Source organism: Bacillus sp. Brlt_9 (genome assembly GCF_051948935.1).
Lineage (GTDB): Bacteria > Bacillota > Bacilli > Bacillales > Bacillaceae_G > Bacillus_A.
Genome location: NZ_JAYJLO010000009.1, coordinates 115,343 through 200,151 on the forward strand (window position 1 = coordinate 115,343; position 84,809 = coordinate 200,151).

Genomic DNA, 84,809 nt, shown 5'->3' on the forward strand with positions numbered 1-84,809 from the left:
AGAAACGAATATCGCGTACTTAAATCGCGATAAAGACCGTCCATGGCTGTCTATGGTATTAAAATTTGTATTCTTAGGAGCTGTATTCTACGGCTGTATCAAAACAGCAGCAACAGCTTGGGCTTTAGGTGATATCGGTGTAGGAATTATGGCATGGGTAAATATCATTGCGATTTTATTATTACAAAAACCTGCATTAGTCGCATTAAAGGATTATGAAAAGCAGAAAAAAGAAGGAAAAGATCCGGTATTCGATCCAGGGCCATTAGGAATTAAAAATGCTGATTTCTGGGAGCATGAATACGGAAAAGATAAGAAAGAAGAAGTATCTTAATAAAATAGAAGTGAAAAAGCAAAGGGAAAATCCCTTTGCTTTTTTTATGGGCAAAATGAGGCAGGAAGTTATTTTTTTGCCTATTTTTGAATATAAAAAGAATGTACATGCTTTGTTAGTGGAAGGGGGGAGTATGTTGATAGAGTTTCGTAATGTAAATAAATATTATGGAAATTTTCAAGTTTTAAAAGATATTAATGTGCAAGTGAAAAAAGGTGAAGTGGTAGTAGTTGTTGGGCCTTCAGGATCAGGAAAAAGCACGTTGCTTCGGTGTATAAATCAATTAGAGACAATTACAGATGGAGAGTTAATTGTACAAAATACGGAGGTACACAATGTCAAAACAGATATGAATGAATTACGCCGAAATATCGGGATGGTCTTTCAACATTTTTATTTATATCCACATAAAACGGTTCTTCAAAATATTACACTAGCACCTATTAAAGTAAATAAGGTTTCAAAAGAGGAAGCTGAGAAAACAGCGATGTTTTATTTAGAGAAAGTAGGAATCCCGGAGAAGGCTAGTGTATACCCGCATCAATTATCTGGAGGGCAACAGCAAAGGGTAGCAATTGCTAGAGGGCTTGCAATGCAGCCAGAAATTATGTTATTTGATGAGCCTACGTCTGCTCTTGATCCAGAGATGATCGGGGAAGTACTTGATGTTATGAAAACGCTAGCTAAAGAAGGGATGACGATGGTCGTTGTCACGCATGAAATGGGATTTGCGCGGGAAGTAGCAGATCGGATTTTATTTATGGATGATGGCAAGATCATTGAGGATACAACACCGGCGCAATTCTTTGCAAGCCCTGAACAAGAAAGAGCTCGTCTATTTTTAAGAAGAGTGTTAAATCATTAAAGGGGGAGTTTTATGCTTAAAATGAAAAAGTTGTTTACGTTAATCGTATTTTCATGTTTATTCTTACTTGTCGTTGCCGGGTGCGGAAGTAAAAAAGATGAGGCAAAAGAAACGAATACGAAGCAAGGCGGAGCCGTTGAGCAAATTAAAAAGCGCGGGAAGCTAGTAGTTGGAGTGAAGAATGATACGAACTTATTCGGCTTGAAAAATCCTTCGACAGGGCAGGTAGAAGGATTTGATGTTGACATCGCAAAGGCGCTTGCGAAAAAAATCCTTGGAGATGAAAAGAAACTAGAATTAAAAGAAGTAACGTCTAAAACGCGTATTCCACTACTGAAAAATGGTGATATTGATGCAATTATCGCCACAATGACAATTACGGAGGAGCGTAAAAAAGAAGTAGATTTTTCAGATGTATATTTTAAAGCAGGGCAATCGTTACTTGTGAAAAAAGGGAGCGATATTAAAAGTATTGATGATGTGAAAAAAGGTGTGAAAGTGTTAGCGGTAAAAGGCTCAACGTCTACAAATAATATTCGTCAAAAGTCACCGGAAGCGACTGTATTAGAATTTGAAAATTACAGTGAGGCATTTACGGCGTTAAAAGCAGGGAAAGGTGATGTTTTAACGACAGATAATGCAATTCTTTACGGCATGGCAAAACAAGATACGAATTATGAAGTTGTAGGAAAAATTTTCACGGATGAGCCGTACGGAATTGCAGTGCAAAAAGGTGCAGATGATTTAACGAAAGAGATTAATAGCTTGCTAAAAGATATGAAGGCGAACGGGGAGTACGACAAATTGTATGAGAAATGGATTGGACAAAAGCAAGAGTAGTAAAGTGATATTTTAATGAGCGGAGCTGTATTCCCATTGATAAATAGTAAGAGGATGAGGGACGCTCATCCTCTTCTTGTAAAGAAAGAGGGGAGAATATGTGCCTGATTTTTCTATATTAACAAATAACATTGATATGTATTTAGAGGGCTTTAAATATACAGTTATGTCTAGTGTAATTGCGTTAATAGGCAGCTTTATTTTGGGAGTAATTTTGGCTGTAATGCGCATTGCACCTATTCGTATTTTAAATTGGTTGGGAACGGCTTTTGTGGAGTTTGTAAGAAATATTCCGCTCGTATTAATTGCATTTATATTCTATTTCGCTTTACCTGTAGTAGGAATTACTTTAAATGGTTTTGTAGCAGGAACAGTTACGCTTACTGTATATACGGCAGCGTTTATTGCGGAAGTCATTCGCGCTGGTATTTTATCCGTTGCAAAAGGGCAAATGGAAGCAGCACGGTCTTCAGGATTAACGTATATACAGGGGATGTATTATGTTGTTTTACCTCAAGCGATGAAAATCGTAATTCCTCCTCTAGGAAATCAATTTCTCAATTTAGTAAAAAACTCTTCCATACTCGGAATTATCGCGGGTACTGATTTAATGTATCAAGGAGATTTAATTTCAACGAAGACTTTTGTTACGTTCGATGTGTATATATTTGTCGGGATGTTTTATTTAATATTAACAATTCCGCTCAGTATGCTAGTGCGTTATTTAGAAAAACGCTTAGCAAAGGAGGCGGTGTAAATGGACTTTCAGGGAGCAATAACAGGAGATCATATTCTGTTTTTATTAAAAGGATTACTTATAACGTTAGAGGTAGCGCTCGTAGCAATTGTACTTAGCTTTATTATTGGTAGTGTAATAGGGATATTGCGCTATATGAAAATCCCTGTCGTCTCACAAGTATTAGGAATTATCGTTGAAGTAATTCGAAATTTACCACTACTTTTAATTATATTTTTCACGTATTTTGCACTTCCAGAAGCAGGCTTGAAATTAGAAATTATAACAGCTGTAATTGTTGCTTTAACAATATTTGAAGCAGCAATGATATCTGAAATCGTTCGAAGTGGCCTATTATCGATTGAAAAAGGGCAGATTGAGGCTGCAAGATCTTCAGGATTAACGTACGTTCAAGCGCTTTGGCACATTATTTTACCACAAGCATTAAGAAGAATGGTCCCGCCGCTTGTTAGTCAGTTTATTTCATTGCTGAAAGATACAGCATTAGCAGTTGTTATATCACTGCCAGAGCTTATACATAATGCTCAAATTATTAGCGGACAGAATGTAAATTATATGATTCCAACGTTTATAGTAGTAGCTTGTATGTACTTTATCGTCAATTATAGTTTATCAATTTTATCGAGAAGATTAGAACTTCGCTAACTCTTACAATATATGTAAGAGTTTTTCCTTGTTTCTCCTTATTTTCCTCTAATTAGAATCTTAATCTCGCGATAATTCGATTTTTTATATCGTTTTATCAGAAAAGTTTTAATTTTATATAGAAATTGTAATCGCTTTCGTGTATATTTTTATTATCAGAAAATTTTAACAAGATATAGGGGTATCGGTAGGGGGAGGATTTAGATGCAGCAACCAACAAATGAGAAATTACATCGTACGATGAAGAGTAGACATTTATTTATGATCGCACTAGGTGGTGTAATCGGGACTGGTTTTTTCTTAGGTTCAGGTTACACCATTAATCAGGCTGGACCAGGGGGAGCCATCCTTTCATATTTAGTAGGCGGATTTATTATGTATTTAACAATGCTTTGTCTTGGAGAGTTAACGGTAGCAATGCCAGTTTCAGGCTCTTTCCAAAAGTATGCGACGAAGTTTATTGGACCAGGAACGGGCTTTATGATCGGCTGGCTATATTGGCTTGGCTGGGCAGTAACAGTAGGTTTAGAGTTAACGTCAATTGGTTTAATGATGAAAAGATGGTTTCCGAATGTTGATGTTTGGGTATGGTGTCTCGTATTCGGCGTTATTTTATATGCTTCAAACGCAATTTCGGCGAAAAGTTATGCTGAATTAGAATTTTGGTTCTCTAGTATTAAAGTAGTTACAATTCTTGCATTTGTTGTTCTTGGTGGTAGTGCATTACTAGGGTTTATATCATATGACGGAAAAGAAGCAGCACCTCTTTTCTCTAACTTTGTAAGCGATGGCGGATTATTTCCGAATGGACTAGCTGCCGTATTACTTACGATGATTACAGTTAACTTCTCGTTCCAAGGAACAGAGTTAATCGGGATTGCAGCAGGAGAAAGTAAAGATCCTGAAAAAACAATTCCACGTGCGATTCGTAATACAGTATGGCGCATTATGTTATTCTTCATTTTAACAATGACAATTTTAGTAGGATTAATTTCTTGGAAAGAAGCAGGCGTAATTGAAAGTCCATTCGTAGTCGTATTTGATAAAATCGGTATTCCATACGCAGCTGATATTATGAACTTCGTTATTATTACAGCGTTACTATCTGTAGCGAATTCAGGATTATATGCGGCAACTCGTATATTATGGTCACTTGCAAATGAAGGAATGGCACCAACTTCCTTCCAGAAAGTAAATAAGCGTGGTATTCCAATTACAGCGCTAGTCGTAACGATTGCTGTAGCTGGTCTTTCTTTATTCACAAGCTTCCTTGCAGAAGATACAGTATACATGTATTTATTATCTATAGCTGGTTTATCAGCTGTATCAAGTTGGATCATTATTGCTCTATCGCAACTACGCTTTAGAAGCCAGTATATAAAAGGCGGAGGAAAGTTAGAGGACTTAAAGTATAGAACACCGTTATATCCAATTGTTCCTATTTTAGCTTTAATTACAAATAGTATCGTTGTTATTAGTTTAGCGTTTATTCCAGAACAAAGAATGGCGTTATACTGTGGTATTCCATTTATCATTTTCTGCTACATATATTATTATATAAATAAGAAACGGCAGAAACCGATGAAAGTGGAGATGGAAAATACAAATGAAACTAACAATCAAACACGATGATATAGAAGCAGATTTATCGTATGGTCCATTAGCGATTGGAAAAGAAAATGGGTATTCACCGTTACAATTACTCGTTTCTTCTATCGCAGGATGTAGTGCAATTGTCTTTCGAACAATTTTAGAAAAGAAACGTATTACATATGATACGTTTACAATTGAAACGGAAATTGGTAGAAGTGAAGCTTTATCAAAACCAGTTGAAAGTGTTCATTTGCACTATAAAATTAAAGCACAAAACATTACAGAAGAGCAGTTGGACAAAGCGCTTCAACTTGCAGTTAAAAATTGTACGATTGTTCAATCTGTAAAAGATAGTATAAAAGTTACGGAAACAATTGAACTAATAAAGTGAAATATAAAAACGTGAGAATACGGATCTCACGTTTTTATGTTTTTAACAGAGGGGGAAGTATTATGAAATGTTTAGGTTGTAAATTAGCAAACGAAGAGGAAATGATATATAAAGTATATGAAGATGACTATGTAACATGTTTTTTAGATCATGAACCTTTCTATACAGGTCATACTTTAATTGTGCCAAAGCAACATGTTGTAGAAGTAGACGAATTAGATGATGTTGTAGCAAAAGCAATTATGGATGCTTCTAAACTGATTGCAAAAGCGATTAAGCTATTATATAAACCAGATGGAATTACGATTTGCCAAAATGGTGGAATCTTTAACGAGTTAACGCATTATCATATGCATGTCGTACCAAGATATAAAGAGCGCTCGTTTGCTGAGTTTTATACGGTACAACCGGGAGAAAAGCAGAATCATAACTTGGAAGAGACAAAGCGTTTGTTAAAAGAAGTGATAGAGCAAATGCTGTTTACTGAAAAGGCGTAGCAGTCAGGAAAATTCTAATATTAAAAAGCCTAATTTCTCAGTTAAAATAGAGAAATTGGGCTTTTGTTTATTTTATTATTAAATTTTATATATAAATAGATTTTTTTATTGTCACAAAGTATATCGCCCATTCGTTATATAGAGTGAGAGGAGGAGTTATATGAAAGTCACAAACAACGATTATGAAAAGATGGAAGAGCTATACGAGTTGTACGAACAAAAAATTTATTATGTAGCTTATTCTATTTTAAATAATATTCAGCAGGCAGAAGATGCAGTTCAAGAGACGTTTATTACCCTATATAAGAACTTGGAAAAGCTCCATAACTTGGCTACTCAAGAGCTTAAACGCTACATTTTGAGGGTCGCGAAAAACAAGGCGATTGATAGTTACAGGAAAAATAAACGACATGAAACATTTTTAGAAGAATATGAGAGAGAATCAATAGAAACAGTAGATGAAAATATTGAAGAGTGGGAAAAACGTAAAATGTCTGAGGTTCAAATTGATGCATTGCTAAAAGAGTTAAGTGAATCTAACAGACAGGTGTTTAAGTACAAAGTCTTCTATAACTTAACGTATCAAGAAATTTCAAATGTCATGGGGATAACGGAGGCTAATGTCCGCAAGCAGTTTGAACGCGCTCGAAAACGAGTACAAACTATTATAGGAGGTATACAACATGACGAATTCAAAGAACTCCAAAGAAATATATGAACTTGCTGAAAAAATTGCTTTAGATGATTTTGATAAACTCGAAGAACAACATGAATTTTCACATACATATACGCGTAATAAGAAATTGTTTATGGAGGAAATGAAGCTGAAAGATGGACAACCGCAGAAAAAGCGTAAAAGACATCGTATGTTAATCGCTGCTGCTTGCTTATTGATCGGCATGCCGACAACCGTTTTTGGAGCAGTAAAAGTCTATAATATGATTGTTCAAAAACAAAATTATGAAGTAAATGTTTCGGTAACAAACAAGGATTCGAAAAAGGCTGATAAGTGGTATAAGTTAAAAATCGATAAATTACCAGAAAATATGGAAGCAATTGATGACTCTGCTATGAAATATTCCTTTAAAGATAACTACGCACTAGGCGGATTTTCATTCGTTCTTTGGAGAGTAGAGGGGAATTCAGACTTTCCAACTCTGTACTCGAAAAGTTATGAAGAAAAAGAAATAAATGGTAAGAAGGCAGTAATTGTACATAGAGACACTGGAAATAAAGATTTAATGTTTAATAGAGTAATTTTTCTCTATTTTGAGGAAGAAGGAATTATGTTACAAAGTTACATTGGAAACGATATAAACGAAGAACAAATGATGGATGTGCTAGGGAGCATTTCACTTGAGCCCACGTCAAAAGAAAAGTCATCACATATAAGCGATTATGATAAAAAGTATTTTAGCCAAGAAGGTAAAACAACTAAGGTAATTCCTTTGAAAAAAGATAGCAAACGACTATTTCATATAGGGCAAAAGGTTCCAGTAACGATATCTATGGATAACAGCCAAATTGAATATGTGATAGAAAAAGTTGAAGTTTTTGATTCAATTAAAGATTTTAAGCAAGAAAACTTTAGCGAAATGGGATTAGGGAGATTAAGAGAGAATCAAGCTTTGGATCGAGCAGGACAATTGATACCATATAGGCGGGATGAATATAAAGTGGGAAATGGTAAAGAGTCAATTGATAAATTGATAGAGTGGAAATTAGTTCCCCCTAAATTTGTCTACCTGACAACAACAGTGAAAAATATAGGTAAAAAGGAGACGAAAGAAATTTATATGCATCCATCCATACAAGTGCTTCAAGGTAAAGGAAATGCATGGAAGTATGCTGGGAAAGATGGAATTGCAGAAAAAAATATTATGACAGGCGAAGTTGATTATTTAGAACCTCATGGAGATGGGAAAAGCTTCTACAATATTGGCAGTATCCGACAAGGAGAAACAGTAAAAGTTAATTTAGGTTATTTTGTAGATGAGGATAAACTAGATTCAATCTTTCTGGATGCTTTCAATTACAGAGGGAGTGGTGACACTGAAAATATGAATTCGAAAAATCGTTGGTGGTTTGATATTCGTCAATAGTAAAACAATAAGACTAAAAAGCTGCTTATAGTTAGCAGCTTTTTTCATCTTCATACATATGTAAAATTTCTTTCGCACGCATACGTAAACCATCTATCAATTCTTTCGGCTCTAAAACTCGTGCATCTTTCCCGAGTCTATAAAATAAAGGGGTAATAAAGTTAACTTCACCTTTATCAATTGTTGAATGTATATATCCTGTTCCGTCTTCATTGACTACCACGAATTCTTCAAGGTAAGGAACACTTTTACATTGGCGCACGCCTTCTACTGTTAATGAGACATGTAACTGGGTAGGAATGTTTATGACGCTAGAGTTAGAGTCGAACCATTCTTCTAAATTCATGAACGTACTTTCATTTTCTTCTGTTGATAATATAGAAAGAATACGATCAACGCGATACAGTAATACTTTTTTTCTGCTGAAGTCATAGGATGGTAAGTACCATAGCCCGTCATGAGCGTATACACCTATAGGATGAACATGTTTTGTTTTTACCCCCGATTTAGATTCGTATTGAAAATGTAAATTTTTATTTTCAATAGCCGCGGTTAACACTTCGTTTAAAAGAGGTGTATCAATTATTCTCTTCGGATTCCAAAAGGCGATATAAGAACGTATTTTATCAACTTTTACTTTCGCATCATGTTGTAGGGAGTTATACAGTTTATGCGTAACGGAATTGATTTCTGTGTTAAAAGGTAAGTCTCGATAGTAACTTAAAGATTGAAAAGCAAAAAAGATGGAGACCGCTTCTTCTTCCGTAAATAAAATAGGGGGGATGACTTTATTCGTTAATACTTTATATCCTCCGTTACGGCCTTGTTCTGCATAAATAGGTAATCCCATATCACTTAAATCCAAAATGTATCTATGGACAGTACGAACGGAAATGTTAAATTCATCAGCTATTTCCTGAGCTGTAAATGTTCTTTTCGCAGAGGCGAATATAAGAATGTCTAGTAAACGTTTTGCTTTGGACAACTATCTCACTCGTTTCTTTTTTAATATGACATAAATTGTCATGTTTTAAGGATAGTATAGTGCGTATAAGGTGATTTTATCAATATACGTTGTAAGGAGGAAAAGAGATGTCACGTGAAGTTGTTTTATTTATAGCCGCTAGTTTGGATGGATATATTGCGAAAGAAAATGATGATTTAGAGTGGTTAATGGAAACCGAAGGAGAGGGAGATAACGGTTATACAGAAATGTATGAAACGATTGATACAATAATTATGGGAAAACGAACGTATGATTATGTAGTAGAGCATACAGAAACATTTCCGTACTTAGATAAAGCATGTTATGTTTTTTCTCGTTCAGAAAAAGGCTCAGACGGAAACGTGGAGTTTGTAAATGAAGATGTAGTGGAGTTTACGAAAAGGCTAAAAGCACAAGAAGGATCTAAAATATGGATGGTTGGTGGAGGAAGTTTATTGAAAGAGTTTTTTAAGAATAATCTAATTGATGAATATGTTGTTACGATTACACCACATATATTAGGTTCTGGAGTTCCGTTATTTCAAGACAAGAATCCAGAAATTAATTTAACTTTAACGGATACGAAACGTTTTGGGCAATTTGTAAATTTATATTATAAAGTAAAATGATAAAGAAACACGACTACCATCAGTAGTCGTGTTTTTGTATAGATGGTAATGAAATGATAAAGCAAGACCCGTGATCGACTTCGCTCGTTACAGAAACATTCCCGCCGTGTAGTTCTACAATTTCTTTTACGATAGATAGCCCTAAACCAGTTCCGCCCGTAGCTCGTGATCTTGCTTTATCAACTCGATAAAAGCGGTCGAAAATGTGAGGGAGGTCTTCAGGAGGAATACCTTCGCCTTTATCTTCAATTGTAATAGAGATACGTTTATTTTCTTCTATAACAGAAATGTTGATATGAGAATGTTCTTTTGAATGTCTATAAGCGTTATTTAATATGTTCACTATAACTTGTTCGAAGCGTTGTTCATCTAAGTTTACTAGTAGTATAGAAGGGCAAAAGAAAGAAACTTTAATGTGTCTTTCTTTATACATCGCGTTTACTTTTTCGGCTATGCGAGTAAGGAAGGTGTGCAAATATACTTCCGTTACTTGAATAGAAAAGTTATGTTGTTCCATTTGGGCAAGTGAAAATAAATCTTGAACTAAGTTCGTAATGTAATCAGACTCATCTTTTATAATAGATAAATATCGTAAACGTTGCTCAGGAGGTGTACTTTCTTTTAATGCAATGTCAGCATAACCCCTTACGTATGTTAACGGTGTTCGTAATTCGTGAGCAACACTTGCTAGAAATTCACTTCGCTCTGTTTTCATATAATGTAAATCATTAGCAAGCGTTTGAATAGATGACGCTAGTTCACCAATTTCGTCATTTCGAGTAGTCGTTAACGAAACGGATAAATCGCCTTTACTCATTTTTTCAGTGGCATGTTTCATGTGTAACAATGGTTTTGTTAACAACCGTGATAATAGAAAGATGGTGATGACTGTTAATAGAAAAGTAATGACTCCGGCAATAATGAATTGTTTTGTTAGCCCGTTAACCATTTCTTCGATTGATTCCGTTCCGAGAAACATATATACATAGCCTTCCGTTTTCCCTGCCACTATAATGGGGCTAACTGTACATATATAATTAGATGTTTTCCAATGATTCTCTATAATTGCTCCGTCATGATCTGTCCGTGTTTGCATCTTTTCAATATGCTTTTTTATAGTAGTATTAATTTCATTAGATTTAGCTAGTACATCCTTATTTGCATTTGTAATAACGACAGTCGTTTCGGCTTCGGATTCCATTAGTGCAACATGGGAGATTGTTTGCTTATCAAAATATTTTTCAAGGACATCTCGGTGACTATTCCCGCGTTTTAATAAAGCTGTCATTTCTTCATTTACTCTATTGTTGACAAGGCTATAATAAAGCAAGACAAATAGAACACTTTCGATTAAAAGTGTAACAATTAAAAAATAAAATCCGAGTTGAATAGAAATTCGCTTCATCGTTTTGCTCCTTAATCTAGAGTATCAACCCATCGATACCCGACTCCGTAAACTGTTTTTAAATGGTGATCAATAGGGAAATTTGCTTTTCGTAATTTATCTCGCAAATTACGAATATGCGAATCGACTGTTCTATCTTCTGTATTTGTATTTAATCCCCAAATTCGTTCAATGAGTTGATCGCGGCTTAATACGTAGTTCACATGGCGTAAAAATAATCCGAGTAAAGAGAATTCGATGGGGGTGAGAAGAAGTTCTTCATTATCGACAGAGACGAAATGCTTTGCCTCATCCCATAAAATGCCGTGATATTGGATTTGCGCGTGTTGATTCGTTCGCCTTAAAACAGCTTCAATTCTTGCGAAAAGCTCCTCTTCATGGAAAGGTTTCGTTACGTAATCATCCGCTCCAAGTTTTAACCCTTGAATGATATCTACCGTTTGATCACGAGCAGTTACCATAATGATAGGAACGTTACTAAATGATCGAATTCTTTTGCACGTTTCCCACCCATCCATCTTTGGCATCATAATATCGAGTAAAACAAATTTGAAGTTTCGATTTTCTATATGTGAAATAGCTTCTTCCCCTGATACTGTACATACGCAGTTGTATCCGATTGGAGTAAGATAAAGCGTTAATAATTCAAGCATTCTCGGCTCATCATCTACGAGTAGTATATCGACCATAGAGTACCTCCGCATTTGTAGTTATTACTTAAATTGTAAGTCAAAATCATGAAGAAATGGTGCAGATTATCATTCATCTGCATAATTTCTTCAGAATTGCTTGTTATTGTAAAGTTGAAATTCCATTTTAGGTAATGATATTGGCTCAAAAATGATTCATACGGAGGCGGTATAGTGAAAAAGATGACCCGAATCTTTGGGATAACAATAATTGCGGTGGCTGGTCTTGCGGCGTGTGGGCAAACGAACACGGATCATAAAAATCATGAAACTAAAGAAGAGAAAAAAACAGAGCAAAAGGAAATGAAAATGAATCAGGAGGTAACTGCGCCGGAAGAAATGAACGAAGGTGCATCGAATGATTTATTAACGACAAGCTTAAAAAATGTAACGAGATTAAACACAAAAGATTCGCTGCAAATGGCAGTATTAACTTCGCAAACGATATGGCCAGCAACGCATAAAGAGAATCAGCCCGGCGCTATTATTTTAGTACCAGTAAACGAGTGGCAATTAGGTATTGCGAGTGCGGATCTTATTCATCATCCGAATAACGGGCCAATTTTATTTATAGAAAAAGAAAAGGTACCCGAAATGACGTTAAAAGAAATAAAACGATTAAATCCGCTCGGAACGAAAGACGGAACACAAATTATGGTGATGGGGGATGTAGGTGCATCTATCCTTGAGCAATTGAAAGAGTATAAAGTAAAGCAAATAAAAGAAAAGGATCCAGCTATATTTGCTAAAGATGTGGATAAAGAATATGCCGATATAACAGGAAGCTACCCAAATAGTGTTATTATCGGTTCGTCTGAAGAAGAAGGACGTTTATATACAACACCAGCTGTAAATTGGATCTCTCATATGCCAGAACCGCTTTTATATACAGAGAAAGATAAGGTGCCAGAAGCGACGATAGAGGCATTAAAGGTGAGAAAAGATAAAGCGAATATATATGTATTAGGACCAGAAAAAATTATTTCAAAAGAAGTAGAAAAAGAATTAAGTAAATACGGGAAAGTAACGCGTATTAGTGGTGAAACTCCAACAGAAAATTCGGTTGCCTTTGCGAAATTTAAAGATGAAAAAACGAAATTTGGCTGGGGGTTCACAAAACCAGGTCACGGTTTATCATTTGTTTCAAGCAAAACACCAGACTTAGCAGTTGCAGGAGCACCTTTTTCGCATATGGGTAAACACGCACCTATTGTATTGTTAGAAGAAGGGAAAGCTTCACAACCAGTGTATGACTTCCTTGCTACTATTCAGCCGAAGTTTAAAGATGACCCAACACTTGGGCCATATAACCACGGCTTCTTATTAGGAAGTACGAGTGATATTTCATTTGAAACGCAAGGTGTACTGGATGAGAGGTTAGAGATTGTTCAGGAAAGTGGTCAAGGTCACGGTGGACATTAAAGAAAAAGACGCTATGAAGGTAGCGTCTTTTTTTTTAGGAAACTTTTACATAGCAAAAATCTCTCTACTCGTTATATAATAGCCTTCGTGCAGTCGGCTTAGATTTTCTTATGGAGAAAATCAAATGATAAAGTGAAACTTTAATCATTGGGGGGGTCATCCCCCAATGATTATTAGCCTTCACCAATCGGGCTTTTATGGGCAGTTGATCCCCACCTAACTTCTTTGCTGTCGCTGAATTTTGAGGTAGGGTCTTACTGCCCGGCAAATAGCGGGGTAAAAGAGTAGAGGAGTGGTATTTTGTTTCAAACGATAAAAAATGATTGGTTCTCCAACGTGAGAGGGGACGTGCTATCGGGAATTGTTGTTGCTTTAGCGTTAATTCCTGAAGCGATCGCTTTCTCAGTTATTGCAGGCGTAGATCCGACTGTTGGGTTATACGCTGCCTTTTGTATTGCGGTTACCATTTCATTTGTTGGCGGACGAACTGGAATGATTTCAGCTGCAACAGGTGCAATGGCATTATTAATGGTAACGCTCGTTAAAGATCACGGCTTACAATATTTATTTGCTACAACAATATTAACGGGTATTGTCCAAATTATTTTTGGCGTGTTCAAACTGAGCTCATTTATGAAGTTTGTTCCGAAATCTGTTATGAGTGGTTTTTTAAATTCACTTGGAATTTTAGTTTTCACAGCACAACTGCCGCATTTTAAAAATGCAACTTGGCAAATGTATGCACTTGTCGCATTAGGACTTGTAATTATATATGTATTTCCACGAATTACGACAGCTATACCGTCTACACTTATTTCCATTATTATTGTGACAAGTATTGCACTTATGAGCGGATTACAGCTAAAAACAGTAGGAGATATGGGAAGTCTGCCGAAAGAATTACCGTTCTTTAGCATGCCTGACGTGCCTTTTACACTTGAAACATTAGGGATTATTTTACCGTACGCAGTTATGCTTGCAATTATCGGTTTACTAGAGTCTTTATTAACAGCTTCAGTTTTAGATGATATGACGCATACGGAAAGTAATAAACATAAGGAAGCACGCGGTCAAGGTATTGCAAACATTGTCGCTGGTTTCTTCGGAGGAATGGCAGGATGTGCAATGATTGGACAATCTGTTATTAATATTAAATCAGGTGGACGAGGTCGATTATCAACATTTGTAGCGGGCGGATTTTTAATCGTATTACTATTTGTTTTAGGTGACTATGTCGTTCATATTCCGATGGCAGCATTAGTTGCAGTTATGATTATGGTTTCAATCGGAACATTTGATTGGAACTCTGTAACAACAATTCATAAAGTACCAAAAGGAAATGCATTAGTTATGATCGTAACAGTTGTGATTGTCTTAATTACACATAATTTAGCATTAGGTGTAATTATCGGAACAGTAATTAGTGCGGTTTTATTTGCATTCAATATGACAAAGATTCACGTGAAACATTTATATATTGAAAATAAGAAAATATACGAAATTCACGGCCAACTTTTCTTTGCATCTACGGCAGATTTTATAAATCATTTTTCATTTGAGGAAGATGTAAAAGAAATTGAGTTGAATTTTTCTCACGCACACGTATGGGATGATTCAGCAGTAGCCGCAATTGATAAAGTTATTATGAAGTATGAACAAAGTGGCGTGAAAGTAAGCATAACGGGATTAAATGAACGTAGCTCAAAACTTGTTGCAAATTTAGCTACTTATAATAAAAGAATTGCTAGTTAGAAGCCTCCTTTTTAGGAGGCTTTACTATATAATATGAGTAGGATAACGAAAAGGGGATTCAGCATATGTACAAACAAATTATATTAGCATGTGACGGTTCTGAACATGCACTTCGAGCAGCGGAGCATGCAACATATATTGCGAAATGTAGCGAAGAAACAAATGTTGAAGTTGTGTACGTAGTAGATAATAGAACAGCAAAATCAGATATTATACAAGGCCAAACAGATTTAGAAACAATATCGGCTAGCCGAAAAGATAAATTAAAAGAGATTGAAGGTTTATTAAAGAAAGAGAACATTCCTTATACAATTACGATATTACATGGTGATCCTGGAGATACGATCGTTCAATATGTAAATACAGGAGATATAGATCTTGTTATAGCTGGAAGTAGAGGATTAAATACACTACAAGAGATGGTGCTTGGTAGTGTCAGTCATAAAATAGCGAAACGAGTGAAATGCCCGGTAATGATTATTAAATAAATTGAGCGATATATTCTGTAGTGTAAGCAAGACCTTGATATAATGCGAGGTCTTTTTTGCGTATAAAGAGGGGGAGTGCGGGCATACTAGATATATAAGTTTAAAGAGAAATCGTTAACTTACAAATTTGTAAGTTAGTTGTTAGTGAAATCGATGTTATGAAAATTATTCCATTGGTAAAATGAAAATATCGAAGGGGAGAGAGGGAGGATGAAAAAGATGAAAGCATTTCAAAATTTATCATATAGTCAAGGTGTCGGTCTTATTTGTTTAGGAGGATTTGCTGCATCTGTTACGTTAGCTGTTGTAATAAAGATGATTCATCAAATCTTTTAATTTTAGAGTAGGGAAGGAATTGATTGTTATTAATAGCAAGAGAAGGGTTATAAATGAAAAATAGCTCCTGGCATGTATCTTAGCGCCAGGAGCTATTTTATTATTTCTCTGTTTCTGCTTTATCGCTTGTTACGCTAACGTTACCCCATTTGTATTGATCCTCTGGTGTATATTTATAATCTTTTACGCGATTATTTACACCTTTTAAGTCAAATTTATAATGAAGTGGAATTAATGGTACTTCATCGTGAACTAATTTTTGCCATTTATCGTATACATCTTTTCGGTACTTTTCATCAGCAGCTTTTGGAGAAATACCATCTTTTAATAATTCTGTGTTTTTGTCAGTAGCCCAACGTGTGTAATTGAACGATGCGTCTTTAGCCCAAATACCAGAAGGGTCTGGATCAGATGCAGTTCCCCAAGCTGCCGCGAAAAGATCAACTTTTGGATCATCTTTTTTAATCATATCGTAGAATGAGTTGAATTCATGCAAGCGACCATCAAGAAGCTCTACTTTTAGACCGATGTCTTTCCAAGATTGAATAAAGAATTTTGCAAGTGGTTCACTTACATCGCTACCACTCATTGATAAGAAATTAGCTTTAAATTCTTTACCATTCGGATCTTCGCGGAATCCATCCCCGTTCGTATCTTTATAGCCAGCTTCATCTAATAACTTTTTAGCTTTCTCTACATCTTTATCATAGGCACCAATTTTATTGTTATGATATTTTGGTAGAGATGGTGGGATTGGTGAGTTAGCCGGATAACGTAGGCCATGATATAATTTTTCACCAATTTCTTTTCGATCGATAGCATACGCCATCGCCTGACGTACACGAACATCTTTAAATTTCTCTTTATCCATTACTACTTCTTCTTTTTCTTTATCCATATGGCCTAATTTAAAGCCGATATAACTATAGTATAAATCGGTTTTACCGACTAATTGTGCATTTTTTAATTTACTTACATTTGGATATTGATCTGCACTTACTTCAGCAATGTCAATATCACCATTTTTTAAGGACGCGTTAACAACAGAAGGGTTAACAACTTTTAAAACCATGCTTTTCAGTTTTGGTTTTCCGCCATAATAGTCATCAAAACGTTCAAATTCAACGGATTCTCCAGGAGTAATTTTCTTCACTTTAAAAGGTCCGAAACCAATTGGGTTTTTGCGGATTTTATCAGATTCTGCTAATTTATCGATTGGTACATCTCCTAAATATTTCTTATGAAGAGGGTATGCCCAAAGCCCAGTTTTCACTGAAGGATTCGGCTCTTTAAATGTAATCGAAATTGTTTTTTGGTCCGTTACTTTTATACCTGAAATTTTTTCAGCTTTTCCATTATGGTAATCTTCCATACCTTCAATCATTTGCATTTGAGTGTCATAGCGAGAACCGGCATATTGTTTGCTACCAATCACTAGATAAGAGTATTCTAAATCCTCAGCAGTAACAGGGTTTCCATCATGCCATTTTACATTATCTTTGATTTTTAGTGTAATTGTCTTTTTATCTTCAGAAATTTCATATGTAGCAGCGCCATCATTCGTGTATTCCCAGTTTTCGTCATTTGATAATAAAGATTCATCGAAAATGGTAATGACTTGGTTATCAGGATCTCCTTCATATACAGCGAAATTTAAAAGTCCTTCAAATGGTGTGTTAGAAACAAGACCATATGTTAATGAACCATCTTTAACTTCTTTTTTATCATTTTTAACAGATGCACTAAATTTATTTGTATCTACTTTTTTTGTGCTGCTCGTTTTTTCACTACCACCACTACCGCTGCCCCCACATGCTGAAAGTAGTAATGTTGAAACCGCAAGTGTACTTAATACTTTGAAAAATTTTGGCTTATTTGTCATTTCTTCCACCCCTTATCCTTTTCTTTGTCTTGCGTCGGCCGAACGGCGTAGCGCTTGACCAATAAAATTTATACACAGCATCAATGTTAAAATCATGACTGATGCGGGTAACCAAATCCACCATTTTTCTTGTAATACATCTGGATTTCTAGCATAACTAACAAGTGTTCCAAGGCTTGGTGTACTTTCTGGTAAACCAAATCCTAAGAAAGTTAGACCAGATTCAATACCGATGTTTCCAGCAAGGTTTAATGTAATGCTAACAATGATAATGGAACTTAAGTTAGGTAGCACTTGGAAAAGAATGATTTTCCAGTTTGGTGTACCTAAAGTTTTTGATGCAGAGACATAATCGAGTTCTTTTTCAGTTAATACTTTTGAGCGAATTAATCTTGCCTTTCCTGTCCATAAGAACACGCTCATAATTAAAATGAAAGTGAAAATATTGAATGTAGGAACAAGTGTAATAAAAACAATTACAAGCATTAAAAATGGTAAAACCATAACGAAGTCGATAATGCGCATAATGATATTATCAATTGCTCCGCCAAAATAACCGGCAATTAATCCAATTGAAAGGCCAATGAAACAAGAAAGAATAGTAATTGCTAATCCGATTGTAAAGGAGTTACGTGTACCAATAATAAGTTGGCCGAAAATATCGCGTCCTCCATAATCTGTTCCTAACCAATGTTCAGCAGAGGGAGGAGCATAAATAGCGAATAAATCAACTCGTACAATATCTTCTTGTTTCATAATAAAAGATGTTGCGTAGACTGCTAGTAATAAGATTGCTAGGAAAACAAGTGAAAACATTGCTAATTTATCTTTACGAAGTTCTCGCCACATAATAGAGAAACCAGAAGGGCTTTTTTCGTAATGAACAACTTCAGTTTGTTTTTCAGGGTTTGCTAACATAACGTCTGCTCCTTTCTTTAATCAATACGAATACGTGGATCGACGATGCTTAGAATAATATCTGAAAGGAGAGTTCCAAGTAACGTTGCAAATCCAGTAAACATAACGAGTGCAGTTATTACACTAAAATCGCGTTGAGAGATAGATTGTATAAATAGTTGTCCAATTCCTGGATAGCTAAAAATACTTTCTAAGAAGATGGCACCGCCAACCAATCCTGTAATTTCATAGCCTAAGAAGGCTGCAATTGGTAAGAATGAATTTCGTAAAATATGTCTAGAATAGATTTTTGATTCTGGAACACCTTTTGCTCTTACTGTACGAACAAAATCTTTATGCTTCGTATCGATAATTTCGCTTCGTAAATATTGAACAGTACCAACTGTTGCAATTAATGCGCCGGATAAAGCTGGTAAGAGAAGGTGATTCAATTTGCTTAAATAGTAAGCAAATGTACCTGTTGCAACTTGAGGATCTACGCTACCACCGGTTGGGAATATAGCAAACTTAAATCCGAATAGGAAGAGCATAATTAATGCAAATATAAATAGTGGTGTAGCAAATCCTAGATAGTTGTAAATGGTAATGAGTCGATCAGCCCATGTATCATTCCACCGCCCACTTATAACTCCTAGTGGTATAGCAATTAAATAAGTAAGAATAAGAATGACAAGTGCTAAAGATACTGTATTTCCAAGTCGTTCTCCAATTAAATCAGTTACTTTCATTTTATGTGCATAGGAAATACCGAAGTCACCTTGGACGGCATTTTTAATCCAGCGAACATATTGTGTTGTAACTGGGTCATTTAATCCAAGTTTTTCACGTTGTTCTTCAATTACTTTTGGATCCGCTTTTGGATTCATTGCTCTGCCAGTTAAGGCATCGCCTGGCATTGCCTTAGCTAATAGAAAGACAAGTACACTTAACACGAATAATTGCGGGATCATTACTAAAAATCTCCGTAATATAAACTTCCACATGTTTTATCACTCCCTTATGGTAATGCCACCCGGTGCGTTGGCGAAATTGGTTTTAAATCATAAGCCCGACCGTTTTCATTGAAATAATTTTCATATGATTTCTCGTATTCAGAGCTTACTTGTTGACGAAGCTTACGCTGTCTTTCTCTGTTTTCAGGACGAATATCAGGAATTGCTGATATTAGGCGCTTCGTATAAATATGTTGCGGATTACTGTATATTTCTGCACTAGTTGCTTCTTCGACGATACGTCCGCGATACATAACACCGATACGATCACACATATGACGAATTACACCTAAATCATGACTAATGAATAAGTACGTTAGTCCGAGCTCAGCTTGTAAATCTTGCAAGAAGTTTAATACTTGAGCTTGTACAGAAACATCTAGTGCTGATACAGGTTCATCAGCGATAATAAGCTTCGGTTTTAATGTAAGAGCCCGTGCAATACCAATCCGCTGCCTTTGCCCACCGGAAAATTCATGTGGATATTTATAAATTGACTCTGGATTTAGACCAACTTTATCAAGATATTCTTGAACAGCTCTACGTTCTTCATCAGGTGAGAGCTTCTCAAAATTTCGAAGAGGCTCAGCAATAATGTCGAGAACACGTTTCTTCGGATTTAATGATGAATATGGATCTTGGAAGATCATTTGAATATCTTTTCGCTGTTCACGTAGCTCAGAGCGACTTAACTTTGTTAAATCTCTATTATTAAAATGAATGCTGCCCTCTGTTGCTTTCGTTAAATGCATAATTGCTTTACCAGTTGTTGATTTGCCGCTTCCTGATTCACCAACGATTCCGTATGTTTCACCAGGTTGTAATTCAAAACTTACACCATCGACAGCACGCACGTAATCTAATGTGCGGCCGAAGAAACCACCTTTAATTGGAAAATGTACTTTTAAATCTTCTACTTTAAGCAGTGCCATGAGTTACGTCATCTCCTTTCTTATCTTGGAAGTTGAAATGTTTGTAGCACGTACAACGTACCCAATGGTCTGGTTTTACTTCATGTAAAATTGGATTTTCCTCGTGTTGATCCGGTCTAATCCATGGAATTCGAGCCTGGAAACGGCAACCTGTGCGAGGAAGCTTCGCCAATGTAGGAACCACCCCTTGAATTACATGCAATTTTTCTTTTTCAGCGTAAGCAGATGGAATGGAGTTTAATAGAGAACGAGTATACGGGTGAAGAGGATTGTTAAAAATCTCTTCAACTTTTCCTGTTTCTACAACCTGTCCAGCGTACATAACGACGATACGATCGGCCGTTTCTGCGACAACACTTAAATCATGAGTAATTAAAATGATGCCCATTTTCGTTTGTTCTTGAATAGATTTTAGTAAGTCTAAAATTTGTGCTTGGATGGTTACGTCAAGAGCCGTTGTTGGCTCATCCGCAATAATGAGTGCTGGGTTACAAGCAATTGCAATTGCGATAACAATTCTTTGTCTCATTCCGCCAGATAATTCGTGTGGGTATTGTTTATATGTAAGTTCTGGTTTTGGAATACCAACTTGATGAAGTAGTTCTAGGGTGCGTTCTTTCTTTTCAACTTTTGAAAGGTTTGTGTGGTAGTCTAAGTTTTCTTCGATTTGTTTTCCAACTGTCATAAGAGGATCGAGTGCTGTAAGAGGTTCTTGGAAAATCATACCGATGTTTGATCCGCGTACTTTATTCATTTCTGCGGCTGACATAGTAAGTAAATCTTTATCTCTATAGTTAAGCTGCCCTTGTAATTTTGTATTTGCTTCATTATGCAGTCGCATAATTGAAAGGGCAAGTGCACTTTTTCCGCAACCTGATTCACCAACTATCGCGACAATTTCATTTTCATGGACTGTTAACGACACATCATCAACTGCTGCATGATAGTGATCTTGTATGCGAAAGGAAGTCTGTAAGTTTTCAATGCGAAGAAGTGGATTCTTCATGGCTATCCCTCCATCTTTTCAGAAAAGACTAAATATTTTGTATGTTGTTATTATTTTAATATAAATTGACAATGTTTGACAAGAAAAAGTTGAGAAAATATTCAAAAATCTTTTTATACAATAATTGAATGCAGTTGTATTAGTAGTTGAAGTGATTTGAAAACGCTAACATATATAGGTTGGGAGAATAAATCTTTTGTAAGAAAAAAGTATTATATGTAGAAAAAAGAGAGGTGTTCTGGAAAGAACAGTCTCTCTTTTTTTGATAAGAATAATATTAGTATTTAAGCGTGCTTTTGTTTTGCAGAGCCTGTTTTTAAAGTAAGAGCAAGGAAGAACATTGCAAGTACACAAGATGCAAGTAATAAGATGAACCCGCCATCCCATCCGAATGCATCTACGATAAAGCCCATAGCAGCACTAGCGAAAGCAGCTCCACCTAAGTAACCGAAGAAGCCAGTTAATCCCGCTGCAGTTCCAGCCGCTTTCTTTGGTGCTAAGTCAAGTGCATGTAGACCAATTAACATAACAGGTCCGTAAATTAAAAATCCAATTGCAACAAGTGCGATACTATCAACCATTGGATTACCAGGAGGGTTTAGCCAGTAAACAAGAACGGCGATAAATACACCAACCATAAATAAAATACCAGCAGGTGCGCGGCGTCCTTTAAATAGTTTATCACTCATCCAGCCACAAAGAAGTGTACCTGGAATACCAGCCCATTCATATAGAGCGTAAGCTGTACGTGAGCTACTATGAGTAAAGCTTTTTTCTTCTACTAAATAAGTAGGAGCCCAGTCTACAACACCGTAGCGAACGAAATAAACGAAAACGTTCGCGATAGCGATGTACCATAAAAATTTATTGTTTAGTACGTATTTAAATAAAATTTCCTTTGCTGAAAGTTCACGTTCACGGTCTTGTACTTTTTCATCTGGTGGATATTCTCCTGTATGTTCTTCAATAGAAGGTAATCCGCAAGATTGAGGTGTATCTTTCATCGTAATTAACACATAAATACCAACTAAAATTGAAAGAATACCTGGGAAGTAAAAAATACTATGCCAGTCATTTGCAAAGAAATATAACCCTAATGTTACAAGGGAAGGCATAAGTGCGCCGCCGACATTATGAGCGACGTTCCAAATAGACATTTTTGTACCACGTTCACTAATAGAGAACCAATGAACCATTGTACGGCCACAAGGAGGCCATCCCATACCTTGTACCCATCCGTTTAAAAACTGCAGTACAAACATAAGTATAATGCTTGTTGTAATGAAAGAAAATGAGCCGAAAATAATATTAATAATACCTGATAAAAATAGCCCAGCTGCTAAAAAGTAGCGAGGATTACAGCGGTCGGATACGATACCCATAAGAAATTTACTTAATCCGTAAGCGATAGAAACTGCTGAAAGGATAACCCCAAGTTCCCCTTTACTAAAGCCTTGTTCGAGTAAGTATGGCATTGCTAGTGAAAAGTTTTTTCGAACAAAATAATAACCTGCATAGCCGATGAAGATACCTAAGAATACTTGTAAACGTAATTTACGGTATTCACTATCAACACGATCAGCTGGTAAGCGTTCCGCGTGGGGCGCAGGTTTAAAGAATTGTGTGAAAAACATAAAATGAAAATCCTCCCCTAATGAATTCGAAGTGTTGTAAGGCAGAGAGAATATAAAAAGGCCATGAAATATAAAAAAGTTTCCTTTTTTATGATTCATAGCCGTGTACTCCGATTCTCCGTGACTGTCAATATTAACTTCGTCGAAAATTATACAACTTTGTGACAAAAATGTAAACGTTTTTATAAATAAAAAGTGTTGACGGATTTTGTTCGTGGGATTAATATTTAAATACGTTAAATATTTTATTGTTTAAATAAGAGGTGGATAACATGCCAAATGATATGACGCACATCGATAAAATTCAAGCTCTTGCGTTTTCGATTGGAAAGAAAATGCAGACGGAGTTATTAGAACAAATGCAAGCAACAGGACTTACACCACCGCAGTTTTATATTTTAAAGATTTTAGATCATTACGGTGCTTCAAGAGCGACAAAATTAGCAAAAAAGATGTATGTAAAGCCTAGCGCAATTACAGTGATGATTGATCGCCTAATTGACCAAGAGCTTGTAGAACGCTATCACGACAAAGATGACCGTCGTGTTGTCGTCATTGAGTTAACAAAAAAGGGGAAAGCTAGAGTAGAAGAGGCAATGACGGCTCGTAATGAGCATATTGCAAAGTATTTCTCACATTTAGAATTACAAGAAAGAGAAGATTTGTTACGTCTCTTTGAGAAGTTAGAAACAATCATTTGCGGGACACAAGAGAAAAAAGAGAATAACTAAGAGGAATTGAGGAGATTACATGGAGCAACAAGACAACATAAATAGAAAGTTGCTGTTGATCGGTTTAATAATCGCGATGCTATTTGCTGCATTAGATGGAACAATCGTTGGTACAGCAATGCCGCGTATCGTCGGTGAACTAGGCGGATTAAGCTTAATGACGTGGTTAACAACAGCTTATATGTTAACATCAACGACAGTTGTACCAATTGCAGGTAAATTAGCGGATTTACTTGGCCGTCGTAACGTATATATAACAGGGCTAGTTATCTTTATGGTTGGTTCGGCGTTATGTGGTATGGCAAATGGTATGACAGAATTAATTATTTTCCGTGGTATTCAAGGTCTTGGTGGCGGTATTATGATGCCAATGGCTATGATTATTATCGGAGATATGTTCACGGGAAAAGAACGTGCAAAATGGCAAGGGATTTTTGGTGCGTTATATGGTCTTGCTTCTGTAATTGGGCCACAAGTTGGTGGTTGGATTGTAGATGCAGTGAACTGGAGATGGGTATTCTACATTAACTTGCCAGTTGGTATTTTAGCAACAATCTTTATTGCAATGGGATTAAAGTCACATAAACAAACAGGACCAATTAAAATTGATATCGCTGGAATCTTTACGATGATTCTCGGTGTTGTAAGTTTATTACTTGCATTAACGTTTGGCGGAAAAGATTACCCATGGGATTCTTGGCAAATTATCGGGTTATTTGCATTAGCCCTAATTGGTATTGTTAGCTTTATTATCGTTGAAACGAAAGCAGAAGAACCGATTTTACCGATGCATTTCTTTAAAAATCGCACATTTACATTATTAAATGCGATTGGATTCTTTATGAGTATCGGAATGTTCGGTGCAATTATGTTCGTACCATTCTTCATGCAAGGAATTGTAGGAGTAAGTGCGGCTGAATCAGGAACAATTATGACGCCAATGATGATTACTATGATTGTGATGAGTATTATCGGTGGGCAACTTGTATTAAAAGTTGGTGTAAAGCCACAAATTATTACAGGAATGCTTATAATGGCCGGAGGATTCTGGTTATTAACAACGATGGATATGCACACAACTAAATTAACTGCAACGTCTTATATGATGGTTATCGGTTTAGGGATGGGGCTTGTAATGCCAACATTAACATTAGCGTTACAAGAAAGCTTCCCGAAAAAAGACCTTGGTGTCGTAACGTCATCAAGTCAGTTCTTCCGTCAAATCGGTGGAACATTTGGTATTACAATTTTAGGATCGATTATGAATAACACTTCAGGTACAACATTAACAAAGAATTTAGTACCTGTATTAGATACATTCCCGAAAGAAGCGGGACAAATGGTAACGAAATTTAAAGATATGATTCATACAGACCCACAAGGTTTATATTCAATGTTATTTAGTCCAGAGGCATTAAAACAAATGCCAGAAGCTTTCGCTAACAGCATTGTACCGATTTTGAAAAACTCTTTAGTAGACTCACTTCATACTGTATTCTTAACAGGATTAGTATTTATCGTAGTAGGCGCTATCTTTACGATCTTCTTACAGAAGATTAAATTGTCAGATCGTAAGAAGGATGCTGAAGAGCCAGCTACAGAGGAAAAAGAACAAACTGTATCATATTCGTAATGAAAAAGCATCGCCTTATGGCGGTGCTTTTTTGAGTATAACCTTAAAAGCTTTTTCGTGAGAAATGATTGACGTATTTCTAGAAATACGTTATATTATTTTCTGTAAACGGTTACATGAAATGGAGAGGGAAAAGAATGAGTACGATTAAAGACGTTGCAAAATTAGCGGGAGTATCTGTTGCGACCGTTTCCAGAGTGTTAAATAAAAATGGATATGTTCATGAAGATACATTAAAGAAAGTAGAACGAGCGATTGAGATGCTAGATTATAAACCTAGTACAGTAGCACGTTCACTGTATAATAAAAAATCTCGTTTAATTGGCTTAGTTGTCCCAAATATCGTGAATCCATTCTTTCCAGAAGTTGCACGTGCCGTAGAAGATGTAGCTCATAAGCAAGGATACACAGTTGTACTTTGTAACTCTGATGAAAATTTAGAGAAAGAAAAGCAATATATTGATGTACTTAGGCAAAATAATGTGGACGGATTTATTGTAGCAACAAATCCACAAAATAGTGTTAATTACATGAATTTGTCAGTACCAGTCGTTGCAATTGACCGTATGTTTAATGAGCGTATACCTGCTGTATATGCAGATAACTATGCGGGAAGTCAGGCAGCAACAAAGTTATTAATAGATAAAGGTTGTAAACATATTGCACATATTCGCGGACCGCGTGACGTAAGCACCGCTAATGAACGTTTTGAAGGCTTTGTAGACGTTATTACGCAAAATAATCTTTCTTATATGATTGCAGAGAGTACATTTGATCCAACTAATAGTGAGCGTGTAGCGGTGGAATTATTAGAAGAATACCCACATATCGATGGAATTGTTGCTGGTAATGATTTAATTGCAATAGGTATTGTAAAGGCTGCACTTCAAAAGGGAATTTCCATTCCAGATGATTTACAAATTATCGGATTCGATGGGATTTCTTTAACAGAGATGATGTATCCATCTATTACAACTGTTGCACAGCCAATTTATGAAATGGGGAAAATTGCAACAGAACTGCTGTTAGAGCAGATGGAAGGAAACGTATTAGGAGAGAAACACTATCGTTTACCGATTGAAATTATAGAACGAAATACAACGAAGTAAGGAGATGAAACAGATGCCAAATATTGCAGTAGTAGGTAGTATTTCAATGGACTTAGTGGCCGTTTCAAAAAAACGTCCGAAAGCAGGAGAAACAGTAATTGGTGAAGCATTTCATACAATTCCAGGAGGAAAAGGAGCGAACCAAGCTGTTGCTGCAGCTAGATTAGGCGCAAATGTAGCGATGGTTGGCGCGGTAGGAAACGATAATTATGGAACTGTAGTGAGGAAAAATTTAGAGAACGAACGTGTTTTTATCGACTATGTGGTACCGGTTACAGATACAGCGACAGGAATTGCTCATATCGTTTTAGCAGAAGAGGATAACAGTATTGTTGTCGTGCAAGGAGCGAATGCTCTTGTAAATGATTCGATTGTAAATCGTTCAAAAGATCTTCTTATAAAAGCAGATATGGTTGTTCTTCAACTAGAGATTCCACTTGAAACAGTAAAATATGTATTGGCTATTTGTGAGGAGCACAAAATCCCAGTTATGTTAAATCCAGCGCCAGCACAAGTGTTATCAGAAGATATATTAGAAAAGGCAACTTATATTACGCCAAATGAACATGAGTGCCGCATCGTATTAGATGATTTCACATCACCAATTGAAGAGTTACTGGCTAAATATCCAAATAAACTATTGATGACAGAAGGTTCTAACGGTGTTCGTTTCCATAATGGTACGGAGATTGTTCATGTTCCTAGCATTGCTGTTGATGTAGTAGATACGACTGGAGCTGGTGATACATTCAATGGGGCATTAGCAGTTGCACTTTCTGAAGGAGAAACACTTCAAAAAGCAATTCGTTTTGCGAATATTGCTGGTGGTCTTTCTGTAACAAAGCTTGGGGCGCAAGGTGGTATGCCAACGAGAGATAAAGTACGTGAAGTGCAGGTGATTGTCGGATGAAAAAGCACGGTGTATTAAACAGTGAGATTGCATCTGTCCTTGCTTCACTTGGGCATACAGATACGATTGTAATTGCAGACTGCGGGCTACCAATTCCTGACGGAGTAAAGCGAATTGATTTAGCTGTTGAGCTTGGAAAACCTAGTTTTTTAGATGTATTGCAAGTGGTAGCTGATGATATGGCAATTGAAAAAGTAACGTTAGCAGAAGAAGTCATTAACACTAATGCGGAAGTAAATAAAGAGATTGAGCTGAAATTAATAGAGCCAGCGTTTGAATATGTATCGCATGAACAATTTAAAGAGCATACGAAGAAAGCGAAGGCGATTATTCGTACAGGAGAGGCTACTCCTTATGCCAATGTAATTTTACATGCAGGCGTGATTTTTTAATAAAGGGAAGTGATGAGAATGCGTATTGAAATGAAAAATATTTCAAAGGCGTTCAATGGAAATCCTGTTTTGAAGAGTGCACAGTTTATGATTGAAACAGGGGAAGTCCATGCATTGATGGGGGAAAATGGAGCGGGGAAATCAACGCTCATGAAGATTTTAACAGGTGTATATAAAAGAGATGGTGGAACGATCACGATCGATGGACAAGAACGAACTTTTAAAAATGCGAAAGAAGCTGAAGAGTACGGCATTGCATTTATACATCAAGAATTGAACATATTATCGAATTTAACAGTAGCTGAAAATATGTTTCTCGGTAAAGAGTTGATGTATGGGAAGACAGGTATTTTGCGTACGCGTCAAATGAATGCGATTGCGCAGCAGCAACTGGCGAAGTTAGGGCTACATGTAAAAGGTGCTATGTTGGCAGGAGAGTTATCGGTTGGACAGCAGCAAATTATCGAAATTGCGAAAGCGTTAATGACAGATGCTAGCGTTATTATTATGGATGAACCTACAGCTGCATTAACAGATCGTGAAATTGAAACGTTGTTTACTGTTATTAATCAATTACGTAAAGAAGGCGTTTCGTTCGTTTATATCTCACACCGAATGGAAGAAATTTTTTCAATATGTGATGCGATTACGATTTTACGTGATGGAGAATACGTCGGAAAGAGATTGATTCCGGAAACATCGTTTGATGAAGTAGTGAGTATGATGGTGGGGCGTAGCATTGGTGAACGTTACCCAGAACGAAATAGTCAAATTGGCGATGTTATTTTTGAAATGCGTAATGGAACGAAAAAAGGGAAGTTTGAAAATGTATCGTTTCAAGTGAGAAAAGGTGAAATCCTCGGTGTTGCTGGCTTGATGGGAGCTGGCCGTACAGACATTATGAAAGCGATATTTGGATACGAACCTTTAGATTCTGGCCAAATTTTCATAAATGGACAAGAAGTAAAGATTGATAGTCCGATAGATGCAATTAGACAAAGAATAGCTTTCATTACAGAGGATAGAAAATCTGAAGGATTAGTGTTAGATTTCTCAATTCGAGAAAATTTAGCTTTACCGAATTTAGAAAGTCTATCAAAGGGAAGTGTCTTAAGTAACGAACTAGAACAACAGTTTACAGGGGATATGATGAAGCTACTTAATGTGAAAGCAGCTAGTGGAGAGCAAGCGGTGAAATCTCTTTCTGGTGGGAATCAGCAAAAGGTTGTTATTGCAAAATGGTTAGGTATCCACCCGCAGTTACTCATTTTAGATGAGCCAACAAGGGGTGTCGATGTGGGAGCGAAAAAAGAAATTTACTCTATTATGAATAAGCTTACCGAGCAAGGAGATGCCGTGATTATGGTATCATCTGAGCTTCCAGAAGTTTTAGGAATGAGTGATCGAGTTCTTGTCATTCATGAAGGCAAAGTGGGCGGTATTTTAGGGAAAGATGAGGCGTCACAAGAGTCTATTATGGCACTAGCTACAGGGGGAGAGTAAGGATGGCTAAGAAGGGGAATGTATTACAACAACTTGGTTCTTTAATTGGTTTAGTATTAATTATCGTCGTAATTACAGCTTTAAATCCAGCATTCATTGAAATTCCAAATTTATTTAATATACTGCGTCAAGTATCGATTAATGCGCTTATTGCATTCGGAATGACCTTTGTAATTTTAACAGGGGGTATTGACTTATCGGTAGGTTCTATTTTAGCATTATCAAGTGCACTTGTTGCTGGAATGATGGCAAGTGGCATGGACCCGTTCCTTGCAATGGCAGTTGGATTATTAGCTGGTCTTGTAATGGGAATTGTAAACGGTATCATCATAGCGAAGGGAAAAGTAGCTCCATTTATTGCAACTTTAGCAACAATGACTATTTTTCGTGGGTTGACGCTTGTTTATATGGACGGACGTCCGATCACTGGTCTTGGTGATCATTTAATGTTCCAAATGTTTGGCCGCGGTTATTTTCTCGGTATTCCGGTACCAGCTGTTACAATGATGATCGCTTTCGCAGTACTGTACTTCATTTTGAAGAAAACGACATTTGGTCGTCGTACATTTGCAATTGGTGGAAATGAAGAAGCAGCAGCACTATCAGGTATTAATGTTACGAGAATTAAAGTAATGATTTACGGTCTTTCCGGAATTTTGGCAGCGCTTGCAGGTATTGTCTTAACATCACGACTAGATTCTGCACAACCAACTGCAGGTACTTCTTACGAACTAGATGCAATTGCAGCAGTTGTATTAGGTGGAACAAGTCTTTCTGGGGGAAGAGGATGGATTGTTGGTACATTCATCGGTGTACTTATTATCGGTGTACTAAATAACGGTTTAAATTTATTAGGCGTATCTTCTTTCTTCCAACAAGTTGTAAAAGGACTTGTAATCTTACTAGCTGTATTAATTGATCGTCGAAAAGAAGCGTAATGGAGGGACAGTTCATGAAGAAATGGTTACTTATACTCGTTGCATGTATTATGGTCATTACTGCTGGTTGTTCAATGGAACCACCAGAATGGGCAAAGGATTCTGGCGATAAAGGTCGAAATAAAACTATTAAAGTTGGATTCTCTGTTTCAACTTTAAACAATCCATTTTTTGTGACTTTGAAAAAAGGGGCAGAAAAGAAGGCCAAAGAAAGCGGCATTGAATTGATTGCTGTTGATGCGCAAAATGATGCAGCAAAGCAAACAAATGATGTTGAAGATTTAATCCAAAAAGGTGTCGATGTAGTTGTTATTAATCCAACCGATTCAGATGCTGTTGCCTCAGCAGTAAGTGCGGCAAATGCAGCGAATGTCCCTGTTATTACAGTAGACCGCGTTGCAAATTCAGGTAAAGTTGTTTCTCACATTGCCTCTAATAACATTGAAGGTGGTCAGATGGCTAGTGATTACATTCGTGAATTAGTCGGCGAGGGAGCAAATGTTGCTGAATTAGAAGGACTCCCTGGCTCTTCTGCTGCTCGTGAGCGCGGGAAAGGATTCCATAACGTAGCGGATAAATCTTTAAAAGTAGTTGCCAAACAAGCAGCTGATTTTGACAGAGCAAAAGGATTATCTGTTATGGAAAACATTTTACAAGCAAATGGTGATATTAAAGCCGTGTTTGCGCATAACGACGAGATGGCATTAGGCGCACTTGAAGCATTGAAGTCTGCTGGAAAAACGGATGTAGTCGTTGTTGGGTTTGATGCAACGGAAGATGCTGTAAAAGCGGTTAAAGATGGGCGTATGGCTGCAACAGTTGCTCAAAAACCGGAATTAATCGGGGAGAAGGCGATGCAAACAGCAAAAGAGATAACACAAGGTAAAAAAGTGGACAAATCTATTCCGATTGAATTAGAGCTTATTAAGAAAAACAAATAAATATAAAATGAAAATTAGGAAGGAAGAATAACAAATGAAATTCTTTATTGATACAGCAAACATTAACGAAATTAAAGAGGCAAATGCATTAGGAGTATTAGCTGGAGTAACGACAAATCCATCACTTGTAGCAAAAGAAGGCGTAGATTTCCACGAGCGTATTCGTGAAATTTGCAACGTTGTAGAAGGACCTGTAAGTGCAGAAGTAATTAGCTTAGAAGCTGACAAAATGATCGAAGAAGGAAAAGAGTTAGCAAAAATTGCTCCAAACGTTGTTGTAAAAGTTCCAATGACAACAGAAGGTTTAAAAGCAGTAAAAGCATTCTCTGACTTAGGAATTCGTACAAACGTTACATTAGTATTCTCAGCAGTTCAAGCATTACTTGCAGCTCGTGCTGGTGCAACATACGTTTCACCATTCTTAGGTCGTTTAGACGATATCGGTCATAACGGTATGGACTTAATTCGACAAATCGCAGAAATCTTTGCAATTCACGGCATTGAAACAGAAATCATTGCAGCATCTGTACGTCACAGCGTTCACGTAACAGAAGCTGCATTAAACGGTTCACATATCGCAACAATCCCAGCAAACGTAATTGCTTCATTAGTGAAGCACCCATTAACAGATCAAGGAATTGAGAAATTCTTAGCTGATTGGGAAAAAACACAAGAGAAATAATAGAAAATCAAGAATCCTAGTTTAATTGACTAGGATTCTTTTTATTTAAAAGAATTTTCATGCAATTTTGCATATTGTCTTTTAAATTTGTTATATAAACTATTTAATATATACAAATCACTCTTTATTTTTCATATTTTGATATAAAGTGAAACTTTAATTAGTGGGGGGTTTTGTTCATCCCCCCACTAATTATTAGCCTTCACCAATCGGACTTTTACGGGCAGTTATCTTCCACCTAACTTTCTCGCATTCACCGAATTTTGAGGTGGGAGTCTTACTGCCCGTTAAAGCGGGATAAAAAGATAGAGGGTCTGACCAGAAAACTGGAGGGCATGATTCTATAACAGAAAGTTTTAATGTTTATAGAATTATGCCTTTTTATATAGGGAGGGCAGAAAGTAGAGCTTTTGATTTAAATGCACTTATTTATCTGAATTTTAAGTTTTATAAAAGGAGAGAAATGGAATGAGAAGAAAAGCGCCATTTAAAGTGTTATCGTCATTAGCAATTGCGGCAATTATCGGATGCACATCTGTAATGAGTGCTCCATTAGCATACGCAGAAACGTCAGAAAAAGAGAAAGAAAATGTATCTACAACACCAATTGATTACAATTTAATTCAAGAAGATCGTTTAGCGGAAGCGTTGAAAGAAAGAGGAACAATTAATCCAGCATCATCTAAAGAAGAAACGAAAAAAGCTGTAGAAAAGTATATTGAAAAGAAACAAGGCGATCAGGCAAATAAAGAAATTCTTCCAGCGGATACTGCTAAAGAGGCATCTGATTTTGTGAAAAAAGTAAAAGAGAAAAAAATGGAAGAAAAGGTAAAGAAACCTGAAAAAAATGTTAGTCCTGAGCAAAAGCCAGAACCAAATAAAAAGCAATTGAATGGACAAGTCCCAACTTCTAAAGCAAAGCAAGCGCCGTATAAGGGATCTGTTCGAACTGATAAAGTATTAGTATTACTCGTTGAATTTAGTGATTATAAACATAATAATATCGATCAAACACCAGGGTATATGTATTCGAATGACTTTAGTAGAGAGCATTATCAAAAGATGTTGTTTGGTAATGAGCCTTATACATTATTTGATGGTTCGAAAGTAAAAACATTTAAACAATATTACGAAGAGCAGTCTGGCGGTAGTTATACGACTGATGGATATGTAACAGAATGGCTAACTGTTCCAGGAAAAGCATCTGACTACGGTGCTGATGGTAGTAGTGGTCATGATAACAAAGGTCCAAAAGGTGCACGTGATTTAGTGAAAGAAGCTTTACATGCAGCTGCTGAGAAAGGATTAGATTTATCTCAGTTTGACCAATTTGATAGATATGATACAAATGGTGACGGGAATCAAAATGAACCTGACGGTGTAATTGATCATTTAATGGTAATCCATGCTGGTGTTGGTCAAGAGGCAGGTGGCGGTAAATTAGGTGATGATGCAATCTGGTCACACCGTTCAAAATTAGCGGTAGATCCGGTAACGATTGAAGGTACAAAATCAAATGTAGATTACTTTGGTGGAAAAGTAGCAGCGCATGATTACACAATTGAACCAGAAGATGGAGCAGTAGGTGTATTTGCGCATGAATTTGGACATGACCTTGGCTTACCGGATGAATATGACACGAAATATACTGGAACTGGTTCACCTGTCGAAGCTTGGTCATTAATGAGCGGAGGTAGTTGGACAGGGAAAATTGCAGGAACAGAGCCAACTAGTTTTTCGCCACAAAATAAAGACTTCTTGCAAAAAAATATGGGCGGCAACTGGGCAAAAATTTTAGAAGTAGATTACGATAAAATTAAGCGTGGTGTAGGCATTCCTACATATATTGATCAAAGTGTTACGAAATCTAATCGTCCAGGTGTTGTACGTGTTAACTTACCAGGTAAAAGTGTTGAAACAATTAAACCGGAGTTTGGAAAGCATGCATATTATAGTACAAGAGGCGATGATATGCATACAACATTAGAAACACCGTTCTTTGATTTAATAAAAGGAACAAATGCAAAGTTCGATTATAAAGCAAATTATGAGTTAGAAGCAGAGTGCGATTTCGTTGAAGTACATGCAGTAACAGAAGATGGAACGAAAACATTAATTGATAGACTTGGAGAAAAAGTAGTCCAAGGAGATAAAGATACAACAGATGGAAAATGGATTGATAAATCATATGATTTAAGTCAATTTAAAGGGAAGAAAGTGAAACTGCAATTCGATTATATTACAGATCCAGCTGTAACATATAAAGGTTTCGCGATGGATAATGTAAATGTAACTGTTGATGGACAAATTGTATTTTCTGATGATGCAGAAGGACAGTCTAAAATGAATGTAAATGGTTTTGTTGTTTCTGATGGAACAGAGAAGAAAGCTCATTATTACTACTTAGAGTGGAGAAACTATGCGGGGTCAGATAATGGATTAAAAGCAGGAAAAGGTCCAGTGTATAATACAGGTCTTGTCGTTTGGTATGCAGATGATAGCTTTAAAGATAACTGGGTTGGGGTACATCCAGGTGAAGGATTCCTTGGTGTTGTAGACTCGCATCCAGAAGCACTTGTTGGTAATTTAAATGGGAAACCAGCGTACGGCAATACAGGTATGCAAATTGCAGATGCTGCATTTTCATTTGATCAAACACCAGCATGGAGTGTAAATTCATTAACACGTGGACAGTTTAACTATTCTGGATTACAAGGTGTTACAACTTTTGATGATTCAAAAGTATATAGTAACAAACAAATTGCAGACGCAGGTAGAAAAGTTCCAAACCTTGGACTTAAATTCCAGGTTGTTGGACAAGCAGATGATAAGTCAGCGGGCGCAGTTTGGATTAAACGTTAATAAACGAAAAGCACATTCTTCGTAGGAAGAGTGTGCTTTTTAAATTTGTACAGTAAGTTATTATTTTAGCTCATGTAATACAACAGTTGATTCATGTGTATTGTATCAAATTATGTGGGGAAAGGAAATATTTCCGAGGAAATTGTCGAAGTATCGTCGGTATTTATTCAGTTTCTTTTTTTTTAGGAAGAAGGTAGTATTGATTTCATACATAAGTTTGTTTACAGTATTACTTGATTATACACAAAAGTAATATATTAGGCGAAAAAAAGACAATGATGGAATTATCCTATCATTGTCTTTTTTACTTTGCCCTTGCCTTTTACTTTGCTTCGGACATAAATCATTCCAGCAAATGTTACTAAGAATGCACTTCCGATAACGAAGCTAGCGCTAGGTGATGCTCCAATTGCTCCGACTGTAAAGGAGCCAGCAACAACTCCTAATGAGAAGAAAGCATAAAACAATCCGAATGCTTTTCCGCGCTTATCATCTGTCGTATTTTCAACAAGTAACGCATTTATTGATGGGAAAAGGATAGCGAATCCAATGCCATAAATCATCATAACGATAAAGAGCATACCTTTTGTTGCGAATAATCCAAGTAAAGATAACGCGGATGCCATTACTGCAATCCCAATTAGCATGAGTTTTGAACGATTAAATCGATCGTAAATACGATTTGTTGGCAGTAAGAAGAAGAGGATAGCGGTAATGCCGAATACACTTAACATCATACCTGTTGTAGATGCTTTAAGTGCTAATGCCTCAACTTTCACTGGTAGCATATACGTGACAATTCCTTGTGAAAACATTAGCGTGAACGCGCCAATATATGCTTGTAATAACGGTTCTGATTTCAATAGTTCAATCATATCTTCTTTGTTCATCATTTGTGTTCTGGAAGTATCTTTTCTTGATACGTTATTTGGTAAGAAGAATAGAGATACGATTGTACCAAGGACCATTAAAATAGAAATGGTAATGAACACCCACTCTATACCAGCAGTAGCTTTCATAATACCACTGAAAGCAGGTCCTACGATTGCCGCTGTCCCAACAGCAGCACCAGATAGAGCCATTGCCTTACCTTGTCTTGCTGCATTTGTTTGTTTTGATAAAAACGTAAAGGCAGCAGGAATTAAAAACCCGTCACTAAAGCCATGCATAAAGCGCACAACTAATAGTTGTTCACCACTTTGAACAACGGTGTATAACAAGACTATGAAACTCGTAAGTCCCATGCTTATATAAAGTATTTTTTTTGCACCAAATTTATCGACAGCAGCGCCAGCAATAATATTACCGATCATATTAGCGAATGAGTACATGCCGACAACTAGCCCAATAATAAGAGGGGATCCTCCAAGACTTTGAGCGAACGTACTCATAATAGGTAATTGTGAAAATGTATCTAGAAACGCTACGATAACAATAAAGTAAATAAAATATTTCAAGCGATATTCACCTCTCCTATGCTATTATGGCATAATGCTAATTTCAACCGCAATGAAATTGAATTAACAGATGTGGAAAAAAGTACAAAGTGACAAAATATTGAACGTTATTTGTTAAAATTTAGTGGGAATGAGATTGTTTTTTTGAAATATATGGATAGAAGTATTATAATAGATTTGTAAACTTCACCAGGTTAAGTATATACGTAGAGAGGGATGTATAAAATGAAAGCATTACTTTGGCATAATCAACGTGATGTACGAGTAGAAGAAGTACCAGAACCAACTGTAAAACCAGGAGCAGTTAAGATTAAAGTGAAATGGTGTGGTATCTGCGGGACAGACTTGCATGAATATTTAGCAGGACCTATTTTTATTCCGACAGAAGAACATCCATTAACACATGTAAAAGCACCTGTTATTTTAGGTCATGAGTTTAGCGGTGAGGTAGTTGAAATCGGTGAAGGCGTTACATCTCATAAAGTGGGAGACCGCGTCGTTGTAGAACCAATTTATTCTTGTGGTAAATGTGAAGCTTGTAAACATGGACATTACAATGTTTGTGAACAACTTGTTTTCCACGGTCTTGGCGGAGAAGGCGGCGGTTTCTCTGAATATACAGTAGTACCAGAAGATATGGTTCACCATATTCCAGATGAAATGACGTATGAACAAGGTGCTCTTGTAGAACCAGCAGCAGTAGCTGTTCATGCAGTACGTCAAAGTAAATTAAAAGAAGGGGAAGCTGTAGCAGTATTTGGTTGTGGTCCAATTGGACTTCTTGTCATTCAAGCAGCTAAAGCAGCAGGAGCAACTCCTGTTATTGCAGTAGAACTTTCTAAAGAACGTCAAGAGTTAGCAAAATTAGCAGGTGCGGATTACGTATTAAATCCAGCTACTCAAGATGTACTAGCAGAAATTCGTAACTTAACAAATGGTTTAGGTGTAAATGTAAGCTTTGAAGTAACAGGTGTTGAAGTAGTACTTCGTCAAGCGATTGAAAGTACAAGCTTTGAAGGACAAACTGTAATTGTGAGTGTATGGGAAAAAGACGCAACAATTACACCAAACAACCTTGTACTAAAAGAAAAAGAAGTTATCGGTATTCTTGGATACCGTCATATCTTCCCAGCTGTTATTAAATTAATTAGCTCTGGCCAAATTCAAGCAGAGAAATTAATTACGAAAAAAATCACAGTGGATCAAGTTGTTGAAGAAGGATTTGAAGCACTTGTAAAGGATAAAACACAAGTGAAAATTCTTGTTTCACCTAAATAATAGAGAATAGTAAAAAGTAGTTCTTTTCTAGAAATAGAAGAGGGCTACTTTTTTTCTATACAGAAAGGTGATAGACTTTCCTGTAACTAAAGGTATTTTGTTTGGAAGGGGAAGTCGAATGCTTTCATTTATGTTGACATTGAAACGGATGCTAAAAGCTTGTTTACGAGCGTGGAAAGATAAAGAATTTCAAGTATTATTCGTATTAACATTTTTAACATTAACATCCGGTACGATTTTTTATAGTACAGTTGAAGGATTACGTCCTCTTGACGCTTTATATTTTAGTGTGGTCACGTTGACGACTGTCGGTGATGCGAATTTTAGTCCGCAAACTGATTTCGGAAAGATATTTACAATATTATATATATTTATTGGGATAGGATTGGTGTTTGGATTTATTCATAAGTTGGCAGTTAATGTACAACTGCCGAGTATATTATCGAATAGAAAAAAAGAGTAAAGCATGTGGATGCTTTACTCTTTTTTTACATTAGTTTAGACAAGCCTTAATAATAGTTTATTAAAATGAAAGTGTATTCATTCATTATATTCACTATGTATAAAGTTATAATGATATGAACATTTGCATATTTTAATTTATTGATAGAAATTTTATGAAAGGTGGGATATTCTAGTCATAGGTTAACCGGACAGCATCATAGGATCCTAACAAAAAGTTTACAATAATTCGATTATAAAATGGAGGATTTCAGATGAAAAAGAAAGTACTTGCTTTAGCAGCAGCTATTACATTAGTAGCTCCTTTACAAAGCGTTGCATTTGCTCATGAAAATGATGGGGGAAGTAAAATAAAAATAGTTCACCGCTGGTCTGCTGAAGATAAACATAAAGAAGGTGTAAACTCTCATTTATGGATTGTAAACCGTGCCATTGATATTATGTCTCGCAATACAACACTTGTAAAACAAGATCGAGTTGCACAATTAAATGAATGGCGTACGGAGTTAGAGAACGGTATTTATGCTGCTGACTATGAAAATCCTTATTATGATAATAGCACATTTGCTTCACATTTCTATGATCCAGACAATGGAAAAACATATATTCCATTTGCAAAGCAGGCAAAAGAAACTGGGGCTAAATATTTTAAATTAGCTGGTGAATCATACAAAAATAAAGATATGAAACAAGCCTTCTTCTATTTAGGATTATCTCTTCATTATTTAGGAGATGTAAACCAACCGATGCATGCAGCAAACTTTACAAATCTTTCGTATCCACAAGGATTCCATTCTAAATATGAAAACTTTGTAGATACGATAAAAGATAATTATAAAGTAACGGATGGAAATGGATATTGGAACTGGAAAGGTACAAATCCAGAAGAGTGGATTCATGGGGCGGCAGTAGCAGCGAAACAAGATTACTCTGGAATTGTAAATGATAATACGAAAGATTGGTTCGTAAAAGCGGCTGTATCACAAGAATATGCAGATAAATGGCGCGCTGAAGTTACACCAATGACAGGTAAGCGATTAATGGATGCACAACGTGTAACTGCTGGATACATTCAGCTTTGGTTTGATACGTACGGAGATCGTTAAGTATTTAAAAAAGGTCAAATCTCACAATAGAGTATTTGACCTTTTATTACTATACACATGGAGGTATGGAACGTGAAAGGTAAATTGCTAAAAGGTGTACTTAGTTTTGGGATTGGTTTAGGAGTTTTATATGGAGGATCTTCAGCTCAAGCAGACACGTCTACAGATCAAAACAACACTTTGAAAGTGATGACGCATAATGTGTACATGTTATCAACTAACTTATATCCGAACTGGGGACAAAGTGAGCGTGCTGATTTAATTGGGGCAGCAAATTATATTAAGAATCAAGACGTTGTTATATTAAATGAAGTATTTGATAATAGCGCATCAGATCGTTTGTTAGGAAATTTGAAGAAAGAATATCCAAATCAAACAGCGGTATTAGGTCGTAGTAGTGGAAGTGAATGGGATAAAACGTTAGGGAACTATTCATCTTCAACTCCTGAAGATGGAGGCGTTGCAATCGTGAGTAAATGGCCGATCGTTGAAAAGATTCAATATGTATTTGCGAAAGGATGCGGGCCAGATAATTTATCGAATAAAGGATTTGTATACACGAAAATTAAGAAAAATGATCGTTTTGTTCATGTAATTGGGACGCATTTGCAGGCTGAAGATAGTATGTGCGGAAAAACTTCACCTGCATCTGTACGTACAAACCAGTTAAAAGAAATTCAAGATTTTATTAAAAATAAAAATATACCAAATGACGAGTATGTCCTATTTGGTGGTGATATGAACGTGAATAAAATAAACGCTGAGAACAACAGTGACTCAGAGTACGCATCCATGTTTAAAACATTACATGCGTCAATTCCATCTTATACGGGACATACAGCAACTTGGGATGCAACGACAAACAGTATTGCGAAATATAATTTCCCTGATAGCCCTGCCGAGTATTTAGATTATATTATTGCAAGTAAGGACCATGCGAATCCGTCATTTATAGAGAATAAAGTATTACAACCGAAATCTCCACAGTGGACTGTTACATCATGGCTCAAAAAATATACGTATGATGATTATTCAGATCATTATCCAGTAGAGGCAACTATTTCTATGAAGTAGTCCTAAAAAGTTTCTTCTTAATAGGAAGAAACTTTTTTATTTTGTAGAGGAAATTTCAACTTTCTTTCCAATATGTATAAGACATATTGAAAAGAGGAGAGAAAAAATGTGGATCGAGGAATTTTTAAAGAACTTCCATTACCGTGTGCATTTTTGGATGAAGTGGCTTTAGATAGAAATATTCAATCGATTATAGAATTAAGCGGGAATAAGAAGATTCGTATAGCGAGTAAATCGTTACGTTCTGTTCCGGTTATGAAAAAGATTTTATCTGCAAATGATCGATTTCAAGGTATCATGTGTTTTTCACCTAGGGAAGCTTTGTTTTTAATTGAACAAGGATTCAATGATTTATTGCTCGGATATCCTGCTTATGATGAAAGAGCGTTACATGAAATAAGTTTGCTAACAAAGCAAGGGCTCATTATAACTTGTATGGTGGATTGTGAAGATCATATTGTTTATTTAGAAAAAATTGCTGAGAAGTCTAAAGGATGTTTTCGTGTTTGCTTAGATATTGATATGAGTAGTCGTTTTTTTAAGTTTCATTTTGGGGTCAAAAGATCACCGGTAAAAGATGTGCAAAGTGCTTTGGAAATAGTAAAAAGGTTGAAAGAGTCACCATTTTTAATACTAGATGGTGTAATGGGATATGAAGCCCAAATTGCTGGGGTAGGAGATCACATACCGAATCAACGAGTGAAAAGTAAAGTGATTTCACATTTAAAGAAGAAATCAGTGTTAGAAGTTAAAGAAAGAAGAGGACATATCGTAAAAGAAATACAAAATCTAGGTATTGAATTAAGGTTTGTAAATGGGGGAGGCACAGGAAGTATAAAAACAACTGAGAAAGATCATTCAGTTTCAGAGATTACAATAGGTTCTGCTTTTTATGCCCCGAAGCTGTTTGATTATTATAAAGAGGTGCAATTTCATCCAGCTGTCGGATTTGCTTTACCAGTTGTGCGTAAACCAGCCCCATCTATTTACACTTGTCTAGGTGGTGGATATATTGCTTCAGGCGCAATTGGAAAAGATAAAGAACCTGAGATTTGGAGGCCGGGTGGTGCGAAACTATTAGCTTTAGAAGGTGCTGGTGAGGTACAAACACCGATTTTTTATAACGGTGAGGAACGAGTCGAGATAGGAGATTCTATCTTGTTTCGCCATAGTAAAGCTGGAGAGTTATGTGAGCGTTTTCCTATTTTATATCGTGTGAAAGATGGAGAGATTGTTGGGGAGTATTCAACATATCGGGGGGATGGTCAATGCTTTCTATAAAAGGACAAAAATGGAGAAATTGGACAGGGAATGTACAAGGAACACCGCATTATACGATGTATCCAGAAAGTATACAAGATGTAGTAGAAGTTATAGAGCTTGCGCGAAAGAAAGAGAAGAAAATTCGTGTTGTCGGTTCAGGACACTCGTTTACACCTCTTGTGCAAACGGAAGAAATTTTAGTTTCTTTAGATGAATTGAAGGGCATTGTGAATATTGATGCGGAGAATATGATTGCCGAAGTATGGGCAGGAACAAAGCTACATGAACTAGGGAAGTTACTTGAAGAAAAAGGTTATGCACAAGAAAATTTAGGGGATATTGATTCACAATCTATTGCAGGAGCGATTAGTACAGGGACTCATGGGACGGGTATTACCTTTGGAAGTTTATCAACACAAGTTATAGAGATTACGGCAGTTTTATCTACAGGTGAGAGTATAGTTTGTTCGGAAACTGAGAATGTGGAATATTGGAGAGCCTTTCAGTTATCACTTGGAATGTTAGGTATCATTGTAAAAATAAAATTGAAGGTTATTCCAGCCTATTCACTTGTTTATAAAAGTGAAAAACGGTCATTATCTACTGTAATGAACAAGCTAGAAGAATATAAGAAGAATCGCCATTTTGAGTTTTTTGTTTTTCCTTATTCTGATGAAGTACAAGTGAAATTTACAAATGAAACAACGGGTAAAAAAAGTGATTTGAAATGGCATAAACTAAAGGTAGAGTTACTTGAAAATAAGATGTTCTCTTTGTTATCTAAAGGATGTAAATGGTTTCCTTCTATAAGTAAAGGAGTAAGTCGATTATCAGCTAAAGCTGTACCGAATACAAAGATAATTGGTCCGAGTTATGAAGTATTTGCTACATCGCGTGCGGTTCCATTTTATGAAATGGAGTATAGTGTTCCTTCAAAGTATATGCAGCCCGTTGTAGAAGAAATTTCAAACCTTATTGAAAAGAAAAAGTATAAAGTGCACTTCCCAATTGAATGTCGTTATGTGAAAAGGGATGACATATGGCTGAGTCCAGCGTATGGGAGAGATTCTGCGTATATAGCCGTTCATATGTATAAAGGTATGAAGTATGCTGCTTATTTTGGTGAGGTGGAGAAAATTTTTCTAAAGTATGAGGGACGCCCGCATTGGGGGAAAATGCATACGTTAACGTACGAAAGATTACAAAATATATATCCAGAATTGCATTCGTTTCTAAAAGTGAGGAAATTATTAGATGAAGCAGAAATGTTTTCAAACCCTTACACAGAAAAATTATTTACGATTATGAAAAAAAGCTGACAAAGTATTACTTGTCAGCTTTTTTTAGGATGATCGCATTTCTTGTTTGACTAATGCGCTCATAAAATAGTAACTTATCACGGCTAAATACATGTAATAAAACGTGAATAATAAATAGACCGTTAATGATGAATAGGAATAGTAATGTAACTAGTAATATTAAAGGTTCTGTATGATTTAGGATAGAGCTACTCGAAAGAATATAATTGATTCCGCCTAAAATGAAATAGAATATACCGTAACGGATGAATAGTTCCTTCAACGTAATACGATCTGATTTTCCTTTCACGTAAATACGAAGTAATGCTTTACCAATTGTCTTTCCATTCGTAAAGTATGGAATGATAATAAAGTAAATAAAGATCGAACACGTTATGAAAATGAGTTCGTATATGTTCGTGTAAGATTGAATATTAGAAACAAAGAAAGAATTTCCTTTGTTTTTAATGACAGGTACAATGATGGATAAGAAAATCCAATCAATTTGCATCGCGATAAAGCGACGAACGAATCCGACTGGTTTCGTTTCCAAATCAATATGACTATCTAATTCGTTTGCTTTCGGAAGGAAGTACGTAAATATTGGTGCAATAATAAAACCAATTACGCCGCCTAGTGTGTTTAAAAATAAATCGTCAATATCAAATAAGCGATAGGCACAATTATAAATACCATATAATCCAGTTACTTGTGTTAATTCAAAGAACAGTGAAAGGCAAAAAGAAATGCACACTGTTTGTAAGAAGCTACGTCGGAAATAATAACGCAAGTATATACCAAATGGAACGGTTAGTAGAACGTTAAAAGCGACTTGTAAAAACGCAGATTCCTTTAATAGATAGAAGTAGGTAGCTGGCTTCGTTAAAATTGCCGAGGTATGATTACTAATCTCTTGTATGAAATAAAATGGCGAGAGTTGCATGTGCTGCGTATTAGCCGGTTGTAGGCTACAAGTATCATATGTTTGTGGTAACGGCAAAATCACAAGAAAATAGGCATTTAATAAGTAAAGTAATAATGAGTACAAAATAAATGAACGCCATTTATTTAAATAACCATACTTTCGATAATTAAATATTAAAAAAGGTATTAAGAGAAACATTGCTAAAATAGGAAATAAAAGAAATGCTGTTTTTACTGGAAATAAATATGCTGTCAAAATGAGGCTCCTTTCAATGAGAATTCGTTTATCATTATAACGCTAAAAAAAACTTAAAACAAAATTAAAATATTTCGAAATAGAAAAAATTACAAAATTCAAAGGAATTAAGTTATACTAAATTTAATATAAGGATATTATGATTATTATAAGTTGAGAGAGGGTACAAGATATGCGATATGAGCTTTTTTCTGTAAGTGGAGATCATATTACAACTTTTGAAAGTGCATGGCGTTTTCAGGAGGGAGAACAGATTTTTGTTCATGATGATCAAACGAAACGAAATTTTATTATTATCCGCCTAACGCATGATGTATTTCAACAAAATAAACATGTTATTCGTTTGTATTGTCAAGAAAAGAAAGTATACGCATAAAAGAGCCCCTCTTACTGTATAAAAAAGTAAGAGGGGCTTTATCATTATAAAGGTATAAAAAAAGCAAGTCTTCCTAGTTTAATAGAATGACTCACTTTTCGCTTTGTAAGTTTCACTTTATAAGAAAATAAGAGTAAGTACACCTACGATAATACAATAGAAAGAGAAATATTTTAAATTTCCTTTTGCCATAATGTTCATAAACCATTTTAACGAAACATACGTCATGATAAATGTTGCGATAAATGCAACGACATATGGTACGAATAATGTATCTAGGTTTGGATCTTTTGCAATGTCTGTAATACTTAGTAATAAACCACCTAAGCTAACGGGGATATATAGTAAGAATGAGAAACGAAGAGCTGTTTCTTGCTTCATACCAAGTAACATCGCTGCTACGATTGTTGCACCTGAGCGGCTTATTCCAGGAATTAGTGCGCAAGCTTGTGCTAATCCGACGATAATTGCATCTTTCATAGAAAGATCACCATCATTTTTACGTCCACGCAAGTTTCTAATAATCCAAAGGCCGACAGCGGTAATAAGAAGGGAAATCCCAACCATTTTCACACCTTTTAAGTACTGGTCGATATAATCTTTAAATAAAACACCAATAACACCTGCTGGAATGGTTGCAATAACAAGGTAAATAATAAAGAAGAAATCTGATTTTGCGTCCTCTGCTCTTGTAAAGATATAAGATAGACCATTCTTCGTTAGACGAATTAAATCATTTCTATAAATAAGTAATACAGCTAATAATGAAGCTGAATTAACAAGTAGTTCAAAGCTAAACCCTTCTATTTTTAGTCCTAGCAAATGTTGTGCTAAAACGAGGTGACCGCTTGAAGAAATCGGAATCGGTTCTGTTAGTCCTTGGAATAGACCAAGAATTAAATATTTTAAAATGTAGTAAAATTGTTCCATAATAACCTCCTTGTTTAATAGTTGAAAGAAACAACTTGTCCATTATAACAAAGATACGGATCAATATTGAGAAGAAATAAATATTCGAAATATAATAAAAATCCCTTATAACAGTATAAGGGATTTTTATTATTAATGAGAAACTTCTGTTTCTTCAAGACTTTTCGTTAATTGAACATCGACTTTCTCAGCATCATGAATATGGTCCATAATAGTAGTATTTAACTTTTGGAACATTTGTTGTGTATTAGCGAATTCTCGTAATATATCATCATTGCAAGACTTTTGGTTTTCAATTGCTTTAATAACATTTGTAGCACCATTTTGTAACGTTTGAATCATTATTAAAATATTTTCAATTCTAGCGTTTGTATCAGCACTCATTTCTACACCTTCATCGACTAAATGCAAATTATCTTTTGTATTATCGTATGCTTTTTCAATTTCTTCTTGGATTTTTTTCGTTAAGTTACCGATATTTTTTGTACTTTCGGCTGTACTTTCAGCTAGTTTTCTTACTTCATTGGCAACGACAGCGAATCCTTTACCGTGTTCTCCAGCACGCGCAGCTTCAATACTTGCATTTAAAGCAAGTAAATTTGTTTGTGCTGCAATATTTTGAATAACTTCTACAATTTGCTCGATTTCTTTTGAGCGTTCACTCAAGTGATTCATACTATTAGACGTACGCTGAGATTGTTCACCTAATTTATTAATTACGATAAGTAAACGATGAACAGATTCTTTACCTTCATTAGAACAGTCAATAATTTCTTCAATAGATTGAATTAAGCTTTGTTCTTTTTGTAACATTTCGTTATTCAATTCATTGGAATGTGTTGTACGCGTTGAAACATTTTCGAAACATGAGTTTAATTGTTGAACTAATGTTTGAAGTGTATTGTGCTGGTTATTTACAAGTTTATGTTCTTGAATAACGCTTTGTACACGAGTGTGGATAGAAGAAATAGTCTCTTGTTGTTCGATATCCTTTTGTTTTAATTCTGCTTCTAGTTCTTGTATACGATTTTCTAATTGATCAATTTTATGTTGGAGTGATTTCTTTTGAGTAAACATTTATTTATTTCAACCGCCTTTAGAAGTTATATTTTCTCTATATTTGGATTTTAGCATCTTTTATAATTTTTAAATATAGGAATTGTTAAATATTTAAGAATCTATTACATTTTATGCATAATTCCCTTTTTTTCGTCATGAAAAATAAACTGTATTTAATGGTATTGTAAACAAACTGTAAAATAAATCATGTATAACTGTATAAGAAGGGAGTCGGATTATGAACTATTTTAAGCGAATCAGTAGTCTAGTATTAGCAGGAATTATAGGTCTTTCTAGTACAGTCGCTGTAAAAGCAGAGTCAAACGACGAGAAACTTAACAACATGCAACAGCAATTGCAGCAAAACGATGCAGAAATGCAAAAGAAAGAGCAAGAGAAGCAAGCTGTTAGTAAAGAAATTCAAGGTATCGAAAACGAACTACATAATTTAAATAATACAATTGCAAAAAATAAAGAGGATCAAGCTGCTATTCAACGTAAAATCGATGAAACACATAAGCAGATTGAGCAAAAAAAGAACGAAATTGTCGTTTTAGAGGATAAAGTCCTTGCTCGTAAAGATATTATGAGAAAACGTATGGTTTCTGTTCAAAACAGTTCAAATACAAGTTTAGTAGTAGAAGTTGTAGTAGAGTCAAAAAACTTTGCAGATTTCTTACAACGTATGAACGCAGTTTCTACTATTCTAGAAGCTGATAAAGAAATTTTACGTCTACAAGAACAAGATCTTCGTCAAATTGAAGAGGATAAGAAAACAATTGATGAAAAAGAAGCATCTTTAGTAGTAGACAAACAAAAATTAGCAAAAGCGCAAGCTGAGTTGCAAGATAACTTGAAGAAACGTCAAGCTAACTTGCAAACAGTTCAAGCTAAATATAATCAGGTTGCAAGCCAACTTAATTTAGCAGCAGAAGAGAAAGCTAAAATTGAGTCAAATATGAAGGCAGTACAAGAAACAATTGCTCGTGAACAAGAAGCAGCGAGAATTGCAGCAGAAGAGCGTGCAAAAGCAGAAGCAGCTGCAAAGGCTGAGCAAGAAGCTTTAGTTAAAGCACAGGCAGAAGTTGCTGAAAAACAAAAGCAAGAACAAGCTAGTAAGCCAGCTCAATCTAAAAATAATAATTCAAATGTAGAACCTGCACCTAAGCCAGCTGCTGGTGGAAAAGAGATATATGTAGAAGCTACAGCTTATACAGCGGATCCAGCTGAAAATGGTTATGGACCAGGACAAATTGTAAAATCTAAAATGGGGCATAATTTAACAGCAAACCCAGGAATGAAATTAATTGCGGTGGATCCAGCTGTTATTCCATTAGGTTCTCGCGTATATGTTGAAGGGTACGGAGAAGCAATTGCGGGAGATACTGGTGGTGCGATTAAGGGCCATAGAATTGATGTATTAATGCCAGATAAAGGTACATCTAGCAATTGGGGTAGAAGAACTGTTAAAGTTACAATCTTAGGTTAAAATGAAATCCAACTTTGCAATACGTAAAGTTGGATTTTTTTGTGAAAATAATGTTAAGTTGAGTTTACATTTTGTTAAGGAAAGCATACAATGAAGGTGAGAGGTGGTAAAATTGACCATTTTAAATAGAGTGAAGGAATTAAGAGCTCGCTTTAATTTTTCGCAAAGTGTATTAGCAGAAAAGGTTGGAGTGACGAGACAAACAATTGCTGCAATTGAAAAAGGGGATTATGTTCCTTCTTTGTTATTAGCACTTACAATTTGCGATGTATTTCAGTTAAAGATGGAAGATGTGTTTGTTTTGAATAAGGAGGGGGAAGAGGATGAATAGACTTGTATTTTCTTATATGTTAAATGTACTTTTAATGGTATTAGCAGGTTGGGCGTTTGTTGAGTTGTATTATTTTACTATCGAAGTCGCTAACTTTATTCAAACGGAGAGAGTACCATTTGAAGTTTCATTGAGTTTAATGCCGCTAACATTACTTTTAATATTTAGTATTGTATCGGCTATTCTTTATAAAATTCAAAAGAAAAAATATAAAAAGCTCTCGTATTGGATGTTTCCACTATTATTTCCTCAAGAAGATGAACGAGAAAAGGCAATTACAGAAAAAGCTTGTCGTACCACATTTATGTCCTTATGGTACGTGTTGCCTTGTGCGGTTGGTTTTTTAACTCTTTCTCCAATTGCTAATCTATATGTTCCTGCATATCCGGTATATATTGCATTTAGTATTTTCTTTATTCAAATGACGATTTTTCACGTATCCTTATATCGAAATAAAATCGCTTAAAAAGAAACCTTCTTGCCGATGCAAGAAGGTTTTCTTTTCAGCTTACACTTGTACATATAGCAATATTATCTTATCATTTTATATAGAGTAAGATTTTGTAAGGGAAAGGAATTGTATATGAATAAACAAAGAATTTATAGTATAGTAGCAATCCTTCTATTTGTTGTAGGTGGTGTGTTAATTGGAAAACCATTCTATGATGGATATCAGGCTGAAAAGAAACAGACTGAAAATGTGCAGGCTGTTCAAAAGATGGATTATGAAAAACATGAGACGGAATTTGTAGATGCTTCGAAAATTAATCAGCCAGACTTGGCAGAAGTAGCGAATGCATCATTAGATAAGAAACAAGTAATTGGTCGTATTTCGATCCCGAGTGTTTCATTAGAACTTCCTGTTTTAAAATCTTCCACTGAGAAAAACTTATTATCAGGTGCAGCAACAGTAAAAGAAAATCAAGTAATGGGAAAAGGGAATTATGCATTAGCAGGACATAACATGTCTAAAAAAGGTGTTTTATTTAGTGATGTAGCCTCTTTAAAAAAAGGCGACAAAATTTATTTGTATGATAATGAAAACGAATATGAATATGCGGTTACTGGTGTATCTGAAGTAACGCCTGATAAGTGGGAAGTTGTTGAGGATCATGGGAAAGATGAAATAACGCTTATTACATGTGTATCTGTTAAGGATAATTCTAAGCGTTACGTTGTTGCTGGTGATTTAGTAGGAACGAAGGCGAAGAAGTAAAAAAGATGAGGGATTTCCCTCATCTTTTTTTAATCCATCCATTTCACTAATTTCTTAGAAATTAGTAATAAAACACAACCTAATACAATTGCTACAGCTCCGATTACGGTAAATACTTCAGCATATCCAAGTGAAGTTGTGAAGCTTGCAAGTTGTCCGCCTAAAATGTTAGCGATACCTGAGCTTGCTAACCATACTCCCATTAATAAAGAAGCAAGTTTTACTGGGGCAAGTGCACTAACCATTGATAGTCCAACAGGTGATAAGAATAGCTCACCTAACGTATGGAAAAGATACGTAAAGACGATAAATAGTAAGTTTGCTTTTTCTGTAATGTTATGTTCATCACTACCTGTTTTTAATGTGGCGATAACGAGAATGATATAACCGATACCAAGCAAGATCATACCTAGTCCCATTTTAGTTGGGATTTTTAAATCCCCGCGCTTACGAGTTGCAAGTTTTGCCCATAATGCTGAAATGACTGGAGCAAGTAAAATAATAAATAATGGATTGACCGATTGGAACCAAGATGTTGGAACTTCCCATCCGAACACAGATCGGTCTACAAATTTGTTTGTATATAATGTTAATGAGCTACCAGCTTGTTCAAAGCCAGCCCAGAAGAAGACAACGAAGCATGTTAAAATGACGATAACTGCGGTGCGTTGTTTTTCTTTTTTTGTTAACGGTGTATCTCCTACTGATGGTTGCCCAGCAGCAGCTTGCAAATCGCGAGTTGGTTTTTTACCGATATCACCAAGGAAGCGATTTGATAGTGTTGTAAATAAAATTTGTCCAATAATCATTCCGATTGAAGCGGCTAAGAAACCGTAACGGAATCCGTAATGTACAACGCCATCAACTGTTGTTTTGAATAAATTTTCTGATAAAAACCCGCAAACGAGTGGAGCTAAAAATGACCCGACGTTAATACCCATATAGAAAATAGTAAATGCACTATCACGTTTTGGATCATTCTCTTCGTATAATTCTCCAACAAGTGTAGAGATATTCGGTTTGAAGAATCCATTACCGATAATAATAAGCGCTAATCCGAGGTATAGACCGACTTGGTTTTGCATGGCGAATAGTGTAAGGTTACCGATTGCCATTGTTATACCACCAATTGTGATGGCTTTTCGTCTACCTAGGAACCGGTCTGTTAAGTATCCACCAATCATTGGTGTGAAATAACAGGCTCCAGTATAAAATCCGTAAATGGAGAGTGCCCATGCGGGACTAAACCCAAGACCACCGCTTACTAAAGCTGTCGTTAAATATAATGTTAATAATCCTCGTAATCCATAGTAACTAAATCTTTCCCACATTTCTGTAAAGAAGAGTAAGTATAAACCTGGAGGATGTTTCTTTTTTCTTTGTTGTTCTTTTTCTAGTTGTATCGCTGATTCCATGTTATTTTCCTCCTGACACAAACAAAAACAAAGTTAATAATTTTGTACATTTAATATTTTACCTTATTAACTATTATAAGTCAATAAAGGTTGATTTTTCAGAAGAAATTGGAAAAGAGAGATAGCTATAGAATGGGTGTTTCTTTTATGTTAGACTATGGACTATGTTTTCTTTGTAGGGAAGCGGTTTATTGCACTTTTTTTATATGTGAAATTGATTTCATAAAAGATGAAATTAAAGAAGGAGAAAGAAATGAAATTGTTACAGAAAAAAGAAATTTTACTTATTAGTCTTATGTTATTCTCGATGTTCTTTGGCGCTGGGAATCTTATATTCCCACCTTTCCTTGGGTATGAAACAGGAGAATATGTATGGATTTCATTAGTAGGGTTTATTATATCAGCAACAGGTCTTCCTATATTGGGAGTTATTGCGATTGCGAAAGCAGGAAGTTTTCAAGCGCTAGCGGGTAGGGTTCATTCTTCATTTGCCATTATTTTTCCGTGTATCGTGTATTTATTTATTGGACCAGGACTTGGTATACCACGTGCAGGAAGTTTAGCTTTTGAAATGGGGCCAGGTCAGTTCTTGCCAGAAGCAGGAAGCATAGCTTTATTATGTTACACGGTTATTTTCTTTAGTATCGTGTACTGGTTAAGTTTATCACCATCTAAATTAATGGGGTTGTTCGGAAAGGTTTTAACACCGTTATTATTAGGTATGATTGCCCTAATCTTTATAAAGAGCATGTTTACATCAGTAGGTAGTGTGAAAGAGGCTGCTGGAAACTATGGACAAGCTCCTATGTTCCAAGGGTTTTTAGATGGGTATTTAACGATGGATGCATTAGCAGCTTTAATTTTTGGGATTGTTATTGCAAATGCTCTTCGTACAAAAGGTATTGAAGATGATAAAGGGTTAGCGAAATATATGAGTATTGCTGGAATTGGGGCAGGACTATTATTATCTATTATTTATGTCATACTTGGATATGTTGGTTCAATTAGTGGTTCGTTAGGTCCATTTGATAATGGGGCGAACGTATTAGCACGAGTGATGACGACGTTATTTGGACAAGGTGGAGTCGTTTTATTAGGTCTTATTTTTACGATCGCGTGCTTATGTGTTTCAATTGGACTTGTTACATCGTGTAGTCAATTTTTCGTGAGTGCATTTCCGAAAGTAGCGTATAAAGTTTGGGCATTTATATTAAGTTTTGTTAGTATGATTTTAGCTAATTTAGGATTAACACAAATTTTAAAAGTATCAGTACCGATTCTTGGATTTATTTATCCAGTTGCATTAACGCTTATTATTTTAGGTTTATTCCATAAGTATATTGGAAAGTACGCATACGTATATGCAGTAACTGTTGGGATTGTAGCCGTATTTAGTGCAATCGATATTTTCAATAAAAATGTGATGATGAATCAGTGGACATCGGTATTGAAATACATTCCGTTTTATATAGAAGGTGTAGGATGGATTGTTCCAGCTATTATAGGTGCTTGCATTGGCGTTATCGTGAGTAGTGTTTTCAATAAGAAGAAATAAGTAAGAGGTGTTTTCCTATTTCGGGAAACACCTTTCTTTTTTGGGAAAAATGGTATTGAAAATGAATAGACTAATAGTATGATAAAGTTAATTGGTAATATATAGGTTTTGAATGAAGGGTGAGGGGGGGAGCGTATGAAGGAAGATTTAAATAAGAAAATAGAAGCGCTCGAAACGGCAATTGAAACAATTCAAGAAGCACTTTTTGAATTGAAAGCAAAACAAAGAGAAATAGAAGTAGAAAACGCTCAGCAACATGTTAGTAAGGAAAAGAAAGAATATATTGAAACGGTAACGGAAGAAAAACCAAAAGAAGAAGTAGTTACAATAAAAGAGCCCGTGCAAGAACGGGAGGTAAAACAAGTAGATATATCTGCTTTTAAACCAGAACCATTTAATATTATTCAGTTTTGCCAAACGTGGTTACCACGCATATTTGTCGGTATTATGTTACTTGGAGTAATCTGGTTATTTAAAGCAGGGGTAGATGCTGGATTATTAACGCCAGCAATACGAATTGTGTTTGGTATTGTCTTATCAATCGGTTTTTATTATATAGGGGATATTCAAATTAAACGAGAGCGACAAGCGTTAGGGTTAGTATTAGCAGGAGGAAGTATTACGGGTATAGTTTTAACGACATTTGCGGCACATTATTTATATGGATTTATTCCAGCAAGTGTTGCATTTGTGTGTAATATTGCATGGGTCATTTTAGGTATTTATGTAGCGAAGAGGTATCAATCGGAATATCTTACTATTTTCGTAGCGGTAGGAGCTTTCTTCGTGCCATTCTTATTAAATAGTACGACTCCTAATCTGTATATTTTCTTTGGATATGAGACGATACTAACAATTAGCTTATTATGGTATGCGCTGAAAAATCGTTATCAGTATTTATATATGATTTCTTATGCTGTTGCTGCTATTGTCCTTTTCGTCTTCTTTGCTGTTATGTCAATGTTAGTAGAGGATTTACAAGTACAGCTAACAGTTGTTTATGGTTTGATTCACTTACTATTATTTTGGCATATGTTTACGGAGAGAAGTTTTATATTAGAGCCACGCTTGGCGATATTTAGTGCGAATGCAGTTTTCTTTATATTAGCCATTTCAAAAATACCCGAATTTACAACATGGGGATTAATGATTAGTGCGCTTGTGCATGCTGTTATGTTCGTGTTTGAATATAGGAAGAATCGACATTCTACATTTACAAATCTTTTATTTGGTTTCGCAATGGGTGCATTTAGTTTAGCAATTTTATATGAGTATAGTTTAGTGAATGCAGCGATTGTATTATTATTACAAGGTTTCCTCGGTATGGTGACTGCTATTAAAGTAAAACAACAAATAAAATTGTATGTTAGTGCGACGGTTTATGCGATTGGAATGATACAGACTATTTTTAGCCCGTTTGATCATTTTCTTTCAGCTGGGTTCGTTGCTCATATTATTTTAATAGGTACATTTTATTACTGCATGAAACAAGCGAAAGATGTGTTAATGAGCTTTGGAAAATATGTATATTCTATAGCGCTCTATTGGTTTATGGTTATCATATTTATTGCAATTACTAGAGTCGGTGAAGTGCTTTCTACAGATGGAAGTATAATAAGCGTATCTGTATCCTTATTATGGATGGTATATGCATTATTTGCAGTTTGGCTTGGCCGGAATAAAAATATGAATGAAATATTGTATGCCGGCTTAGTTGTGTTAGTTGTAACGATAGGGAAGCTATTCCTTCTGGACTTACCAGAAGTATCGATGATGATTAGGGCAGTTTTATTCTTAATAGTAGGTAGTATAGGTATCGTTATTTCAAGAATGTTTTTCTCAAAAGAAGAGAAGTAAAAAGAAGGCAATCCGGATGCGGATTGCCTTTTTCATTATTTCTTATCAATTGTTACATTCTCACTATATTTCGCTGTTGTATTTTGGCGTAGACGAAGTGTTGCTTGTCCAGTCGTATTTGGATTGATTTGTACATTTACAATCTTCTCAGCAGAACCTAAGCTGTTTGTTGTGAAAGAGAATACACTACTATATCCGAAAGTAGATGGCCAAGTGCCGTTTGTATTTTGAACTTTTGCTACTTGTGTACCGCCAGTAGTAAATATACCTAAAGAATAATTATTGTATGTCGTGTTTGGTAATAAGTTATTTACTTGAATTTTCATTTGGAACACTTCATTGTTTGGTAGAGTGCTAGGGTGTGTAACTACATAGTCATTTGCTGTTACGGCACCGTTATAGCCATATGAACCTGGTTTAAAGGTATTTGTATTAAACCATTGATAACCTGCATTTGGCGCACTCCAAGGTTCAGGTTGTGGCTCAGTTGATAAGCTTGGTTGCTCAAATGATTGTAAAGTAGTAGGTAAATCAAGTTGTAAACCATTTACTTGATCTAAACTTGTAAATGTTTCTTTATTCGATAACCAATTTACGATGTTTTCTAGTAAGATAGCATCGTTTTCTTCTTTATATCCATCGTAAGTTTTCTTTGTTTGGCCAGAATCTTCACGAACGTATTTTGGTGATGCATCTTCAACAGGAGAAGAGTCACCGATAAAGGCAGCTTTTCCAAGTCCTACTTTAGCAATAGCAGCATAAGGTCCCTCTGCAACACCACCGCCGTTATAAACACCGCTATCAACAGCGTTATTCCATTTTGACGGGTTTTCTGGAAGATAAACAAGTCCTTTTGCTAGTTTTGGATTTGTAATTGCTAGAGTAGAACCAGCATGCATTGCTACAGATGAAACACCTTTTGTAATTCCAAATGATTGTTCAGGTGACACAATATTTTTAGCGGAAACATCACCGATTGCGTTGTAGCGGAAGCGAATACCGAAGTTGTCAGATAGCCAATCAGAGCTTTCTACTCCTTGCATAGCTTGTGAATTAAATTCCTCACTGGACATTCCTTTTGATGGATTATCCCAAGCGCCGCGTCTATATCCATTAAATACTTCAGAAGAATCCCAGCGATTTTTATTACGATCTGCATTATAATGATCGGCAATAAAGAAGATACTACCGCCATTTTTCACATATTGTAACATTGCATCTTGTTCAGATTTTTTGTAAGGAATATTAGCTTCTGGAACGATAAATACACTGTAGTCTTTTAAATCTTCGTACGTAATCGGTGTTGATTTACGGAGTTCCTTTACATGATATCCGTTTTGGGCAATGCCGTTTCCGAAGTCAGAAAATCCGCCATCAATAACCCAGTCAGCTGTCCCGGCCGTTTGACCATGTGTATTATCAAATAATACTTTCTTCCCATTGTTTTGATTTACAACTTTTGCAGCAATTTCAGGAGCTGGGTCTACTGAGCTTTCCGCATAAGTAGATGGAATGAAAGAAGCTCCTATACTAAGTGTGATTGCTGTTGCTAAAGAAAATGTAATCCATTTTTTATTCTTCATAGAAGAATCCCCCTAATAAATATATTTGCTTTAATAATGTAATCTATTTTTTTTAGGAAAGAAAGATAGAAAATATTAAATAGTGTAAAGATAGCGTTAATTTAATTGAGAAATATTTGTGAGAATAATGAAAAAATCTCTTCCTAGTAAATAGGAAGAGATTTTGAGCTTAACTAATTTTTGAATTAGGCGTTTCATCAATTTTATGGAACCCCTTCATATAATACACGATTGCTAAACCAATAAGCCAAAGTGGGCCAACAATTAATGCAATTCTTGTATCTTCTGAATACGCCATTATACCTAATACGAGTGCAAGGAAAGCGAGTGAGAAATATGAACTTAATGGATGTAAAGGCATTTTATATGTTAGCTTGTCCTTTTTATCTGTTTGCAATCCTTTACGGAATTTAATTTGAGCTATTAAAATGATGCCCCAAGTCCAAATTGCTCCGAAAGTTGAAATACTAGTGAGCCATGTAAATACTTTTGCGGGCACAAGATAGTTTAATATAACACCAACGAGTAAGACGGTAGCTGTTGCTACAATTCCTTGACTTGGAATACCGTTTTTATTTAAACGGCCGAATCTTTCAGGAGCTTTTTTCTGCTGAGCCAATGTATACAGCATACGGCCTGTGCTAAATAAACCACCATTACAAGAAGAAAGAGCTGCTGTTAATACGACAAAGTTAATAATCCCTGCTGCTTTTGCAATACCGATTTGCTCAAATGTTAATACGAATGGACTTCCTTTCTCACCAAGTTCGTTCCATGGATAAATTGCCATCATAACGAATAGAGCCCCAACGTAGAACAGTAATATTCTCCAAAATACGTTATCGATTGCTTTTGCGAGTGTTTTTTTCGGATTTTGCGCTTCACCCGCTGTAACTCCAATTAATTCAACGCCTAAATAAGCGAATAACACCATTTGCATGGAGAGTAGTAACCCAGAAAAACCATTTGGGAACCAGCCGCCATGTGACCAAAGATTAGAAATGCCGGTAGCGATACCACCGTTTCCGAATCCGAATAGAATAATACCAGCTCCAACCAATATCATACAAATAATTGTGATAATTTTGATGAGAGCAAACCAAAATTCAAGTTCTCCAAATACTTTTACGGATAAAAAGTTGAAAGCACTCATTAATAATAGAGCGAGTAAAGCCCAAGTCCAGCGCGGGATATCTGGGAACCAGTATTGCATGTAAATGCCAGCTGCTGTAATTTCAGCCATACAAGTAACAACCCATAAGAACCAGTAGTTCCAACCGGTAATATAGCCAGCTAGTGGTCCAAGGTAATCATAAGCATATTTACTAAAGGAACCGGCAACAGGTTGTTCAATTGCCATTTCTCCGAGTGCTCGCATAATGAAAAAAATAACGAGTCCAGCAATCATATAGCCTAGTAGAATAGAAGGGCCAGCTAGCTTAATAGCAGAAGCGGATCCTAGAAATAGTCCAACGCCAATAGCTGAACCGAGTGACATTAAAGTAATATGTCGTTCTTTTAAACCGCGGTTCAAAGTTCCAGATTTGTTTGTGTGCTGCATAAGAAGAATCCCCCTTGTAGAGTGAACGATATTTGAATGCGTTTACTAAATATTTAACTATTTCAAATTATAAAACATTTCTATCTGTTATGCTACAAAAATAAACATAGTTAACTGTACTACATCTATACTTGTCAGACTTAAACTTAAAATTCGAACTATTAGCGAATATATTGACTCTTCTTTTTATTGATTGTTAAGATTAAGTATTATATTTTCTCACATACTAGTAAGAAAAGAATGTGTGATAATAATTCAGATGTAGGAAGGGTACATAACCATGTTTCAATTACAAAAATATAACACTTCTGTGAAGCAAGAGCTTTTAGCTGGCATCACAACTTTTTTTACATTTGCGTATATTCTTGTCATCAATCCGAAAATATTATCTGATGCAGGTGTACCATTTGATCAAGCTTTTACAGCAACTATTATTGCGACGGTTGTAGGGACGCTATGTATGTCGTTTTTAGCTAACTATCCAATTGTTATTGCTCCAGCTATGGGAATGAATGCGTATTTTGCTTATTCTGTTGTTCAACAGACAGAGGGGATTACATATGTCATTGCGTTTTCAGCAGTATTTGTAACAGGTATCATTTTTCTTTTATTATCATTCACTTCATTTAGGCAAAAGCTAATTGTCGCAATTCCTGACAGTTTAAAACATGCGATTGCAGGTGGGATTGGTTTATTTATTGCTTTTATCGGATTACGTCTATCTGGAATTATCGTTGATCATCCATCTAACTTAGTTACGATTGGTGACTTCCATTCTCCAGCCGTTATTTTAACTTTAATTGGTTTGATTTTAGCGGCGGTATTAATGGCATTGCGTGTGAGCGGTGCATTATTTATTAGTATGATTGTGACAGGAATTATCGCCTTCTTTACAGGGCAACTGAAGTTTACAGATAAAATTGTTGCGATGCCTCATTTACCAGAGGGGATTATCGTTTCAAATCCAATCAACGCCTTTTCAGATGTCATTGAATATGGATTATATGGCGTTGTATTTTCATTTTTACTTGTACTGTTATTTGATACAACAGGCGCATTACTCGGTTTAATTAAACAAGCAGGTTTAATTACAGATAATACAGAGAAGCGTTTTGGTAAAGCGTTTATTGCGGATGCAATTGGCGGGACTACAGGCTCTATCTTTGGGACAAGCCCAACAGCAGCGACGATTGAATCATCAGCTGGTATTGCTGCGGGTGGTAAAACAGGATTAACAGGTATTATAGTAGTTGGCCTAACGGTTATAACGGCATTCTTCAGCCCTGTTATTGCTTCTTTATCAAGTGTAGCCGCTATTACAGCTCCTTCATTAATTATTGTAGGTAGTTTAATGGCGCAAAGTCTTCGTGATATTAATTGGAATGAATTTGATGATGCATTACCAGCATTTTTAATCTTCGTTGGTATTCCGTTAACGTCTAGTATTGCGAATGGAATTGCAATTGGATTTTTAGTGTATCCAGTCTTAAAAATTGTGAAAGGAAAAGGGATGGAAGTACATCCGTTACTATACTTATTTACAATTTTATTTGGATGTCATTTATTCTTATAATATAGATATAGGAGAGGGAGCTTCTTATGAGAGGCTCCTTTTTTGTGTATAATAAAGTGAAACTATAATCAGTGGGGCAGTTAATTTCCAGCCTAACTACTTTGCTCTAGCCGAATATTGAAGTAGGGGTGTTCCTGCTTATAAATAGCGGGATAAAGTGAAATTATAGTCAATCAAGCAAAATATAAATTACTTAATGGAATATATATGTTACAATAAGGGTGGAGGAGGAACATGAATGGCTGTAAGTAAAATAAAAGTCGCGCGTGTTCAGTTAGATTTAACACAGCAACAATTAGCAGAAAAAGTAGGCGTTACAAGGCAAACGATTAGTTTAATTGAGAAGGGGAAATACAATCCGTCTTTAGATTTATGTTTAAAAATTTGTTATGCGGTAGATAAAACATTGAATGATTTATTTTGGGAGGAAGAGGAGTGAGGGGATGAGGATTGTGAAAGATGAACGTTTAATGATTGAGGGGCTAAAACATATTAGACTTGTTTTCATCTTACAAAATATCGTCATACTAGGTATTGTTTTTTATCGCTACGTTTTGCAAGATGCAGGATATGAAAGTGTTTCAGATTTATTAATGGTATTTATGTGCGGGATAATAGTTATTAACTTTTTAAACTTAAAAAATTCGGTGGAAGTGTATGAGCATACAGGGGGAGTATCACACAGTTATTTCATGAAACTATTATTAATTCCTGTGGGTATTGTTATTGGAATTTTAGCTATTTGTATCGTTGTAACACCAGATATTTCGATAAAAGAAATTAGTATAACAGGACTTATTATGTTTGCTTGTTTTTTAGTTCCTAGTTTGTTTATATACATATATATGAAAAGAATAAAAAGTGAAGATTGAAGTATAAGAAAAGCTTTCCGATATTTGCGGAAAGCTTTTCTTATATTTTTTTATATAGTACTTTATGAAGGCCAATCGGTTCAATTTCAAAGACTTCACCATATTCCTGGAAGCCTAAGTGCTTGTAATAGTCAGCTACAGTAATTCGGCCATTACACCATAATATATTTGCTTGGCGTTCTTGCAAGATTTGTTCCGCCTTCTGAATTAAGGAGCTTCCAGCACGGTTGTTTCGAAATTCAGGTAATGTGGCCATTCCTCGTAGACGATAATGGCTACCAGCTAGTAAGTCAGGGTATAGTTCTTTTGAGAAGGAAGCGATACTAATCAGTTCATCATTTATAAATGCGCCTAAGTGAAAGGTGTCTGTTTCATAATCGGAAGAGTATTTACAATCTGCTAATGTTTGATTCGGGCGTAAAATTTTTTGACGTAATACGTAAGTTTCAGATCCCTCAATATTTTTCACGGTAATCATATTAACATCCTTTCTTATAAGGCGGTTTCTGTTAATTGTATAAAGAAATAGGCAGGTGCGGCGAAAAGTCCGAGTATGCTAGCAGTTCCGAGAAGGAGTGAAAGTAGGAGGCAAGAGTATTTTATTCCATTCGATTTGTTCCATCCGTAACTGCAAATTTCAATGCTAACACCGATGAGAATAATGGCAATGAGTATTTCCGCTAATAATAAAAGAGCTAAAGTTACAATAGACATAATATAATCCATCCTCATAATATGTGATAGTAACATTTTACCATATAAAATGGAAAAAAATGCCCCTCAATTATGTGAGGGGCATTTTCTATTCTAATATGTTTTTTAGTGTATCGATATGTTCTTTTGAACCTGTTACAAGTAATGTATCACTGTGCTGTAGTCTCGTATCACCATGCGGAATTAATGCTTTATTCCCGCGATAAATTTGAATGACTAGTACATCGCCTAAAAACGGAAGGCGGCGAAGTGCCACGCCGTTATATTTATTGCTTCGTAGTTCAACTTCACGGACTGTTTCGTTTGCTGTTGTAATTAAGCGAACGAGACTTGGTTTATCAATAAGTGCACGTAATAGAATACGTGTAGAGTTAATTGTTGAGAACACAGCGATATGTTCTTGCGTTGCTTTTTCTTGTAGAAGAGGATCTTCTACACTTGCAATAACATGTTCAACACCTAGTTCCTTTGCGTGTTCTGCTAATAATAAGTTTTGTTCATCATCACTTGTTGCAACAACAACACGGTCTGCGTTAAATGCTGTTTGTTCAGTTAATGAAGCGATTGTGATGTCATCTAATTTTATGATAGGAAAGTCATGTGATGTCGCTTCCTCATCATTTATTTTATTTTGACGCATCATATAAAGTGTTACATCATAATCTTCTCGTTTTAAATCAAGTGATAACGGAAGGGTAATTCTGCTGGCGCCAATAATAGAAACTTTTGGTTTTGGTGTTTCTACTTTCGGGAACATCTTTTTAAATAATATAGGTGCAAAAATACAAGTAATAACTGCGCTTAAAATAAGCGAAGCAGATAAACTTGGACTGATGATCCCTAGTTTTTCACCAATTTGTGCAGCTGCAATAACTAAAGAAAGTGTCGATGTTAATAAGATGGCACTTCCTAGTACGATATTCCGTGGATACCATTTGCGTAAAACAAGTGATGGTAACAGCTTTGAAATAAAGAGTCCTACGATTAAAATTGGAATCATTAACATGCTAGAAGGTTCTTTGAAAATAGACCAAACCTCTAAATTTACACCAACCATTACGAAGAAAATAGGAATGAAGAAACCGTATCCGATGGAATCAAGCTTTTCAACCATATCTTCATTTGGTGATAATAACGATACAAGGACACCTGCTAAGAAGGCGCCTAAAATATTTTCAGCTCCAACAGATTCAGATAACCCAACTAATATTAAGATGAGTGCAAAAACAGCTCGTGTATCAATTTGTACACTACCAGCTTTTAAGCTATCTAAGTATGGAATGTTTTTAAAGCGTTTTGCAATGAAGTAAATAACAATACCAGCTCCGAATAGAAGAAGAAGGAGCCACATGCTTTGGCCGCTTTCGGAATTTAATCCGACGAATACAGCGAGTAAAATCATTGTAACTAAATCTGCAATAACAGCGACTAATAAAATGATTTGTCCAATTGCCGTTTTTCCTAAGTTATTCTCTTTTAATGTTGGTACGACAACACCTAAAGAAATAGTTGAAATGATTAAAGTCATGAACATTGCATTATCTACAAATCCTAGCCATACGAATAGTAATGATAGGGCATAAGATAAGATGAAAATAAATAAGAAGATAATGCTTGCTGCTTGGAATGTGTTTGGTTCGTTTGTCGTATTCTTTTTCCCTTTTTGTTTAAAGATAGAAAAATCAATTTCTAAACCGCTTAAAAACATAAGGAAGATAAATCCTAGTGTCGATAAGACTTGAAGCCACATATCTGGCTCAATAATATTAAACCCACTTTTACCTACAAAGATTCCTGCGATGATTTCTGCAACAACGACAGGAAGTGCTTTTAATTTAAAGCGTTGTAACAAAAGGGGAACGAAAAACGCGATTGCAACGACAACCATAAGTGATAGAACAGAAGTGTGATGTTCCATTGCGTTCTCTCCCTTCAAATAAATATAGTACCTATTTAGCCATATAATAGGTAGAAAAGCAACGCATATGGATTCGATTTCATAAAGAAAGAGTTTTCTTAACATTTGTCATAATAAGTATATTTTTCATGATTCTGTTGTTAATTCTGTAAAGTGGATGTAATAGGGGAGGGAATAAAAAAAGACTGCTGAGAAACCTCAGCAGTCTTTTCATGTACATTACATTGAGAAGAAGATCCATACAGTTAAACCAACTGTTGCTGTTGCAACGAAGAAACTGTAGATCATAGTAAGGATTTGAATGCGTCCTTCTCCTTCTTTTAAATGCATGAACATGATTAATTGTAATAATGCTTGCGCAACCGCCATTGCGATAATAGACGTTAAAACCGTTGATAGTGGTAAGCTTGTGTAAAGTGCCACGTATAACGCTAGAAACGTTAGTGCAAGCGATAAAATAAATCCGAAAACGTGTGACCAAGGGAATCCGCTATGCGCATGCCCATTTGCTTGAGTATTGTTTTGACCCATTATTACGCCACCATCCCGTTCAAGTAAACTAGTGTGTAAATGAAGATCCAAACGAAATCAAGGAAATGCCAGTATAAGCTGATGATAAATACTTTACGAGCTGTAACTGGTGTTAAACCTCGTTTTAAAATTTGGATAATAACACAAGTTGCCCAAATGATACCACCTGTTACGTGGGCACCATGCGTTCCAAGTAGAACGAAGAATCCTGATAAGAAAGCACTTGTTTGAAGTGTAGCGCCTTTACCAGCGTAAATAATGAACTCTTCGATCTCGAAGAATAGGAAACCTGCACCTAAAAGTAATGTAAGGATGAACCATCCAAGCATTGCTTTTTGGTTGTGCTTACGCATTTCATGAATTGCGATACCACATGTGAAACTACTTGTTAAAAGTAGTAGCGTTTGAATTAAAAGTGTTTTAACTTCAAACAATTGTGCTGGTGTTGGGCCATCTGCCGTACGACCAGCAAGTACTAGATAAGAGGCGAAAAGTGTTGCGAACAGCATAATTTCAGCCCCAAGAAAAATCCAGAATCCTAGGATATTCAATCTGCTTTGTTCGGATTGATATTCCAAAGGTAAGCTTTTATCTAAAGCCGCCATTTCATTTCACCTCTCATGCTACATGTTCTGTTTTTTTAATTTCATCAACACTGATATAGTAACCTTCATCGTAATCGAATGAACGATAGATTAAGCAAGCTAAAATACCAACGCCGCCGATTGCTGCAATCCAGAACCAGCTAAATACTAATGCGAAACCTGCAAGACCGAAGAATCCAGACATAATAATAGGCACACCAGAGTTACTTGGCATGTGAATTGGTTTTAATTCTTCTGCTGCTGGTGTAACTGTCTCTCCACGTTTTTTCATGAACCAGAAAGCATCAGCTTCTTTGATTTCTGGAAGTTTCGCGAAGTTGTAATGTTGTACAGGAGATTGAGTTGCCCATTCAAGTGTACGGCCATCCCATGGATCTCCAGTTGTGTCACGTTCACCGTGACGTGCACTCCAAATTACGTTGTAGCAAAGAATTAGGAAGCCGATACCCATCATTACCGCACCAACAGATGCGATTTGGTTTAGCCATCCCCATCCAAGACTTTCAGAGTAAGTGTACATACGACGAGTCATACCGTCTAAACCTAAGAAGTACATTGGGAAGAAACAGATGTTGAATCCGCTCATAAAGATCCAGAATGTCCATTTACCTAGGCGTTCATTTAACATATGACCAGTCATTTTTGGATACCAGAATGTGAATCCAGCAAGCATAGCGAATACTGTACCTGCGATTAATACGTAGTGGAAGTGAGCGATTAGGAAGTAGCTGTTATGGTACTGATAATCAGCTGCTGCCATTCCAAGCATAACCCCTGTAACCCCACCGACTACGAAGTTTGGAATAAATGCCAATGACCAAAGCATTGGAACTGTAAAACGAATACGTCCTTTATACAGTGTAAACAACCAGTTAAAGATCTTAACCCCGGTTGGAATCGAAATCGCCATTGTCGAAATCGAGAAGAATGAGTTAACCGCTGGACCTGCACCCATCGTGAAGAAGTGGTGAAGCCATACGACGAAACTTAGTAAAGAAATTGCAACCATTGAGTATACCATCGCACTGTAACCGAATAGACGCTTACGTGAGAATGTACTAATGATTTCAGAGAAAATACCGAATGCCGGTAAAATAACGATATATACTTCAGGGTGACCCCATACCCAGAATAGGTTGGCCCATAACATTGGCATACCGCCGCTCGCCATCGTAAAGAAGTGAGCATCGAATAGACGGTCAAATGTCATTAATGCAAGAGCAACTGTTAATACTGGGAAAGCGAAAATAATGATGACTGTTGTAATTAAGATTGACCAAGTAAACATTGGCATTCTCATTAAAGTCATACCAGGTGTACGCATTTTTAAGATAGTAACAAGGAAGTTAATACCTGTCATTAACGTACCGAGACCTGAAATCTGTAATGCAATTGCGTAGTAGTTATTTCCTACACCAGAAGTAAACTCTGTACCTGCCATTGGGAAGTAAGAAGTCCACCCAGCGTCTGGAGAACCACCAATTACGAAAGCGATGTTGAATAACATTGCTCCGACAAAGAATAACCAGAAACTTAAAGCATTTAAGAACGGATATGCAACGTCACGAGCACCAATTTGTAATGGTACTACAAGGTTCATTAATCCCATAACGAATGGCATCGCCATGAAAAGAATCATAACTGTACCGTGTGTTGTGAAGATTCCGTTATAGTGTTCAGCGTTTAAATAAGTTGTTTCTGGGAATGTTAACTGTGCACGGATCATTAAACCGTCCATACCACCACGGAATAACATAATAACCGCAGAGATAATATACATGGCCCCAATCTTTTTATGGTCAACAGTTGTTAACCATTCGTCCCAAAGCCATTTCCATTTTTTATACTTTGTTAGTACGAAAATGATTGCTAATGTCACAAGAACGATAGAAGCGTCTGCACCGTAAATAATCGGGTCACCTGTGACAAAGAATTCATCAAGCTTCACTGTGTTCACTCCAATCTGTTGGAATACTAGCTATTATTTTTTGTTTTTGTAGTAGTTGTAATCACAATATTCAAGTGATTTTGGATCTACATAACTTAAGTGATGACTAGAGAATGTCATACGACCAACTACACCAGGTTTAACAATTTCGTTGTACTTATCTTCTGTTAGTTTTGGAGCAGTTTGTTGTACTTCTTTTACCCACTTGTCATATTTCTCTTTAGTTTTTGCTTCAACTTCGAACTCCATGTGAGTGAATCCTTCACCAGAGAAGTTCGCGCTACGGCCTAGGTAAGAACCTGGCTTATCAGCTTGTAAATAAAGATCCATAATCATGCCATCCATAGTGTACTTCATACCACCAAGTTCTGGTACCCAGAAAGCATTCATTGGACCAACAGAAGTTAGTTTGAATTGAATTGGTACACCAGCTGGGATGTTTAAATAGTTAACGGTTTCAATTTTTTCCTCTGGGTAACTGAATAACCATTTCCAGTTTGCAGATGTAACATAAATCTCAACTGGTTTAATATGTTTGGACTCTTCCGGAACCTCTTCCGAAGCATAAGTTGCTTTTACTGTTGGAATCGATAATGCGATAACGATAATAACAGGAACAAGCGTCCAAATGATTTCTAATAATGTGTTACCGTGTTGATCAGGTGGCTCATAGTCCATATTCTCTGGTTTTTCACGATAACGAATCAAGATGACTGTAAACAAGATGAATACAATTGCGATAATTAATGACATAAGCAAGAATGACCAAACAATTAAATCATACTGTGCTTTTGCAACAGGTCCTTGCGGATTTAATACTGCGAGTTTCTTATCACAGCCACCGAGGAACAGAAGTAATGATAACGGAAGAAGCGAAGCCAGCTTCCAAAACGTTTTCTTTAGTTGCACGATTGAAAATCTCCTTTCTCCTTGGATTGAAACTATGCCAATAAAACAATATAAACCTATTAATTTATAGATGGCAATAGTTTTTGTGATATTGTTAAAAAATAGACACAAATGCACACTTTTTAAGGTGAATATCATTTGTAACTTGATTACATTGTAAACTATTTTCCAGAGAAAAACGTGATTGTGAAAATTTTAAGATAAATAAAGTTATACCAAGATATCCAAGAAATAGAAAAAAACTATCTTATCATAAGAAAGATAGCTGAATATTTTGTATATTTAGTTTACCTCTTTTTTTAGACTTATTTGTTGTTCAAATGTGACAACTTTTTTATATTTAACTTGTTATAACATGTAATAAATAATCATAAATGGAATACCGCAATAAAGAGCAATCCTCTGATCTGGAATGAAAGCTAAACCGACAAATGTGAACAATAATTCACAGAATCTTTCTAGCAAACTAGTAAGAAGAAAGGTACAATGATAAGAGGCATGTCTGTAAAATAATCATTAATGGAGTTTTGTTTAAAATGAAAAAGTTAAAATATCTTTTTGTTTTTGGAATTATATTTGCTGCCGCGTTTTTTATAGCGAAAGATAAAATAATACAAAAGGCGCAAGTGTTCCGTTTAGAGTATCTACCTGAAATGAAAGAAGCGACTATGATTGAAAATGTTCCGTTTATAAAGCAATTACCAGAATTACCTCGTGGATGTGAAGTTACAAGTTTGGCTATGTTGCTGCAATACAATGGTATACAAGTAGATAAGATGCAACTTGCTAGCGAAATTCATCGTGTTCCATTTGAACAAAATGGTTTACGTGGAAATCCTTATGAGGGATTTGTTGGAAATATTTACACGAAGGCAGAGCCGGGATATGGTGTATATAATCAACCTATTTTTAAGTTAGCAGAAAAATATATTCCTGAAAAAGTAGTTAATTTAACAGGCAGAGACGTGCAAGATATGTATAAAGTAGTTAGTGCCGGTTCGCCAGTATGGGTCATTATTAATACAACGTTTAAACCACTAGCTGAGGGTAGTTTTGAAACATGGAATACAAGCTCTGGCGAAGTGAAAATTACATATTTTGAGCATAGTGTAGTTGTAATTGGATATGATCAAAACTTTGTGTATGTAAATGATCCTTTGAAAAATAATCCACGTTTGGCTGTTCCTCGGGCGGAATTTGAGAAAGCTTGGGAGCAAATGGGGAAACAAGCAATTACTATTTTATAATAAGAAAAAAAGTCATCTTTTTGATGGCTTTTTATTTTTAAGTTATTATAATAGAAAATTCAGAAGATTCTTTTAAAAGTTAACAATTCACGTTATAATAACATTTAACTTGGTGAAGAAGGGGCGAAGAGAAATGGATGTTGCAAAGGAATTGATTGTATCGAAAAATCAATTAATTGAGTGGAGAAGGCATTTTCATAAGTATCCAGAGCTATCTTTTCAAGAAGAAAAAACGTCACAGTTTGTATTCGATATACTGCGGAAAATCACATATTTAGAAGTGTCTCGACCTACTAAATATAGTGTAATGGCAAGGTTAATTGGTAAGAAACCTGGTAAAACCATCGCGGTTCGAGCTGACATGGATGCTCTTCCTATTCATGAAGAAAATGAGTTTGACTTTATTTCTACAGAACCAGGTGTGATGCATGCATGTGGCCATGATGGTCATATAGCGATATTACTTGGAGTTGTACATAAGTTAGTAGAGGCAAGAGAGAAAGTTGAAGGGGAGATTCGTTTTCTCTTCCAACATGCAGAAGAAAACTTTCCTGGTGGTGCAGAGGAAATGGTTGCAGCGGGTGTAATGGAAGGTGTGGATTATATTATTGGTGCTCATCTTTGGGCATCGTTACAGGTTGGTAAAATAGGTGTAATTTATGGTCCTGCAATGGCTGCTCCAGATGTGTTTAAAATTACAATAGAAGGAAAAGGTGGACATGCTGGGATCCCTCATGAAACTGTTGATAGTATTGCAATCGGTACACAAGTCGTTTCGCAACTTCAGCACATTGTATCTCGCCTAACGAATCCGCTAGACTCTCTTGTAGTATCTGTTACGCAATTTCATGCTGGGACAACCCATAATGTGATTCCAGAACAAGCGGAGATTGAAGGGACCGTGCGGAGTTTAAAACATGAGTTGCGAGAAGAAACGGAGAAAAGGATTGAACGGATTGTGAAGCATGTGGCGGAAGCTTACGGGGCGAAATATACGTTTTCTTATGAATATGGATATCGACCGGTAGTAAATGATTATGAAGTTACAGAGGTTATTGAGCAAACAGCATTACAACTTTATGGTCGGGAAGGAGTTACTCGTTTACAGCCGACGATGGCTGGGGAAGATTTTTCAGCGTTTTTACAAAAGGCGCCAGGGACATTCTTTTTTATCGGAGCAGGAAATAATGAGAAAGGAATTATATATCCTCACCACCACCCTCGTTTTACGATTGATGAAGATGCATTACCAATTGGCGTGGAAGTCTTTGTAGCATCCATTATGAATTTTATAAGTAAAGGAGAATGAGATGAAGAAAATACATGTATTAGCGCTTATGCCAGTTTTCTGTTTAGTTATTGGACCTGTATTTGCTAATTCAGTTACTCCTTACGTACTAGGGATGCCATTTTTATTATTTTGGATATTATTATCGGTGCTCATTACGTCTCTTTGTATGGGTCTTGTGTACGTATTTGATCCTGCGAATAAGGGGGATGTAAAATGACCGCATTACTTATCATTATTTTATTTTTGTTTCTCGCACTATTTTTAGGAATTCGGGCACAACATGGAAAAGATATGAATTTAGAACAATGGTCAGTTGGTGGAAGAGGATTTGGCACTATTTTTGTTTTTCTTCTTATGGCAGGTGAAATTTATACGACGTTCACATTTTTAGGCGGAAGTGGATGGGCGTATAGTAAGGGAGCACCTACCTTTTATATTTTAGGTTATGGTGCATTAGCTTATATTTTATCTTACTTTTTATTGCCGCCAGTTTGGAAGTATGCGAAAGAGCATAATCTTGTTTCGCAGCCAGATTTTTTTGTGAAGAAATATAAGAGTCAGACACTTGGTATTATCGTTTCTATCATTGGGGTTATTTCGATTATCCCTTATCTTGTTTTACAGTTAAAAGGATTAGGCATTATCGTTTCGGAAGCGTCTTACGGAAGGGTATCGCCAGTTATTGCGGTATGGATTGGTGCAATTGTCATAACGATATATGTAATGGTTTCAGGTATACACGGCTCTGCTTGGACAGCGGCTTTGAAGGATATTATGATCCTGTTTATCGTTATGTTTTTAGGTATATATTTACCGTACCATTATTATGGAGGATTCCAGCCGATGTTCGAAGCTGTAGAAGCAGCAAAACCAGGGTTTTTATCTTTACCTGATGAAGGAATGAGTATTTCTTGGTTTGTTTCTACTATTGTATTAACGGCTCTCGGTTTCTATATGTGGCCCCATACATTCGCTTCTGCTTTCTCTGCAAAAAATGAAAAAGTATTTCGTAAAAATGCGGCAATTATGCCACTGTATTCTTTAGTTTTACTTTTCGTGTTCTTTGCAGGGTTTGCAGCTATCTTGCAAGTTCCTGGATTAAAGGGAGGAGATGTAGACCTTTCGTTATTCCGTCTGGCTCTTCAAACTTTTGATCCTTGGTTTATTGGGATTATTGGTAGTGCTGGGGTTTTAACAGCATTAGTTCCAGGTTCTATGCTTGTTATGGCCGCTTCTACATTGTTAGCAAAAAATATTTACCGAACAATGGTCCCAGCTGCTTCGGATCGACAAGTTGCAAAAGCGGCGAAATTATTTGTTCCTGTAGTAACGCTTGTAGCTGTTTTGTTCACTTTTAAAGGTGGAGAAACGATAGGAGCACTTCTTTTAATGGGATATAGTATCGTGACACAACTTTTCCCTGCGCTTGTATGTAGTTTGTTTCCACGTCAAGTTGTTACGAAACAAGGGGCAATTGCAGGAATGGGGATTGGGTTGTTAGTGGTTGCATATATTACTTTATCTGGTTCAACTTTAGCTACGATGTTTCCGGGGTTTCCTCAATATATAAAAGATTTAAATGTAGGAATAGTCGCATTGTTAATGAATATGCTTGTGATGTTTATCGTTAGTGGATTCACGAAAAACGTGTCTATAAAAGCAGACAATATAATAGTAGAAAAGTAATCCGTGAGCTAGAGCTATCTTTGAAAAGAGATAGCTTTTTTTTGTATATATTTTCTTCTATTAGCGGAATCTAACTAAAAACTTGTTGAAAAGGAAGTTAGGTGGGGGACTTGTTAGAGTTAAAAGGTAACTTATTTGAAGTTATGAAAGAAATTAGGGATGAGTTAGGTTCGCCTAATGATTTAACAATTAGGGAGGTCGCCCTTGCTGGTAGTTTTACACGCTGTGCTGTTATTTTTTTATGTGGGTTAACAGATAAGGATAATGTTTATAAATATGTAGTTCGTACACTTCAATATGAAGAAGTACAAAAAGAAGAAGTTGTCGTTCAGACGTTATTGGATCGTTTTATTTCTATTGCGGAAGTTGGTAAGAAGACAACGTTTCCGGATATTATAAATGCGATTTTAGCGGGAGATACGGTTATATTAATTGATAACATTCAAACGGCTATCGTGATTAATAGTAGAGCTTGGGAAAAAAGAAGTTTAGAACCGCCAGTAACAGAAGATTTAATACGTGGACCGAGGGTTGGATTAAATGAAGATATTAACGTGAATAAAATGTTAATTCGTCGTAGTTTACGTGACCCAAAGCTGAGATTTCAATCTTATATTATGGGGAAGAGATCACAAAAAGAAGTGACGTTAGTATATATAGAAGACATTATTAATCCTTACATTGTAAAAGAGCTAGATCGGCGTCTTCAATCAATAGAGACAGATGTCGTTTTTGAGACTGGTACGATTGAGCAATTAATTCAAGATAATAATTTGTCACCGTTTCCCCAGTTTTTGAATACAGAAAGGCCTGATAATATTGTGGCCTCATTAGCGAAAGGAAAGGCAGCTATTTTGGTGGATGGATCACCGTTTGCCCTTATAGCTCCGCTAGTATTTGTTGATATTTTTCAATCTGTGGAAGATCATTATGAGCGCTGGGTAATTGGGACTTTATTAAGAATTTTGCGGATGGGTTCTGGTATAATTGCGATTTTAATGCCAGCGATGTATGTAGCGCTCGTCTCATATCATCAAGGCCTTATTCCTTCTAAATTGGCTTATTCAATTGCTGGGGCAAGAGAAGGTGTTCCGTTTCCTGCATATATTGAAACGTTAATGATGGCATTAACGATGGAGTTAATACGAGAAGCGGGGATTAGGTTGCCGAAACCGATGGGGCAAACAATTGGGATTGTAGGTGGTCTTGTAATTGGAGAAGCAGCAGTGAACGCAGGAATTGTAAATCCGTTTTTAGTTATCATTATTGCGGTTACAGCTATTGCTACCTTTTCTCTCCCTGTATATAGCATTACGATTACGTTTCGTATTTTACTTTTCGTCTTTGTATTAGCAGCGACTGCTTTTGGGTTGTATGGAATCATTCTAGCTCTTATTGCACTTGCTATTCATATTACAAATTTAACAAGTGTTGGTGTACCGTATACGACTCCAATTGCTCCTGCATTTTATAAAGATTGGAAAGAAGAGTTTATTCGTATGCCAAAATCGATGTTGAAAGATAGACCAGAATATTTACAAACGAAAGATTCTACAATACGTCCAAAGGAGCGAAAATAATTGAAACCATTTGAGTATGGCGATGAAGAGATTGGATCTCGGGAAATTGGGTTTGCAGTATCATCGACCATTATTGGTATAGGAGCATTGTCTATGCCACGAGATATTGCTAATCAAACTTTATTTTCGGACGGTTGGATTATTTTACTTTTGGGTGGATTGGTATGTGCAGTTTTAGGTTGGTTTGTAACGAGGATAGCTATTTTATTTCCGAAACAAAACTTTGTTCAATATACAAGTGCGTATTTGACAAAGCCTGTTGCATACACAATTAGTAGCATTTTAGTATTAACGTTTGCTGCTTTGACAGCATATGAATCGAGAATGATTTCAATTATTTCTCAAACGTATTTATTTAGTGAGACACCGATACAACTACTGTCTTTCTTTTTCTTACTAGTTGTTATTTACGGAATAGCAGGATCAAGAGCGGCCTTATTAAGGTTAAATGTTCTATTTTTACCTATTGTTTTAATTGCGATAGTGCTTCTTTCTTTATTGAATATAAATTTAATGGAAATAAACAATTTATTTCCAGCTTTTCAAACGGAAGTAAGTCAGTACGCTGTTGGGGTTAAAAATTCCATATTCACATTTATTGGATTTGAGGTAGCTCTGTTTTATGCTGTGTTGTTGAATGATAAGACAGCGAAAAAGGCACCAATGGCAGTTGCAAAAGCCGTGATAGTAAATGTGCTCTCATATATTTTAATTTATGTAACTTGTATTAGTGTTTTTACGTATATGACAACTCGTGGATTGACATATCCAACAATTGAATTAGGGAAAGAAATTGAAATTGGTGGAGGTTTTTTAGAAAGGTTCGATGCAATTTTTTTTACGACTTGGATTATTACTATTTATAACACTACAGCAATGTATTATGACGTCGCATCTTTATTGTTTTGTGCCATGTTTCCGAAAGTGAAGAAACATATTTTTATTTTCGGAAGCGCGCCTCTGATTTTTATGCTGAATATGCTCCCTGGTAATTTAGATACGTTATCAAGTTACGGAACGTATTTAGCGTGGATAGATATGGGGTTTGTCGTATTAGCTCCTTTGCTAGTTTTTATTGTATATAAAATAAAAAGAAGGAATGGTAGAAATGAAAAACCTTCTTAAAATTATAATGGTTATGGTTTTAGCTGGATTTATAAGTGGGTGTTCTGAACTAGAAGAAATAGAAGAAAGAGGATTTGTAGTAGGCGCAGCTTACGATATTGTGAAGAAAAAGAAATCAAATCCGATTATGAAAGGGACGTATCAGATGGTACTTCCCAGTAAGTTAGCACAACAAGGTGGACAGGGCGATGGAGATAGTGAAAATTATATTAACGTAAGTGCGAAAGCAGATAGCGTCTTTGAGCAAATAAGAATAATTGCTAAAAAAATTAGTCGAACATTATTTTTTCCGCATATACAAGTCATTATTTTTTCGGATGAATTACTAGCGAATCCGTATGTTTTGCAAAATACGTTAGATGTATATTTTCGTGATCATGAAATGAGAAGAAATATTCGTTTGTTCGTTTCCAAGAAAAATGCAGAATCTATTTTAAAACAGAGCGCCAAACCTGAAAACTTACCGGCGCAGTACATTGATATGTTAGCTGAACATCCTCCGAAAAACGCTCAAATGATTGAGGCGGCGAGAATTGGTGAGGTACAAGGGAAAATGATCGCAGATCGAAGTTTTGCATTACCTCTCTTAGGATTAACTAAACAAGGGGTACAAATGGAAGGAGCGGCATTGATCCGTGGAAAGGATAATAAGTGCGTTGGAACTTTGAGTGGAGAACAAACATTAGGAATGAACTATGTAATAGGTAAAAAAATTGGAGGTTTCTTTACTGTTCGTAAAAAGAATCAGCTCATTACATATGAAATTCATAAGTTGCGCCGAAAGATCCAGGTGTCTACTGAAAATGCTACAAAACCGAAGTTTGATATTCAATTGTCCACAGAAGGCATATTAGCTGAATTACATTTTAATGAACCGAAACAAGTGATGAATGAAAAGCTTTTAAAGAAAGAGATCTCAAAGGAAATGAAGAAGCGTATTGAAAAGTCTATACAGCTTGTTCAAAAAAAATATAAGGTAGATGTATTGGAATTAGGAGAGGCATATAAGAGGCATAATTATAAAGAGTGGAAGAAAATTAGTAAGAATTGGGATCAAGGTCAAAATTATTTTAGTAATGCTGAAATTAATGTTCATGTTGATCCGACAATTGAACATTCAGGCTCAGCTTTACCGAAGAAAGTGAAGTAAGGTGATGGAAGTTGTTTACTGGATTAGGAATTAGTTGCACGATATTAATGGCGGTTCTTCCGGGAGCCATATACTTTATTCATAAGAAGCTCACAGTGTATGGAGCGCAGCCTTGGAATACTAATGCGAAAAAAAAGAAACCCGAATAAATTCAGGTTTCTTTCGTGCAAAGCAAATGTGAAGGGGGATACCTTCACATTTGCTTTGCTTATACAAGCTCTAACCAATGTACCAATTGTGTAGAGAGGAATGTAACAACAATGGCGATAACGGTAGGGATTGCAAACGATAAGAATGTCCATTTGGCACTTTTTGTTTCTTTATATATGTTAACCAGTGTTGTTCCACATGGGAAATGAAGAAGTGAGAACAACATTGTGTTTAACGCTGTTAACCAAGTCCAACCATTTTCTAAGAATAGATTTTTAATTTGATTAAAATCATCTATTTCAGTTAAAGCTCCAGTTGATAAATAAGACATTAATAAGATCGGGATAACAATTTCATTCGCTGGTAGTCCAAGAATGAACGCAGCTAGAATAAAACCATCAAGTCCTAACATTTTAGCAAATGGATCTAGGAAGTTTACAAAATACATAAGTAAGCTTGTGTCACCGATAAAAATATTAGCGAGTAACCAAGTTAATGCAGCCGCAGGGGCAGCTACAACTACAGCTCGTTTTAAAACGTAGACTGATTTATCAAGTGTTGCACGCACAATTGTATTCCAAACCTTTGGCTTACGATACGGCGGTAACTCAAGTGTGTAGTGAGTTGGAACACCTTTTAAAGCTGTTTTTGATAGTACCCAAGAAACAGTTAATGTCATAATAATACCAATTACAACCATCCCAACTACAACGCCAGCAGTAACTAATGTTTGCATACTACCTGTATAACCAGCAGCCATAAATAATGAAGCCATTAAAATTAACATCGGCCAGCGACCGTTACAAGGAACGAAGTTATTTGTTAAGATTGCAAGCATACGTTCACGTGGTGATTCAATAATACGCGTTGACATGATGGCTGCTGCATTACAACCAAAGCCCATTGCCATTGTTAAAGATTGTTTGCCATGTGCACCAGAGCGTTTAAATAAGCGGTCCATATTAAATGCAACGCGTGGTAAGTATCCGTAGTTTTCTAATAGTGCGAACATAGGGAAGAAGATTGCCATAGGTGGTAACATAACGCTAATAACAGCACCGATACCACGGAATAAACCAAGTATTAAAATACCATGTAACCATTCAGGTGCATGAGCAGCTTGGAACCAAGATGTTAAATATCCTTCGACCCATCCGAAAAACTCGGCAATCATATCAGACGGTACGTTAGCACCAGCGATCGTAAGATAAAAAATGATAGATAAAATACCGAGCATAATTGGGAATCCCCAGATTGGAGATGTGAAAATTTTATCTAGTTTTTCGGAACGATACAATTTATCAGTATTTGTATATTGAACAGATTCTTTACATATGCTTGCAGATGTTCGGTAAATATCTCCGACAATATCATCTCGTATATCTTCTTTTGAAAGTGTTTGTGCATGTTGAATAATATAGTCCAGTGGAAGAGCTTTACTGGCTGAGTGAGATTCCATTTATTACGACCTCCCTTACAAGTGGTTCGTTATGATGTTTTTGAAGTGTAGTTAAGAAATTTTTATCTCCATCTAATATACGTAACGCAATCCAACGTGCTGGATACGTATCGCCGAACACTTTATAAATTTGTGGTTCTAATTCCTGAATCATACTTTCGATTTTTTCACTGTAAGAAATTTTAATTGGTGTTGGAATTAGCTTTTTGTTTGCTATTTTAGCAATGACGCTTAGTAAATGCCCGATACCAACTCGGTTTCGAGCTGAAATTTTAACTACCGGTACACCAAGTGATTTCGCTAATTTCTTTTCATCAATAACGATGCCTTTTTTCTCCGCTTCATCAATTAAATTAATACAAATGACTACGTTGCTCGTCATTTCCATCACTTGGAGTGCTAAATTTAAATTTCTTTCCATTGCAGTTGCATCAATAACAACTACAGTTACTTCTGGCTTTTCAAATATAATATAATCTCTTGCTACTTCTTCATCCGCAGAATTTGAATATAGTGAGTAAGTTCCAGGTAAATCTATTAATGTATATTTACTGCCGTTATGTTCATATTCCCCTTCAGCTTTTAAAACAGTTTTTCCCGTCCAGTTTCCAGTATGTTGTTTTAAGCCTGTTAAAGTATTAAATAATGTACTTTTCCCGGTGTTCGGGTTGCCAGCTAAAGCAATGCGATGTTTGCTCATCTGAAATCATCTCCTAGTAATACCCCGAAAATAAGGGAACTTTCTTCCTTACGTAGTGCAATAGTTGTGTTGCTGACTTGATAAGCGACCGGATCTCCGAGTGGACTGCGCTGTAATACTTTAATTGTTGCTCCAGGGATAAATCCTAAATCTAATAAACGTCGTTTCATAGTTCCTTCTAATTGTATCTTCTCAATTTGTACAAACTCTCCTGTCTTGAATTCGGAAAGTGGTTTTGTATTAGCCGATACCATAAAAGTTACCTCATCTCTATATTGTTAGTTTGAGTTTAAAAAGTTTCCTTAGGTAAACTTTTTGTTAGTAATATAGTAGACTACATTGGATGATGCTGTCAATTGGTACTTTAAAAATATTCATTTATTTTTAGAATTGTTCCAATTTATTTAGTTGTACTAAAAAATATTACTGAAATTCTGTTTAATGTAAATAAAGTAAGAGTGTAAAAGTTAAAAAATAAAATGGATTTGTAAATATATTTTTAACTAAAAGGGGAAAAGGGTGAAAAACATTTACAATGAATTTACATTGTTAAGAATAAATTTACATTACTGTTTAATTAGTGTGGATTTTGTTGGGTTCTTTAACTATAAATGTTGGGATTCCTAGCTTTTAAAGGTTATTATCGTCATTTACTTAAAATTAAAAATTGCTTAACACTCACATAATATTGTTGTCCTACAATGAATTTGTGTTCGAAAGAAAATGAATTCGAAAAGTGATAATCCAAATGGGGGTACAAGACATGGTTATGAAAAAAGGTATTAAATTTTCTTTAGCAGCTTTAGTGGTAGCGGGAGCGTTAGTTGGATGTGGGAAAGCAGAAGAGACATCAGGTAAGGATGCTAAAGGAAGCGATAATGCAAAACAAGAATTGTCAGGTACAATAGCAGCTGCAGGCTCTACAGCACTTCAACCTCTTGCAGAGGAAGCTGGAAAGAAATTTATGGAGAAAAATTCAAACGTTTCTATTCAAGTGCAAGGTGGCGGTAGTGGAACTGGAATTAACCAAGTAGCTTCTGGTGCAGTCCAAATTGGTAACTCAGATGTTCCATCTGCAGATAAAATAAAAGATGCTGATAAGGCGAAAGAATTAGTAGATAACAAGGTAGCGGGTATTGCATTCGCACTTGTCGTAAATAAAGATGTAAAAGTTGATAATTTAACAGTACAACAAGTACAAGATATCTTTACTGGAAAAGTCACAAACTGGAAAGAAGTAGGGGGGAAAGATGAAAAAATTAACGTAATTAATCGTCCGGCTTCTTCTGGTACACGTGCTACATTTGAAAAAACAATTATGAAAGACGCGAAAATCAATGATGGAACTGGTACTACACAAGATTCTAACGGTGCAGTAGAGCAAGCGATTAACTCTACTCCAGGTTCAGTAAGTTATTTAGCAATGTCTTACATGGTTGGCGAGAAAAAAGGTGCGCTACAAACAGTGAAAATTGATGGTGCTGAACCAAAAGTTGAAAACATTGCGTCTGGTAAATATCCATTCTGGTCTTACGAGTACATGGTAACGAAAGGTGAGGCAAAAGAAGCAACAAAAGCTTATATTGACTATGTAAAAGGTAAAGATTTTGAAAAGCAAGTAGAAGATATGGGTTACATCCCAATGTCTAAATTAAATAAGTAATAAAATTTATGGGGCTGGCTGCAAGGCCAGTCCTGTTCATTTCAATTTATGAAGTGGGGTCTGTCCTGTGATGAAGGGGAAAAAACAAATTAATTACGTGAAAAGTGAATATATAGGAAGATCACTTGTTACGTTTTGTGGTATTTTTATTGTTTTAGTTACATTAGCTATTATTGCGTTTATTTGTGGTAAAGGGATTCAATCTTTTACGCAAAGTGGTATCTCGTTTACTGAGATGTTAACATCGAAACAATGGAGTCCAAATGCTGATGAGGGAAGTTTCGGGGCTGTAATTTTTATTGTAGGTTCAACGGTGGTTTCGTTAGGTGCAGTTATTATTAGTGCACCAATTGCTATAGCTCTTGCTATATTCATGAATTTAATTTCGCCGAAGTTTGGAAATAAAGTATTGAAGCCTGTTTTAGAATTATTAGTTGGTATTCCTTCGGTGGTATACGGATTATTAGGGGTTACGATTTTAGTACCGCTATTACGTGATTCGTTTGGAGGAGTAGGGTTTAGTTTAATTGCAGGTATTATTGTCCTGAGTATTATGATTTTACCTACTATTGCTAGTATCGCTTCTGATGCAATACGCTCTGTTCCATTTGATTATTTAGAAGCTTCTTATGGTTTAGGGTCAACGAAATGGCAAGCGATTAGCCGAGTGATTGTTCCTGCTGCGAAAAAAGGGATTTTAACAGGTGTTGTTTTAGGTTTAGCGCGTGCTTTTGGTGAAGCATTAGCGGTTCAAATGGTAATTGGGAATACGATTAAATTACCAGAAGGAATATATAGCCCAACAGCAACGTTAACGGGTATTTTGACAATGGACATGACAAATACATTAAACGGAACTGCTTGGAACAATGCGCTATGGACTTTAGCGATGATTTTACTTGTTATTTCATTCCTATTTATTTTAGTAATTCGAGCGATTGGGCAAAGAGGTGAGCGATAATAATGAATGCAAGAACGGTAAATAAAGTTTGGACAGGTATCTTTTATGCGGTTGCGGCTCTAGTCGTGGCTTTGCTGGTGTTCTTAGTGTTTGAAATTTTACAAAAGGGATGGGGTTTTTGGGATCCTAATTTCTTGTTTGGAGAACCAAGCAATACAAGAGCTGGTGGTGGGATTGGTCCGCAGTTATTCAATTCCTTCTATATGCTTGTTATAACGCTTATTATATCTATTCCTCTTGGGTTAGGTGCTGGAATATATTTAGCAGAGTATGCAAAACAAGGACGTTTTTTAAACTTTGTTCGTTTATGTATCGAGACAATGGCATCTTTACCTTCTATTGTTGTTGGTTTATTCGGTTTGTTAGTGTTCGTTACAATGACAGGATGGGGATACACAGTAATGGGTGGTGCCCTTGCTTTAACTATTTTAAACTTACCAGGTTTAACACGTGTTTGTGAAAATGCGATTTCAGAAGTTCCTTCTAATGTAAAAGAGGCGAGTCTTGGATTAGGTGCAACGAAGTGGCAAACAATCACTCGTATTATTATCCCGTCGTCATTACCACAAATTATTACAGGTGTTATTTTAGCGGCAGGTCGTATATTTGGTGAAGCGGCGGCATTAATTTACACAGCGGGTTTAACATCTCCGATTTTAAATTCTGCAGCAGACTTCTCAAGTCCTGCACATCCTTTAAATCCATTTAGACCAGCTGAAACATTAGCGGTTCACATTTGGAAGTTAAATTCTGAAGGGATTATTCCGGATGCGAAGTTAATTGCGACAAAATCTGCAGCTGTATTAATTATTATGGTATTACTATTCAATGTTATTTCACGCTTAGTAGCATCTGTATTGCACAAACGTTTTACAGGAACGAAAAGAAAAAGTAAAACGACGAAGAAGGTAAAAGCAGCATAAAATACAAAGAGAAACTCTCTATTTATAAGTAGGGAGTTCTTTTTGTATTTTAATATAGAAGGAATGGATGTAAGGAGTGTTGAATTTGTAATTGATTATATAGATGAATAGTGCGGATGAGAGGGGAAGTTAATTTGTTTTTTCTGCAAATGTCAGGATTTCCTGGATCGGGAAAAATCGACAGTTTCTAAGTATATAGCGAAGTTAACAGGTGCTGTAATTGTAAATCATGACGTTTTAAAATCAGCTTTGTTACAATCATTAGAAATAAAAGGGATTGAATCGACGATTGTTGGGGGAGTATCATACGATGTTGAATGGGCATTGATTGATTCTTATTTGGAACAAGGGCATAGTGTGATATTGGATAGTCCATGTTTATCCCGCATTTAACGGGCAGTAAGGCCCCCACCTCAAAATTCAGCGAAAGCAAAGAAGTTAGGTGGGGAATCAACTGCCCGTAAAAGCCCGATTGGTTCAACTAATAATCAGTGGGGGATGAATCCCCCACTGATTAAAGTTTCACTTTATATGATGGGATGGTTGAAAAAGGAATTAAGTTGTCTAATAAACATGGTGTAAAATATAAATATATCGAATGCTATCTTAATGATATGGAAGAAATTAATAATAGGCTGCAAACACGTAAGCGTATGGTCAGTCAGATTGGACGAGTGGATTCGGAGGTAGCTTTTAAAAAGTGGTTAGATGGTAGTAAAAGACCTTTAAATAGTGAATATCTTATTGTGGATTCTAGTGAACCTCTAGAGCGGTATAAGGAAAAAATGATGGATTATATGATTAGATAGAGAAAAAGCGTTATCTTCATGAATGAAGATAACGCTTTTTTTAAATATCAGGTGTTTCTGTAGAAGTATTTATTTTTCTGCGAGAGCGTCTTTTCCTCCCGATTTTATCTAATAGTTCATACATAACTGGAACGACTACTAACGTAAGAACGGTTGAGACTGCTAAACCACCGATAACAACGACGGCAAGACTTTTTGACACCATGCTTCCGGCTTGTGATTGACCAAATAGAAGAGGGAGCATAGCGACGATTGTCGTTATAGCTGTCATAATAATTGGACGTAATCTAGTAGATCCCGCTTCTAGTAAGGCTTCTCTTGTGTCCATTCCGTGTTCCCTATTTTGTTGCACTCTTTCTATTAATACAATGGCGTTTGTAACGACAATCCCGATTAACATTAGTGCGCCGATCAAGGAATTTATATCAACAGGTGTTCCTGAAATGATTAATCCTAAAATACCGCCGACAGCAGCTAATGGCAAGGAGAACAAAATTGCAAAAGGAGCGCGCGCCTGTCCGAAGGTGATAACCATAATTAAATATACAATCCCGATTGCAATCCCCATAATTTTGAATAAATCTGTGAAATTTTCTTGCATAGATTCAGTTGCGCCGGCAATAGTTACTTTTGCACCGCTAGGTAAATCTAAGTTAGCTATTACTTCGTTTACTTCTTTGCTTACTTTACTTAAATCTTCATTTGAGGCCTCGGCAGTAATTTGAATCGTTTCTTTTCCGTCTTTATGGAAGACTTCTGTTTGCAGTTGCTTTTCTGAAATAGTTGCAATGTCTTTTAAAGGAATTGGTCCATTGATAGGTGATAGTATGTTTGTGTTTAAAATGTCTTCTTGTTTTGTAATGTTTTCTTTTTTGTGTTCTATCATAATAGTTGTTTTTTCGTTATTGATTGAAACTTCACCAATAGGTGATTTTTTCATAAGCAATGCTACTTGTTGTGCTACTAATTCTGGTGTTAATCCTAGTTGTTCAGCCTTTGTTTGATCAACATGGATTTGCCATTCTTTCTTAGAGTCTTCTAAATTCGTTTTTACTTTAGAGAGAGCACTTATATCTTTTAGTTTTGTTTCGACGATAGTAGCAGTCTCTTTTAAATTCGTTTCGTTAGTGGCTGTTACGTTAAATTGCAAATTATTGCCGCCGCCAGAGCTTGAATAACTCATTTTTATATAATCAAGTTCAGCGGGCTCAAAAGCTTTCTGTTCTTTTTTTAACTCTTTAATATATTGATCTATATCAGAACCTTTTTTGAAGACTACTAATATACTTGCGAGATTATTTTTTGTTGTTTGCCCCCATTGTGCATCTTCTGCGCTAGATCCCATTCGTAAAATAACATCCGTTACATCCGAATTAGAAAGTAGCTTCTTTTCGAAATCAAAGGCTTTTTGTTTTTGTGTTTCAGGAGCGTAATCAGCTGGGAAAGTCATGTTAATAGATAACATTGTGTCGTCTTCAGATTTTATATTTGCTTTCGGTAGTAATACATAGGCTGCAATCGACCCCGCGAATAATAAAAAAGAAGTAAGTAAAATAATGAATTTATGCGATAGAGCCCACTTTAGTGTAGTGACATATCGTGGTGAAGAACTTGGCTTTTTGTGTTTTGTTTTTTTGAGTAGTAAAAAAGCCATAAGTGGAACAACTGTTAGTGCGACAATTAAGGATGATAGTATAGAATATACAACTGCTAATACCATAGGTAACATTAATTTTCCGATTACCCCTGATACGAGACCGATAGGTAAGAAAACAGCGACCGTTGTTAAAGTAGAAGAAGTAATTGCGACGGCGACCTCTTTCGTTGCATCGAGAATAATATCTTTAGAGAAAGATTCTTTTTGTAAACGACGGAAAATATTCTCAATGACAACGATGCTATCATCAACGAGACGTCCAACTGCAACAGCTAAACCACCGAGTGTTAGTGTGTTAAGTGTGATGTTAGATTGGTGTAGTAAAAAGAGTGTTAATAAAATAGATAATGGAATACTGACAACAGCGATGAGTGTCGTTCGGAAGTTGCGCAAAAAGATTAATATAATTAGAGTTGCAGCAATTGCTCCAAGAATCACTTCTTTTCCCATACTAGTAACAGCATTTTCAACTTGCTCATGAGTTGAGGCTAAAAGTTTAATAGAAAACTGATCTTGATATTGTTTACTTATATCTTTGATTTTTTTATCGATTTCCTTTCCGATTGCAACCGCGTTTTTACTTGGTTCTTTCGTGATGATTAATCCGGTTCCTTCTTCTCCGTTTATATGTGAGATGGTATCGTAGTGTTGTTTAAGTTCAATTTGAGCAACATCTTGCAATTTTACTTGAGGTGCAACGGTGACATTTTTAATGCCATCTACATTTTTGATATCCCCAATGACACGAAGATTATATTCTTCTTTATTAACGGTAACGGCTCCAGCTGGAGTGGAAGTTTCTTTTCCTTGTAAAACTTTTAATATTTGCTCGGTTGTTACATTTTTATCTTTTAATTGGTTTGGGTCTAGTAGAATAGATAATTCAGAAGCTGATTTTCCGAAAAACATAACGTTGGCAACACCATCAATGCTTTCGAGTTGTGGTACGATTTCTTTTTCGATTTGTTTTTCATCTGCTTTTGAAAATCCGTTTTGCTTCTGGATAGCAATTTGAGCGAGTGGAATCATAGAAGTATTTAATTGGCTGACTATGGGTTTAGTTGCATCTTTAGGTAATTTAATTGTATTAATGGCCTTTTCGACTTCGCGTGCTGCGTCTTTCATATTTGCTTTGGATGTATACGCGATATCGATGCGTGATAACCCCTCGTGAGTAGAAGAGGTGATGCTGTCGATGTGTTCTAAATTGCGAAATTGTTTTTCGAGGGGATCAGTTACTTCTTTCGTCATCGCTTCAGCGTCGAGTCCTTGAGATAAGGTTGTGACAGTGACTGCTGGATTATCGATGCTTGGTAAAAATTCCATAGGTAATTTAGAGCCGGAATAAACGCCAAGTATGGAAATGAGAAAAACCATGATGATAACAGCAGCGCGGTTTTTTAATGAAAACTTCGTTAACCTATCCATAAAGTAATTCCTCCATTGGTTTATTTGTAGTTGAGTACGTCCTTTCTTACTATATAACAAAAAATGGATATTTTTCATTAATTAAATGTAAAAAAATTCTAACAATAATCTTAAGTTAATGTTTTTGTTGGAATTTCTTTATTTATTCCGTTATTCGCGGTGATAAGATTCTTACCTCAAGCTTCGGTTGGAATCGAGGTGTCTGTGAACACACGATTCGTTCAACTAATAATTTGTGTGGAAGAACAAAAAATCAGCATGTTCGTTTTATTAGGAAGTGAAGGATCTATATTGTCATTCTATAGAGAAGGAATGATTATGTGGTCTAATATAGAAGAGAATCGGATTATAAAATGAGGTTTGGTCAATTAGAGTGTATTGGTATACAATTTAAATAGCTGTTTTCTTTAGATGGGATGAGGTGTTTCTATATAGAAGAAAGTAGGTTGGATATTTTTTTGTGTTTTTTTAAAAAAACACTTGTTATTTCAAAATCATGATGGTATATTAATAAACGTCGCTGATGCAGAAACGCAAAAAACGACAAAAAAGAAATTTTAAAACTTAGTTGACATCGAAAAATGAAGATGTTAATATGATGAAGTCGCTTCTGAAGCGGCGGACA

General features: G+C 35.9%; 78 protein-coding genes and 3 pseudogenes (1 of these 81 cut by a window edge). 53 read left to right on the forward strand and 28 right to left on the reverse strand.

Translation table 11 applies throughout. From position 1 onward, the window contains the following. From VF726_RS25845 to VF726_RS25890, 10 genes are all read left to right on the forward strand, one after another. A protein-coding gene (locus VF726_RS25845) for an alanine/glycine:cation symporter family protein (RefSeq protein WP_440172992.1) crosses the window boundary here: on the forward strand, positions 1-334 show its 3' portion. Its footprint begins 1,127 nt before the window's first position; the window shows 334 of its 1,461 coding nt (coding positions 1,128-1,461); the start codon falls outside the window, past its left edge; it ends in the stop codon at positions 332-334. Continuing rightward, positions 279-1,199 (forward strand): amino acid ABC transporter ATP-binding protein, encoded by a 921-nt coding sequence (locus VF726_RS25850; RefSeq protein WP_440172993.1) that lies wholly within the window; start codon positions 279-281, stop codon positions 1,197-1,199. The genes VF726_RS25845 and VF726_RS25850 overlap by 56 nt, the downstream gene beginning before the upstream one ends. Positions 1,200-1,211: 12 nt before the next feature. After that, entirely contained in the window at positions 1,212-2,039 is an 828-nt protein-coding gene (glnH, locus tag VF726_RS25855) for a glutamine ABC transporter substrate-binding protein GlnH (RefSeq protein WP_440172994.1), read from the forward strand. A 100-nt stretch (positions 2,040-2,139) separates the two neighbouring features. Further along, positions 2,140-2,796 (forward strand): amino acid ABC transporter permease, encoded by a 657-nt coding sequence (locus tag VF726_RS25860; protein ID WP_440172995.1) that lies wholly within the window; start codon positions 2,140-2,142, stop codon positions 2,794-2,796. Continuing rightward, positions 2,797-3,441 (forward strand): amino acid ABC transporter permease, encoded by a 645-nt coding sequence (locus VF726_RS25865; RefSeq protein ID WP_440172996.1) that lies wholly within the window; start codon positions 2,797-2,799, stop codon positions 3,439-3,441. 204 nt (positions 3,442-3,645) lie between these two features. Beyond that, positions 3,646-5,073 (forward strand): amino acid permease, encoded by a 1,428-nt coding sequence (locus tag VF726_RS25870; protein WP_440172998.1) that lies wholly within the window; start codon positions 3,646-3,648, stop codon positions 5,071-5,073. Next, positions 5,048-5,425, forward strand: a complete 378-nt coding sequence (locus tag VF726_RS25875; protein ID WP_000778827.1) for an OsmC family protein — start codon at positions 5,048-5,050, stop codon at positions 5,423-5,425. Before VF726_RS25870 ends, VF726_RS25875 begins: the two co-directional genes overlap by 26 nt. Positions 5,426-5,436: 11 nt before the next feature. After that, positions 5,437-5,922, forward strand: a complete 486-nt coding sequence (locus VF726_RS25880; RefSeq protein WP_440173000.1) for an HIT family protein — start codon at positions 5,437-5,439, stop codon at positions 5,920-5,922. Between the two features lie 160 nt (positions 5,923-6,082). Further along, positions 6,083-6,640: an RNA polymerase sigma factor gene (locus VF726_RS25885; protein ID WP_440173002.1), complete on the forward strand. Its 558-nt coding sequence runs from the start codon at positions 6,083-6,085 to the stop codon at positions 6,638-6,640. Then, positions 6,606-8,024 (forward strand): anti-sigma factor, encoded by a 1,419-nt coding sequence (locus VF726_RS25890; RefSeq protein ID WP_440173004.1) that lies wholly within the window; start codon positions 6,606-6,608, stop codon positions 8,022-8,024. Before VF726_RS25885 ends, VF726_RS25890 begins: the two co-directional genes overlap by 35 nt. A 31-nt stretch (positions 8,025-8,055) precedes the next feature. Here VF726_RS25890 and VF726_RS25895 read toward each other — a convergent pair whose 3' ends face one another. Further along, positions 8,056-9,009 carry a helix-turn-helix transcriptional regulator gene (locus tag VF726_RS25895; protein ID WP_440173006.1) on the reverse strand — a complete coding sequence of 318 codons (954 nt, stop codon included), beginning with the start codon at positions 9,007-9,009 and terminating at the stop codon, positions 8,056-8,058. A 107-nt stretch (positions 9,010-9,116) separates the two neighbouring features. Here VF726_RS25895 and VF726_RS25900 point away from each other — a divergent pair, with 107 nt between their 5' ends. Continuing rightward, a complete protein-coding gene (locus VF726_RS25900; RefSeq protein ID WP_097863365.1) occupies positions 9,117-9,638 on the forward strand; it encodes a dihydrofolate reductase family protein in 522 nt (173 codons plus the stop codon). A 19-nt stretch (positions 9,639-9,657) separates the two neighbouring features. Here VF726_RS25900 and VF726_RS25905 read toward each other — a convergent pair whose 3' ends face one another. Together VF726_RS25905 and VF726_RS25910 are read right to left on the reverse strand one after the other, a co-directional pair. Further along, positions 9,658-11,043 (reverse strand): ATP-binding protein, encoded by a 1,386-nt coding sequence (locus VF726_RS25905; RefSeq protein ID WP_440173008.1) that lies wholly within the window; start codon positions 11,041-11,043, stop codon positions 9,658-9,660. An 11-nt stretch (positions 11,044-11,054) separates the two neighbouring features. Then, positions 11,055-11,732 carry a response regulator transcription factor gene (locus VF726_RS25910; protein WP_440173010.1) on the reverse strand — a complete coding sequence of 226 codons (678 nt, stop codon included), beginning with the start codon at positions 11,730-11,732 and terminating at the stop codon, positions 11,055-11,057. Between the two features lie 174 nt (positions 11,733-11,906). On the opposite strand from VF726_RS25910, the gene VF726_RS25915 reads away from it, so the two are divergent. From VF726_RS25915 to VF726_RS25930, 4 genes are all read left to right on the forward strand, one after another. Next, positions 11,907-13,154 (forward strand): cell wall-binding repeat-containing protein, encoded by a 1,248-nt coding sequence (locus tag VF726_RS25915; protein WP_440173011.1) that lies wholly within the window; start codon positions 11,907-11,909, stop codon positions 13,152-13,154. A gap of 300 nt (positions 13,155-13,454) precedes the next feature. Beyond that, positions 13,455-14,906: a SulP family inorganic anion transporter gene (locus VF726_RS25920; RefSeq protein ID WP_440173012.1), complete on the forward strand. Its 1,452-nt coding sequence runs from the start codon at positions 13,455-13,457 to the stop codon at positions 14,904-14,906. Between the two features lie 65 nt (positions 14,907-14,971). Then, on the forward strand, positions 14,972-15,394 hold the full coding sequence (locus VF726_RS25925; protein ID WP_000277995.1) for a universal stress protein: 423 nt from the start codon (positions 14,972-14,974) through the stop codon (positions 15,392-15,394). 210 nt (positions 15,395-15,604) lie between these two features. After that, positions 15,605-15,730 (forward strand): DUF4027 family protein, encoded by a 126-nt coding sequence (locus VF726_RS25930; RefSeq protein ID WP_000738295.1) that lies wholly within the window; start codon positions 15,605-15,607, stop codon positions 15,728-15,730. A gap of 100 nt (positions 15,731-15,830) precedes the next feature. Here VF726_RS25930 and opp4A read toward each other — a convergent pair whose 3' ends face one another. From opp4A to glpT, 6 genes are all read right to left on the reverse strand, one after another. Next, the gene (opp4A, locus tag VF726_RS25935; RefSeq protein WP_440173014.1) at positions 15,831-17,612 is read right to left on the reverse strand and encodes an oligopeptide ABC transporter substrate-binding protein; all 1,782 of its coding nucleotides are present in this window, start codon (positions 17,610-17,612) and stop codon (positions 15,831-15,833) included. A 12-nt stretch (positions 17,613-17,624) separates the two neighbouring features. Next, positions 17,625-18,530 (reverse strand): ABC transporter permease, encoded by a 906-nt coding sequence (locus VF726_RS25940; protein ID WP_262751080.1) that lies wholly within the window; start codon positions 18,528-18,530, stop codon positions 17,625-17,627. Between the two features lie 17 nt (positions 18,531-18,547). After that, positions 18,548-19,513 carry an oligopeptide ABC transporter permease gene (gene opp4B, locus VF726_RS25945; RefSeq protein ID WP_048525038.1) on the reverse strand — a complete coding sequence of 322 codons (966 nt, stop codon included), beginning with the start codon at positions 19,511-19,513 and terminating at the stop codon, positions 18,548-18,550. A 14-nt stretch (positions 19,514-19,527) separates the two neighbouring features. Continuing rightward, on the reverse strand, positions 19,528-20,454 hold the full coding sequence (locus tag VF726_RS25950) for an ABC transporter ATP-binding protein (RefSeq protein WP_001196373.1): 927 nt from the start codon (positions 20,452-20,454) through the stop codon (positions 19,528-19,530). Further along, complete coding sequence (locus VF726_RS25955) at positions 20,441-21,460, reverse strand: ABC transporter ATP-binding protein (protein WP_440173017.1); 1,020 nt, start codon at positions 21,458-21,460, stop codon at positions 20,441-20,443. The genes VF726_RS25950 and VF726_RS25955 overlap by 14 nt, the downstream gene beginning before the upstream one ends. A gap of 284 nt (positions 21,461-21,744) precedes the next feature. Then, positions 21,745-23,094 carry a glycerol-3-phosphate transporter gene (gene glpT, locus VF726_RS25960; RefSeq protein WP_087955406.1) on the reverse strand — a complete coding sequence of 450 codons (1,350 nt, stop codon included), beginning with the start codon at positions 23,092-23,094 and terminating at the stop codon, positions 21,745-21,747. Between the two features lie 272 nt (positions 23,095-23,366). On the opposite strand from glpT, the gene VF726_RS25965 reads away from it, so the two are divergent. The 10 genes from VF726_RS25965 to inhA2 all read left to right on the forward strand — a co-directional run bounded on the left by VF726_RS25965 (position 23,367) and on the right by inhA2 (position 34,795). Beyond that, positions 23,367-23,825, forward strand: coding sequence for a MarR family winged helix-turn-helix transcriptional regulator (locus VF726_RS25965; RefSeq protein WP_016089296.1), 459 nt, complete (start codon positions 23,367-23,369; stop codon positions 23,823-23,825). 19 nt (positions 23,826-23,844) lie between these two features. After that, positions 23,845-25,458, forward strand: a complete 1,614-nt coding sequence (locus VF726_RS25970; RefSeq protein WP_440173018.1) for an MDR family MFS transporter — start codon at positions 23,845-23,847, stop codon at positions 25,456-25,458. Between the two features lie 137 nt (positions 25,459-25,595). Further along, positions 25,596-26,567, forward strand: coding sequence for a ribose operon transcriptional repressor RbsR (gene rbsR / locus VF726_RS25975; RefSeq protein ID WP_440173019.1), 972 nt, complete (start codon positions 25,596-25,598; stop codon positions 26,565-26,567). 13 nt (positions 26,568-26,580) lie between these two features. Further along, positions 26,581-27,477 (forward strand): ribokinase, encoded by an 897-nt coding sequence (gene rbsK / locus VF726_RS25980; protein WP_440173021.1) that lies wholly within the window; start codon positions 26,581-26,583, stop codon positions 27,475-27,477. Continuing rightward, positions 27,474-27,869, forward strand: coding sequence for a D-ribose pyranase (gene rbsD, locus VF726_RS25985; RefSeq protein ID WP_166705259.1), 396 nt, complete (start codon positions 27,474-27,476; stop codon positions 27,867-27,869). The genes rbsK and rbsD overlap by 4 nt, the downstream gene beginning before the upstream one ends. A gap of 18 nt (positions 27,870-27,887) precedes the next feature. Then, a complete protein-coding gene (rbsA, locus tag VF726_RS25990) occupies positions 27,888-29,372 on the forward strand; it encodes a ribose ABC transporter ATP-binding protein RbsA (RefSeq protein WP_440173024.1) in 1,485 nt (494 codons plus the stop codon). A 2-nt stretch (positions 29,373-29,374) separates the two neighbouring features. Continuing rightward, positions 29,375-30,310: an ABC transporter permease subunit gene (locus VF726_RS25995; RefSeq protein WP_001074641.1), complete on the forward strand. Its 936-nt coding sequence runs from the start codon at positions 29,375-29,377 to the stop codon at positions 30,308-30,310. A gap of 14 nt (positions 30,311-30,324) precedes the next feature. Continuing rightward, complete coding sequence (rbsB, locus tag VF726_RS26000) at positions 30,325-31,251, forward strand: ribose ABC transporter substrate-binding protein RbsB (protein ID WP_440173025.1); 927 nt, start codon at positions 30,325-30,327, stop codon at positions 31,249-31,251. Between the two features lie 34 nt (positions 31,252-31,285). After that, positions 31,286-31,933 (forward strand): fructose-6-phosphate aldolase, encoded by a 648-nt coding sequence (gene fsa / locus VF726_RS26005; RefSeq protein ID WP_000667662.1) that lies wholly within the window; start codon positions 31,286-31,288, stop codon positions 31,931-31,933. A gap of 468 nt (positions 31,934-32,401) precedes the next feature. Beyond that, positions 32,402-34,795 (forward strand): M6 family metalloprotease immune inhibitor InhA2, encoded by a 2,394-nt coding sequence (gene inhA2, locus VF726_RS26010; RefSeq protein WP_440173027.1) that lies wholly within the window; start codon positions 32,402-32,404, stop codon positions 34,793-34,795. 284 nt (positions 34,796-35,079) lie between these two features. Here inhA2 and VF726_RS26015 read toward each other — a convergent pair whose 3' ends face one another. Next, positions 35,080-36,252 (reverse strand): MFS transporter, encoded by a 1,173-nt coding sequence (locus VF726_RS26015; RefSeq protein ID WP_440173029.1) that lies wholly within the window; start codon positions 36,250-36,252, stop codon positions 35,080-35,082. Positions 36,253-36,477: 225 nt separating this feature from the next. On the opposite strand from VF726_RS26015, the gene bdhA reads away from it, so the two are divergent. From bdhA to VF726_RS26045, 6 genes are all read left to right on the forward strand, one after another. Further along, positions 36,478-37,530, forward strand: coding sequence for a (R,R)-butanediol dehydrogenase (gene bdhA / locus VF726_RS26020; RefSeq protein WP_033691573.1), 1,053 nt, complete (start codon positions 36,478-36,480; stop codon positions 37,528-37,530). A 118-nt stretch (positions 37,531-37,648) separates the two neighbouring features. Further along, entirely contained in the window at positions 37,649-37,993 is a 345-nt protein-coding gene (locus VF726_RS26025) for a potassium channel family protein (protein ID WP_000948234.1), read from the forward strand. 253 nt (positions 37,994-38,246) lie between these two features. Further along, positions 38,247-39,098 carry a phospholipase CerA gene (gene cerA / locus VF726_RS26030; RefSeq protein WP_000731009.1) on the forward strand — a complete coding sequence of 284 codons (852 nt, stop codon included), beginning with the start codon at positions 38,247-38,249 and terminating at the stop codon, positions 39,096-39,098. Between the two features lie 57 nt (positions 39,099-39,155). After that, entirely contained in the window at positions 39,156-40,172 is a 1,017-nt protein-coding gene (gene sph, locus VF726_RS26035) for a sphingomyelinase C (RefSeq protein WP_440173033.1), read from the forward strand. 108 nt (positions 40,173-40,280) lie between these two features. After that, entirely contained in the window at positions 40,281-41,453 is a 1,173-nt protein-coding gene (locus tag VF726_RS26040) for an amino acid deaminase/aldolase (RefSeq protein WP_440173034.1), read from the forward strand. After that, positions 41,441-42,754: a D-arabinono-1,4-lactone oxidase gene (locus VF726_RS26045; RefSeq protein WP_440173036.1), complete on the forward strand. Its 1,314-nt coding sequence runs from the start codon at positions 41,441-41,443 to the stop codon at positions 42,752-42,754. The genes VF726_RS26040 and VF726_RS26045 overlap by 13 nt, the downstream gene beginning before the upstream one ends. A gap of 7 nt (positions 42,755-42,761) precedes the next feature. On the opposite strand, the gene VF726_RS26050 is transcribed toward VF726_RS26045, so the two are convergent. Beyond that, positions 42,762-43,913, reverse strand: coding sequence for a VanZ family protein (locus VF726_RS26050; RefSeq protein ID WP_440173038.1), 1,152 nt, complete (start codon positions 43,911-43,913; stop codon positions 42,762-42,764). A gap of 172 nt (positions 43,914-44,085) precedes the next feature. On the opposite strand from VF726_RS26050, the gene VF726_RS26055 reads away from it, so the two are divergent. Continuing rightward, positions 44,086-44,289 carry a hypothetical protein gene (locus VF726_RS26055; RefSeq protein ID WP_001268332.1) on the forward strand — a complete coding sequence of 68 codons (204 nt, stop codon included), beginning with the start codon at positions 44,086-44,088 and terminating at the stop codon, positions 44,287-44,289. A 117-nt stretch (positions 44,290-44,406) separates the two neighbouring features. Here the strand turns inward: VF726_RS26055 and VF726_RS26060 are convergent, their stop codons facing one another. Both VF726_RS26060 and VF726_RS26065 read right to left on the reverse strand, forming a co-directional pair. Further along, complete coding sequence (locus VF726_RS26060) at positions 44,407-45,219, reverse strand: undecaprenyl-diphosphate phosphatase (protein ID WP_440173040.1); 813 nt, start codon at positions 45,217-45,219, stop codon at positions 44,407-44,409. 132 nt (positions 45,220-45,351) lie between these two features. Beyond that, positions 45,352-46,296 carry a methyl-accepting chemotaxis protein gene (locus VF726_RS26065; protein WP_440173042.1) on the reverse strand — a complete coding sequence of 315 codons (945 nt, stop codon included), beginning with the start codon at positions 46,294-46,296 and terminating at the stop codon, positions 45,352-45,354. A 220-nt stretch (positions 46,297-46,516) separates the two neighbouring features. On the opposite strand from VF726_RS26065, the gene VF726_RS26070 reads away from it, so the two are divergent. The 4 genes from VF726_RS26070 (at position 46,517) to VF726_RS26085 (ending at position 49,314) form a co-directional block, all read left to right on the forward strand. Then, complete coding sequence (locus tag VF726_RS26070) at positions 46,517-47,767, forward strand: 3D domain-containing protein (RefSeq protein ID WP_440173044.1); 1,251 nt, start codon at positions 46,517-46,519, stop codon at positions 47,765-47,767. A 112-nt stretch (positions 47,768-47,879) separates the two neighbouring features. Continuing rightward, positions 47,880-48,098 (forward strand): helix-turn-helix transcriptional regulator, encoded by a 219-nt coding sequence (locus VF726_RS26075; protein WP_000154011.1) that lies wholly within the window; start codon positions 47,880-47,882, stop codon positions 48,096-48,098. After that, complete coding sequence (locus tag VF726_RS26080) at positions 48,091-48,564, forward strand: DUF2178 domain-containing protein (protein ID WP_440173046.1); 474 nt, start codon at positions 48,091-48,093, stop codon at positions 48,562-48,564. Before VF726_RS26075 ends, VF726_RS26080 begins: the two co-directional genes overlap by 8 nt. A gap of 117 nt (positions 48,565-48,681) precedes the next feature. After that, the gene (locus VF726_RS26085; RefSeq protein WP_048527835.1) at positions 48,682-49,314 is read left to right on the forward strand and encodes a class A sortase; all 633 of its coding nucleotides are present in this window, start codon (positions 48,682-48,684) and stop codon (positions 49,312-49,314) included. Positions 49,315-49,343: 29 nt separating this feature from the next. Here the strand turns inward: VF726_RS26085 and VF726_RS26090 are convergent, their stop codons facing one another. Then, a complete protein-coding gene (locus tag VF726_RS26090) occupies positions 49,344-50,729 on the reverse strand; it encodes a peptide MFS transporter (protein ID WP_429601968.1) in 1,386 nt (461 codons plus the stop codon). A gap of 253 nt (positions 50,730-50,982) precedes the next feature. On the opposite strand from VF726_RS26090, the gene brnQ1 reads away from it, so the two are divergent. Together brnQ1 and VF726_RS26100 are read left to right on the forward strand one after the other, a co-directional pair. Next, the gene (gene brnQ1, locus VF726_RS26095) at positions 50,983-52,284 is read left to right on the forward strand and encodes a branched-chain amino acid transport system II carrier protein BrnQ1 (RefSeq protein WP_440173049.1); all 1,302 of its coding nucleotides are present in this window, start codon (positions 50,983-50,985) and stop codon (positions 52,282-52,284) included. A 135-nt stretch (positions 52,285-52,419) separates the two neighbouring features. Continuing rightward, positions 52,420-54,141: a DUF2339 domain-containing protein gene (locus VF726_RS26100; protein WP_440173051.1), complete on the forward strand. Its 1,722-nt coding sequence runs from the start codon at positions 52,420-52,422 to the stop codon at positions 54,139-54,141. 35 nt (positions 54,142-54,176) lie between these two features. On the opposite strand, the gene VF726_RS26105 is transcribed toward VF726_RS26100, so the two are convergent. Then, positions 54,177-55,724, reverse strand: coding sequence for a DNA-binding protein (locus tag VF726_RS26105; RefSeq protein ID WP_440173053.1), 1,548 nt, complete (start codon positions 55,722-55,724; stop codon positions 54,177-54,179). 169 nt (positions 55,725-55,893) lie between these two features. Further along, positions 55,894-57,285: an amino acid permease gene (locus tag VF726_RS26110; RefSeq protein ID WP_440173055.1), complete on the reverse strand. Its 1,392-nt coding sequence runs from the start codon at positions 57,283-57,285 to the stop codon at positions 55,894-55,896. A 280-nt stretch (positions 57,286-57,565) separates the two neighbouring features. On the opposite strand from VF726_RS26110, the gene VF726_RS26115 reads away from it, so the two are divergent. The 3 genes from VF726_RS26115 (at position 57,566) to VF726_RS26125 (ending at position 59,730) form a co-directional block, all read left to right on the forward strand. Then, entirely contained in the window at positions 57,566-58,858 is a 1,293-nt protein-coding gene (locus VF726_RS26115; RefSeq protein WP_440173056.1) for an NCS2 family permease, read from the forward strand. A 238-nt stretch (positions 58,859-59,096) separates the two neighbouring features. After that, positions 59,097-59,297, forward strand: a complete 201-nt coding sequence (locus tag VF726_RS26120; RefSeq protein WP_000301181.1) for a helix-turn-helix transcriptional regulator — start codon at positions 59,097-59,099, stop codon at positions 59,295-59,297. Between the two features lie 4 nt (positions 59,298-59,301). Beyond that, positions 59,302-59,730, forward strand: coding sequence for a hypothetical protein (locus VF726_RS26125; RefSeq protein ID WP_166705245.1), 429 nt, complete (start codon positions 59,302-59,304; stop codon positions 59,728-59,730). 40 nt (positions 59,731-59,770) lie between these two features. Here the strand turns inward: VF726_RS26125 and VF726_RS26130 are convergent, their stop codons facing one another. The 8 genes and pseudogenes from VF726_RS26130 to VF726_RS26165 all read right to left on the reverse strand — a co-directional run. Continuing rightward, positions 59,771-60,208 (reverse strand): GNAT family N-acetyltransferase, encoded by a 438-nt coding sequence (locus tag VF726_RS26130; protein WP_440173059.1) that lies wholly within the window; start codon positions 60,206-60,208, stop codon positions 59,771-59,773. A 14-nt stretch (positions 60,209-60,222) separates the two neighbouring features. Next, complete coding sequence (locus tag VF726_RS26135) at positions 60,223-60,480, reverse strand: DUF4022 family protein (protein ID WP_440173061.1); 258 nt, start codon at positions 60,478-60,480, stop codon at positions 60,223-60,225. Positions 60,481-60,532: 52 nt separating this feature from the next. Beyond that, on the reverse strand, positions 60,533-62,362 hold the full coding sequence (locus tag VF726_RS26140; RefSeq protein WP_440173063.1) for a monovalent cation:proton antiporter family protein: 1,830 nt from the start codon (positions 62,360-62,362) through the stop codon (positions 60,533-60,535). Positions 62,363-62,581: 219 nt separating this feature from the next. Next, a complete protein-coding gene (qoxD, locus tag VF726_RS26145; RefSeq protein ID WP_440173065.1) occupies positions 62,582-62,893 on the reverse strand; it encodes a cytochrome aa3 quinol oxidase subunit IV in 312 nt (103 codons plus the stop codon). Between the two features lie 2 nt (positions 62,894-62,895). Continuing rightward, positions 62,896-63,498 (reverse strand): cytochrome aa3 quinol oxidase subunit III, encoded by a 603-nt coding sequence (gene qoxC / locus VF726_RS26150; protein WP_440173066.1) that lies wholly within the window; start codon positions 63,496-63,498, stop codon positions 62,896-62,898. Between the two features lie 13 nt (positions 63,499-63,511). After that, positions 63,512-65,446: a cytochrome aa3 quinol oxidase subunit I gene (qoxB, locus tag VF726_RS26155; protein ID WP_440173068.1), complete on the reverse strand. Its 1,935-nt coding sequence runs from the start codon at positions 65,444-65,446 to the stop codon at positions 63,512-63,514. Between the two features lie 33 nt (positions 65,447-65,479). Next, positions 65,480-66,355: a cytochrome aa3 quinol oxidase subunit II gene (locus VF726_RS26160; RefSeq protein ID WP_001176180.1), complete on the reverse strand. Its 876-nt coding sequence runs from the start codon at positions 66,353-66,355 to the stop codon at positions 65,480-65,482. A gap of 282 nt (positions 66,356-66,637) precedes the next feature. After that, a pseudogene (locus VF726_RS26165) lies at positions 66,638-66,790 on the reverse strand (amino acid permease); the annotation flags it as partial. A gap of 101 nt (positions 66,791-66,891) precedes the next feature. Here VF726_RS26165 and VF726_RS26170 point away from each other — a divergent pair. The 7 genes from VF726_RS26170 (at position 66,892) to gerLC (ending at position 74,434) form a co-directional block, all read left to right on the forward strand. Beyond that, positions 66,892-67,602 carry a C39 family peptidase gene (locus tag VF726_RS26170; RefSeq protein WP_440173069.1) on the forward strand — a complete coding sequence of 237 codons (711 nt, stop codon included), beginning with the start codon at positions 66,892-66,894 and terminating at the stop codon, positions 67,600-67,602. 133 nt (positions 67,603-67,735) lie between these two features. Further along, positions 67,736-68,911 carry an amidohydrolase gene (locus tag VF726_RS26175; RefSeq protein WP_440173071.1) on the forward strand — a complete coding sequence of 392 codons (1,176 nt, stop codon included), beginning with the start codon at positions 67,736-67,738 and terminating at the stop codon, positions 68,909-68,911. 1 nt (position 68,912) lies between these two features. Beyond that, a complete protein-coding gene (locus tag VF726_RS26180) occupies positions 68,913-69,110 on the forward strand; it encodes a DUF3311 domain-containing protein (RefSeq protein WP_440173073.1) in 198 nt (65 codons plus the stop codon). Continuing rightward, positions 69,107-70,579 (forward strand): sodium:solute symporter family protein, encoded by a 1,473-nt coding sequence (locus VF726_RS26185; RefSeq protein ID WP_440173075.1) that lies wholly within the window; start codon positions 69,107-69,109, stop codon positions 70,577-70,579. The genes VF726_RS26180 and VF726_RS26185 overlap by 4 nt, the downstream gene beginning before the upstream one ends. A 101-nt stretch (positions 70,580-70,680) precedes the next feature. After that, positions 70,681-72,159, forward strand: coding sequence for a spore germination protein GerLA (gene gerLA, locus VF726_RS26190; protein WP_440173077.1), 1,479 nt, complete (start codon positions 70,681-70,683; stop codon positions 72,157-72,159). Beyond that, the gene (gene gerLB, locus VF726_RS26195; protein ID WP_071759417.1) at positions 72,160-73,284 is read left to right on the forward strand and encodes a spore germination protein GerLB; all 1,125 of its coding nucleotides are present in this window, start codon (positions 72,160-72,162) and stop codon (positions 73,282-73,284) included. Continuing rightward, entirely contained in the window at positions 73,268-74,434 is a 1,167-nt protein-coding gene (gene gerLC, locus VF726_RS26200) for a spore germination protein GerLC (protein ID WP_048527855.1), read from the forward strand. Before gerLB ends, gerLC begins: the two co-directional genes overlap by 17 nt. Before the next feature lie 208 nt (positions 74,435-74,642). On the opposite strand, the gene VF726_RS26205 is transcribed toward gerLC, so the two are convergent. The 3 genes from VF726_RS26205 to VF726_RS26215 are packed head-to-tail and all read right to left on the reverse strand — an operon-like array spanning position 74,643 to position 76,997. Further along, positions 74,643-76,043, reverse strand: coding sequence for a nucleoside recognition domain-containing protein (locus tag VF726_RS26205; RefSeq protein ID WP_440173079.1), 1,401 nt, complete (start codon positions 76,041-76,043; stop codon positions 74,643-74,645). Then, positions 76,021-76,743 (reverse strand): FeoB small GTPase domain-containing protein, encoded by a 723-nt coding sequence (locus VF726_RS26210; protein ID WP_440173081.1) that lies wholly within the window; start codon positions 76,741-76,743, stop codon positions 76,021-76,023. Before VF726_RS26210 ends, VF726_RS26205 begins: the two co-directional genes overlap by 23 nt. Continuing rightward, positions 76,740-76,997 (reverse strand): FeoA family protein, encoded by a 258-nt coding sequence (locus tag VF726_RS26215; protein ID WP_440173083.1) that lies wholly within the window; start codon positions 76,995-76,997, stop codon positions 76,740-76,742. Before VF726_RS26215 ends, VF726_RS26210 begins: the two co-directional genes overlap by 4 nt. Before the next feature lie 509 nt (positions 76,998-77,506). On the opposite strand from VF726_RS26215, the gene VF726_RS26220 reads away from it, so the two are divergent. The 5 genes and pseudogenes from VF726_RS26220 to VF726_RS26240 all read left to right on the forward strand — a co-directional run. Next, a complete protein-coding gene (locus VF726_RS26220) occupies positions 77,507-78,406 on the forward strand; it encodes a phosphate ABC transporter substrate-binding protein PstS (protein WP_440173085.1) in 900 nt (299 codons plus the stop codon). A 70-nt stretch (positions 78,407-78,476) separates the two neighbouring features. After that, positions 78,477-79,367, forward strand: coding sequence for a phosphate ABC transporter permease subunit PstC (pstC, locus tag VF726_RS26225; RefSeq protein ID WP_440173095.1), 891 nt, complete (start codon positions 78,477-78,479; stop codon positions 79,365-79,367). Positions 79,368-79,369: 2 nt separating this feature from the next. Then, the gene (pstA, locus tag VF726_RS26230) at positions 79,370-80,290 is read left to right on the forward strand and encodes a phosphate ABC transporter permease PstA (protein WP_440173087.1); all 921 of its coding nucleotides are present in this window, start codon (positions 79,370-79,372) and stop codon (positions 80,288-80,290) included. A gap of 134 nt (positions 80,291-80,424) precedes the next feature. After that, a pseudogene (locus tag VF726_RS26235) lies at positions 80,425-80,668 on the forward strand (AAA family ATPase); the annotation flags it as partial. Between the two features lie 149 nt (positions 80,669-80,817). Then, positions 80,818-81,099: pseudogene (locus tag VF726_RS26240) on the forward strand (AAA family ATPase); the annotation flags it as partial. Between the two features lie 40 nt (positions 81,100-81,139). Here VF726_RS26240 and VF726_RS26245 read toward each other — a convergent pair. Then, positions 81,140-84,184 carry an efflux RND transporter permease subunit gene (locus VF726_RS26245; protein WP_440173089.1) on the reverse strand — a complete coding sequence of 1,015 codons (3,045 nt, stop codon included), beginning with the start codon at positions 84,182-84,184 and terminating at the stop codon, positions 81,140-81,142. Between the last annotated feature and the right edge of the window lie 625 nt (positions 84,185-84,809).

Coding starts and splice junctions, on each gene's coding strand:
- VF726_RS26045 (WP_440173036.1), top strand. CDS start 41,441: ATGCTTTCTATAAAAGGACAAAAATGGAGAAATTGGACAGGGAATGTA.
- VF726_RS25925 (WP_000277995.1), top strand. CDS start 14,972: ATGTACAAACAAATTATATTAGCATGTGACGGTTCTGAACATGCACTT.
- opp4B (WP_048525038.1), bottom strand. CDS start 19,513: ATGTGGAAGTTTATATTACGGAGATTTTTAGTAATGATCCCGCAATTA.
- inhA2 (WP_440173027.1), top strand. CDS start 32,402: ATGAGAAGAAAAGCGCCATTTAAAGTGTTATCGTCATTAGCAATTGCG.
- VF726_RS26090 (WP_429601968.1), bottom strand. CDS start 50,729: ATGGAATCAGCGATACAACTAGAAAAAGAACAACAAAGAAAAAAGAAA.
- VF726_RS25965 (WP_016089296.1), top strand. CDS start 23,367: ATGCCAAATGATATGACGCACATCGATAAAATTCAAGCTCTTGCGTTT.
- VF726_RS25955 (WP_440173017.1), bottom strand. CDS start 21,460: ATGAAGAATCCACTTCTTCGCATTGAAAACTTACAGACTTCCTTTCGC.
- rbsB (WP_440173025.1), top strand. CDS start 30,325: ATGAAGAAATGGTTACTTATACTCGTTGCATGTATTATGGTCATTACT.
- cerA (WP_000731009.1), top strand. CDS start 38,247: ATGAAAAAGAAAGTACTTGCTTTAGCAGCAGCTATTACATTAGTAGCT.
- VF726_RS25890 (WP_440173004.1), top strand. CDS start 6,606: ATGACGAATTCAAAGAACTCCAAAGAAATATATGAACTTGCTGAAAAA.
- VF726_RS25900 (WP_097863365.1), top strand. CDS start 9,117: ATGTCACGTGAAGTTGTTTTATTTATAGCCGCTAGTTTGGATGGATAT.
- VF726_RS26125 (WP_166705245.1), top strand. CDS start 59,302: ATGAGGATTGTGAAAGATGAACGTTTAATGATTGAGGGGCTAAAACAT.
- VF726_RS26105 (WP_440173053.1), bottom strand. CDS start 55,724: ATGAAGAATAAAAAATGGATTACATTTTCTTTAGCAACAGCAATCACA.
- VF726_RS26120 (WP_000301181.1), top strand. CDS start 59,097: ATGGCTGTAAGTAAAATAAAAGTCGCGCGTGTTCAGTTAGATTTAACA.
- rbsD (WP_166705259.1), top strand. CDS start 27,474: ATGAAAAAGCACGGTGTATTAAACAGTGAGATTGCATCTGTCCTTGCT.
- sph (WP_440173033.1), top strand. CDS start 39,156: ATGGAGGTATGGAACGTGAAAGGTAAATTGCTAAAAGGTGTACTTAGT.
- rbsK (WP_440173021.1), top strand. CDS start 26,581: ATGCCAAATATTGCAGTAGTAGGTAGTATTTCAATGGACTTAGTGGCC.
- VF726_RS26220 (WP_440173085.1), top strand. CDS start 77,507: ATGGTTATGAAAAAAGGTATTAAATTTTCTTTAGCAGCTTTAGTGGTA.
- VF726_RS25875 (WP_000778827.1), top strand. CDS start 5,048: ATGAAACTAACAATCAAACACGATGATATAGAAGCAGATTTATCGTAT.
- VF726_RS25910 (WP_440173010.1), bottom strand. CDS start 11,732: ATGGTCGATATACTACTCGTAGATGATGAGCCGAGAATGCTTGAATTA.
- qoxD (WP_440173065.1), bottom strand. CDS start 62,893: ATGGGTCAAAACAATACTCAAGCAAATGGGCATGCGCATAGCGGATTC.
- VF726_RS25995 (WP_001074641.1), top strand. CDS start 29,375: ATGGCTAAGAAGGGGAATGTATTACAACAACTTGGTTCTTTAATTGGT.
- glpT (WP_087955406.1), bottom strand. CDS start 23,094: ATGTTTTTCACACAATTCTTTAAACCTGCGCCCCACGCGGAACGCTTA.
- VF726_RS25930 (WP_000738295.1), top strand. CDS start 15,605: ATGAAAAAGATGAAAGCATTTCAAAATTTATCATATAGTCAAGGTGTC.
- gerLC (WP_048527855.1), top strand. CDS start 73,268: ATGAAAAACCTTCTTAAAATTATAATGGTTATGGTTTTAGCTGGATTT.
- VF726_RS26115 (WP_440173056.1), top strand. CDS start 57,566: ATGTTTCAATTACAAAAATATAACACTTCTGTGAAGCAAGAGCTTTTA.
- VF726_RS25870 (WP_440172998.1), top strand. CDS start 3,646: ATGCAGCAACCAACAAATGAGAAATTACATCGTACGATGAAGAGTAGA.
- rbsA (WP_440173024.1), top strand. CDS start 27,888: ATGCGTATTGAAATGAAAAATATTTCAAAGGCGTTCAATGGAAATCCT.
- VF726_RS26110 (WP_440173055.1), bottom strand. CDS start 57,285: ATGCAGCACACAAACAAATCTGGAACTTTGAACCGCGGTTTAAAAGAA.
- VF726_RS26065 (WP_440173042.1), bottom strand. CDS start 46,296: ATGTTTACTCAAAAGAAATCACTCCAACATAAAATTGATCAATTAGAA.
- VF726_RS25940 (WP_262751080.1), bottom strand. CDS start 18,530: ATGTTAGCAAACCCTGAAAAACAAACTGAAGTTGTTCATTACGAAAAA.
- VF726_RS26205 (WP_440173079.1), bottom strand. CDS start 76,043: ATGGAATCTCACTCAGCCAGTAAAGCTCTTCCACTGGACTATATTATT.
- VF726_RS25865 (WP_440172996.1), top strand. CDS start 2,797: ATGGACTTTCAGGGAGCAATAACAGGAGATCATATTCTGTTTTTATTA.
- VF726_RS25970 (WP_440173018.1), top strand. CDS start 23,845: ATGGAGCAACAAGACAACATAAATAGAAAGTTGCTGTTGATCGGTTTA.
- brnQ1 (WP_440173049.1), top strand. CDS start 50,983: ATGAAATTGTTACAGAAAAAAGAAATTTTACTTATTAGTCTTATGTTA.
- rbsR (WP_440173019.1), top strand. CDS start 25,596: ATGAGTACGATTAAAGACGTTGCAAAATTAGCGGGAGTATCTGTTGCG.
- VF726_RS26135 (WP_440173061.1), bottom strand. CDS start 60,480: ATGTTACTATCACATATTATGAGGATGGATTATATTATGTCTATTGTA.
- VF726_RS25850 (WP_440172993.1), top strand. CDS start 279: ATGCTGATTTCTGGGAGCATGAATACGGAAAAGATAAGAAAGAAGAAG.
- VF726_RS26170 (WP_440173069.1), top strand. CDS start 66,892: ATGAAAAAGTTAAAATATCTTTTTGTTTTTGGAATTATATTTGCTGCC.
- VF726_RS26100 (WP_440173051.1), top strand. CDS start 52,420: ATGAAGGAAGATTTAAATAAGAAAATAGAAGCGCTCGAAACGGCAATT.
- VF726_RS26130 (WP_440173059.1), bottom strand. CDS start 60,208: ATGATTACCGTGAAAAATATTGAGGGATCTGAAACTTACGTATTACGT.
- VF726_RS26210 (WP_440173081.1), bottom strand. CDS start 76,743: ATGAGCAAACATCGCATTGCTTTAGCTGGCAACCCGAACACCGGGAAA.
- VF726_RS26175 (WP_440173071.1), top strand. CDS start 67,736: ATGGATGTTGCAAAGGAATTGATTGTATCGAAAAATCAATTAATTGAG.
- VF726_RS26140 (WP_440173063.1), bottom strand. CDS start 62,362: ATGGAACATCACACTTCTGTTCTATCACTTATGGTTGTCGTTGCAATC.
- VF726_RS26215 (WP_440173083.1), bottom strand. CDS start 76,997: ATGGTATCGGCTAATACAAAACCACTTTCCGAATTCAAGACAGGAGAG.
- VF726_RS25905 (WP_440173008.1), bottom strand. CDS start 11,043: ATGAAGCGAATTTCTATTCAACTCGGATTTTATTTTTTAATTGTTACA.
- VF726_RS26060 (WP_440173040.1), bottom strand. CDS start 45,219: ATGGAACAATTTTACTACATTTTAAAATATTTAATTCTTGGTCTATTC.
- VF726_RS25885 (WP_440173002.1), top strand. CDS start 6,083: ATGAAAGTCACAAACAACGATTATGAAAAGATGGAAGAGCTATACGAG.
- VF726_RS26180 (WP_440173073.1), top strand. CDS start 68,913: ATGAAGAAAATACATGTATTAGCGCTTATGCCAGTTTTCTGTTTAGTT.
- qoxC (WP_440173066.1), bottom strand. CDS start 63,498: ATGGCGGCTTTAGATAAAAGCTTACCTTTGGAATATCAATCCGAACAA.
- VF726_RS25950 (WP_001196373.1), bottom strand. CDS start 20,454: ATGGCACTGCTTAAAGTAGAAGATTTAAAAGTACATTTTCCAATTAAA.
- fsa (WP_000667662.1), top strand. CDS start 31,286: ATGAAATTCTTTATTGATACAGCAAACATTAACGAAATTAAAGAGGCA.
- glnH (WP_440172994.1), top strand. CDS start 1,212: ATGCTTAAAATGAAAAAGTTGTTTACGTTAATCGTATTTTCATGTTTA.
- bdhA (WP_033691573.1), top strand. CDS start 36,478: ATGAAAGCATTACTTTGGCATAATCAACGTGATGTACGAGTAGAAGAA.
- VF726_RS26055 (WP_001268332.1), top strand. CDS start 44,086: ATGCGATATGAGCTTTTTTCTGTAAGTGGAGATCATATTACAACTTTT.
- VF726_RS26085 (WP_048527835.1), top strand. CDS start 48,682: ATGAATAAACAAAGAATTTATAGTATAGTAGCAATCCTTCTATTTGTT.
- VF726_RS26025 (WP_000948234.1), top strand. CDS start 37,649: ATGCTTTCATTTATGTTGACATTGAAACGGATGCTAAAAGCTTGTTTA.
- VF726_RS26080 (WP_440173046.1), top strand. CDS start 48,091: ATGAATAGACTTGTATTTTCTTATATGTTAAATGTACTTTTAATGGTA.
- VF726_RS26245 (WP_440173089.1), bottom strand. CDS start 84,184: ATGGATAGGTTAACGAAGTTTTCATTAAAAAACCGCGCTGCTGTTATC.
- opp4A (WP_440173014.1), bottom strand. CDS start 17,612: ATGACAAATAAGCCAAAATTTTTCAAAGTATTAAGTACACTTGCGGTT.
- VF726_RS26185 (WP_440173075.1), top strand. CDS start 69,107: ATGACCGCATTACTTATCATTATTTTATTTTTGTTTCTCGCACTATTT.
- pstC (WP_440173095.1), top strand. CDS start 78,477: ATGAAGGGGAAAAAACAAATTAATTACGTGAAAAGTGAATATATAGGA.
- pstA (WP_440173087.1), top strand. CDS start 79,370: ATGAATGCAAGAACGGTAAATAAAGTTTGGACAGGTATCTTTTATGCG.
- VF726_RS26070 (WP_440173044.1), top strand. CDS start 46,517: ATGAACTATTTTAAGCGAATCAGTAGTCTAGTATTAGCAGGAATTATA.